The following is a 111100-nucleotide window of genomic DNA, read 5'->3' on the forward strand; positions in this document are numbered from 1 at the left end:
TGAAACGATGCATCGCCGATGGTAGTGTGGGGTTTCCCCATGTGAGAGTAGGTCATCGTCAAGATTCATTTCGCAAAACCCCTATCTGCGCGAGCAGGTAGGGGTTTTGTCTTTTCTGGCGTTTAATTTCTTGAGATACGCGGCGCCTGGCCGATCGCCTCGCGAGCTTTGCTCGCTCCTACCAGGTTGGGCACCCATCCCGCAGGGGATCGCGAGGCGCTGGCAGCCCTTTTCCTATGCAAGCCAACGACCCCTAGCTATCATGCCAGCCTTATTCCAAGTCGAGACTGGCATGCTGAAGTTGTTGAATCTCCTCAAGGATGGCCGGTTCCATTCCGGAGAAGCCTTGGGGGCAGCCCTCGGGGTAAGTCGCAGCGCCGTTTGGAAGCAGCTGCAGCACCTGGAAAGTGAGTTGAACCTCTCCATTCATAAAGTGCGTGGTCGAGGCTATCAATTGGCCGCACCATTGGCCTTGCTCGATGCCCAGGCGATTGCTGCGGCGGCTGAGGGCGAGCAGTGGCCCGTATTCATCCATGACACCATCGATTCGACCAATGCCGAGGGCCTGCGCCTTGCCGGCGAAGGCCAGGTTGCGCCGTTCCTGGTCTTGGCAGAGCGCCAGAGTGCCGGCCGCGGTCGTCGCGGCCGCATGTGGGTAAGCCCTTTCGCTGAAAACCTTTACTACAGCCTGGTGCTGCGGGTTGAAGGTGGCATGCGCCAGCTCGAAGGCTTGAGCCTGGTGGTGGGTTTGGCGGTCATGCGCACCCTGCAGGCTTTCGGTGTAAAAGATGTCGGCCTCAAATGGCCCAACGATGTGCTCGTGGGCGGCCAGAAAATTACCGGGATACTCCTGGAGCTGGTCGGCGACCCGGCGGATGTGTGCCATGTGGTGCTGGGTATCGGCATCAATGTGAACATGCAGGCCAATGAGCAGGTCGATCAGCAGTGGACCTCCATGCGCCGTGAAGTGGGTGCGACAATTGATCGCAATCGCCTCGTGGCCATGCTCAGCCAGCAGCTGCAGCATGAGTTGGCGCGCCATCGCCGCTACGGTTTCGCGGCCTTCCAGGAAGAATGGGAGCAGGCGCATCTGTGGCAGGGCTGCAAGGTGTCGCTGATTGCCGGAACCACCCGAATCGATGGTGTGGTGCTGGGTGTGGACGGGCAGGGCGGTTTGCGCCTTGAGGTCGATGGCGTGGAGAAGAGCTTCAGTGGTGGTGAGCTCAGTTTGAGGTTGCGTGATGATTCTTGAGCTCGATTGCGGGAACAGCTTTATCAAGTGGCGTGTCATCCACGCGGCTGACGCCACGATCGTCGGCGGTGGCATTGTCGATGCCGACCAAGCGCTGGTCGATCAAGTCAGTGCGCTGGCAGTGCTGCGCCTCACCGGTTGCCGAATTGTCAGTGTGCGCAGCGAGGAAGAAACCGCTGCCCTCTGTGCCCTGATTGCCAAGGCATTCTCGGTCACGGCGCGGGTAGCCGAGCCTGCCCAGCAGATGGCCGGGGTGCGCAATGGCTATGAAGACTACCAGCGCCTGGGCATGGATCGTTGGCTGGCTGCGCTTGGGGCGTTCCACCTGGCCAAGGGGGCCTGCCTGGTGATCGACCTGGGCACTGCGGCGAAAGCTGATTTCGTCGCCGCGGACGGCGAGCACCTGGGGGGCTACATCTGCCCGGGCATGCCTTTGATGCGCAGCCAGCTGCGTACCCACACCCGGCGGATTCGCTACGACGATGCCTCGGCCGAACGCGCCCTGAGCAGCCTGGCACCTGGGCGTTCGACGGTCGAAGCCGTCGAGCGTGGTTGCGTGTTGATGTTGCAGGGTTTTGCCCGTACCCAGCTGGAGCAGGCAAAGGCGCTGTGGGGGGATGATTTCACCGTGTTCCTTACCGGCGGTGATGCGCCGCTGGTCCGCGAGGCTGCGCCGCAGGCGCGTATCGTTCCCGACTTGGTATTCGTTGGCCTGGCAATGGCCTGCCCATTGAGCTGAGGTGCTTATGCGTTGGTTGTTTCTGCTGTTGCTGGTGCTCAACGTCTTCTATTACGTCTGGCACCAACAGGAAGCCCCGCTCAAGGCCAAGGATGTAGCGCCGCTGTCGCTCTATAAAGGAAGCCAGCAGGAAATCCGCCTGTTACGCGAAACGGGCTCCGCTACGCCCCGGCGCCGGGATGAATGCCTGGTAGTCGGTGGCCTGGCGCGGCGCGAACAGCTCGATGAGCTGCGCCAACGCCTGCTGAGCCTGGATATTTCGGCTTTGCCAGTGTCTGGGCAGCTGCCAGGAGCAGATGGCTTGTGGCTCAAGATTGCCCCTGAAAGCGAGCGTTTGCTGGACCAAACCGTCCTCGCCACTCTTTCCAACGATTTCAAAGACTTAAAACATAAAATTATTTTCTGCCAGGGTATTGCAACTGGCGAATAGCTTGATAGAATGGCGCCCGCTTCACAGGGAACACCACTTAGGTGGCAGAACTGGAAGCGAGTGTCAAAGCAGCTAAGTTTCAGATTTGATTGAAAAAATTTGAAAAAAAGCTTGACACTAGGACGGCAGCAACATAGAATGCCGGCCACATCTGGAGGGATTCCCGAGCGGTCAAAGGGGACGGACTGTAAATCCGTTGCGAGAGCTTCGAAGGTTCGAATCCTTCTCCCTCCACCAGTTTTAGCGAGAGCCGCAAGCTCCGCGGGTATAGTTTAGTGGTAGAACCTCAGCCTTCCAAGCTGATGATGCGGGTTCGATTCCCGCTACCCGCTCCAAGTTTGCTGGATTTTGCACAAAGTGTTTCGCTCTTGTAGCTCAGTTGGTAGAGCACACCCTTGGTAAGGGTGAGGTCAGCGGTTCAAGTCCGCTCAAGAGCTCCATATAAACAAGGCAGATATGAAAATATCTGCCTTTGTTTTATCAGCGTAAGACTATTTCTTCTGCGGAGGATTGTATCGATGGCTAAGGAAAAGTTTGATCGTTCTCTTCCCCACGTCAACGTCGGCACTATCGGCCACGTCGACCACGGTAAGACCACTCTGACCGCAGCTCTGACTCGCGTCTGCTCCGAAGTTTTCGGTTCGGCAGTCGTTGAGTTCGACAAGATCGACTCGGCTCCGGAAGAAAAAGCGCGCGGTATCACCATCAACACCGCTCACGTCGAGTACAACTCGAACATTCGTCACTACGCTCACGTTGACTGCCCAGGTCACGCTGACTACGTGAAGAACATGATCACCGGTGCTGCCCAGATGGACGGCGCGATCCTGGTTTGCTCGGCCGCCGATGGTCCGATGCCACAAACCCGTGAGCACATCCTGCTGTCCCGTCAGGTTGGCGTTCCGTACATCGTGGTCTTCCTGAACAAGGCTGACCTGGTAGACGACGCTGAGCTGCTGGAACTGGTCGAGATGGAAGTTCGCGACCTGCTGTCCACCTACGACTTCCCAGGCGACGACACCCCGATCATCATCGGTTCGGCTCGTATGGCGCTGGAAGGCAAAGACGACAACGAAATGGGCACTACCGCTGTTAAGAAGCTGGTAGAAACTCTGGATGCCTACATCCCTGAGCCAGTTCGTGCCATCGACCAGCCATTCCTGATGCCGATCGAAGACGTATTCTCGATCTCGGGTCGTGGTACCGTTGTTACCGGCCGTATCGAGCGTGGTATCGTCAAGGTTCAAGACCCACTGGAAATCGTTGGTCTGCGTGACACCACCACCACCACCTGCACCGGCGTTGAGATGTTCCGCAAGCTGCTGGACGAAGGTCGTGCTGGCGAGAACTGCGGCGTTCTGCTGCGTGGTACCAAGCGTGACGACGTTGAGCGTGGCCAGGTTCTGGTCAAGCCAGGTTCGGTCAAGCCGCACACCAAGTTCACCGCAGAAGTCTACGTTCTGTCGAAGGAAGAAGGCGGTCGTCACACTCCGTTCTTCAAAGGCTACCGTCCTCAGTTCTACTTCCGTACCACTGACGTGACCGGTAACTGCGAACTGCCGGAAGGCGTTGAAATGGTAATGCCAGGCGACAACATCCAAATGGTTGTCACCCTGATCAAGACCATCGCAATGGAAGACGGTCTGCGCTTCGCCATCCGTGAAGGCGGTCGTACCGTCGGCGCCGGCGTCGTAGCAAAGATTATTGAATAAGTAGTTGATTTCTTTGATCGGGCCGGTATAATAGCCGGCCTGATACAGCGTTACAGGTCAGTAGCTCAATTGGCAGAGCGACGGTCTCCAAAACCGTAGGTTGGGGGTTCGATTCCCTCCTGACCTGCCATTTCACCTCGGTGTGATGGCTTTCTTCTTACAGGATCCTCCTCGATGACTCCCAAAACTGAAGCCCAAGATTCGCGTTTCGATCTGTTCAAGTGGCTGGCTGTAGTGGCTTTGGTGGTTGTCGGTGTCGTGGGTAATCAGTATTACTCCGCATCCCCGATCCTGTACCGCGTCCTTGCACTTCTCGCCCTGGCTGCTGTCGCTGGCTTCGTAGCCCTGCAGACCGCGAAGGGTAAGTCGTTCTTTACGCTGGCGAAGGAAGCGCGTGCCGAGATTCGTAAAGTCGTGTGGCCGACCCGCCAGGAAACCACCCAGACCACGCTGATTGTCGTGGCTGTCGTGCTGGTTATGGCACTGCTGCTGTGGGGTCTTGATTCCCTGCTCGGCTGGGCGGTCTCCCTGATCGTTGGCTAAAGGTGTCCCGTGGCTAAGCGTTGGTATGTTGTGCATGCTTACTCGGGTTACGAGAAGCATGTAATGCGCTCCCTGATCGAGCGCGTCAAGCTGGCTGGCATGGAAGACGGTTTCGGCGAGATCTTGGTTCCGACCGAAGAAGTCGTTGAGATGCGCAATGGCCAGAAGCGCAAGAGTGAGCGTAAATTCTTCCCTGGCTATGTACTGGTCCAGATGGAGATGAACGAAGGGACTTGGCACTTGGTCAAGGACACCCCTCGTGTGATGGGCTTTATCGGCGGCACGGCAGACAAGCCTGCGCCAATCACCGATAAAGAAGCCGAGGCTATCCTGCGTCGCGTTGCCGACGGCAGCGACAAGCCGAAGCCGAAGACGCTGTTCGAGCCAGGTGAAGTGGTTCGAGTCATTGACGGTCCGTTCGCTGACTTCAATGGTAGTGTCGAAGAGGTTAACTACGAAAAGAGCCGCCTGCAGGTTGCAGTGCTCATTTTCGGTCGCTCTACTCCGGTGGAGCTCGAGTTCAGCCAGGTCGAAAAGGTCTAGGCGGACACAGCATCCCATACCCCGCAGCCCTGTGTGCTGCGGGGTTTTGTCGTCACTGGGATAAAACGCAAGTCATCCGGGGAGCCATCTGGCGTTCGTACCCGATTTTGGAGTAGCTCATGGCTAAGAAGATTCAGGCTTACATCAAGCTGCAAGTTAAGGCCGGCCAGGCCAACCCAAGCCCACCCGTTGGTCCAGCTCTGGGCCAACACGGTGTGAACATCATGGAATTCTGCAAGGCCTTCAACGCCCGTACCCAGGGTCAAGAAGCCGGCCTGCCGACTCCAGTAATCATCACTGTTTACAGCGACCGTAGCTTCACCTTCGAGACCAAGAGCACCCCTGCCTCGGTTCTGCTGAAGAAAGCTGCTGGCCTGACCAGTGGTTCGGCTCGCCCGAACACCGTTAAAGTCGGTACCGTTACCCGTGCTCAGCTGGAAGATATCGCCAAGGCTAAACAGGCTGATCTGACCGCCGCTGACCTGGACGCAGCTGTACGCACCATCGCTGGCTCTGCCCGCAGCATGGGCCTGAACGTGGAGGGTGTGTAATGGCTAAGCTGACCAAGCGCCAAAAGGCAATCGCCGAGAAAATCGAAGCAGGCAAGGCCTACAACTTCGAAGAAGCCGCAACCCTGCTCGCTTCGCTGCCGGCTGCCAAATTCGTAGAGTCCTACGACATCGCCGTTAACCTCGGTGTTGACCCACGTAAATCCGACCAGGTCGTTCGTAGCGCTACCGTGCTGCCACACGGCACTGGCAAGACCGTACGTGTTGCTGTCTTCACCCAGGGTCCAGCTGCTGAAGCCGCTCTGGCTGCCGGCGCTGACCGCGTAGGTATGGACGATCTGGCTGCCGAAATGAAAGGCGGCGACCTGAACTATGACGTCGTCATCGCATCGCCTGATGCCATGCGCGTTGTAGGTCAGCTGGGTCAGGTTCTGGGTCCTCGCGGCCTGATGCCTAACCCGAAAGTAGGTACCGTGACTCCAGACGTAGCCGGCGCTGTCAAAAACGCCAAGGCTGGTCAGGTTCGCTACCGTACCGACAAGAACGGTATCATCCACACCTCCGTTGGCAAAATCGGCTTCGAAGCTGACAAGCTGAAGGAAAACGTTGAAGCCCTGATCGCTGACCTGAAGCGTATCAAGCCAGCTTCCTCGAAAGGTATCTACGTTAAGCGTGTTACCCTGAGCACCACCATGGGCCCAGGTCTGGTCATCGATCAGAGCTCGCTGAACGTGTAAGAACTTGGTGGCGCGACCTGTCGCGCCACCCGCAAAAATTGGGGTCCCTGCCTGGCGGGGGCTATCCAAGACCGTAGGCGGCGCAAGCCTTAAAACCCCAGCCCACGCAGATGGTGCTCCCGATTCGTTACCGAATCAGACACCAAAACGACATCCGGCTTCGGCCAGATGAAACGGTAAAAACCAGGAGTAAACCCGTGGCAATTAAACTCGAAGACAAGAAGGCCATCGTCGCTGAAGTCAACGAGGCTGCCAAAGTCGCTCTGTCCGCTGTCGTGGCCGATGCCCGTGGTGTGACTGTAGGCGCAATGACCGGACTCCGTAAAGAGGCCCGCGAAGCTGGCGTATACGTGCGTGTCGTACGTAACACCCTGCTCAAGCGCGCTGTTGAAGGCACCGAATTTTCGATCCTCAACGACGCGTTCAAAGGCCCGACCCTGATTGCTTTCTCCAACGAACACCCGGGCGCTGCTGCTCGTCTGTTCAAAGAGTTCGCCAAGGGTCAGGACAAGTTCGAGATCAAGGCAGCTGCGTTTGACGGCAATTTCATTGCAGCGAACCAGATCGACGTGTTGGCTACCCTGCCGACCCGCGACGAAGCTATTGCGAAACTGATGAGCGTGATCCAAGGCGCTACCAGCAAGCTGGCTCGTACTCTGGCAGCCATTCGCGACCAGAAAGAAGCTACCGCTGCCTAAGGCACGCGAAACTCTTTCAAAATCATACGTTTAATTTGATGGCTGCGTAGGCTGTCACCCCAATACAGGATTTAAGTCATGTCTCTGACTAACGAACAAATCATCGAAGCAATCGGCCAGAAAACCGTTCTGGAAGTTGTTGAGCTGATCAAAGCAATGGAAGAAACCTTCGGCGTTACCGCTGCTGTTGCCGCTGCTGGCCCAGCTGCTGCTGCTGCCGTTGTTGAAGAGCAGACCGAGTTCAACGTTGTTCTGGTTGAAGCCGGCGACAAGAAAGTGAACGTGATCAAAGCCGTTCGCGAACTGACCGGTCTGGGCCTGAAAGAAGCCAAAGAGAAAGTCGACGGCGCTCCTCAGGTTGTAGCTGAAGGCGTTTCGAAAGAAGCCGCTGAAGACGCTAAGAAGAAGCTGGAAGAAGCAGGCGCTAAAGTCGAGCTGAAGTAATCTCGACTTTGCGATGCCAGCCTGAGCGTTGAGCGAAAGGCTGATGGCTGGTGGCTTATGCCACCGGCCTTTTTCCGTTATTGGTGGCTGGTCAATCCGGCCCCGATAACACGCTGCAAGACACCCATGTGGGTGCGCAAACCAAGGGGTTTGCACGATTTTCTGGCTGCTCCCGCCGGGAGAAGCCAAACAAGCAGGTGACCAAGCTGGGGAACGCTGATGGCTTACTCATACACTGAGAAAAAACGTATCCGCAAGGACTTTAGCAAGTTGCCGGACGTCATGGATGTGCCATACCTTCTGGCCATCCAGCTGGATTCGTATCGCGAATTCCTGCAAGCGGGAGCATCCAAGGATCAGTTCCGTGACGTCGGCCTGCACGCGGCCTTCAAGTCGGTATTCCCGATCATCAGCTACTCCGGCAATGCTGCCCTGGAGTACGTAGGCTACCGCCTGGGCGATCCCGCCTTCGATGTGAAGGAATGTGTCCTGCGTGGCGTGACCTTCGCGGTCCCACTGCGGGTCAAGGTGCGCCTGATCATCTTCGACAAGGAATCGTCGAACAAAGCGATCAAGGACATCAAAGAGCAAGAAGTCTACATGGGTGAAATCCCCCTGATGACTGAGAACGGTACCTTCGTAATCAACGGTACCGAACGAGTAATCGTTTCCCAGCTGCACCGTTCGCCTGGTGTGTTCTTCGACCACGACCGTGGCAAGACGCACAGCTCCGGCAAGCTGCTGTACTCCGCTCGCATCATCCCTTACCGCGGTTCCTGGTTGGACTTCGAGTTCGACCCGAAAGACTGCGTGTTCGTGCGTATCGACCGTCGCCGCAAACTGCCGGCCTCGGTACTGCTGCGCGCGCTGGGCTATAGCACTGAAGAAGTGCTCAACACCTTCTACACCACCAACGTGTTCCACATTTCCGGCGAGAAACTCAGCCTGGAACTGGTGCCTCAGCGTCTGCGTGGTGAAGTTGCGGTCATGGACATCCTTGACGGCAGCGGCAAGGTCATCGTCGAGCAGGGCCGCCGTATTACCGCGCGCCACGTCAATCAGCTCGAGAAGGCCGGTGTCAGCCAGCTGGACGTGCCGATGGAGTACGTGCTCGGCCGCACCACCGCCAAGGCCATCGTTCACCCGGCCACCGGCGAGATCCTGGCCGAGTGCAACACCGAGCTGACCACCGAGCTGCTGATCAAGATCGCCAAGGCTCAGGTCGTTCGCATCGAGACCCTGTACACCAACGACATCGACTGCGGTCCGTTCATCTCGGATACCCTGAAGATCGACACCACCAGCAACCAGCTGGAAGCGTTGGTCGAGATCTACCGCATGATGCGTCCAGGCGAGCCGCCGACCAAGGATGCTGCCGAAACCCTGTTCAACAACCTGTTCTTCAGCGCCGAGCGTTACGACCTGTCCGCCGTTGGCCGCATGAAGTTCAACCGTCGTATCGGTCGTACCGAGATCGAAGGTTCGGGCGTGCTGAGCAAGGAAGACATCGTCGAGGTTCTCAAGACCCTGGTCGATATCCGTAACGGCAAAGGCATCGTCGACGACATCGACCACCTGGGTAACCGTCGCGTTCGTTGCGTTGGCGAGATGGCCGAGAACCAGTTCCGCGTTGGCCTGGTACGTGTAGAGCGTGCGGTCAAGGAACGTCTGTCGATGGCCGAAAGCGAAGGCCTGATGCCGCAAGACCTGATCAACGCCAAGCCGGTAGCGGCGGCGGTGAAAGAGTTCTTCGGTTCCAGCCAGCTCTCGCAGTTCATGGACCAGAACAACCCGCTCTCCGAGATCACCCACAAGCGCCGCGTCTCCGCACTCGGCCCAGGTGGTCTGACCCGTGAGCGCGCCGGCTTCGAAGTCCGTGACGTACACCCGACCCACTACGGCCGCGTGTGCCCGATCGAGACTCCTGAAGGTCCGAACATCGGTCTGATCAACTCCCTGGCAGCCTATGCCCGCACCAACCAGTACGGCTTCCTGGAAAGCCCGTACCGCGTGGTGAAGGAAGGCGTTGTCAGCGACGACATCGTGTTCCTGTCGGCTATCGAAGAAGCCGATCACGTCATCGCCCAGGCTTCGGCCGCGATGAACGAGAAGAAGCAGCTGATCGATGAGCTGGTAGCCGTTCGTCACCTGAACGAATTCACCGTCAAGGCGCCGGAAGACGTCACCCTGATGGACGTTTCGCCGAAGCAGGTTGTTTCCGTTGCTGCCTCGCTGATTCCGTTCCTCGAGCACGACGACGCCAACCGTGCATTGATGGGTTCGAACATGCAGCGTCAGGCTGTACCAACCCTGCGTGCCGACAAGCCGCTGGTAGGTACCGGCATGGAGCGCAACGTTGCCCGTGACTCCGGTGTCTGCGTGGTTGCTCGCCGCGGTGGTGTGATCGACTCGGTCGACGCCAGCCGTATCGTTGTGCGCGTCAATGACGACGAAGTCGAGACCGGTGAAGCCGGTGTAGACATCTACAACCTGACCAAGTACACCCGTTCGAACCAGAACACCTGCATCAACCAGCGTCCGCTGGTCAGCAAGGGTGACAAGGTCCAGCGCAGCGACATCATGGCCGACGGCCCGTCCACCGACATGGGTGAACTGGCTCTGGGTCAGAACATGCGCATCGCGTTCATGGCGTGGAACGGCTTCAACTTCGAAGACTCCATCTGCCTGTCCGAGCGTGTGGTTCAGGAAGACCGCTTCACCACGATCCACATCCAGGAACTGACCTGTGTGGCCCGTGACACCAAGCTTGGCCCAGAGGAAATCACTGCGGACATCCCGAACGTGGGTGAAGCTGCGCTGAACAAGCTGGACGAAGCCGGTATCGTCTACGTGGGTGCCGAAGTCGGCGCTGGCGACATCCTGGTCGGCAAGGTCACGCCAAAAGGCGAAACCCAGCTGACGCCGGAAGAAAAACTGCTGCGCGCAATCTTCGGTGAGAAGGCCAGCGACGTTAAGGACACCTCCCTGCGCGTGCCTACCGGCACCAAGGGTACCGTCATCGACGTACAGGTCTTCACCCGTGATGGCGTCGAGCGCGACAGCCGCGCCCTGGCCATCGAGAAGATGCAGCTGGACGAGATCCGCAAGGACCTCAACGAAGAGTTCCGCATCGTCGAAGGTGCAACCTTCGAACGTCTGCGTGCAGCCCTGAACGGCCAGGTGGTCGACGGTGGCGCGGGCCTGAAGAAAGGCACCGTGGTCAGCGACGAAGTCCTGGACGGCCTGGAGCACGGCCAGTGGTTCAAACTGCGCATGGCTGAAGATGCACTGAACGAGCAGCTGGAAAAGGCTCAGCAGTACATCGTCGACCGTCGCCGTCTGCTGGACGACAAGTTCGAAGACAAGAAGCGCAAGCTGCAGCAGGGCGATGACCTGGCACCGGGCGTACTGAAGATCGTCAAGGTTTACCTGGCAATCCGCCGTCGCATCCAGCCGGGTGACAAGATGGCCGGTCGTCACGGTAACAAGGGTGTCGTCTCGGTCATCATGCCGGTCGAAGACATGCCGCACGACGCCAACGGTACTCCGGTCGACGTCGTACTGAACCCGCTGGGCGTACCTTCGCGTATGAACGTCGGTCAGATCCTTGAAACCCACCTGGGCCTCGCGGCCAAAGGCCTGGGCGAGAAGATCGACCGCATGATCGAAGAGCAGCGTAAAGCCGCTGAACTGCGTACCTTCCTCACCGAGATCTACAACGAGATCGGTGGTCGTCAGGAGAACCTGGAAGAGTTCACCGACGAAGAGATCATCGCCCTGGCGAACAACCTGAAGAAAGGCGTGCCAATGGCCACCCCAGTCTTCGACGGTGCCAAGGAGCGTGAGATCAAGGCCATGCTGAAACTGGCAGACCTGCCAGAAAGCGGCCAGATGGTGCTGTTCGATGGCCGTACCGGCAACAAGTTCGAGCGTCCTGTGACCGTTGGTTACATGTACATGCTCAAGCTGAACCACTTGGTGGACGACAAGATGCACGCGCGTTCCACTGGTTCCTACAGCCTGGTTACCCAGCAGCCGCTGGGTGGTAAGGCGCAGTTCGGTGGTCAGCGTTTCGGGGAGATGGAAGTGTGGGCGCTGGAAGCATACGGCGCGGCATACACCCTGCAAGAAATGCTCACAGTGAAGTCGGACGACGTGAACGGCCGTACCAAGATGTACAAGAACATCGTGGATGGCGATCACCGTATGGAGCCGGGCATGCCCGAGTCCTTCAACGTGTTGATCAAAGAGATCCGTTCGCTCGGTATCGATATCGATCTGGAAACCGAATAACACGTGACGCGAAGGGGAGTGGGGCAGGTAATGCCCGCTCCCTGCTCCGCCAGGAGGAAAGGCCTTGAAAGACCTACTGAATTTGCTGAAAAACCAGGGTCAAGTCGAAGAGTTCGACGCCATCCGCATCGGTCTGGCGTCGCCTGAAATGATCCGTTCGTGGTCGTTCGGTGAAGTTAAGAAGCCGGAAACCATCAACTACCGTACGTTCAAGCCTGAGCGTGACGGCCTGTTCTGCGCCAAGATCTTTGGCCCAGTCAAGGACTACGAGTGCCTGTGCGGCAAGTACAAGCGCCTCAAGCACCGCGGCGTGATCTGCGAGAAGTGCGGCGTTGAAGTTGCCCTGGCCAAGGTTCGTCGTGAGCGCATGGCGCACATCGAACTGGCCTCGCCGGTTGCCCACATCTGGTTCCTGAAGTCGCTGCCGTCCCGTATCGGCCTGCTGATGGACATGACCCTGCGTGATATCGAGCGCGTGCTCTACTTCGAGAGCTACGTCGTGATCGACCCGGGCATGACCACCCTTGAAAAGGGCCAGCTGCTGAACGACGAGCAGTATTTCGAAGCGCTGGAAGAGTTCGGTGACGACTTCGACGCCCGCATGGGTGCCGAGGCTGTCCGCGAACTGCTGCACGCTATCGACCTGGAGCACGAGATCGGCCGCCTGCGCGAAGAGATTCCGCAGACCAACTCGGAAACCAAGATCAAGAAGCTGTCCAAGCGCCTGAAGCTGATGGAAGCTTTCCAGGGCTCGGGCAACCTGCCTGAGTGGATGGTCCTGACCGTCCTGCCAGTGCTGCCGCCGGACCTGCGTCCGCTGGTGCCGCTGGATGGTGGCCGCTTCGCGACCTCCGACCTGAACGACCTGTATCGTCGGGTGATCAACCGTAACAACCGTCTGAAGCGCCTGCTCGACCTGTCGGCGCCGGACATCATCGTGCGCAACGAAAAGCGCATGCTGCAGGAAGCGGTCGACGCCCTGCTGGACAACGGCCGTCGCGGTCGCGCCATCACTGGCTCGAACAAGCGTCCGCTGAAGTCCTTGGCCGACATGATTAAAGGTAAGCAAGGTCGCTTCCGTCAGAACTTGCTCGGTAAGCGTGTGGACTACTCCGGCCGTTCGGTAATTACCGTAGGCCCGACCCTGCGTCTGCACCAGTGCGGTCTGCCGAAGAAGATGGCCCTGGAGCTGTTCAAGCCGTTCATTTTCGGCAAGCTGGAAATGCGTGGTCTGGCGACCACCATCAAGGCTGCCAAGAAGATGGTCGAGCGCGAGCTGCCAGAGGTGTGGGACGTACTCGCCGAGGTGATCCGCGAACACCCCGTCCTGCTCAACCGTGCACCGACCCTGCACCGTCTGGGTATCCAGGCCTTTGAACCGGTACTGATCGAAGGTAAGGCTATCCAGCTGCACCCGCTGGTCTGCGCCGCGTACAACGCCGACTTCGACGGTGACCAGATGGCCGTTCACGTGCCGCTGACGCTGGAAGCCCAGCTCGAAGCGCGCGCGCTGATGATGTCGACCAACAACATCCTGTCGCCAGCCAACGGTGAGCCAATCATCGTTCCGTCGCAGGACGTGGTACTGGGTCTGTACTACATGACCCGTGAAGCCATCAACGCCAAGGGCGAAGGTCGCGTGTTCGCCGACCTGCAGGAAGTCGACCGCGTATTCCGCGCCGGCGAAGCTGCCCTGCACGCGAAAATCAAGGTTCGTATCAACGAAACCGTGAAAGAGCGTGATGGTTCGGTGGTCAAGAACACCCGCATCGTCGACACCACCGTCGGCCGTGCGCTGCTGTTCCAGGTTGTACCGGCAGGCCTGCCGTACGACGTGGTCAACCAGCCGATGAAAAAGAAAGCGATCTCCAAGCTGATCAACCAGTGCTACCGCGTGGTGGGTCTGAAAGAGACCGTGATCTTCGCTGACCAGCTGATGTACACCGGTTTCGCTTACTCGACCATTTCCGGCGTTTCCATCGGTGTTAACGACTTCGTTATCCCGGACGAGAAAGCCCGCATCATCGGTAACGCTACCGACGAAGTGAAGGAAATCGAGAGCCAGTACGCCTCCGGCCTGGTAACCCAGGGCGAGAAGTACAACAAGGTCATCGACTTGTGGTCCAAGGCGAACGACGAAGTGTCCAAGGCGATGATGGCCAACCTCTCGAAAGAGAAGGTCATCGACCGCGAAGGCAACGAAGTCGACCAAGAGTCCTTCAACTCGATGTACATGATGGCTGACTCCGGTGCGCGTGGTTCCGCGGCCCAGATCCGTCAGCTGGCCGGTATGCGTGGCCTGATGGCCAAGCCGGACGGTTCCATCATCGAGACGCCGATCACGGCGAACTTCCGTGAAGGTCTGAGCGTACTCCAGTACTTCATCTCGACCCACGGTGCTCGTAAAGGTCTGGCGGATACCGCACTGAAGACTGCGAACTCCGGTTACCTGACTCGCCGTCTGGTAGACGTTGCACAAGACTTGGTCGTGACCGAGATCGACTGCGGCACCGACCAGGGCCTGCTGATGACCCCGCACATCGAAGGCGGCGACGTTGTAGAGCCGCTGGGTGAGCGTGTACTGGGCCGTGTCATTGCCCGCGACGTGTTCAAGCCAGGCACCGAGGACGTCATCGTTCCGGCCGGTACCCTGGTCGACGAGCAGTGGGTCGAGTTCATCGAGCTGAACAGCATCGACGAAGTGATCGTGCGTTCGCCGATCAACTGCGAAACCCGCTTCGGTATCTGCGCCAAGTGCTACGGTCGTGACCTGGCTCGCGGTCACCAGGTGAACATCGGTGAAGCTGTCGGCGTTATCGCTGCGCAGTCGATCGGTGAGCCGGGTACCCAGCTGACCATGCGTACGTTCCACATCGGTGGTGCTGCAAGCCGTACTTCGGCTGCCGACAGCGTCCAGGTGAAGAACGGCGGTATGGTGCGCCTGCACAACCTGAAACAGGTTGAGCGTGCCGACGGTAACCTGGTTGCCGTATCGCGTTCCGGCGAACTGGCCATTGCCGACGAGTTCGGCCGTGAGCGTGAGCGCTACAAGCTGCCTTACGGTGCGGTAATTTCCGTGAAGGAAGGTGACAAGGTCGAAGCTGGCGCCATCGTCGCCAAGTGGGACCCGCACACCCACCCGATCGTGACCGAGCTGAAAGGTACCGTGACCTTCGTGGGCATGGAAGAAAACATCACCATCAAGCGTCAGACCGACGAGCTGACCGGCTTGACCAACATTGAAGTCCTGGACGTCAAGGATCGCCCTGCCGCTGGCAAGGAAATCCGTCCGGCAATCAAGATGGTCGACGCCGCTGGCAAGGACCTGTACCTGCCAGGTACCGACGTACCTGCCCAGTACTTCCTGCCGGCTAACGCCTTGGTAGGTGTGGCTGACGGTGCTCAGATCGGCGTTGGTGACGTTATCGCGCGTATCCCGCAAGAAACGTCGAAGACCCGTGACATCACCGGTGGTCTGCCGCGCGTTGCCGACCTGTTCGAAGCGCGTCGTCCGAAAGAAGCCTCGATTCTGGCTGAAGTCAGCGGCACCATCGCGTTCGGTAAGGAAACCAAGGGCAAGCGTCGCCTGGTCATTACCCCGACCGACGGCAGCGATCCGTACGAAGAGCTGATTCCGAAGTGGCGCCACCTGAACGTCTTCGAAGGCGAACAGGTAAACCGCGGCGAAGTTATCTCCGACGGCCCGAGCGATCCGCACGACATCCTGCGTCTGCTGGGTGTGAGCGCGCTGGCGAAGTACATCGTCAACGAGATCCAGGACGTTTACCGTCTGCAAGGCGTTAAGATCAACGACAAGCACATCGAGACCATCCTGCGTCAGATGCTGCGCAAGGTCGAGATCGCCGAGTCGGGTGACTCCAGCTTCATCAAGGGCGACCAGATGGAACTGACCCAGGTGCTGATGGAAAACGAGCGCCTGGCAGGGGAAGACAAGTTCATCTCCAAGTTCACCCGCGTGCTGCTGGGTATCACCAAGGCGTCGCTGTCGACCGAATCGTTCATCTCGGCGGCTTCCTTCCAGGAAACCACCCGCGTACTGACCGAAGCAGCGGTAACCGGCAAGCGCGACTACCTGCGCGGCCTGAAAGAGAACGTGGTCGTGGGTCGTCTGATCCCGGCCGGTACTGGTCTGGCCTACCACAGCGAGCGCAAGCGTCGCCGTGATGCCGACAAACCGCTGCGTGTAAGCGCCAGTGAGGTGGAAGCCGCACTGACCGAAGCGCTGAACTCCAGCGGCAACTAAGTACAGGGCAGGGCCCCGGCAAGCCTCGAACGACCCTCGGCGACATGAAATGTTGCCGATGATCGGGCGAGGAGGGCCGGGGCCTCGTCTTGACTGGGTGCAAGATCCTCCGTAGACTTTTGTACCCTTAAATTTGGTGAGGCTCCGTCTCGCCAATTTTTGGCTTTCTTGCAAGACAATAGAGTCGCAAGACAATCAGTGGAGCTAGTAGATGGCAACTATCAACCAGCTGGTACGTCAGCCGCGTAAGCGTTCGGTCGAAAAGTCCGACGTTCCTGCGCTGCAGAACTGCCCGCAGCGTCGTGGCGTGTGCACCCGTGTGTACACCACCACGCCGAAAAAACCTAACTCGGCACTGCGTAAAGTATGCCGTGTGCGTCTGACCAACGGTTTCGAGGTTTCCTCGTACATCGGTGGTGAAGGCCACAACCTGCAAGAGCACAGCGTCGTCCTGATCCGTGGCGGCCGTGTAAAAGACTTGCCAGGTGTTCGTTACCACACCGTTCGCGGCTCTCTGGATACTTCGGGCGTTAAAGGCCGTAACCAGGGTCGTTCGAAATACGGTACCAAGCGTCCGAAGTAATCGGCCGTTTGCAGACTTCCATTTTTTTGAGTCGATAAGAGTAAGGTCGGGCAGGGGTCGAAGACCCGCGTCCCGGGCTAACCTGAAGACCGTTTGAGGGCTTATCATGCCAAGACGTCGTGTAGCAGCAAAACGTGAGATTCTGGACGATCCTAAATACGGATCCCAAATCCTCGCCAAGTTCATGAACCACGTGATGGAAAGCGGCAAGAAGGCCGTGGCCGAGCGCATCGTTTACGGTGCCCTGGACAAGGTCAAAGAGCGCAAGAACAGCGACCCCCTGGAAATCTTCGAGAAAGCTCTCGACGCCATCGCTCCGCTGGTCGAAGTAAAGTCCCGTCGTGTCGGCGGTGCCACTTACCAGGTTCCGGTTGAAGTTCGTCCATCCCGTCGTAATGCTCTGGCAATGCGCTGGCTCGTAGACTACGCCCGCAAGCGCGGCGAGAAGTCGATGGCTCTGCGCCTGGCCGGCGAACTGCTGGATGCTGCCGAAGGCAAAGGTGCTGCAGTCAAGAAGCGTGAAGACGTGCACCGTATGGCTGAAGCCAACAAAGCGTTCTCGCACTACCGCTTCTAATTCAAGCATCAATCATTTTGCGAGGGCTTTATGGCTCGTACTACAGCAATTAACCGCTACCGTAACATTGGTATCTGTGCCCACGTTGACGCGGGCAAGACCACCACTACCGAGCGGATCCTGTTCTACACAGGTCTGAGCCACAAGATGGGCGAGGTGCACGACGGCGCCGCGACCACCGACTGGATGGTGCAGGAGCAGGAGCGCGGTATCACCATTACCTCCGCTGCCGTTACCACCTTCTGGAAAGGTTCGGTTGGTCAGTACGACAACTACCGTGTAAACGTCATCGACACCCCCGGCCACGTTGACTTCACCATTGAAGTAGAGCGTTCGCTGCGTGTACTCGACGGCGCGGTCGTTGTGTTCTGCGGTACCTCTGGCGTTGAGCCTCAGTCCGAAACCGTATGGCGCCAAGCCAACAAGTACGGCGTTCCACGTGTTGTCTACGTGAACAAGATGGACCGTGCCGGTGCAAACTTCCTGCGCGTCGTAGGTCAGATCAAGAACCGTCTGGGTCACACCCCGGTCCCGGTTCAGCTGGCCATCGGTTCGGAAGATAACTTCCAGGGTCAGGTCGACCTGATCAAGATGAAGGCTATCTACTGGAACGACGACGACAAAGGCACCACCTACCGCGAGGAAGAAATTCCTGCGGACATGCTCGAGCTGGCCGAAGAATGGCGCGCGAACATGGTGGAAGCTGCTGCCGAAGCCAACGAAGAGCTGATGAACAAGTACCTTGAAGAAGGTGCGCTGACCGTCGAAGAGATCAAGGCAGGCCTGCGCGCGCGCACCCTGGCCAGCGAGATCGTTCCGGCTGTCTGCGGTTCGTCGTTCAAGAACAAGGGCGTTCCCCTGGTTCTCGATGCCGTCATCGACTACCTGCCTGCTCCGACCGAGATCCCTGCAATTCAGGGTATCAACCCGGACGACAAAGAGCTGGACAAAGAAGACCCGGCTGTTCGTAAAGACGAGCGTCACGCCGACGACGACGAGCCGTTCTCGGCTCTGGCGTTCAAGATCGCGACCGACCCGTTCGTGGGTACTCTGACCTTCGTTCGCGTCTACTCGGGTGTTCTGGCCTCTGGTGACTCGGTCATCAACTCGGTCAAGGGCAAGAAAGAGCGCGTTGGTCGTATGGTGCAGATGCACGCCAACCAGCGTGAAGAGATCAAGGAAGTGCGCGCTGGCGACATCGCTGCACTGATCGGCATGAAAGATGTGACCACCGGCGAAACCCTGTGCAACATCGAGAAGCCAATCATTCTTGAGCGTATGGACTTCCCTGAGCCGGTTATTTCGCTCTCCGTTGAGCCGAAAACCAAGGCTGACCAGGAGAAGATGGGTATTGCACTGGGCAAGCTGGCCCAGGAAGACCCGTCGTTCCGCGTCAAGACCGACGAAGAGACTGGCCAGACCATCATCTCGGGTATGGGCGAGCTGCACCTGGACATCCTCGTTGACCGCATGAAGCGCGAGTTCAACGTCGAGGCCAACATCGGCAAGCCGCAGGTTTCGTACCGCGAGAAGATCACCAAGTCCGGCGTTGAGATCGAAGGCAAATTCGTTCGTCAGTCGGGTGGTCGTGGTCAGTTCGGTCACTGCTGGATCCGTTTCTCGGAGCCAGAAGTCGACGAGAAGGGCAACATCACCGAAGGTCTGGTGTTCACCAACGAAGTCGTTGGTGGTGTGATTCCTAAGGAATTCATCGCCCCGATCCAGAAGGGTATCGAAGAGCAGATGAAAAACGGCGTTGTTGCCGGTTATCCTCTGATCGGCCTGAAGGCCACGGTATTCGACGGTTCGTACCACGACGTCGACTCCAACGAAATGGCGTTCAAAATCGCTGCTTCGATGGCAACCAAGCAACTGGCCCAGAAGGGCGGTGGCGTGGTTCTCGAGCCGATCATGAAGGTCGAAGTTGTAACCCCGGAAGACTACCTGGGTGACGTGATGGGTGACCTGAACCGTCGTCGTGGTCTGGTCCAAGGTATGGATGAGTCGGTCTCTGGCCGCGTCGTCCGCGCCGAAGTACCGCTCGGAGAGATGTTCGGTTACGCAACCGACGTTCGTTCCATGTCCCAGGGTCGCGCAAGCTACTCCATGGAATTCTCCAAATACGCCGAGGCTCCGTCGAACATCGTCGAAGCGCTCATTAAAAAACAAGGCTAATCCCCTTTAGGCAAGAGGTTCACTGTCGTGGCTAAAGAAAAATTTGATCGTTCCCTTCCCCACGTTAACGTCGGCACCATCGGCCACGTTGACCACGGTAAGACCACTCTGACCGCAGCTCTGACTCGCGTCTGCTCCGAAGTTTTCGGTTCGGCAGTCGTTGAGTTCGACAAGATCGACTCGGCTCCGGAAGAAAAAGCGCGCGGTATCACCATCAACACCGCTCACGTCGAGTACAACTCGAACATTCGTCACTACGCTCACGTTGACTGCCCAGGTCACGCTGACTACGTGAAGAACATGATCACCGGTGCTGCCCAGATGGACGGCGCGATCCTGGTTTGCTCGGCCGCCGATGGTCCGATGCCACAAACCCGTGAGCACATCCTGCTGTCCCGTCAGGTTGGCGTTCCGTACATCGTGGTCTTCCTGAACAAGGCTGACCTGGTAGACGACGCTGAGCTGCTGGAACTGGTCGAGATGGAAGTTCGCGACCTGCTGTCCACCTACGACTTCCCAGGCGACGACACCCCGATCATCATCGGTTCGGCTCGTATGGCGCTGGAAGGCAAAGACGACAACGAAATGGGCACTACCGCTGTTAAGAAGCTGGTAGAAACTCTGGATGCCTACATCCCTGAGCCAGTTCGTGCCATCGACCAGCCATTCCTGATGCCGATCGAAGACGTATTCTCGATCTCGGGTCGTGGTACCGTTGTTACCGGCCGTATCGAGCGTGGTATCGTCAAGGTTCAAGACCCACTGGAAATCGTTGGTCTGCGTGACACCACCACCACCACCTGCACCGGCGTTGAGATGTTCCGCAAGCTGCTGGACGAAGGTCGTGCTGGCGAGAACTGCGGCGTTCTGCTGCGTGGTACCAAGCGTGACGACGTTGAGCGTGGCCAGGTTCTGGTCAAGCCAGGTTCGGTCAAGCCGCACACCAAGTTCACCGCAGAAGTCTACGTTCTGTCGAAGGAAGAAGGCGGTCGTCACACTCCGTTCTTCAAAGGCTACCGTCCTCAGTTCTACTTCCGTACCACTGACGTGACCGGTAACTGCGAACTGCCGGAAGGCGTTGAAATGGTAATGCCAGGCGACAACATCCAAATGGTTGTCACCCTGATCAAGACCATCGCAATGGAAGACGGTCTGCGCTTCGCCATCCGTGAAGGCGGTCGTACCGTCGGCGCCGGCGTCGTAGCCAAAATCATCGAGTAATCACTCGACCGATTGAAAAAGGCCCCCGCTCAGCGGGGGCTTTTTTTATTGGGTTGACACTAAATTGGGGCGTCTATAGAATCACGCCTCCTTTTAGCGGGCGTAGTGCGTCCGTTGGGAACAGCCTGGAGTCTGAAATCCAATGCAAAATCAGCAAATCCGTATCAGGTTGAAGGCTTTCGACCATCGCCTGATCGACCAATCCACCCAGGAAATCGTGGAAACCGCGAAACGTACTGGTGCACAAGTGCGTGGTCCAATTCCACTGCCTACCCGCAAAGAGCGTTTCACCGTTCTGGTTTCCCCGCACGTCAACAAAGACGCGCGTGACCAGTACGAGATTCGCACTCATAAGCGTGTTCTGGACATCGTCCAGCCAACGGATAAAACCGTTGACGCGCTGATGAAGCTTGATCTGGCGGCAGGTGTGGAAGTACAGATCAGCCTCGGCTAAGACTTCGGTCTGGTCGTGTAACGCTCTGAAATGGGCGGCCATAGCGGGTGAAAGCCCCGTACACTCATGAGGTTTACAACATGACTATTGGTGTAATCGGTCGCAAGTGCGGTATGACCCGCATTTTCACCGAAGAAGGTGTCTCCATTCCGGTCACGGTCATCGAGATCGAGCCGAATCGCGTCACCCAGTTCAAAACTGAAGAAACCGATGGCTACCGTGCAGTGCAAGTCACTGTCGGCGAGCGTCGTGCTTCGCGTGTGACTGCCGCTCAGGCAGGCCACTTCGCCAAGGCTAACGTTGCCGCTGGTCGCGGTGTTTGGGAGTTCCGTCTTGAAGAAGGCGATTTCCAGGCTGGCGATCTGATCAAAGCTGAACTCTTCACTGCAGGCCAGCTGGTAGACGTTACTGGTCAGTCCAAAGGTAAAGGCTTCGCCGGTACCATCAAGCGCTGGAACTTCCGTGGCCAGGACAACACCCACGGTAACTCCGTGTCGCACCGTGTCCCAGGTTCCATCGGCCAGTGCCAGACTCCTGGTCGTGTGTTCAAGGGCAAGAAAATGTCCGGTCACATGGGCGCCGAGCGCGTGACTGTTCAGTCCCTGGAAGTTGTTCGCGTAGACGCTGAGCGCAACCTGCTGCTGGTCAAGGGTGCCGTTCCTGGCGCTACTGGCGGCGACGTGGTTGTACGTCCAGCTGTCAAGGCTCGCGGTTAAGGGGAAACTGACATGCAACTCAATGTAAATGACGCTCAGGCGATCGAAGTTTCCGAACTGACTTTCGGTGGCGAATTCAACGAGACGCTGGTACACCAAGCAGTCGTGGCCTACATGGCCGGCGGCCGTCAGGGCACCAAGCAGCAAAAGACCCGTTCCGACGTGGCTGGTGGCGGTAAGCGCCCATGGCGTCAGAAGGGTACTGGCCGTGCTCGTGCTGGTACCACTCGTGGTCCGATCTGGCGTGGCGGTGGTGTAACCTTCGCAGCTCGTCCTCAAGATCACTCGCAGAAGCTCAACAAGAAGATGTACCGCGCAGCCCTGCGCTCCATCCTCGCTGAGCTGGTGCGTAGCGACCGTCTGGTCGTGGTTCAGGACTTCGCTGTTGAAGCACCGAAAACCAAAGATCTGCTGAACAAGCTGAACGGCATGGGTCTGAACGACGTACTGATCGTTTCGGACGCTGTTGATCAGAACCTGTACCTGGCTGCTCGCAACCTGCCGCACGTCGACGTACGTGACGTTCAAGGTTCCGACCCGGTCAGTCTGATCGCATACGAAAAGGTGTTGATCACCGTTTCGGCCGTGAAGAAATTCGAGGAGCTGCTGGGATGAACCAGGAACGCGTATTCAAAGTCCTCCTTGGCCCGCACGTTTCCGAGAAGGCTACCGTTCTGGCTGAGAAAAAAGGCCAGTTCGTATTCAAGGTTGCTACCGATGCAACCAAGCTGGAAATCAAGAAAGCTGTCGAAGGCCTGTTCAACGTAAAAGTTGAAAACGTGTCGACTGTTAACGTTCTGGGTAAAACCAAGCGTACCGCACGTGGTCTGGGCAAGCGTAATGACTGGAAGAAGGCGATCGTCTCCCTTCAGCCAGGCCAAGATCTCGATTTCAGCAGCAGTGCTGAGTAAGGAAGGGGTGCATCATGGCAATCGTTAAATGCAAACCGACTTCCCCTGGCCGCCGTTTCGTGGTCAAGGTGGTCAACAAGGAGCTGCACAAAGGCGCTCCTCACGCACCGCTGATCGAGAAAAAATCGAAGTCTGGTGGTCGTAACAACAATGGCCGCATTACCACTCGTCACGTTGGTGGTGGTCACAAGCAGCATTACCGTCTGGTCGACTTCCGTCGCAACGACAAAGATGGCATTCCAGCCACTGTCGAGCGTATCGAATACGATCCAAACCGTACTGCTCACATCGCCCTGCTGTGCTACGCAGACGGTGAGCGTCGCTACATCATCGCCCCTAAAGGCGTGAGCGCTGGCGACCAGCTGATCGCAGGTGCCCTGGCCCCAATCAAGGCCGGTAACTCCCTGCAACTGCGCAACATTCCAGTAGGTAGCACCATTCACGGCATCGAACTGAAGCCGGGTAAAGGTGCTCAGATCGCACGTTCCGCTGGTGCTTCGGCTCAGCTGATCGCTCGCGAAGGTGTCTACGTGACCCTGCGTCTGCGCTCTGGTGAAATGCGTAAAGTCCTGGCTGAGTGCCGTGCGACCCTGGGCGAAGTCTCGAACTCCGAGCACAGCCTGCGTTCGCTGGGTAAAGCTGGTGCCAAACGCTGGCGCGGCGTTCGCCCAACCGTTCGTGGCGTTGCCATGAACCCGGTTGACCACCCACATGGTGGTGGTGAAGGTCGTACCTCCGGTGGTCGTCATCCGGTATCGCCATGGGGCTTCCCAACCAAGGGTGCGAAGACCCGCGGTAATAAGCGTACCGACAACATGATCGTCCGTCGTCGCAAGTAACTAGAGGGATACGACAGTGCCACGTTCTCTGAAAAAAGGTCCTTTTATCGATCTTCACCTGCTGAAGAAGGTCGAAGTGGCGGTGGAGAAGAACGATCGCAAGCCAGTTAAAACCTGGTCGCGCCGTTCGATGATCCTGCCACAAATGGTCGGTCTGACCATCGCGGTACACAACGGTCGCCAACACGTCCCAGTTCTCGTGAACGAAGACATGGTCGGCCACAAACTGGGCGAGTTCGCCGGTACCCGCACCTACCGCGGGCACGTGGCTGACAAGAAAGCCAAGCGTTAAGGGGTAAGGAAATGGAAGTAGCCGCTAAGTTGTCGGGCGCTCGCATCTCCGCCCAGAAAGCCCGCTTGGTCGCCGACCAGATCCGCGGGAAGAAGGTGGGCGAAGCGCTCAACCTGTTGGCCTTCAGCAGCAAAAAAGCCGCTGAAATCATGAAGAAAGTCCTCGAGTCGGCCGTAGCCAACGCCGAACACAACGAAGGCGCAGACGTTGATGACCTGAAGGTCTCCACCGTCTTCGTCAACGAAGGGCGTTCGCTGAAGCGCATCATGCCACGTGCCAAAGGCCGTGCTGATCGCATCGTCAAGCGGTCTTGCCATATCACTGTCAAGGTTGCGGACAAGTAACGGAGTCGATCAGATGGGTCAGAAAGTACATCCCACTGGCATTCGCCTGGGAATCGTCAAGGAGCACACCTCCGTCTGGTACGCAGACGGTGCTACTTACGCAGATTACCTGTTGAAGGATCTGAAAACGCGTGAGTACCTCCAAGACAAACTAAAAAGCGCGTCCGTAAGCCGTATCGATATTCATCGTCCGGCTCAAACTGCACGCATCACCATCCACACCGCTCGTCCCGGTATCGTTATCGGTAAGAAAGGTGAAGATGTCGAGAAGCTGCGTCAGGACCTGACCAAGCAGATGGGTGTGCCTGTGCACATCAACATCGAAGAGATCCGCAAGCCGGAACTCGACGCTATGCTGGTTGCGCAGAGCGTAGCTCAGCAGCTGGAACGCCGCGTAATGTTCCGTCGCGCCATGAAGCGCGCCGTACAGAACGCCATGCGTATTGGTGCCAAGGGCATCAAGATCCAGGTGAGCGGTCGTCTCGGCGGTGCTGAGATTGCTCGTACCGAGTGGTATCGCGAAGGTCGTGTGCCTCTGCACACCCTGCGTGCCGATATCGACTACAACACCTACGAAGCTCACACCACTTACGGTGTGATCGGTGTGAAGGTTTGGATCTTCAAAGGCGAAGTTATTGGTGGTCGCCAAGAAGAACTGAAACCACAAGCACCAGCGCCTCGTAAAAAAGCTGCTAAGTAAGGGGTACGCCAAATGTTGCAACCAAAGCGTACAAAATTCCGCAAGCAGATGACTGGCCACAACCGTGGTCTGGCACTGCGCGGTAGCAAAGTCAGCTTCGGCGAATTCGCCCTGAAAGCTGTTGCTCGCGGTCGCCTCACCGCCCGCCAGATCGAGTCCGCACGTCGTGCGCTGACCCGTCACGTTAAGCGTGGCGGTAAGATCTGGATCCGTGTGTTCCCGGACAAGCCGATCTCCAAGAAGCCTCTCGAGGTTCGTATGGGTAAAGGTAAGGGCTCCGTGGAATACTGGGTTGCCCAGATCCAGCCAGGTAAAGTCCTGTACGAGATCGAGGGTGTTTCTGAAGAGCTGGCGCGCGAAGCTTTCGCCCTGGCTGCTGCAAAGCTGCCTCTCGCCACCTCCTTTGTTAAGCGGACGGTGATGTGATGAAAGCGAATGAACTTCGTGAAAAATCTGCACAGCAACTGAATGAGCAACTGCTCGGCTTGCTGCGCGACCAGTTCAATCTGCGTATGCAGAAAGCAACTGGCCAGTTGGGGCAGTCGCACCTGCTCTCGCAAGTTAAGCGTGACATCGCTCGCGTGAAAACTGTGCTTAACCAGCAGGCAGGTAAGTGATCATGGCTGAAGCTGAAAAAACCGTCCGTACGCTGACTGGCCGTGTCGTCAGCGACAAAATGGACAAGACCATCACCGTTCTGATCGAGCGTCGCGTAAAGCACCCGATCTACGGTAAATACGTTAAGCGTTCGACTAAGCTGCACGCGCACGACGAATCCAACCAGTGCAAAATCGGCGACAAGGTTTCCATCCGTGAAACCCGTCCGCTGGCCAAGACCAAGTCCTGGGCACTGGTTGAAGTCCTCGAACGCGCTGTTGAAGTCTAAGGGCTAGGGGTCGGAGAAATTTTATGATTCAGACTCAATCCATGCTCGATGTGGCCGATAACAGCGGCGCTCGTCGCGTCATGTGCATCAAGGTGCTCGGCGGTTCGCACCGCCGTTACGCCGGCATCGGTGACATCATCAAAGTAACCGTCAAGGAAGCAATTCCGCGCGGTAAGGTCAAAAAAGGCCAGGTGATGACTGCTGTTGTCGTCCGTACCCGTCACGGTGTACGTCGCGCTGACGGTTCCATCATTCGTTTCGACGGCAACGCTGCTGTTCTGCTGAACACCAAGCAAGAGCCGATCGGCACTCGCATCTTCGGGCCAGTGACCCGTGAACTTCGTACTGAGAAGTTCATGAAGATCGTCTCGCTCGCCCCTGAAGTGCTGTAAGGAGATCCGACATGCAAAAGATTCGTCGTGACGACGAGATCATCGTGATCGCCGGCAAAGACAAAGGTAAGCGCGGTAAGGTGCTGAAGGTTCTGGCTGACGACCGTCTGGTCATCGGTGGCGTGAACCTGGTCAAGCGTCATACCAAGCCTAACCCGATGGCGGGCGTACAGGGCGGTATCGTCGAAAAAGAAGCGCCACTGCACGCTTCCAACGTTGCCATCTTCAACGGCGAAACCAACAAGGCTGACCGCGTTGGTTTCAAAGTAGAAGACGGTAAGAAAATTCGTGTCTTCAAGTCGACCCAAAAAGCGGTTGATGCTTGAACACTGCTAGGTAGAAGACCATGGCACGACTGAAAGAGATTTACCGGAACGAAATCGCTCCTAAGCTTAAGGATGAACTTAAGCTGTCGAACGTGATGGAAGTTCCGCGCGTTACCAAGATCACCCTGAACATGGGTCTGGGCGAAGCGATCGGCGACAAGAAAGTCATCGAGCACGCTGTTGCCGACCTGGAAAAGATCACCGGTCAAAAGCCGGTCGTGACTTTCGCTCGTAAATCCATCGCGGGCTTCAAAGTCCGTGAGGGATGGCCGATCGGCGTCAAGGTGACCCTGCGTAGCGACAAGATGTACGAATTCCTGGACCGCCTGCTGGCGATCTCCCTGCCTCGGGTCCGCGACTTCCGCGGCCTGAATGCCAAGTCCTTCGATGGCCGTGGCAACTACAGCATGGGCGTGAAAGAGCAGATCATCTTCCCGGAAATCGATTACGACAAGATCGATGCTCTGCGCGGTTTGGACATCACCCTGACCACCACTGCTCGTTCGGATGACGAAGGCCGCGCTCTGCTGCGTGCATTCAAATTCCCGTTCCGCAACTGATTGGAGTAGGAAAATGGCCAAGAAGAGCATGAAAAACCGCGAGCTGAAGCGTCAGCTCACGGTAGCCAAGTTCGCCAAAAAGCGTGCTGAGCTGAAAGCGACCATCGTCAACCTGAACGCCTCTCCAGAAGAGCGTTTCGCTGCCGTTGTCGCTCTGCAGAAGCAGCCACGTGATGCCAGCGCTGCGCGTCTGCGCAACCGTTGCCGCCTGACCGGTCGTCCTCACGGTGTATACCGTAAGTTCGGCCTGGGCCGTAACATGCTGCGTCAAGCTGCAATGCGCGGCGACGTACCAGGCCTGGTCAAAGCCTCCTGGTAATCGCTGCAGGTGTGATCCCGGCGCAAGGGGAGCAATCTTCCGACCGCCGGTGACCTCGCCCATAAACAAGCCCCCTCGTGGGGCTTGTTTCGTTTCTGCCTTGTGTCTAGAATGACCGGCTCACCCGAGCCTGGGTTTTTTACCCTGCCCGTTCGAGTGGTTGTGATAGCCGCAAGGCTAATATTTCTTGTATCAGGAGCATCTAGCCCATGAGTATGCAGGACCCGTTAGCGGACATGCTAACTCGCATCCGTAATGCCCAGATGGCTGAAAAGTCCGTCGTAAGCATGCCTTCCTCCACCCTGAAGGTCGCGGTTGCCAAAGTTCTGAAAGACGAAGGTTACATCGCTGGCTACCAGGTAACTGGTGAGGCCAAGCCTTCCCTGTCGATCGAACTGAAGTACTTCGAAGGCCGTCCGGTCATCGAGGAACTGAAGCGTTCCAGCCGTCCTGGCCTGCGCCAGTACAAGGCCGTCACCGACCTGCCGAAAGTACGTGGCGGTCTGGGCGTGTCTATTGTCTCCACCAACAAAGGTGTGATGACTGACCGCGCTGCGCGCGCTGCCGGTGTCGGCGGCGAAGTTCTGTGCACAGTGTTCTAAGGGGAGATAGGCATGTCTCGCGTCGCTAAGAACCCCGTTAAGCTGCCATCCGGTGTCGAAGTCAAATTCGCCGGCCAGCAGCTTTCGGTGAAGGGTGCCAAAGGCACTCTCGAACTGAACGTTCACTCGTCTGTTGAAGTTACCGAAGAGTCTGGCGAGCTGCGTTTCGTCGCTCGCAACGGTGATCAGCAAGCTCGCGCCATGGCCGGTACCACCCGCGCCCTGGTGAACAACATGGTCCAGGGCGTAAGCCAAGGCTTCGAGCGCAAGCTCCAGCTGGTCGGTGTTGGTTACAAGGCACAGGCCAAAGGCGAAATCCTGAACCTGGCCCTGGGCTTCTCGCACCCAGTGGACTACGAACTGCCAGCCGGTATCACCGCTGAAACCCCTAGCCAGACCGACATCCTGATCAAGGGTATCGACAAGCAGCTGGTAGGTCAGGTGGCCGCTGAAATCCGCGGGTTCCGTCCGCCAGAGCCTTACAAAGGCAAGGGTGTGCGTTACGCGGACGAAGTAGTCCGTCGTAAAGAAGCCAAGAAGAAGTAGGGCCTAGCAAATGACCGACAAAAAAGTTATTCGACTGCGTCGCGCTCGCAAAGCACGTCTCAAGATGCACGAACTCGAAGTCGTGCGCCTGTGCGTGTTCCGCTCCTCGCAGCACATCTACGCCCAGGTCATTTCGGCCGACGGCAGCAAGGTTCTGGCAAGCGCCTCGACCTTGGACAAAGACCTGCGTGATGGCGCCACTGGCAACATCGACGCGGCCACTAAGGTTGGCAAGCTGGTAGCTGAGCGTGCGAAAGCCGCCGGTGTATCTCAAGTTGCCTTTGACCGTTCCGGCTTCAAGTACCATGGCCGCGTCAAAGCGCTGGCTGATGCTGCTCGTGAAGGCGGGCTGGAGTTCTAAGTTATGGCAAATAACGATCAAAAGCGCGACGAAGGCTACATCGAGAAGCTGGTTCAAGTTAACCGCGTTGCCAAAACCGTAAAAGGCGGCCGTATCTTCACCTTCACCGCGCTGACCGTGGTAGGTGATGGTAAAGGTCGTGTCGGCTTCGGCCGTGGCAAATCGCGCGAAGTTCCTGCCGCGATCCAGAAAGCCATGGAAGCTGCTCGTCGCAACATGATCCAGGTTGACCTGAAGGGCACCACCCTGCAGTACGCCACCAAGGCTGCCCACGGCGCCTCGAAGGTTTACATGCAGCCTGCCTCGGAAGGTACCGGTATCATCGCCGGCGGCGCCATGCGTGCTGTCCTGGAAGTTGCTGGTGTTCAGAACGTCCTGGCCAAGTGCTACGGTTCGACCAACCCAGTGAACGTGGTTTACGCCACCTTCAAGGGTCTGAAAGCCATGCAATCTCCTGAGTCCATTGCTGCCAAGCGCGGCAAGAGCGTTGAGGAGATCTTCTGATCATGGCAACCGTAAAAGTAACGCTGATCAAGAGCGTCTCGGGCCGCCTGCCTAACCACAAACTGTGCGTTAAAGGCCTGGGTCTGCGTCGCATCGGTCACACTGTAGAAGTCCAGGATACTCCCGAAAACCGCGGGATGATCAACAAGGCTTACTACATGCTGAAGGTCGAGGGTTAATCGATGAAACTCAATGATCTGAGTCCAGCGCCGGGTTCCCGTCGCGAGAAGCATCGTCCAGGTCGTGGTATCGGTAGCGGTCTGGGTAAGACTGGCGGCCGTGGCCACAAAGGTCAAACCTCCCGTTCCGGTGGTTCGATCGCTCCTGGCTTCGAAGGCGGTCAACAGCCGCTGCACCGTCGTCTGCCGAAGTTCGGCTTCGTTTCCCTGAAAGCCATGGACCGCGCTGAAGTGCGTCTGTCCGAGCTGGCCAAAGTGGAAGGCGACGTGGTTACCGTGCAATCCCTGAAGGATGCCAACGTGATCGGCCAGAACGTACAGCGTGTGAAAATCATGCTGTCTGGCGAAGTCACTCGCGCAGTCACCATCAAGGGTATCGCAGCCACCAAGGGTGCGCGTGCGGCTATCGAAGCAGCTGGCGGCAAATTCGAGGAATAAATGGCTAAGCAAGGTGCTCTCTCTTCGCTCGGTAAGGGCGGGATGTCGGAACTCTGGGCTCGTCTGCGCTTTCTGTTCATGGCGATCATCGTCTATCGGATAGGTGCGCATATCCCGGTTCCTGGCATCAATCCAGACCGTCTGGCGGATCTGTTTCGGCAGAATGAGGGGACCATTCTTAGCTTGTTCAACATGTTTTCCGGTGGCGCGCTTGAGCGCATGAGCATCTTTGCACTGGGGATCATGCCGTACATCTCGGCATCGATCATCATGCAGCTGATGACGGCGGTCAGCCCGCAACTGGAGCAGTTGAAGAAGGAAGGTGAAGCTGGCCGTCGCAAGATCAGCCAGTACACCCGCTACGGCACCGTTATCCTGGCACTGGTTCAAGCCATTGGCATGTCCATTGGCCTGGCCAACCAGGGCGTGGCGTTTTCTGTAGGCCTGGGCTTCCATGTCGTCGCCGTCTCCACCTTCGTGGCGGGCGCGATGTTCATGATGTGGCTGGGCGAGCAGATCACCGAGCGCGGTGTGGGCAACGGTATCTCGATGTTGATCTTCGCAGGTATCGTTGCCGGTCTTCCGAGAGCAATCGGGCAGTCTTTCGAGTCTGCACGCACAGGCGATATCAACATTTTCGCCCTGGTCGCTATCGGTTTGCTGGCAGTAGCGATTATCGGTTTTGTGGTGTTCATTGAGCGTGGTCAGCGTCGTATCGCCGTTCACTACGCCAAGCGTCAGCAGGGCCGCAAGGTCTTCGCTGCGCAGACCAGCCACTTGCCGCTGAAAGTGAACATGGCGGGGGTTATCCCGGCCATCTTCGCGAGCAGCATTTTGCTGTTCCCGGCTTCGCTGGGTGCCTGGTTCGGTCAGTCCGAAGGTATGGGCTGGCTGCAGGACATCTCGCAGTCGATCGCTCCTGGTCAGCCGTTGAACATTCTGCTGTTTAGTGCAGGGATCATTTTCTTCTGCTTCTTCTACACAGCTCTGATGTTCAACCCGAAAGACGTAGCGGAAAACCTGAAGAAGTCCGGTGCCTTTATTCCGGGTATCCGTCCTGGTGAGCAGTCGGCGCGCTACATTGATGGCGTTCTGACTCGTCTGACCATGTTCGGTGCTCTTTACATGATGGCCGTCTGCCTTCTGCCCCAGTTCCTGGTGGTGGCAGCAAATGTGCCGTTCTACCTTGGCGGGACCTCGTTGCTGATTGTGGTAGTGGTTGTGATGGACTTCATGTCCCAAGTACAATCGCACCTCGTTTCGCACCAGTACGAATCCCTGATGAAGAAAGCCAACCTGAAAGGCTACGGTGGCAGCGGTCTGCTGCGCTGATACGCCCCTAAGGTTCGAGGAGTCGGTAATGAAAGTTCGTGCATCGGTGAAAAAGCTGTGCCGTAACTGCAAGATCATCCGTCGCGAAGGCGTCGTACGAGTGATCTGCAGCGCGGAACCGCGTCACAAACAGCGCCAAGGCTGAGTGTGATCTGCGCTTCAAACCCAGCAGCTAGTGTGCTGCTGGGTTGATTATTCGTTTCTACAGCGATATTATCTCGCGCCCTATTTCTTGGCTTCCGGGGCGTAGGTAGCTGTCAATTGGAGTCCCACTGAATGGCCCGTATTGCAGGCGTCAACATTCCAGATAACAAGCATACTGTTATCTCGCTGACCTACATCTATGGTGTCGGTCGCACAACTGCACAGAAGATCTGTGCAGACGCTGGTGTCAACCCAGCCGCTAAGATCAAGGATCTGAGCGACGAGCAAATCGAAACCCTGCGTGGCGAAGTCGCGAAGTTCACCACCGAAGGTGACCTGCGTCGTGACATCAACATGAAGATCAAACGCTTGATGGACCTGGGTTGCTACCGCGGCCTGCGTCATCGTAAAGGTCTGCCGGTTCGCGGTCAGCGCACCAAGACCAACGCACGCACCCGTAAGGGCCCGCGTAAGCCGATCCGCAAGTAATCGCCCAGGAATATAGACATGGCAAAACCTGCTGCTCGTCCTCGTAAGAAAGTCAAAAAGACAGTGGTTGATGGCATCGCCCACATCCATGCCTCTTTCAACAACACCATCGTGACCATCACCGACCGTCAGGGCAACGCATTGTCCTGGGCTACTTCCGGTGGTTCGGGTTTCCGTGGTTCGCGCAAATCCACCCCGTTCGCAGCTCAGATCGCTGCTGAGCGTGCTGGTCAAGCTGCGCTGGAATATGGTCTGAAGAACCTCGACGTCAACGTCAAGGGTCCAGGTCCAGGTCGTGAATCCGCCGTTCGTGCATTGAACAGCTGCGGCTACAAGATCGCCAGCATCACCGACGTGACGCCTATCCCGCACAACGGGTGCCGTCCGCCGAAGAAGCGTCGCGTGTAATCAGGAGACAGAAGAATGGCACGTTACATTGGTCCAAAATGCAAACTGTCTCGTCGTGAAGGCACCGACCTGTTCCTGAAGAGCGGCGTTCGCGCTCTGGAATCGAAGTGCAACATCGAAGCAGCCCCAGGTATCCACGGCCAGCGCCGTGGCCGTCAGTCCGACTACGGTACCCAGCTGCGCGAGAAACAAAAAGTCCGTCGTATCTACGGTGTTCTGGAGCGTCAGTTCCGCGGTTACTACCAAGCTGCTGCCTCGAAAAAAGGCGCAACCGGTGAGAACCTGCTGCAACTGCTCGAGTGCCGTCTGGATAACGTCGTTTACCGTATGGGCTTCGGCTCGACTCGTTCCGAGTCCCGTCAGCTGGTTTCGCACAAAGCGATCAGCGTCAACGGTAAGACTGTAAACATTCCATCCTACCAAGTTCGTCCGGGTGACGTGGTCGCAGTTCGCGAGAAATCGTCGAACCAGCTGCGCATTGTTCAAGCCCTTGAACTGTGCGCCCAGCGTGGCCGCGTTGAGTGGGTAGACGTAGATTCCGCTAAGAAGTCGGGCGTTTTCAAGAACGTTCCTGCTCGCGGCGACCTGTCTGCCGACATCAACGAAAACCTGATTGTCGAGCTCTACTCCAAGTAAGGGCTAGAAAATAGGTGCATCCATGCAGATTTCGGTAAATGAGTTCCTGACTCCCCGCCATATTGATGTGCAGGTAGTCAGTCCGACCCGCGCTAAAATCACGCTCGAGCCTCTCGAGCGTGGTTTCGGCCATACCCTGGGCAACGCGCTGCGCCGCATCCTGTTGTCCTCCATGCCTGGCTGTGCAGTAGTCGAGGCCGAGATCGATGGCGTACTCCATGAGTACTCCGCGATCGAAGGTGTTCAGGAAGACGTCATTGAAATCCTGTTGAACCTGAAAGGCCTGGCTATCAAACTGCACGGTCGTGACGAAGTTACGCTGACCTTGTCGAAAAAGGGTTCGGGGGTGGTTACCGCTGCCGATATTCAGCTGGATCACGATGTCGAGATCGTCAACCCCGATCACGTAATCGCGAACCTGGCGTCCAATGGCGCCCTGAACATGAAGCTCACTGTAGCTCGTGGTCGCGGTTACGAGCCGGCTGACTCCCGTCAAACCGACGAAGACGAAAGCCGTAGCATTGGCCGTCTGCAGCTGGACGCCTCATTCAGCCCGGTGCGTCGTATCGCCTATGTGGTCGAAAACGCCCGTGTTGAACAGCGTACCAACCTGGACAAGCTGGTCATTGATCTGGAAACCAACGGCACCCTGGATCCTGAAGAGGCTATCCGCCGCGCTGCGACCATCCTGCAACAGCAGCTGGCCGCGTTCGTCGACCTCAAAGGTGACAGTGAGCCTGTCGTAGTCGAGCAGGAAGACGAGATCGATCCGATCCTGCTGCGTCCGGTTGACGACCTGGAACTGACTGTACGTTCGGCCAACTGCCTCAAGGCGGAGAACATCTACTACATCGGCGACCTGATTCAGCGTACCGAAGTAGAGCTGTTGAAGACTCCTAACCTTGGCAAGAAGTCCCTGACTGAAATCAAGGACGTTCTGGCCTCTCGTGGTCTGTCTCTCGGCATGCGCCTCGACAACTGGCCGCCTGCAAGTCTTAAGAAGGACGACAAGGCGACCGCCTGATCGTCGTAATCACCGAACGTAGTGTTTGGTAAGGAATGAATCATGCGTCATCGTAAAAGTGGACGTCACCTGAGCCGTACCAGCTCTCACCGCAAGGCTATGTTCCAGAACATGGCAGTGTCGCTGATCGAGCACGAGCTGATCAAAACCACCCTGCCGAAAGCCAAGGAACTGCGCCGCGTTGCCGAGCCGCTGATCACCCTGGCCAAGGAAGACAGCGTTGCTAACCGCCGTCTGGCCTTCGACCGTACCCGTTCGAAGTCCGCTGTTGGCAAACTGTTCAACGACCTGGGCAAGCGTTACGCCACCCGTCAGGGCGGCTACCTGCGCATCCTGAAGTGCGGTTTCCGCGCTGGCGACAACGCGCCTATGGCGTACGTCGAGCTGGTTGATCGTCCGGTCGGCGGTGCTGTAGAAGCTGCTGAGTAAGACGTTCTGTCTGCTACAAAGAACCGGGCCTAGTGCCCGGTTTTTTGTGTCTGCAGGTATTGTTTATTTCTATTGATACAAGTCATGTAATGAATTTGTTCTGAAACGACCGCTCGTCGATACTCCTTATCAAGCCGATTAGCCGGCACTCGAAGACCGATAAGGAGAGCCCATGAGCAAGATCCTGACCACCGCCAGCGGTGCACCTGTAGCCGACAACCAGAATTCCCGTTCCGCAGGCCCACGCGGCCCGCTGCTGCTCGACGACTTCCACCTGATCGAGAAGCTTGCCCACTTCAACCGTGAGAACATCCCTGAGCGCCGTGTTCATGCAAAAGGCTCGGGCGCCTACGGCACCTTCACGGTGACCCGCGACATTACCCAGTACACCAGCGCCCGCCTGTTCGAGCAGGTCGGCAAGCAGACCGAAACCTTCCTGCGCTTCTCCACCGTTGGTGGCGAGCGTGGCTCGGCCGATACCGAGCGTGACCCCCGTGGCTTTGCGCTGAAGTTCTACACCGAAGAAGGCAACTGGGACATCGTTGGCAACAACACCCCGGTGTTCTTCATCCGCGACCCGCTCAAGTTCCCGGACTTTATCCACACCCAGAAACGCCACCCGCAAAGCAACCTGAAAAACGCCCAGATGATGTGGGACTTCTGGTCGCACTCGCCCGAGGCGCTGCACCAGGTCACCATCCTGTTCTCCGACCGAGGCATCCCGGACGGCTATCGCCACATGCACGGTTTCGGCAGCCACACCTACAGCTTGATCAGCGCCCAGGGTGAGCGCACCTGGGTCAAATGGCACTTCAAGACCCAGCAAGGCATCAAGAACCTGGCTCCGGCCGATGCCGCACGCCTGGCGGGCACTGACCCGGATTACGCCCAGCGTGACCTGTTCCAAGCTATTGAGCGTGGTGACTTCCCACGTTGGACCGTGTGCATTCAGGTGATGAGCGAAGCAGAGGCTGCCGGCCGTGCCGAGAACCCGTTCGACGTGACCAAGACCTGGTCGCAGAAAGACCATCCGCTGATCGAAGTGGGCGTGCTGGAGCTGAACCGCAACCCGCTCAACTACTTTGCCGAAGTCGAGCAGGCGGCGTTCGGGCCGAGCAACATGGTCCCCGGTGTTGGCCTGTCCCCAGACCGCATGCTGCAGGGCCGCGTGTTCGCCTACGCCGATGCGCACCGCTACCGTGTGGGCACCAACCACCAGCAGTTGCCGGTCAATGCGCCGCGCAGTGTGGTGAACAGCTACCAGCGTGATGGCGCCATGGCCACGGGCAGCTACGGCAGTGCGCCGAACTACGAGCCCAACAGCTACAGCGATGCGCCGAAGCAGTCGCCGCGCCACGCCGAGCCAGCCCTGGCCCTTGGCGGCGCTGCCGACCGCCACGATCACCGTGAGGACAACGACTACTACAGCCACGCCGGCGCGCTGTTCCGGCTGATGAATGCCGAGCAGCAGGCGCTGCTGATCAACAACATCGCCGGCGCCATGGCGGGAGTGAGCGAAGACGTTATCCAGCGCCAGTTGCAGTACTTCTTCAAGGCTGACCCTGCCTACGGCGAGGGCATCGCCAAGGCCCTGGGGCTGAATCTCGCCTGAGTCGAAATGAGAAGTAGAACCGCCCTCATTTGGGCGGTTTTTCAATGAATATCACTACTGTTTAACCGATTTTTTGCTTCTGATTGCGCGTTTTTCAGTGACCGCGAGCAAAAGCTGGTTCACACTATGTGCATCTAGCGTATTCACAGGGAGAAGCAGGGCGATGCAAGGTCACCCGGACGTAATCAACTACCTCGTCACGTTGCTGAAGGGCGAACTGGCCGCACGCGACCAGTACTTCATCCACTCGCGCATGTACGAAGACTGGGGCCTGTCCAAGCTCTACGAGCGTATCAACCACGAGATGGAAGAAGAGACGCAGCACGCCGATGCCCTGATGCGCCGCATCCTGATGCTCGAAGGTACCCCGGACATGCGCGCCGACGACCTGGAAGTGGGCAGCACCGTGCCGGAAATGATCGAGGCCGACCTCAAGCTTGAGTACAAGGTGCGTGGCGCACTGTGCAAGGGCATCGAGCTGTGCGAGCTGCACAAGGACTACATCAGCCGCGACATCCTGCGCGCGCAGCTGGCCGACACTGAAGAAGACCACACCTATTGGCTTGAGAAGCAGCAGGGCTTGATCAAGGCCATTGGCCTGGAGAACTACCTGCAGTCGCAGATGTAAGCGCGGGGCTGCGTTGCAGCCCATTCGCGGCACAAGGCCGCTCCTACAGGCAATCGCACGGCCCCGGCTTGATGCGTTCCCCTGTAGGAGCGGCCTTTTTTGTTGTGAATGGGGCGCAACGCGCCCCCAGGCAATCGCATAGCTCCAGGGTGATGCATCCCCCTGTAGGAGCGGCCTTGTGCCGCGAATGGGGCGCAAAGCGCCCCCACGGCCGTCAAGCCCGATCCCGCTCCAGCAGCGGCTTCAGGTAATGCCCGGTATAGGACTGCTTCATCTTGCTCAGTTCCTCCGGCGTACCGCAGGCAATGATCTGCCCACCCTTGGAACCACCCTCCGGCCCCAGGTCCACCAGCCAGTCGGCGGTCTTGATCACATCCAGGTTATGCTCGATCACCACCACGGTGTTGCCGTGGTCGCGCAGGCGATGCAGCACGTCCAGCAACTGCTGGATGTCGGCGAAATGCAAGCCGGTGGTGGGTTCGTCGAGGATGTACAGGGTCTTGCCGGTATCGCGCTTGGACAACTCGCGCGACAGCTTCACCCGCTGCGCCTCACCGCCAGACAGGGTCGTCGCCGACTGCCCCAGCTTGATGTACGAAAGGCCCACGTCCATCAGCGTTTGCAGCTTGCGCGCCAGCGCCGGCACCGCATCGAAGAACTCACGGGCATCCTCGATGGTCATTTCCAGCACCTCGTGGATGTTCTTGCCCTTGTACTTGATCTCCAGGGTTTCGCGGTTGTAGCGCTTGCTCTTGCACACGTCGCACGGCACGTAGATGTCCGGCAGGAAGTGCATCTCCACCTTGATCAGGCCATCGCCCTGGCAGGCTTCGCAGCGCCCGCCCTTGACGTTGAACGAGAAACGCCCCGGGCCGTAGCCACGCGAGCGCGATTCCGGCACGCCGGAAAACAGCTCGCGGATCGGCGTGAAGATGCCGGTGTAGGTTGCCGGGTTCGAGCGCGGCGTGCGACCAATCGGGCTCTGGTCAATGTCGACCACCTTGTCCAGGTGCTGCAGGCCATCCATGCTGCTGTGCGCCGCGGCTTCCAGGGTGCTTGCGCCGTTCAGGGCGGTGGCGGCCAGCGGGAACAAGGTGTTGTTGATCAGCGTCGACTTGCCAGAGCCGGATACGCCGGTCACGCAGGTCAGCAGGCCGATTGGAACTTCCAGGTCGACGTTCTGCAGGTTGTTGCCACGCGCGCCCTTGAGCTTGAGTTGCAGCTTCTTGTTGCGCGGGGTGCGCTTGGCCGGTACGACAATCTTCTTGCGCCCCGAGAGGTATTTGCCGGTCAGCGAGTCAGGGTGGTCCATGACCTCCTGAGGCGTGCCCTCGGCGACGATCTGCCCACCGTGCACACCGGCACCCGGGCCGATGTCGACCACGTAGTCGGCCAGGCGAATGGCGTCCTCGTCGTGCTCCACCACGATCACCGTATTGCCCAGGTCGCGCAGGTGGTTGAGGGTGGCCAGCAGGCGGTCGTTGTCCCGTTGATGAAGGCCGATGGACGGTTCATCGAGGATGTACATCACCCCGACCAAACCCGCACCGATCTGGCTCGCCAGGCGGATACGCTGGGCCTCGCCGCCGGACAGCGTATCGGCGCTGCGGTCCAGGGTCAGGTAGTCGAGGCCGACGTTCACCAGGAACTGCAGGCGCTCGCAAATTTCCTTGAGGATCTTCGCGGCGATCTCGCCACGGCGGCCGGTGAGGGTCAGCTCGCCGAAGTACTGGCTGGCTTCGCCAATCGGCAGGTTGGTCACCGCCGGCAGGGTTTTCTCGCCCACCCACACATGGCGGGCTTCACGGCGCAAGCGGGTGCCGCGGCAGTCCGGGCAGGGCTGGGTGCCGAGGAACTTGGCCAGTTCCTCGCGCACGGTGGCCGACTCGGTTTCCCGGTAGCGCCGCTCCAGGTTCGGCACGATGCCTTCGAACGGGTGCGAGCGCTTGACGATATCGCCACGGTCGTTGAGGTACTTGAAGTCAACGCTCTGCTTGCCGCTGCCGCCCAGGATCACCTTCTGGTGCTCGGCCGACAGCTCGCCGAACGGCTCCTCAAGGCTGAAACCGTAATGCGCCGCCAGCGAGCCGAGCATCTGGAAGTAGTAGACGTTACGCCGGTCCCAACCGCGAATCGCGCCTTCGGCCAAGGTCAGCTCGCTGTTGACCAGGCGCTTGGTGTCGAAGAACTGCTTCACCCCCAGGCCGTCACAGGTCGGGCAGGCACCGGCCGGGTTGTTGAACGAAAACAGCTTGGGTTCCAGCTCGCTGATCGCGTGGCCGCACACCGGGCAGGCAAAGCGCGCGGAGAAGATCATTTCATCGCCTGGCTCGTCGTCCATCGGTGCTACCAGGGCGATGCCGTCGGCCAGCTTCAGTGCCGTCTCGAACGATTCGGCCAGGCGCTGCTGCAGGTCGGCGCGAACCTTGAAACGGTCCACCACCACATCGATGCTGTGCTTTTTCTGCTTGTCCAGCTTGGGCAGTTCGTCCAGCTCGTAGAGCTTGCCGTTGACCCGTGCGCGCACGAAGCCCTGGGCGCGCAGCTCGTCGAACACCGCCAGGTGCTCGCCCTTGCGCTCACGCACCACTGGCGCCAGCAGCATCAGCTTGCTGCCTTCGGGGCGCTCCAGCACCAGGTCGACCATCTGGCTGATGGTTTGCGCTTCCAGCGGGATATCGTGGTCCGGGCAGCGTGGCGTACCGACGCGGGCATACAGCAGGCGCAGGTAGTCGTAGATTTCGGTGATGGTGCCGACCGTCGAGCGCGGGTTGTGCGAAGTCGACTTCTGCTCGATGGAAATGGCCGGCGACAGGCCTTCGATGGTGTCGACGTCGGGCTTTTCCATCATCGACAGGAACTGCCGGGCATAGGCCGACAACGACTCGACGTAGCGGCGCTGGCCTTCGGCGTAGAGGGTGTCGAACGCCAGGGACGACTTGCCGGATCCGGACAGGCCGGTGATCACGATCAGTTTGTCCCGCGGCAGGGTCAGGTCGATGTTCTTCAGGTTGTGGGTACGTGCCCCACGAATCAGGATCTTGTCCACTGCGGCCTCGCTCGGCGGGCATAAACAAGGAAGTATACGGCGCCCTGCCAGTACGCGGCAAAGCGTCGCGTAGATGCCGTCAAGCTGTCGGACTGATAGAATCGCCGCCGGTTCACACGAGGTTAATCCATGCACGACACCCACAACGAGCGCATGAGCAGCGGCGAAACCCGCGCTGCTGGCGGCCTGGCCCTGGTCTTTGCCTTTCGTATGCTGGGCATGTTCATGGTCTTGCCGGTGCTGGCCACCTACGGCATGGACCTGGCCGGGGCCAGCCCTGCATTGATCGGCCTGGCGATTGGCGCCTATGGCCTGACCCAGGCAGTATTGCAGATTCCATTCGGGATGATTTCCGACCGCATCGGTCGCCGCCCGGTGATTTACCTGGGGCTGGTGATCTTTGCCCTGGGCAGCGTCCTGGCCGCCCAGGCCGACTCCATCTGGGGCGTGATTGCCGGGCGCATCCTGCAAGGTGCCGGGGCGATTTCCGCCGCGGTCATGGCCTTGCTCTCGGACCTGACCCGCGAACAGCATCGCACCAAGGCCATGGCCATGATCGGCATGAGCATTGGCCTGTCGTTCGCCGTGGCCATGGTGATCGGGCCAGTGCTCACAAGCCACTTCGGCTTGTCGGGATTGTTCCTGGCCACTGCAGGACTTGCCCTCGTCGGTATCCTGCTGATCGCCTTCGTGGTGCCCAACACCCACAGCACGCTGCAGCACCGCGAGTCGGGCGTGGCGCGCCAGGCACTCGGCCCGACCCTGCGCCATCCGGACCTTCTGCGCCTGGACGCAAGCATCTTCATCCTTCACGCCATCCTCATGGCGAGCTTCGTCGCACTGCCCCTGGCGTTCGTCGAGCGCGGCGGCCTGCCCAAGGAGCAGCACTGGTGGGTATACCTGACCGCGCTGTTCATCTCATTTTTTGCAATGGTCCCGTTCATCATCTACGGCGAAAAAAAGCGCAAGATGAAACGTGTGTTGGCCGGCGCGGTCGGTGTCTTGCTGCTGACGGAGATATACTTCTGGGAGTGGGCTGACGGTTTGCGCGGACTGGTGATTGGCACCGTGGTATTCTTTACCGCATTCAACCTGCTGGAGGCGTCGTTGCCTTCACTGGTGAGCAAAGTGTCGCCTGCCGGTGGCAAGGGGACGGCGATGGGGGTTTACTCCACCAGCCAGTTCCTCGGTGCGGCGCTGGGCGGCATCCTCGGTGGCTGGTTGTTCCAGCACGGTGGGCTGAACACGGTGTTCCTCGGTTGCGCGGTGCTGTGTGCCATCTGGCTGGTCGTCGCCTTGAGCATGAACGAGCCGCCCTATGTGACCAGCCTGCGCATGCCGCTGACGCCGGAAGCAGTCCGCGAAGCCGGCCTGACCGAGCGCCTGATGGCCGTGCCGGGTGTGACCGACGCTGTGGTGGTGGCAGAAGAGGCCGCCATCTATATCAAACTGGATACGAAAATTTTGGACCGTGCGACCCTCGAGCGACTGGTGAACCCAGCCTCTTCGGCGTGCGAAGCCTAGGAGAACGTTATGGCCCGTGGGGTTAACAAAGTCATTCTGGTCGGCACCTGTGGCCAGGATCCCGAAGTCCGCTACCTGCCCAACGGTAACGCCGTGACCAACCTGAGCCTGGCCACCAGCGAGCAGTGGACCGACAAGCAGTCGGGCCAGAAGGTCGAGCGTACCGAGTGGCACCGTGTGTCGCTGTTCGGCAAGGTTGCCGAAATTGCCGGCGAATACCTGCGCAAAGGTTCGCAGTGCTACATCGAAGGCAAGCTGCAGACCCGCGAGTGGGAAAAAGACGGCATCAAGCGCTATACCACTGAGATCATCGTCGACATCAACGGCACCATGCAGCTGCTCGGCGGTCGTCCGCAGAACCAGCAGCAGGGCGGCGACCCTTACAACCAGGGTGGCGGCAACTACGGTGGCGGCCAACAGCAACAGTACAACCAGGCCCCGCGCCAGCAAGCGCCACGCCCGCAGCAACAACAGCGCCCAGCGCCACAGCAGCCAGCACCACAGCCGGCGGCTGACTTTGACAGCTTTGATGACGATATTCCGTTCTAGGATATAGCTGAGACCTATTTGTAAAGTTTTTTCTCCAAAAGCCCCAGGTGCTAGGCCCCTGGGGCTTTTTCTATGCCCAAAAATAAGTAAAAATTAGACGGTCATATGTGGCCGGGAGGATAGTTAGTCATGGTTGTAAAGAATTTAACAGTCACACCGGCCAGGGTGGCTAAAATCAAAAACTTCAGCTTCAAGGAGGGGGAGAGATCTTGCGTGGTGGTAGGTGCTGGGGGGATGCCTCTCTACTATCCCAATCTGTATCTCACGACCCAGGTGAGGAACAGCAGCCGCTCTTCCTCAACGCTTACAAACTCCGCAGGGCACCTGTGCGCATTCCTCCAAGCCATGGACGAAGCAGGTGTGGACCTGGTGTCTCGCATGTCGGCAGGGTACGTCCTGGAACCATTCGAGGTAGAAGCCCTCAGAGGGGCATTCCAGCGCCGCTTGCTTGATCAGCCTGAAAAGAAGCATGGGATCTCTTTCTTCTCCCTTCGAGCAACGGTGTCGAAGGAGGTCATGCACGCCAGGGTTGGCGTGGCTACCAAATACATTGACTGGCTCGCGAAACAATACCTACGGGCACCGCGCGATCCAGACGAGCTAGCCCGGATCACCCAGGCCTTGAAAGAACTTCGGCCCATCAATAAAAAAAGAAACACCATAAAAAGAAAAAGAGGTCTTAGTGAAGTGGCAGTGGCAGCAGTAATCGAACTGCTTCGCCCTGGCTCCAATCTCAATATCTGGGACGATCCTGCAACGCAGATCCGAAACCGCTTACTATTCACTGTGATGTATGAGCTAGGAATACGGCGCGGCGAACTGCTGAATCTGAAAATTGAAGATCTGGACTTCGGTGCGAACCAAATCTCTGTGATGCGCCGTGCGGACGAAAAAGACGATCCTAGGCCCGATCAGCCACTGGTTAAAACCAATGATCGATTACTGCCTGTAAAGGCCGTGCTCATGAACGAATTGCGTCGCTACATTACTGATCATCGACGCCATGTCCCAGGTGCCAAAAGACATGGTTTCGTTTTTGTGACGCATAAATCGGGGCCTACCCAAGGGCATCCTCTTTCAATCGTCAATTATAAAAACATCGTCAATAGCTTGCGCGATGCCGTCCCCCCGCTTGCCGAGTTCTCAGGTCATGATTTGAGGCATTACTGGAATGAGCGATTCTCTAGGCTTATGGAAACAGCCGAAGTCAGTGGACCAGAAGAAGAGCTAATGCGTTCGCAGCTCATGGGCTGGAAATTTGGCAGTGGTACTGCGAAACACTATGTTCAAAGGTACGTTGAGAAAAAAGCTAGGGAGCATAGCTTGAAGATGCAGGAAGAAAATATCAAGATTCCGGAGTTCAAATCATGACGCCAATGATCGCTACGTCTGGCGCCAGATCGCCTCAAACGGAACAGGAGACTTTTCGTGAGCTGATTGCCACCGATGCCTCTACCCTCATATCGGTCATGGGCTGGGAGTTCTCGCCGGGTGATTCCACTTGGAAGCTGAGTAAAGACCATACGCTAAATTTGGACTTGGTCATGAGCAGGACGCCCCTAGAATACAGGGCAGCTGTCCGTAAAATGCTGGCTCACTATTGCACAACTTTCTCCGCTGCATCGGTTTTCACAGTTGCGAACGCTTTATGGAAATACTTTGAAGCTACAAATGGGAAAATTGATACCGTTCAGCTTATAAATTTCAAGTCAGCAATTGGCGATAATCAAGAGTACTTACAGATTCTCCGGCCCTTCTTCAGGCGATGGCTTGTTTTTGGCTTCCCAGGGGTAGCGAAAGATGTTGTAAGCATGTTGGATAGCTGGAGGTTGCGCGGGCGCGAGAAGGGCTTGGCGATCAAGTCCATGGACCCTGAGAAGGGCGCGTTGTCGGATTTCGAGTTCGCAGAATTCAATGATCGCCTAGTTTTCGGGTATGAATCAGGCGCAATTGACCTCTATGATCTCTGTGTTTGCCTGATCCTCGCTACCACAGGTCGACGCCCCACACAGCTTACCCATTTGAAATGCGGTGACCTCATTTCCGTTCCTCTCGGAGATGGAGGGGAAGACTACTTCCTTCATATTCCTAGGGCGAAGCAGGAAGGCGGGTCGTTCCGTGATGAATTTAAAACATACCAGCTGACAAAGAGCATGTGGGAGCTTCTGGAAAGCCACAAGCAAAAAGTCTGGAAAAGATTTGAAGATGCTGGGTTCATGCTGAGCTTTGATCAGCAGAAAATGCTTCCTCTCTTTCCGAGTAAACGCAAGCTGCCGGTTGCCACTACTGCCGAGCTGATCGCGGCCCTTCCTACAGATATCTTGCATGTCCGAACTAAGGTTTTTACCGACACGCTGACTACGACCGTAGAGAATCTCGGGGTTATTTCGGAGAGAACAAATGATGCGCTGCATGTTTTCGCGAAGCGATTCAGGTACACGCTCGGTACACGAGCAGCTCGCGAGGGTGTGAGTAAATATGTCATTGCTGAGCTTCTTGATCATTCAGATACCCAGCATGTGGACGTGTATACTGAGAATGCACCTGAGCATCTAAAAAAGATTGATGAGGCTTTGGGATTTCAGCTGGCGGTATATGCTCAGGCGTTCGCTGGAAATCTAGTAGATTCTGAGCTGGATGCGTTACGCGGGTCAGATCCTTCGAGCCGAGTCAAACACAAAAAATGTGGTGTGGGTACCTGCGGTAATTTTTCGTATTGCGGCATGAATGCACCGCGCCCATGCTACACCTGCGTTAATTTCCAACCGTGGGCAGATGGCCCGCACGAAGAACTTTATATCGAGCTGATAGAAGAGCGTGAGCAAATCCTTGCTGATACAGGTGACTTAGCTGTTGCTGCCGTACTGGATCGCACCATTGTCGCAGTTGCAGAAGTAATTCGTAAATGTGATGAGCGTAAAAGGTCCAAGGCAAATGAGTAATCTATTTCATTTCACAAGCAGGGCGGAGCTGAGCGCCCAAGAAAACTTAAAAGAATTCATTGATAGGTGTCGGAACGAATTAACTGTCTTTGGCAAAGAGTTGGATTTTGATGCTTGGCTATGGCCGAAGGCTGCTAATTTCACTAAGCTTGGTTCCGGTTCTCGGTCTACAAGCATTGATGATAAGATGGCAGAGCCATTCATTTCATTTGCGAAAGCCTATTTCAGATATCAGCAGGGCCATAATCCAACTGGTACTAAAAATGAAACTAAGGCACTTAAAGTGTTAGAGAAGGTACTGACCGAATTGCACGGTCAACCCGATATCCTAAAGTTAAATAGCTCTGTGCTTGATCAAGCTGCTCTCGTAGCGCGAGAATATTACACCGCTGTTGCATACCAATGCGGCCGTGAGCTTCAGCGGTTGGCCAAGTTTGTCAGTGAGAACGGCTTGATCCCGGTGTCGTGCGCAACGTGGGTGAATCCAATCGCTCGACCTGACAGCGCAGCACGGACCGGAAAGAAGGCTAGTGAAGCAAGGGAGAAAAAGCTCCCTCATCCCGATGCGGTGCTGGCCCTCGCGGACATCTTTGCCAATGTAACTGACGATCCGAGGGATATATTCACCACCTCCGTTTTTGCATTGCTGATGAGCGGAAGCGTTCGCATTTCAGAAGTCTTGAGCCTGCCGAATAATTGCGAGGTTCACGATGTTGATAAGTATGGTGATCCGGTTTATCGAATAGGCTATTTTTCCGGTAAGGGATTCGGTGCCAATCTGAAGCCTGTGCCCACGGTCATGGTGCCGATTGTCCAAGAAGCGCTGAAACGCATCAGAACAATTACCGAAGAAGGCAGGGCGTTAGGTAAATGGCTAGAGGCTAATCCTGACCAAATGTTTATTCATCCTGATTCCAGACATAAAGATCGAACCAAGATTCTGACTGAAGTGGAAGCATGCGAAGCTCTGGGCTTCGGATTGCCAGCACATGAAGCTAAGCAGCGTATGTATCATCTCTATGGTTTTAAGAAAGGTGATGTTATTACGCTGGACGCGCTGTGGGATAAGCTTAAGGATCGAGTTGATAAAAAATTCCCGGTCGTCAGTGAAAAGGCAGGCGTTAATTACGGTGATGCTCTTTTTGCCATGCAGCAGAACCGGCTCCATGCACAGCGCGGAACCTTGCGGGTGCTCCCTTGGTTGCCAAGCGTGAACATCGTCAATAATGATCTTTCTCCGCGTGAAAGCTTAGAGGAAGGGGCGCATACAAGTATCTTCGCTCGGTATGGCTTCCGCCATTCGGATGGTTCGGAGATGAAGATCACTACTCATCAAATGCGTCATATGATCGACACGATGGGGCATCGTGGTGGTCTTTCGGAAGACGATATTGCGCGATTCGCAGGGCGCGCTGATCCTAAGCAAAACCGCGTCTACAATCACCTCACGCCGAAAGAGTTGGCTGCGAAATACGAGGCGGTACAGCTTGCCGCTGGTTATGATCAGTCGGTCCTAATCCATTGTGAACCCGTAAGCCGAGAAGCTTACGAACTAGCTCCGAAAGGGCCTGTGCATAGGTCGCGCTATGGATTCTGCCTCCACGACTTTGCCGCTGCTCCTTGCGGTCAGTTCCGAGAATGCTTGAACTGCAATGAGCACCTTTGCGAAAAACGGCCAGATACGAAAGAAGAGATCGAGTCGCAATTGGCTGACATTGAGGAGCAGTTGGCTGCGTCCGAGGCCGCGATGAATGAGGGGCATTACGGGGCTGATCGATGGTACGAGCACCATAGTTTATCTGCTGCGAGGATGCGCGAGCTGGTTGGGATTTTGAAGGATGATAGTGTGCCAGAAGGGTCTTTCATCAGGCTGCGTCGAGAGAATCAGCCAAGCCATTCTGCACGTGCGCTTCGTGCGCGAGGTGAGATGCTTACCAAGGCTATTTCTGAAGAGCTGAGTAACCGCTTGGCCAATTTGATGGAGATGATGTAGATGGCCAAGCACCTGACCAAGGATGATATCCGCGCAATCGCTGACCAGTTGTTAAGCTGGGAAGGTGCTTTAAGTTGGGAGTTGCTCTGCGACAAAGTGGCTGGCCTCGTTGGGAAGCGTCCAACACGCCAGTCGCTATACACGCATTTAGAGATCAAACGCGCTTTTACTCAAGCTAAGAAGAAGGCCAGTGAAGAAGTGGTTCGGATTCCTGCGCCTTCCAGCTTGAAGATCGCGGGAGATCGAATTGCGCGTCTAGAGTCGGAGATCCAGGCATTGAAGACTGAGAATTCTCAGTTGCTAGAGAAATTTCTGACTTGGCAATATAACGCTTCGATTGCTGGCTTGCACGAGTCGCAGTTGAACCGTCCGTTGCCGGTCATAGACCGTGAGCGCTCTGATGCCCCGGTACGCACTAGGCTGAAGGGAGTGAAGCCGAAGGCGGTTAAGCCTCAGAAATCATGACCGTCACCCAAGGGTGGCTTCCTGTAGTTTCTCCCTTGATAGACCTGCTCCTAGAGCAGGAGGTATCCAGGGGCGGGCAGGTGCATCCTGCTTTGATAACTGCCTCTGGGATGCCTGGAGGGAGGCTCCTAGCTACACTCTCATTGTCTCGACCTAGAGGGTCTGTATGTGAAGTATGAGCCTACCCAGCCTGGCAACCCCCATCAATTTACGATCAATCAGCATGTCTTCCCGAAGGCCAGTATCCAGCGATTTGCAGGCTTGGATGGCTTTGTGGAGGTTTTCTCAATCCCGCACCAGAAAGTCATGCGACTCAAACCCAACAATCCGATTTTCTGTGCCCAGCGCGTGTGGGATCAGCGGACTGAGGTTGGGATAGGAAAGCAAATTGAAGACAGGTTCCAAGCCCTGGCTGATGCCATTGAGCGTGGCAGGGTGAATACAATCGGGATCTGGGAAAAACGAGTCGTTGAGGAATTTTTCTCCCTCTGGCGGACGCGTCAACGATTCCGGAATGAAGGTCTTGGGGATGTGACGATCAACGGAGTAGCCAGTGAGACGCTGACCAAAGCTCAGCAAGAGGTGCTGGAGAGTAAGCACATGCTGTACGCATCTGATGGCGTGATGAAGGGGAGGTTGCTGGCCAGCGTCCAAGTCATCGGCTATCAAGACTGCTTCATACACGCGAACCAAGCGATGCAGTGGGGAATCGTGCGCTCACCGATCCACGATTTCTTAGTGCCGGACTGCTTCGAGGACATGATGATCGTCCCTGTGTCCCCTCGGGTGGCCATCGTCGCCGATATGCCCGACTGCTTCCTAACGGATGACCAGGTAGCGGTGATCAATCAAACCGCGATTGCCCGCTCTACCAATTTCTACTTTGCTCGACATCTCGCAACTGCCCCCATCATTACCGGCCTACAGCGTCTGCCCTTCGGTAACCTAATGCGCAGGCCATGAAGCTGGGGAATGGCGGCGTGGCGATACCCGCTCCTGGAGCGGGATTATCCAGGGGTAGGGATTTGGACACCGAGTTCACCACCCATTTGCATCCGACTGGACCAGTTGTTTGCACCGGATACGACCAGCGCACTGTGAACCGGCAGATACCCAAAGCAAACGTTGGTGGAGGGCAGCTTTCGGCCCATACCTGCCCTCCACGAAGGGCAGGAATCGGCCAAAACGGATAATCACAGACGAGTGCTTCCGACCCGTTACAGCCTTTGGTGTAGCTTTTTTTGTGAAGGACACCAACTTACTCCAATGCGAACACACGCTGCGCCCTCGGCTATCACATTCCCGCTCCTACCGGATCACCCCAGCCTTCAAGGCCTGTCGAATGCCTAGGTGAGCGCGAAAGATCAGTAGCTGAGCGGGCGTAGACCTGGTGCAGTGCTCGCTCTTTGCTACCGCATCAGTAGCTGAAATCGTCGGAAGGGCCTGCGTCCAGATCATTCTGGGCGGCGGCCCTTGCTGGCGTAGTCTCTGCCGCTTACGCTGGAGCCAACTGACCGATCATCCAGCATAGAGCTGCGAAGGTATGGACAGGATCGCCTACAGGAGTCTCCATGGAACACTTCGTACCATTCGTGATTGAAACCTGTGAGATGGAGGGTTCGTCGAACAACAAGGGCTATCCTCTGATCCCGGATTTAGAACGACCTTTTCACCCTTTCAGAATCCAGGACCCATTCGGGCTGAGAAATGCCGTCGTACCCGTGTTTCGGCAAGACGTTACGGGAGCCATCTATGGGCTGGGCACCGCGTTCAACATCAATGAATTTGGCACCTTCCTCACCGCCCATCATGTCATCGACTTTATCGAATACGACAAAAACAGCCGCCCCATCCTTTTCCTAGGCATGCACGCTTTGGTGTATGGCAAGGCCATCATTCCTCCCGCCTGCTTTGTGCCTATCACAGGCGCTCATTTTCCCACGATGGACTCCGAAAACCCCCTCGGTTTTTTGTTAGGGAAGCCGGAGCGCAAAGTCGCCATGGACCTCGCGGTAATGCAGGCTTCCCCACTTGACCCGGGCGTTCGCACACCCCAAACGTTGAAGGTGCGCGTTAACAACTGGAAGCCCAAGGTAGGTGATTTGGTTCTCGCTATTGGGTACCCCGAGCTGAACCTTTCCGAGTTGAACGAGGACTCACAGCGGATGCTCCTTTCAGAAGGGATGTACGGGGCGTATGGCAAAATTCTTGAGGTGTATCCTGATGGCGTAGGCACCTCCAACCCTAGCCCTGTTTTTATTGTTGACTCCGATTGGCCCCCAGGCATGAGCGGAGGTCCCGTTTTCAACCAGGCGGGAGAAGTCGTTGGTATCGTCAGCCGCTCGGTCCGAGCCGAGGAAGACCTCCCAGGCCGTGGGTTCGCGGTAGATCTGGGTAGAAGCCACGAAATTCAGGTGTTTGCACCTAGCCTTGATGAGCCTGGCTGGCAGGTGTGTTGGGGCGTGTTTCTGGAAATTGGGAGCGATCCGGTTAGCGTACACGCCAACGAACAGGACGCGGCCTTGGCGGGTGATACTCTGGGCCAACCCTTCAGCATCATAAAAATTGCCAACAAAATCGGCTCTAAAAATTATATCGGCGTATAAGCAGCAGCTGTTATTCGGGGGTTAAGCAAAGGGCCTCAGTGTAGGTCCTTTGGCCCTTTAGAGCGCCTCTCATGCGCAGCAAAGCTAGCAGGTATGCGAAAACTTAAGACTCCGAGAGCTTATTGTCAATCCTGATTTGTTTAATGAAATTTTCCTCCTGTTGCGGGCTATTTATTTTCAATGTCGATAGCAAGGAAGGTGATATCTTTGACTTGTAATTATGATAAATGACATTGCTATCAGAGCTATTTGGTTGTATTTTCTTGGAAATGCCGGTGAGATTATTTTCATTACAACTGAGTAGCCACACGCCATCTACGTGTTCAAATTCTGAGTTGTCGAAATAGCTAGTCTTAAATATCGTATTATTTTTCTTAGATACATGAAAGTCTTGATCGATTATCTGGGCGGTAACCGCATTCTCATCGCTAATCTCCAAGTGTATTATCGCTTGCTTTTTGAAAAGGTTTTTTAGATAGGAGTAGTCGATGTACTCGCTACCCTCAATGAAACCCACGTTTATGCAAACGATATTTGTATCCCCCTTATTTACCGTTCCATTTTCAAGGTAGGTTTGATACTTCTCTGCCTTTGCTTTCAGTGCCCCAGTTATCCTCTCATGCAGGCTGCTCATTTCAGGGATTTTCACCTCAATGCTCCCTCGATTGGCGCTATGCCCCTTAGGTGGTGGATAAATATACTGTTGAATATTTGACTTCCTTAGAACAACCTGAACAGGTGTTATTATTTCGATGTTTACTTTTTTTGATTCAAAATTAAAAGTTAAGTCCGGCCCTTTGTTTTTGCTTTCGATGTCACTAATGCAGTGCGTGCAGTGTTCCAAAACAACAAGCTCCGACAGCCTGTGCATCGTCTTCTCTGGATCACTCATCTGCGACACAAAGTTAGAGTCCAGCAATCTTTTTTTATGCATCTTCGAATATAGGCTCTCATAAAAGCTTATTGTGCCTTCGGTAGAGGTGTAGTGCTTTATTACAGCGCGAGCAAATTCGGTTACGTTAGTCATGGTGTCGCCTTAGGTTTAAAGTCGAGCGCATTGTAATTAGGTATTAATAATTTCAGCTTATAGCCCTGAGCGGCACACGCAAAGCCAAACCTCACATTGGCTGCTTTAAACAGTCGAAACGATATGCTATGGGTGAAAATTTCTGACGGCTGCGTACTTCTGTTTTCGACCCAAAGCTGCCCTTCGTGGAGGGCAGCAATCGGCCATTTTCTGCTGGCCATCACCGAACGCTTAGGGTCGATAGCGGTCATTCGCGATCGGCTACTTTCGACCCATGCTGCCCTTCATGGGGGGGCAGCTTGCGGTCAGAAGCAGACACTCAATACATCTACAAAATTGGCGTCGATTCGTAACCGTCCGGCGAAGTCAGCTACCTTCCCCGCACCGCGCGTTCTCCACGGTAAGCTATGAGGAGTGCTATGAAGGTGAGCCTCCTAGGCCTAACGAGTTAGTTTTTCGGCCCGTACCCACCGGGTTTAGTATCGGAGGAAGGCTCAGATGGCGGATCAGATGCCGCTGAAGGATTGACCGCTGCCATGTATTTCGCAATGAATGGTTCAGCCCACGCGTCTAGCTGTTGAAAATTCGCAAACTCACGACTTTTTATCCCACCAGCGAACGACGTGCCGAATAGCGTGATGGGCATTGCTCTGGTTTTCTCGTAGCTGCCGGTCTCTTCTCTCGCCCACAACAGCCAGTTCAGATACCTGAGAAAATCGTGACGCTCTAGCCCTGACTGTCCAGTCGCTACGGCAATTGCGAGTTGCTCACCGCTAACCTCTGCCGGGCCATCATACTCAAGGTGCCTGTGCGGTGGGTTCTGGCGTACTGCACCGCATGATGGGAGAGTTTCCGGGCGGCACACCAAATCCTCATAAACGCCGAAAAAGGTGTCCAAGCCTCCGTTGTATCTCTTCTTTCCCCATGCTGCGAAGTGACACTGTTGATGAAGATCAAGGGCTTCCCAATATGTGAATAGCCCCTCGCACAGAACACAGGCAGATTTCTTATGATCTTCACTGCGGAGATCCCCCCTACTCGATTTGAACTCAACTAGGAAAAACCGACCGTCGCTTGAGAACATATTGTCAGCGTTGAATACCCGGTCTGCTCCACTCAGTGGGATATTCAAATCTATAGCGCCATGAGACACACACGCCTGCCATAACTCAAAATGGAAGGTAAGACTTACGCTTGGCTCTCTTCCCGACACTGATACATCTCCGCAGACCAACCTAACGTAAAGGAAAGCCTGAGACCTCCTCCGCTGTGAAGCTCGAATGCTATCACCGTGCCAGCTCAAGAATAAAGCCAGCGTCCGATGAGGGCCCGAGCCTACCTGGGGAGACAAGGACACCGCCGCTCATTACGGCAGTGATGCAAAGGAAATGGCCATTGCCAGCTTGATCGGCCAGCCAGTTCACCTGCTGAGCCCCTTGGTCGCTTCAACGGTTCTGCTCTGCGGCTTACTCAACGTGGACTACGGAGAAAATCAGAAGGCATCCATTGGCTGGAGTGTCGGGACCTGCTCGGTCATGTTCGTTGCTGCCGCTGGGTTCATTCGGCCGGAGGCCGGTGGGCAGTTACAGGGCGTGTGGGTCCGCCCCGATGGCGGATACAGGATAGCAAGGAGCAGAGTTTGCACATTGCTGATGTGGAACCCGGTGAACCCATCTGGCGTGGCGCATCATGCTCAGGGCTTCGTGCTCAGTATGGGAAGGATGCCGACACACACGCTCTGACCCGCAGGTACAGGGGCTGGATAAGGAGTATTCAGGTCTAGTCTAGGGCAATCAGCGGAGAGGTTGAGGGTCGGCTGAGACCCGTATTTCATGCGGCTTATAAAGCTTTATAGACGACTATAGATCGATTATAGAACCGCTCTGCACGGCCATTGTGCAGCCACATCGGGAAGGGATAGACGACCTAGTCGTCCAGCTCCGACAGCTCCTTCGCTGCTTCATTGAGCAGGAGCCTGGCTTTTCCATTGATGAATTCGGCTTCGACCAAGCAGGCCAGCGTCACCGGAGAGACCTCCAAAACATCGCATAGCGCACGAAAGGTGCTGAGAGACGGCGAGTATTCGCCCTTTTCGAGGTTCCTGACATAGCGTGCAGTCGCCGCAGGTTCGAATTGCTCTTGGGTCAGCCCCCTCTCAAGGCGAAGTCGCCGGAAGACAGCCCCAAATGCCAATTTATAGTTCATAGCGCTTGGATGGCTAAAAGGAAGCATTGAACCTATTGCGTGCGCGTAGGAACAGGCAGTATCCTGCCGGTTGCTGACTTTTCGGCTTTTTCGACTTTTTTCCGAATCTTGGGAGTGCTCAATTTACTGAGCTACCGGGACGGCAACCTGCATCCAAATTTTAGTAACTGGAGAGTGTAAATATGATAAACGCCAGTGAGGAATTTATTAAAAATTATCCCCTGCTTTTTGCGCAGTCCCGAGAAAATCCACTGGGGGTACATTATTGGGGGTTGGAGTGCGGGAGCGGATGGTTTGGGCTCTTGGAAGTGCTTTGTCAGCGGGCGCAGGCCCATATTGATCATAAGAAAATCGAACAAGTTGTATTTCGACAGATTAAAGAAAAGTTCGGTGAGCTTCGTGTCTCTTATTCAGGGGGTGATGAATATATCGATGCGCTGATTGATATGACGGAGGCCTTCTCTGCAATTGTATGTGAGAGTTGCGGTGCGCCTGGAGTGAAGCAACACTTGAAGGGCGGGTGGATTAAAACTGTCTGTCGGGCATGCAGCAGCGAGTTTGAGTCGCGAGTTTGATTATGGAGGCAATATGTTTCATACGATGATGGGTGCTCGCGTTATGACCTTATTCGAGGAGCATGAAGCGCCTGAGTGGAGGTTTGTATTTCACTCGCTTAATGTCGAGTGGTTCTATATTACGAAAATTGAATGGCAAGATGGTGAGCCAGTTGGCGAGTATATGATGATGATCGGCGATGTCGCCGAGCTTCAACTATTGCTTTCCGCAAATCTTCAGTCCACCTCGATCTCAAGCATCTATCTGAATACGCCAGGGCATATGAATCTGAGCGAGCGTCGTGAGCAGCATTTGCTGCTAAAGATAGAGGAGGTAGGCGATGTTTACCCTGGCTGTGCAAATATCAATCACATCTATACGATCTGGAAAAATGGGCCTGTAGAAGTTTACTCCGATGAACCTGGAGATTGGATCAACAATGAAAGGGTTGTCCTTTATGACGTAGGGGGGGATTACCTTAAGTCTGTCGAAATTGAACAGCTGGAGTCCGCAAAGCGTCAAGCGTCTATCATGCACGTCGCAGCTCGCATCCATAGGAATGATGCAAGTGCATCGAATTTGTGGCTGCTCACTAGCGTCGCGGAATTGGGTGCGCGGCGGCCAATCGATATGACAACGCCGATGGAATATGACTGGCTTCGCAGCTATATCAATCAAAAATATGCTCTGTCAGTATAGGGGAGGCTGAATGATGTGTCGTGTCATGACTGTTACTGATGAGCATTTGCTTGAAAAGGTGAAGGTGTTTCTGGCGGAAAGGTCCAGGATTAAGTTTGGATACCCAATCTTTCTGCTCCGCTCTTTGGTGTCCTCTCCACGACTCAAAGATGTGTATGTGAGGGACTTCTCGGCTGATGGGTTGATCGAAGTCGGGGACAGCTATCTTGATAAGTGCACAATGCTTTCTGATCAGCCTCAGAAAACCTATGGGATTAGCATCGATCAATGGGAGGCTGTAGAAAGCAGGGCAACATTCGTTGATGAGTTTCACTTTCGTGATACGTCAGTGATTAAGCTTCAAGTCTGGCCGTTTGATCCAAGCAGTTTGACTGCGGAGCAGTTGCGAGTTGCGGTTGCGGTGAGCTTTACCGAACTTGAGATTTTTGATGAGCCGCGCCTCGCATTGGCTTTGGATGAGCTTCTTGAGGATATATCAGTTACGACTGGTTATGAGTACAGGTTCGAACGATAGGTGGTTTTTTCATATCCTCTTATTTTGCTCGTCTTCAGGTTTTCAAAAAGTGTCGCATAAGTCTTAAGTTGTGCGACATCCGTGCCGAGGCCGAAATCTCTAGGTTTCTAGTGTCGCGTAAGTTAGTCGCAAGTTGTGCTATTCTGAAATTGATAATTGCGACATGTGAGGAGTGACAAATTGAATATTGGCTACGCGAGGGTGTCGACAACAGGCCAGGAACTTGATATTCAAAGGGAGATGCTGATTTCGGTCGGTTGCTCCCGAATTTTCGAGGAGAAGATAAGTGGAGCTAAGATTGAAAGGCCGCAGCTAGTCAGGCTGCTCGATCATCTCCGGGAGGGAGATGTACTCGTGATCACCCGGCTAGATCGCCTTGCGAGATCGACGCTTGATCTTCTTTCAATAGCAGAGCGTTTAAATGCGGTTGGCGCAGGGCTGCGATCACTTGCTGAGCCCTGGCTAGATACCACGACCTCGGCGGGTCAGATGATACTGACGATCTTCGCCGGGATCGCTTCATTTGAGCGTTCCCTCATTATTGATCGCACCCGCACGGGCCGAGAGGCAGCGATGCGCAGAGGTGTGAAATTCGGACCCAAGCCCTCCCTCAATGCACAACAGATCGAGCATGCGATGCAACTGGTGGCGGGGGGGAGGCCGGTATCGCAGATTGCATCCCTACTTGGTGTGCACCGTGCGACTCTGTACAGAGCCCTCAATCGCTCAATGCCTGAGGTGCCCAGTCGGGTTGACTGCCTAGGGGAGGTTGACGATTAGCCGTTCCGGCTAGATCTACCCAGGGACACTGGAACCGACCTGAGCTGCTCTTGCCTCTTCGCTCATTCGGAGCGCACGCCATTTCTCAATGCCAAAATGCTAGTATCACGACCTAATAAGGTTGCTACTGGTTAGGTACGGAAAGGAGAAAGGCATGTCATGGAAAATTAAGCTTGAGGACGCTCCCGAAGGCTTTGGTGAGTGGCTCCACATAAGCAGTTCGAAGCCAAATTGGAATGACTTCGGGTACAATTACCATGCTGCAATGTACTTTTCCTTTAAGGGTGCCTTTGTTTACATCAGTGCATTTATATTGCCTCAGAACTTAAAGGAAGAGAAACCCTACGGTTATCTCGCGTATGCTCCAGCAGGGGAGTTGACAGAGTTTTTCACTATTTTATCAAACCCTGATCAATACAAGGACTTAGCAAAAAAGCTTCCCGTGGATGGGTATATTTATTTGCTGAAGAAATTACATGATGTTTCCTATGATCGTTTTATGGGTGTGGGAGTCTACGAGCATGTAATTCAAACTGAGCCGTTCAGGCTCGGTGTGCTTCGTTATAACAAAGCCTACTTATCGTTGGTGAATGGATTTGCCGGATCTTATGTCCGGGCACCTATGGACGACGCCAAAACTCCTTTCAAATTTTCCACTTTGCTTCCAGGGGTGGTGAATTTAGTGGAGCTTGATATAAGTTTTCGTCATCATCAGCATTTTGATGATAGAGTACATTGCCTGATTGGGGTTAACGGCACAGGTAAGACGAATCTACTGGCTCGTCTTGCAGTTGCAGCAGCTTCTAAGGCTAATGAAAATCAAGATGTGCCACCGACAATATTGTTTTCTGATAATAGAACGAAAATTGAGCATGAAAATTCGAGATTAGACTTTTCAGATGCTTTTAGATTCAACCGCGTCGTATCGTACTTTTCCGACCCGGCATCCGCTCTTCCTCGTTTCAGTAGTGTAGGGCCTTTTGAATATCATGCATTTAACACTACTGCCAAAAAAGAAAGCAAAGAGTTTCATCAGAATCTCTCCTATCTTCTCGTCACCTTACTCAGGGCCAGTGATGATCGATTCGATAAAGCGATAAAGGACATTTTTGTCGAGGCCTTATCTGGTATTATGCCAATGGACCTTTTGGCAATCCCTGTCACTACTGATTGCCCCGAATACTGTCGCGTACAAGATTCAATTGGAAGGAATTGGAGTTTTATCAATCAAATGCATGGTGAGCAACGCTCGCTAGACATTTTGGGTACTATTGATACAACTAGAGAGCCAAGCTTGCTTGCTGCTGGTACAAGGCATGTCATAGATTTGAGTAGTGGTCAGCGAAGTATGTTTCATTTTGCTTTGCATTTCTTGACAATGGCGGGTTTTGGGACGCTGCTAATAATCGATGAGCCGGAGACGTACCTTCATCCAAACCTTGTAAGTGATTACATGATGTTCCTCTATAAGATATTGGAACTCACGGCATCGATGGCGATTATTGCCACTCATTCGGCCTATGTCGTACGCGAAGTACCTACTCATTGTGTGCATATACTTGAGCGTAAGGGTCTGAATGCTTCTATCAGCAGGCCGTATCTTCAAACTTTAGGAGCGAATGTGGCTGAGATTTCATTGGCCGTATTTGGAGATAGCACCGTTGAAGCCTATCATCGAAAAGTGACTGAGATAATTTCCAAGACTAATATGACGTTTGATGAGGTTGTGAGGGCATACCAAGATATCTTTAATATTGATATGCTCATGGAGATTAAAGATCGCATGGTCAATCCAGGGGAGTATGATTGATTATGCGGTCGTTCAGTCACTCCGGCGCTATTGACGATTTAAGCACCCTCGATGCATTGACAACCAATATTCCGTTCTTGCACGGTTGCTATCAAGTTATTGAGAAAGCCTATCAAGCTTACATTAATAATTGCGGGTCGCCGCAGTTGAAGGCAATTGGATTATCTCCAGGGCAGACTGTTTGCTTGCATAAGGCTTATGAAGGCGGGGCTCAGAAATATGGGCTTGATTGGATTCCTCAATTAAGAGACGTATTGGTGGGGTCTTGTCCCATGTGTGGAAGTTTGACGCTCGGCACAGTTGAACACTATTTGCCTAAAACGCCATTTCCAGAGTTCTCAGTCTTAAGCTGGAACCTCATTCCTTCTTGCAACTCGTGTAACCAAAAGCGAGGCAGTAAGCATGTGAATGGTATCGGCTACCAGCTACTGCACCCTATATTTGATAAGGTGTTATTGGGGAAATTGGAGCTAGTAACCAAATTCGATACTACGGGGCTGGTGACACAATTAGCGCTCGGGTTTAATGAGCAGTTGTTCAGCGCTCATGAACAGAAAAGGATCGCAGCGCATATAAATATGTGCGTTGATCTACGCGCGTTTAAACTTGCTACTCAGGTTCAAATAAGCATGGTGGCCGCACGCGTTGCAGGCAAAGCTCTGACGAAATGGAAGTCGGTCATCAAAAGCGAGCTAACCATAATGGAGTCGGCTAATGTGGGGTACGGTTGGGGAGCGTCATGCCTGAGGGGGTTGCTCGGAGTTAGCGAGATCCAGTTGAGCAGCATTCTCACGCCGAAGATCTTGAAGTGATCGCTAGCGGCACCTGAGGAGGTAGCGGACGCAGGGTTAGGGAGTGTGCAATCTGTAAGCACCGTGTCGTACGTGCTAAAGAGCAGCAGCAGAAGCTGCTGGATTTGCCCAGCGGGTGCCGGGTTCTTGGCCGCTCTATCATGCTTGTCTCGGCAAGGTGAGAATAGAGTGAGCGTGTCCCATGAGGGTTGTGTATTTTGTACAGCCCTGCAATTCCCACTCGTTGAGCAAATAATGACCTGCTTCTCTTTTCGCGCGGATGCGATCCAAGACGTCTTTGAACTCGTGCTGGCTCCAGGTATGCGGCCTCTCCAACGGCTGACCATTCTGCCAGACCAGCACTTCCCAGACGTCGAAGTGGAAATCGAGACGGATATGCCGGAGGGAGAATTGAGGCGCATCATCGCCGGTCTAGAGGATTGCCACGTCATCGCAGATACTTTCCTGGCATGTGATCTGAAATCGAACGCACTCCAGAGGGGTGAAGATTCAGATCCGCTCCCTGTCCAGCCAGAGTTTTAAGCGAATGGTGAAGAGCTACGTTCTGGAAGCTGCGCGATTCCTCGATTATTACTTGGACGACGCGGTCGAGGCTGAATATGCCGTAATGCTGAGCGCCCCGTGGGGGGCAGGAAAGACCCACTTCGTTAAGAAGTATCTTGAGGAGCGTTCCCGGAGGACATCCAGCGACGGAGGTGTGTGTTACTTGTACGCAAGCCTGTACGGCATCACCTCCACTTCCGCGATCAATGATCAGTTCTTTGCGCAGCTCCACCCCCACCTGACCTCAAAGGCCTCGCGGCTCATAGGCACCATCGCAGGCAGCCTGGCGGAGAAATTCGCCGGGGCCAAGAATAGTGGCCAGATTTTTCAGGATCTGGTTTTGAAGCTGGAAGGCAAGGTTCTGGTCATAGATGATCTGGAGCGGTGCTCCATGAAGATTCCCGATGTGATGGGATTCATCAACACACTTGTCGAGCACGAGCGCCTCAAAGTCATCATTTTGGTCAACGAGGAAGAAATACCCGATGGCCAGCGTGACGAGTACGCGAGACAGAAAGAAAAGCTGATTGGCAAGACGATCACGGTCAAGGCTGATCCGGGGGAGGTTCTGGAAAAACTCCGCTCAGGTCTGAATTCGAGCACTGCTCGGGAGGTTGTTGAGCGTGAGCAGTCAGCGCTGCTGAGCACATTCACTGCTTCGGGTAAGCCGAATTTCCGAAATCTGCGTGCCGTACTTGGTGACTATGAGCGCCTGATCGAGGCCGTTGACCCGCGCTTAAAGGAGAAGCCTGAGGCTCTGAAGCAGCTTTTGCTATACATGATCGCCACGGGTAGTGAATCGCGAACCGGCACATTAACCAAGGAAACCCTCCAAGGTCTTCCGACTACCCGATTTGCCGTTGCACGCATTGGCGCTCAAGGTGCAAAAGGGGCGGGGGAGCAGCCGTTTGAGCTGCTGGCGAGCCGATATCCTGATGTGCAATGGACGGACCCTATCGTCGGTCCGAAGCACCTTAGCGAACTGTTCTTCACTGGCAATATAGAGGTGTCGGAGATAAATGACATACTTGCCCGCCATCCGGATGTAGTTGGTCATGCTGAGGTTCCTGTGTGGAGGCTGCTATGGAATTGGACTCAGCTGTCAAAAACGGAGTACGACATTGCCGCTCCTGAGCTGGTAAGAGCGTTGGCCGAGGGAAGGTATACCCATCCTGGTGAGATCCTGCACAGCGCGGGCATTATTCTGACGCTGCGAGAATATGGTGATCCGCTGCTTGGCCAGGGAGTAGAGGTTGTGGCCTATTTCGCTGGCTACGTGTCTGAGCAGCTTGAGCAAAATACCCTGGAGCCCAACAAAGGCGCATTTGGGTTTGATGGCACGGGCGCAGCTGGGCTGGGCTATTCATCGTTCAGCAGCCCAGAGTTCCAAGCGATTTACTCGGTGGTCAAGCTTGCTTGCGAGGAAATGGGGCGTAGGCGCATGGCACAGGTTGCAGGTTGTTATGTGGCTCGCCTGAGAGATGATCCCAGTAGCTACCCCTCGCTGTACGAATACGGCTTGGAGGATGGTAATTACGGCGGTATCGCCTTCCTTCACCACATTGAAGCCGCCGACTTCGCTAACCTGCTCATCATAGATTCATGTTCGAACGACCATCTGTTTGCGAGTCTGATTAAACGTTTCGAGCACGACCACCCTGCTCGAAACGCGCTTTTGGACGAATATGGCTGGACTGACGAATTAAGAAAGCAGCTTCTATTGATAGTTGATGCAGAGGTCGCACCCTTTGAGGGGATGTTGCGTCAGCGGGTCAATTATTACTTCGGGAAAATAGCTGAGGGGATTGGTCGGTCCTTGCCAAGCGATTGAGTCCCGCTGGGCAATTCAGGCGAGCTTGAAGTTCGCCTCTCGCGCAAGCGGCTGCGCGTCATGAGGGCGACTAAGTTGGAGTAAGAATACGCCGTTTTCATGTTCGAATCTGTGCCTATTCTATAAGTCGAACGTCTCGCCTTTAGTGGTGAGGACACCATGGCGCTGAGGCGCGACAGTTTTACTAAAAGTTATCCTGATCCCGCAGCTCGTTTTATCACCTTCCAGATATTATGATAGTGCGTTTGTAAGTGGTTACGCTTTCTATTTATTGGTTCCTATTGCTGCTTGAGAGTGTGGAATTTAACAGTTGACTATGGTATGATATAGCTATACATGAGAGGTTTTATATGAGCCCAGAACTTGATAGTATTCAGCGCTTTCTAATAGTCCAGCATCGCGAGCTTTTTGAGGAGAGTCCGTCTCCTATGAAGCTCCAAAAGCTTTGCTACTACGCGCAAGGGTATTTGCTTGCGCAGGGGCATGAGCTTTTTTCTGAAGACTTCCAAGCTTGGCAGCATGGGCCCGTTATTCCTGCGCTGTATGCAGAATACAAAGAGTATGGGTGGAGAAGCATTTCGCGCGAAATCGCTGAGGCTAGCGGCTCGATCTCCGACAGTATTGCTAACGAGTTGAAAGATATTGTATCTGCCTATGGTCGCTACGATGGAGCTGCATTGAGCACCATGACTCATCGGGAGAGTCCATGGATTGATGCACGTGGCGGAATCCCTGAGGATGAGGGAAGCCGAGAGGTAATTTCTAAAAAATCCTTGAGGGCATACTTCACAAAAGTTCTCAGCGCCGATGATGTCGAATAAATATGCTGGGCATGCTGCCGCAGCACATGCCAGTGCCTCCGCAGAAAAATTATCGATCTCATTTGAGTATTTAGATCTCACGATGCCTGAATATTTTGTGCATGGCCTAGAGGCTGCGCACTATCAGAAGCTTTTTGAGTGTCTCCACACTATTAGCTCTGCGACCGAGGATCAAATTACTCAACAGACTCATCCCTCGCTAACTCCGAAATCTATTTTCAATCAGACTGGCACTCATGAGCGTTTTCCCGAAGAGGTAGAGCGACGGATTGCTACGAAAATTAAGGGTGAAAAGCGTGCGGGTGTTGGTCAAGAGCAGGGCAATGGAGCGAAGTCACTAACTGATGAGGAGCTGACAGCTGTATCGGCCGCTGAAGCTAAGCGGGTGGTGTCCAAGGCTTTTGAGGTCCGGATCTCAAAGGCTTATGGTAGATTGCATGGAATTGTTTGGAATAAAGCCTTTCATGTGATTTGGATTGATCCGGCTCACAATCTATACCCGCTTTCTACCTACGGAGTGCGATTACATCATCGATATGCGACTGTTCAGGGATATGGTCCTGACAATGTTGCAGCGTTACAGGCGGAAAATCGGTCACTTACCGACCGCTTAAACAAACTTCAGGTCGAACATGATGAACTTTTTGACGCGTACGCAGAAGGACGTGCGGTGACTGATGGGGCTAACTAGCGCTGTGTCAGCCACAACGCCAGTGCTCCGGGTGGGCGTCATTTCATAGGGTACTAATTACCATTAATATCCAGCTCCTTCCTTGATTCTTCGAGGGGGGTTGATAGTTCCACACCATATGGCATGTCGATATCGAAGCTCACTGTGTCAAGTAATTTGTCTTGGTAGAAAATCATCGCTTCTATAGGGATGATTTTTTCGAAAGTTCGTTCAACTAAGGTTTCTAGAACGAAGGGGTAGCTATCATCTTCGTGATCGAATGGGCTGCGATCATAGTCTTTTATGGTTTCGACTGTATCAATTACTACGTTGTACTCGATTTCATATAAGCATTGATCGTTCTCGACATATACAAGATTAGCTCTTACAAAATTGATGCTTCTGATGGTGGTTTCTTCTAGCTCGGCATTCCAATCGCTCGACATGATTTCGTAGTCGACCTCTGGCAGGCGACTCTCTACCACGCTCATGACGTCATCTTTGATTTTGGCGAGGGCTTCTGCTGCGAAGGCTGAAGGTTCGATTGAGACACTTACGTTTACCGCATCTATGAATGTGTCCACGGACTCGCTCAAGATCAGTCCGTTGTCTTCGGCACAGAATTTTTGTAGGTCTTTGTCAGTACTAATAACATGGATCGGAAGGTGCCGTTCCGTGGCGAAGTCTGCTAGCCGCTCCAGTACAAATGCGTCAGCGAACTCTTTCTCTTTCCCGCCTGCGGCAAAAGGGGAAACAACAGAGAAGTATCTTGTAAAAACTCGGCTTGCAGCGACTGTATCTACGCTTATTCGCTCGATTCCAGGGCCGTCCAAAAAATGTGCCCAATTGTCGATCAGGTGCTGCTCAATCTCTTCCGCTGTGATATTCGTGAATATTCCATGGGCAGGCGCGCCCGGTAAGTTTCGGATTACCATCGCCTCTTTCTTAACATGTTTTAAAGCCAAAGCTGCTTTGGCTGACTCCGCACGAATGTGAGATCTGACCTCTGAATCTGTGACATCAGGGACGATCAACAGGATTTCTTCTGCTTCCCTTAGCTTCTTGATGGAGCCTAAGCTATGTGTGAGAAATTGATAGTTCTTGGAGATATAAACATTTGTATCAAGAAAGACTATTCGAGACTCAAGCTTCACTGCCGTCGCTCCCAAGCATAGACGCGTAAAGCAGACTATAACTAGTGGATGGCCATTGGCCAATATGGCTTTTCTTGCCCGTCTCCCAAGCTCGCCTGACACAATCTCCGAAGGGCACCCTCGCCAACTAAAGATCGGGAGTGACTACGGCGGCGGCCTACGACCTACGGCTTCTTCACGGAATGCGGTTCCTAGCAGTCAATGGATGAAGTGCCTTCCGGATAGGCCGCTTTCAGAGCTTGCGAGCACTCTGTCGAGCTATCTGGATCGCGGAATCTCTTGCTGCGAGCTGAATTTGAGGGATTGGTCAGTGGCTTTAGCCGCATGTGTCGTAACCGTAACCCTTCCAGCTTCAGAAACCTGGGCTACGGGCTTCAGCAGCTCAGTCGTTAAACACGCTCTCCGTGCTGGTAGCAGATGCTTCGTCGAAAGGCAGAGCCCCTCCAAGCGAGAGTCTCGCGAATGAGGCGGACGTCAGGCTCTGTTTCAACGCTTTTAGGTATGGCCCTGTGGGGTGGGGGTGCCTTGGTGGCATTACGCTAGCTGAGGGCTCTTCTTGAGCCTTCAAGGGCCATGACTCTGCCGCATCTCATCTTCCCATCCTCGGAGATGGAGGCAAGAACAGGATAGTGAAAAAATCCTTATTTTTCATTGATTTAACTTGACAGGATCTTTATACTGCATTTGATCTTAAGTGCGCTGAGGCGGCGAGTCGAACACCTCCACATGGTTTCCTTCCCAGCGTTAGCTGGGGTATAGCTTTTTTTGATTTCAAATAAAGCATACGCGCGAAAAAATTTTGGTTTCGTCGTGGTGGGATTGCCCCGCCAAGATGTCAGCGCTCACAATCTGGAAGGAACGCAGCTCCAGGCCCAACCCCCACCCCGCTGGGCTCATACGCGAGCCACCGCGAGCGATCTTTCTCGCCCAACCACTCTATGACAGCCACGCCGCCATCCCCAGGCGCTAAAATGACCAAATGTCATACGGAAGAGGTCTCAATGACCACTGATTCTCTTGAAGATGAGATGCGTCGTGCGCTCTTCGGCGGCGCCAGTGAGAAAGTCGAATCACCTACATCGACTACCCAAGCACTTCGGCAGAAGCGGCCTGCGGGGCATTCCTCTAAGATCCGAGTAGAGCTACATGTCACCAATGTTTTTGAGGGCGATTATGAAGTGGTGCACTACGAGTCGCCGGTTCTGAGCGCTCTGGTGGCCGAGATGGAAGCGCGGAAGAAATACGCAAAGAAATACCGTTACGTGGAAGTGGTCTCCACGACTCGGACGTAGTTGGAGGAAGCATTTCTCCTCTTTTGGTTTCCTAGCTATTCCTGCGCCCCAACCTTAGGGAGCCGCGCTTGCCGGCGATGGGCCGCAAGCTGTCCCGGCTATAGATGCCCGTAATGGGTTGATTGCTGTCAGTAGGGGCATGTGGGGCGTAGGATGGAGGTTCTCCCACCACCCCGAGAATAGCTGCCGCTTATGAATGAATCCGTGCGGACAACCGTGAAATGCCAAGACCCAAAGGATGATTCAGGCGATGTCATCATTGATCTCCCTGACAATATCCTCCACGGCATGGGTCTCAAAATTGGTGATTCCCTGACCATGGAATTGTTAGATGGGAGCATAGTGCTAAAGTCCATTCGTGATGAAGACGCCCAGCCCTAAGGCACCTATCGACCCGAAGCGGTCGTTTGCCGAGGTCGGCTTACGACCAATGGCTGCCCTTGGCGGAAACAGCTGACGATCAGAAGCAGCCGCTCAGAAGGGACCGTTTTTCTTCTGCCTGAGATGTCTTACGAAAAAAAGTCAATTTTCCGCTTGCTCTGGGTCAACTGCGGCCATCATTACGTGCCTAGGGCCATCCAACATTATCGCCAAAATTCTCTGCACAGTTTGTCACCTAACGGCAGAAGATTCTTATGAGCGCCCAGACCAGCACAAGGCATCATCTATTAAACGGCACAGCAGCCCTCTCATTGCGATTTTTCACAGCTAAGCGCACCATTGCCTTGTAGTAACGGCCATACTCAGCGAACCCGCCTAATCAGCCGACTGTCAATGGGCTTGAGATGCTCAAGGCATCAGGGATTGCAGTCGGCATGCTCTGCCTAAAGGGGAATCATGTCGGAAGCATCGAGGGCTGTAGAGCATTTCTATGCAATCTAATTGGAGGGGTAAAGTGGAGCCGAGAAACCTAAAAACCTGCTACATTTCTGCGCCAGCAGACATAAATCTTTCACCGCTGCGGGACACTCTCCACCAACGGGATATCTCTGTCTTCAATCCTGATAGCTTTTCTGTAGGCGATTCGCTGAGCCACCTGGCAGGCTCTCATCTCCAGAATGTCGATTTGGTGATTGGGATTTTGTCAAAAGAGCGTCGCTCTGATTGGACACTGTTCGAATTGGGAATCGCGTGGGCCAATAACCGGCAGATTCTTCTCGTTGTTCCACCAGACGCCAATCTTCAGCCCCCTTGGAACATGCCAGGGGTACTAGTGGTTCGTGCGAGTCCGAACGGTGTCGAAGCAATCGGATTCGCGTTGGATCAGTTGATGTCGGCTCCACCAAGACAGTCATTGTCCCTGCCACCGTTGAAATCAGTCTCACTCGGAACATCGGCAAATGCATTGATACAAGCCGCCGGCTTAGCGATTTCAAATAGTGATGGAAAAGGTTTGGAAGATGTTATAGGAAAAGCGCTTGAAGATTCGCATTTGGATGGAATCGTTAGGGAAGCCTTCAACAAAAGCGCCCGCGCCGACTTTGCAGTGTGGGTAGATGCCTTAGCCAGCACTGTGGGAAATCCACTTCTGATAGAGGTTAAGCTTCGCCTTACTGATCGATCATCATTGAGAAAAGCAGCCATGAAGCTTTCAGAGGCTGTTCTGGCCTCAGGGACTCGATTTGGTCTCCTTCTGTATGGGGATGGACCGGGCACTGATGAAACTAGTCATGCTCTACCATTCAACGTACTGGTGCTATCCGCTACAGAATTACTTGAAGATATGCGAACGCGTTCCTTCGCGACAGTTGTCAGCCAATTGCGGAATCGCAGAGTCCACGGGGTAGGTCAGTAATGGCGGCAATTGACAAGTTAATTGTTCAAGCTTTTATTGATGCAGGTAACGCTGCTACAACCACCACCGCTAAAGGAAAGGCGTTGGAGGACCTAATTTGCTACGTATTTGAGTTGGTCCCAGGCATCCATGCCACTTTACGTAATCAAATGAATGTTTTCCTAACGGAAGAGATCGATGTAGCATTTTATAATAATGCTGTGCCCGAAGGGTTCTCTGCCTTGCCAGACGTTATACTTGTCGAGTGCAAGAACTGGTCGGCGAAGTTGGCGAGCGATGATGTTGTATGGTTTGACTACAAGGTACAAAGCCGAGGAATGCCGCTTGGGATTTTCATAACCACTCTTGGCATAACTGGCAATCAAGCAGAGCTGACCCGCGCACATAAGATTATTTCAGATGCCTTGCAAAAAGGACGCCGACTGATAGTGATTACGGTCGCCGAGTTGCAAGCTCTTAACGACACGGACGAGCTAGTCAAACTGGTCAAACAAAAAATTCTTGAGGTTGTAGTAAAGGGAGGGCTCATGTAGGGAGTCAGCCTCATTTACGCGATTGACCACTTAGGGGCGACATTGCCCAATCGCGGACGGCTGATCTCGACCCAAAGCAGTCATTCACGGACCGCTTCCGGCTAGGTCCGGTCATTTTGTCAATATTTCAGGGGCTTCACGATTGAGCGCGCCAAGCAGTAGGGCGTTGAGATGTTTCGCATCGAGTCCAGCATTTGGGGTCGATTCCCGGCGAGGCGCTGGCTGATGAAAAACATCGAAAAGCAGTAAATCTTTACCCTTGCTCTGTCGAATAGTGGTTGAGGCAGATGAAAATCGGCCGTCCTTTTATAGAACGTCTGCCGGGCCTGCGAGATGGATAGATGCCTCGCAGGTCTAATTCGCCGGCTGAATTTAGAGCGCTTGCGAAGCCGATTATACCTGTGCGTATTTAATCGGTTTTCGCAGTAGCGCAATCTTTTTCGCTTGAATTGACCAGTGTTGGCTCTTGATTGTGAAGTTTTCGAGGTCTGCAATGTTCTTGAGATAGTCTCGCCCAAATCCGTTATTTGGTGATTGGGTCAGATCTCTAATTAGCTTCCCTAGAAATTGGTGCATATCTAGTTGTCGCCGAATTTGAACTGAGTCAAGTTGGTCAAGTTTATTTGTTAGGTCGCTGTTGACTCCGGTAGACGAGCTATTTAATGCTTTAACCCATTGGCCGTGCGCAATTTTATTTCTAAGTTTGCTTGGGCCGTCAATGTGTGTTTTAACCAGTAGTAATAATTTATCTAGACGGGTCTTAATGTTTGGGTCTGTGTTCGGGTCGCCAATTTTTTGAAATGCCAGGTTTATCATCTTTTTCCAAGCTTGTGTAATTCCGTTGTTCTTGGCTTGGATAATGGATTGGATTTCAGTACTGGAAAAGCCGTTGGGGGTGTAAGCGATTTGGAGGAGTTGGGCTTCAGACCAAGCAGAATAGAGTAGTGCCATAATTTTAGTTTTGGCATTGATCTGGAAGTCATTACTTTTGCGCAAATCTAGATTGATATCTCTGCGATAAGAATCTATCACCTTTTTTAGGTGTCTGACATTTTCGCTCTGAGCCATGTAGATGGCTAGAATTTCAGAATCATTCATTGAGTGGCTCGGGTGGGGGAGGAGGGAATCGAACCCCCATCTTTCCACAAGTTAATGTGGAACGCATTAGCCATATTATGCTACCCCCATTGAGCCTTTCCGCGATGCCGATGGAGCCTAGCGTGCTGGAGCGTAAAGGCGGGATGGATCTTATCAGACGTCGGTGCCTGCCTCTACGGGCACCAATACTTAATCTGAGCAAAAATCCGAAATTTTTTCGCTTGCGCCATGGGGCAGTTCCGGCCGTGCGCTGTTGGATTGTGCGGTCACGCGTTTGCTGGGTGGATTGCACATCTCCTGGTCCGCGGATGTGGTGCTTTTTAGCAAGCCGAATGGCTCTATGTACGCAGGAGCACATTTGTACTCCTATATTCGCTTGCTTGGATGTCGAGCTATATTCATGGGTGATCCAGCTTTTGAGCGTACCGACGCTCATGCGTAGTCGGCTGAGGATCGCGGTGCCGCTGGGATGGCAGCTCACCAGGCGCCGGCGACGGACGCCTCTTTAAGCTTCACCTTGGCAGTTTTTCCTTACATATCCCCATCATGATCCATGCTGAGACTGGCTTCGGTGGCGTACATACCATGCCACGCAGAGGCTGATCACGTCCTTGTGTAAGAGACTCTGCGTGACCCTCTGCTCCAGGTAGTTCGTCAGCTCTAAGTTTGGGTCGAAGAAGAAATCCCAGTTTTTGCTTAGCCCCGCAGGGCTCGAACTCATAGAGTCAATGCGGCGTTAAAAGGATCTCGGAGGGGTGATGAAGTCGTGCTTGGAGGATTCTGAGATCTCGTGCAGATCGGGCTCATGAAATCCAGGGCCCAGTTCGTCATTCATCCGAAACCATTTGCTTTTCAGAAGTCCCTCGGATCGAAAGGCCAAATCGGGAATCAAAGTAGATCGGAATGATGAGAAATACGTGCCGATTCGCTGATGGCTACGGCTGAGGCTGGGCTGCCATATCGATGGTGAAGCGTTCGGAGCACCTCGGGAAGGTGTCAGAGCGGTCGAACGCGAGGGAGCCGTGGAAGCCCCTGGCAGCGTTCCGCGTAGCGGGTTGGAACAGGGCCTTATTTGGGGTCGATAAAACGCTCGAATGTATTGGGAGGCTGGCCTTTGGAGGACAACACCCACACTCAGATAACCCTGTTGGAGTTTGAGGGGCAGGGTCGCCTAAGCGTCATTCGCCTTACGATCCTGTTCAACAGCTTTCATGAACCAAGACGGGGGCTCGATCTCTTCTTGGCTATAAATATTTTCAGGAACGCTTGCCCAAAACTCAATAATGGCCTGTGAAAACTCTTCGACCTGGGCTTCTGTGACCTGGAGATGGCTATGGTTCAGCCATTCAATCTCTGTAGCAGGTAGGCCGAGTTTCGAATTAATGGGGTCGATCAGATATTTTGGAAAATTCTGCTTAAGAGCTTCAAGTGATCTCCCATCCCCGTGTTTGAAAACGTTCACGACGCAGCGACATTGATTTAGAAGACTTAGATTTTTAGGTAGGTGTGTCGACCAGCCCAAGCTCGCAAGCAGCGCCATAATTTTTGGAAAGTCTGCTCCCCATATAGCTGCTATCGTCCGAGGACCGATTTGCCAGCGACGTATTTCGTCCGTCATCCATTTTTTTAGGTTTTTCTCCCAAGCTTGGTACATTCCTGCTACTACGCTAAGTCTTGTTTGTTTCTGCATTTCATCCAGTTGCCGGTAAAACTCGATAACAACGTCTTGTGCGTCTTCGTAGATGGAGCCCTCATCGTCTCGGTCTGGATCAAAAAACTCACTCCGACGGTCGAGCCATGCCTCCGCTGCCTTATCGGCGTCAGCATCGATATTGTTGAACTGGCTCATCAGGCGAATACGGGCTTGATTTATGTAGAAACAATGTTGTTGTATCAGAAATTCTCGGTATGGATTCCACATTTGCATCAGCACCTCTGGTTTCGGCATTTTTTCACCTCGTGTATGCGTCTGATGGTGTATTTAACTTTGGGTGGCTAGCGATGCATGAACCCAGTATGGGGCTCAATTGGCGGAAAGGTTTGAGGCGGAAGGGGTGGTGCCTCTACAGCGGGAGCTTTCGACCTGTTCTTCGCTTTCTGGGCTTTGCGCTTCTGGCGATCTTGAGCTTCCTCAAACTCCTGCATTGGGTGCGTCACAAAATGCTGGCGGTAGGTCTTCAGAAGGCCAGCTTCATTGCTGGATACCGCTTGAGCCAGGACATAGTCAGCATCTCGCAGCTGGATTTCGATTCTTGGGTTCTTCTTTTGTGCATCCTTGACCATCGCAATTGCGTTTTCGGACAGCTTGCCACTCGTCCATAGCTCGTATCTTTGGGAGATGTTCGTCCACTCCGAATGCGCCTTCACAAAGCCCCTGATGACAGGTACGCGTTTGTTGATCCACTTCTCCACCTCATCGTCACTAAGGGTACTGATCGGATGTATCCCTTTGCATTCGATGAAGATGACCTCATGGTTCGATCGGTGAGCTAGAACGTCGATTTCTGCCTCAGCACCGATAGAATCTCGGACGATCCTGTTCATCTCCTGGGGATATCCCAAGAACGTAGACCGCGCAATTTGGGCAACCGCAAACTCGAACAGGCTTCCGCGTAGTGTTGATGCGGCGCCCTCAATTCGGGAAAGGTCGTTGAAGATCTTGTCCAGAGCTTCAGGGTTCTGGGTGAGCTTCGCTGTGTCGCTCAGTACCGTGCAGAGATTTTTCAGCGCCAATGCCACATCACGGCCAAAAAGGCTTTCAGTTGTCGCTGGAATAATTCCCTTTTCTTTGAGAAGAGCGAATGCCTCGCTTTCATAGCTTTCGGCGACAAACACCTGTAGGCATTTATTTACTTTTTTGAGATTTCGCAGCGTGACGCATTTGTTGACGAAACCGGCCAGTTGATCCGCTGTCACCCTGCCGTTCAAGGCGAGGTCGCATACAAAGAAGCCAGGCTTGATGGTGGTGCTGGTGTATTCTCGCATCGGAAATAGATATGAGGGGCCCGCTAAGTCCCAATTAAAGGTCCCAACCTTGGGCAGCCCTTTCGAGCCATCGTCTTCACGGGTTTCCACCGAGTCGTAGCTGACCATTCCTAAATTGCGCGACCAATCCTTCACCGCTAGAAGCGTAACCTTCTCGGCGATCAGTCTGCCTTTCATCTTTGCCCATAAGGACGTCACTTCGAGCATTTGGTGGTGATCGCATCGGACCACGCAACATTCCCCACCAGGAAGGTTTACCTCCTTAACGAGGGTCGCCTTAACCAATCGCTCCAGCAGGCTTTCGGCTGCGATGTGCTTTTTCTGGGCGACAGGGGCACCACAGGCGATTAGAAAATGCGTTCGGGGCATCACGTTTCCTCGAAGCGCGAGAGCCTGTAATGCGGAGAAGTAGGTGCTCCGCGTTTTCTTCATAGCCCCCATCAAACTGTCGAAGAAAAATGGAGAACCGTAGTCCTCGCACAGATAGCTGAAGCGTGCTCGATGAGGGAAGACAATGTGGTTGAGTCGTGTCATGCCAACACAGCCGCGTTCGACTCGTTTCCTGGCCGCTTCAGGGGTGAGCCCACAGCTGGTTTCAAGCAGCTTGGATAGATCGCTGCTTAGCATGGGACCATTTTTCTTCAAAAGGTCGATGAGCGCATTGTCAGCCATGATCGTTCTCGGTGAATGTCACACAGCGCTATTTATACTCCTTGTAAACAAGGTGCGGTACGTTCTTCGAGCGCGTACGCCTCAGGCTAGGAAATTCGGGGGTTTCAGAGGCGCAGGGGCCACTTTTTTGTTGAAAATGTCACAATAGCCGCTCAACACTCATCGTAGATCAGAGAAGCGAAGGTGGTTGTTTACGCGCTCTGTGCCGCTCAGGGGACTTTTCCGTATCGAGCCTGTGCCAGGCATCCGCTGGGCTCATCCCGGCACAGCCGGGTAAGCGATAGCTAGATCGTAGGTCTCCAGCACTCAAGTCCTCTTTGCGTCATTACCGGCTGTCTCAAACATTTCGGTCTCGTCCTGTGGCTCATGACAGCTAGCTAAACTTAAGCAGGCTAAATTTGGAGATACCGGCCATGGACACGGATCATTCGGGGCTAAAGGCGTTACGGCGTATCATCCTTGCGGCAAATCCTGTTCTTGCGGACCACATAGATACCGTAAGCAACGCTGAACTTATTGTCCTAGTGAAGCTAGCAATCGACTTGAGCATTGAGATTGATGCAGAGTCCTTTGAGGTAGAAGCAATGCGAGGAATGCTGAGAGAGCTTATCGCTGATGAGACGATCAAAGATTAATCATAGGTACTCTGTTGGACTACGTGGGCGTTAGTTGGTCGCGTGCTATCGGGCTATGAAATCGTATTCGACTCGTCTTCCCCATCAGATGCTCGAACTACTCGCCATCCCTTTCGACGCTCCAGGTGCTCGCCAAGCTTTTAGGAATTCGTGCCATTTCGATGGTGGCCCCGGTTGAGCCTACTGACCGTTTACAGACGTTGTAGGAGGTCAATTTGAAAGCTCCTCAGGTTGTAAAATTTTCCGATGGATGGAGTGATTTTCTTTACATTTTAGACTGTCATGTTACAATGATCTCACAGCCAGCCCCTGTGGGATAAGGCGAAAAAATTTACAGAGCTTCTCTCAGGAATCCTTTCCCATTCTGAGTTGAACGGTTAGGCATCGCGCCACATACACAACCCGGGGCAATTGCTCCGGGTTTTTTTATGCCTGGCGTACAAGCACTGACCTACTGGCGGATGCGCGCAAATTTCACAGAAATCATTGGCCTGAAACAAATGTAGGCGATCACCTAGTCCAGTGGGCTGCTCTGTCGCGCAGGGAACATCTCCAGTAGGGGCACCGCCATTCCTCTGTAGGAGCGGGCTTGCCCCGCGAACACCGGCAAAGCCGGTGCCATACGCCGCGCCGCCTGCTTCGCGGGGCAAGCCCGCTCCTACAGAAATACCCTTTAAATCAGATAGATACGATTTTTCCACACGAGATAACCCAGCCCTGCGGGCTGCGCTGTCGCGCAGGGAACAGTGCAGTTGTGGGAGCGGCCTTGTGTCGCGAAAGGGCCGCAACGCGGCCCCAGGATCCTGAGTTTGTCTCGCAATTGCCGGGGCTGCTGCGCAGCCCTTTCGCGACACAAGGCCGCTCCCACAATATCCGCATTATCAAGGTGATAGGGTTTGTTCCATGAGGAGCGGTGCGGCGATCTGACTTGCTTGCGATGTACCGCGCGGACACCGCCCGGTTGAAGCTCCGGCCCACCGGTATAGGGGTTAAGACAAATTGTTTCCTTTGAGCTCCCGTTCGGATGAATACGATGGGGCTTGTGGAAACAAGGAGGCCAAGCGTAGGGCTACATCCCTGACGACGTAGGAAACTTCCTGGAATTTCTCTGCATAAGCTTGCAGCTTTCAGCTGCATGAATATAGCCGCTAGAAAGGTATTGGCTCGGTGCTCGTACGCGAGTAATTCGGGCCATACAGTGCCCGGCCAGTCAAGCGGTTGCCTTTTTCAGGGAGCAATTGCTGCTCGGTGCAGTGCAGGGGTAAATCATAATAAGGAACATGACTGTGGACGTAATAATGGGGTTGTTGGCAGCGGTATTTTGGGGGGTGACAGACTTTTTGGTTGGTGTGAACGCCCGAACAGTTGGTGTCAAACGGGCGGTATTTTTCGGGCAAGTGTTAGGCTTTCTGCTAATGATCATGATTGCAGTCACCTCCGCCAGTCATTGGGACAAATTCGCGTCTGCGCCTTGGCGCGCGATCGGGATGGGAATAGTTGCTTCCCTGTGTACCGTGGTTGGGGCGCTGGCGCTTTCGAAAGCATTTGCTGTCGGTAAAACTGCAGTGGTGGCGCCCTTGGTCACCTCGTATGGCGTATTCACCACGGTGTTGGCATGGCTGGGCGGTGATGTCCTGTCAGGCTGGCAGGTGGGTGGCATTCTCGTTTGTTTCTTCGGAGTCGTATTGGCCAGTCGTAGTGATGATGGAGATGAGCTCCAGCGCAAGAGTACCAATGGAGTTTCTTTAGGGTTTGCCTTACTCGCGGCCTTGCTTTACGGCATTAGCTTCTGGATTCAAGGCAAGTTTACCTTGCCGGCGCTCGGGCCGGTAAACATGTTGGCATTGGGTTACGCAGTGGGGGTTATAGTCCTCATTCCCGAAACGCTCAGCTTACAGCGGGACTGGGCGACGATCAGGTTGAAAAGTTTCGGCACACTGTGTGGTGCCAGCCTTTTCAACTTGGGCGGATTCTCTGCGTTTTCATGGGGTGCGCTCAATGGCTCGGTTTCAGTCGTTACAGTGATCAGCACCTTATCGGGAGGTATCGCTGCGATTTTGGGTTATATTTTTTTCGCGAACGGCTGACAATGATGCAGAGGGTTGGGGTCTGTCTCGTGTTGTTCGGCGCTGTGCTTTTGCATCTATATGGGTGATGTTTTTACGGCTATAGCAATCACATATGTTGCTCAGTTGGTTTATGTGGTACGCCCTATGCGCCCTTTAGAGTGATGAGAGCCGCCCTGATTCCCCACTTTTCAAAGCAAAGCCAAAAAAGCGAAGCCATCGATTTGGCTTCGCTTTTTTTTTGCCCAATCAGGCCGGATGAATCATCACGTTAATACGACGACGCTCAATAACACTCTGGGCGCCGGGGGCGCCGGTGAGCTTGTCGAAAGTGACGGTGGTATCGGCATTGACCGCCGGGTTAGGCACCACCCGTATCACTTGATAGTCCTGGCCTGCTGGCGCTTGCGGCTGGAGTTCGACGGTAGCGGCGTCTGGGGTGCTGGCGACCCAGGTTTCCCCAGGGGCCACTGCCAGCCTCGCTGAGTAGGTATCCCCGGCCACGCTATGGAAGGTGCAACCATCGACTACCTGCGCTTGCGCGGGGCAGTGGGCGGCCTTGGCACCGGGGCGCAGCGGGTTTTCGATGGCGTAGGTGATGCCTTGCGTATCGGCGAACGCCAGCGATCCAAAGGTGCTGGCCAGGAGGGCGATGGAGAGTATTCCACGCATTGCAGTGCTTCCTTGTGTGCAAAATCAATATGTATACAAACTGTATAATCTGCCGAAGTCCGACGTCAATGTATGCTTTCGGCTCCGGTGGCGGCCATGCTGCCGATTCGGCCGATGGACACGTGAGGCCGCTCGGTGCAACGCTGTGGTCAGCTCGGGCGCCGGGGGGAAGCCCACGCTTCCAAGCTGCAATCGAAAAATTTTCAATAGATGCTTGACCAGGGAGAACGACCGTTCTACTCTGGCTACATGGATAAGCCAATGACCGATACACGCGAAAAAATCCTGGCGACGGCCGAGCAGCTCATTTACGAAAACGGGATTCATGCCACGGGCATGGACCTGCTGGTAAAGACCTCGGGCGTAGCACGTAAAAGTATTTACCGTTATTTCGCCAACAAGGACGATGTCGCGGCGGCGGCACTCAACGCCCGCGATGTACGCTGGATGCAGTGGTTCAGAAGCGAATGTGACAAAGCGGAATCTGCGCCAGCACGCATCATCGGTATGTTTGACGTGCTCAATAGTTGGTTCGTATCGGATGGTTTTCGCGGATGTGCCTTTATCAATACCGCTGGAGAAGTTGGCGATGCAGAAGACCCTATTCGCCAGATCGCCAAGCTGCATAAGCAAAAGCTGCTGGACTACACATTTGAGCTGACCAGCCAATTGGCTGTCGACGACCCGATGGGCTTGGCGAGGCAACTCTTTGTACTGATAGAAGGCACGATTACCGTGGCCCGTGTCATGGGGGACCCTTCCTCTCTTGAGAGTGCAAAAGAAGTAGCGAAGTTATTACTCAAGGAAGCAAAGCGCACAAGCGTTTGATAAGTCGGTTACACACACTCAGTTGAAACATCCAAAAGATTGGAGGCACTACCATGTCCAATGAACACGTTCGGTCGCCATCTTTTGATTGTGAGTTGTTGATGGGGAAGGTCAAGCTTGCCATATGAATATGAATGGTTTGCCGCCCGGATAAAGACCCACGTTTAAACGTTATCCTTGTTTTGGTTTTTGATGACCCATCAGTATCAGCGGTTTGCTGCTGCTACTGATGGTGGCTATCGGCTGCACGCTTTCAGTCAACGCTACACGCTCTTCAATGTTGCTCCCAAGGCCAAGCCGCATTGGCCTTATTTAATGAATGCTAACGTCTTTAATGTATCCACTGCCCTGGAGGCACTCCCATGTCCAATGAACAAGCTCGTCCGCCACTTCCTCCTTTCACTCGTGAATCAGCGATTGAGAAGGTCCGCCTTGCCGAAGATGGCTGGAATACCCGCGAGCCCGCAAAAATTGCGCTGGCCTATACGCTGAACACCCAGTGGCGTAACCGCGCCGAGTTTGCAAGCAATCGCGAAGAAGCCCAGGCCTTCCTCACTCGCAAGTGGAAGAAAGAGCTGGACTACCGCCTGATCAAGGAACTCTGGGCCTTCACCGACAACCGCATTGCCGTGCGTTACGCCTACGAGTGGCACGACGACTCGGGCAACTGGTTCCGCTCCTACGGTAATGAAAACTGGGAGTTTGAGGCCGATGGTTTGATGCACCGCCGCTTCGCCTGCATCAACGACATGCCTATCAAGGAAAGCGAGCGCAAGTTCCACTGGCCACTGGGGCGCCGCCCGGATGACCACCCAGGGCTGACTGAACTGGGCCTGTAAGCCTTGGCAAACCTGATCCTTCTCAGCTGAAGGATCAGGTTTTTTGCTTTTCCCACGGTGTCGGCATGGCAATCACGCCGACATCAACTGCAAGTGCCGTCTCCCTTCCCCCGGGCGCCAAGCCGCGCCATCAGCCCTTGTGGCCACCTCACCCATCAAGGCCGCTGGACACCTCTTTAGCCAGCTCGATGAAAACCCCCACCGCCGCACTCAGATAAGCTTCTTTTCGCCGTAAAAGAACGGCCGTTCGCTGCAAGCGTTCTGGCTCCAGGGTGATGGCCACCAGGTCTTCATGGGCCAACGCAATTCTGGCAGGCAACAACGTCGAAAGATTCGTCCGCCGAACAATTTCAATCACGGCCCCAAGGGCATTGGCCTCCATCTGCACACGGGGGCGAATTTCGTGTTTGCGGCAGTAACGGTCGATTTGCTCGCGCGTTGCAAACTCTGTACTGAGTAATACCAACGACTCTGCACTCAGGCCTTGCGACGTGATGGCCCGTTCCTCGGCCAAGGGGTGCTTGCGGTTTACCACCAGCGCGAGGGTTTCGTTCAGCAAGGGGACGGCCTCGATGTCCGCTGTGTGTATTTCATCGAACGCGATCCCCAAGTCCAGCTCGCCTGCCAGCAGCAGCTCCTCGATGCGCTCTTGGGAAATCTCTTTGAGGTTGAGGGTGATTTTAGGGTAGCGGGAGTGAAAGGCCTCGATCAGCGGCCCCACCAGATAAGTCGTGAATGTTGGCGTTACCGCCACCCGCAATGAACCGCGGCTGAGGTCGCTCACGTCATGAATGGCGTTTTTGGCTTCGCGCAGTTCCTGGTAAGCACGGCGTGCATAAAGCAAATAAACATCGCCTGCGTCCGTCAATCGCGTTGTGCGCCCTGAGCGGTCGAACAACTGGGCTCCAAGACTTTCTTCCAGCTGCCTCACCTGCTGCGACAAGGCCGGTTGAGAGACATGCAGCGCCGCTGCAGCCTTCGTGAAACTGAGATGTTCTGCAACCGCAAGGAAATACTGGATGTGCCGAGCGAGCATGCCTTAACCCATAAGATTATCTGATCCACTGCATAATAAATGAGACTTTTACCTTATGCCATGCGTTGCTTAATCTCTGTTTCACACCCAGCGACATTGAGACAGCAACCATGAAAGCGATCATCGACGGTTTTCTGAAGTTCCAGCAAAACGCCTTTCCAGAGCGGGTCAAACTGTTCAAGGACCTGGCTAACCAGCAAAGTCCAAAGGCGCTGTTCATCTCGTGTTCCGACAGCCGGCTGGTGCCTGAACTGGTTACCCAGCGCGAGCCAGGCGACCTGTTCGTCATCCGCAACGCCGGCAACATCGTCCCTTCGTACGGCCCGGAGCCCGGCGGCGTTTCGGCCTCGGTCGAGTATGCAGTGGCCGGGCTCAACGTCGCAGACATCGTGATCTGCGGCCACTCCGACTGCGGCGCGATGACCGCCATTGCAACCTGCAAGTGCCTGGACCACATGCCTGCCGTGGCCGGCTGGCTGCGCTACGCCGACTCGGCCAAGGTGGTTAACGAGGCCCGTCAGCACCCAGACAAACCGAGCAAAGTCGCTTCCATGGTGCGCGAGAACGTCATCGCGCAGTTGGCCAACATCCAGACCCACCCATCCGTTCGCCTGGCGCTCGAAGAGGGCCGCGTCACCCTGCATGGCTGGATCTACGACATCGAAACCGGGCGTATCGATGCCTTCGATGGCAGCACCGGGGCGTTCGTGTCGCTCGCAGAAAACCCAGAAGTCCACGCCGTTTCCCAACAAGCCAGGCACGTTGCCTGAAACCTGTCCCTACGCCTTTACCTACCCAGGAGATTCACCATGATCCAGACTCAAGCAACCCGCACCGCTCGCCAGGAACTGACCGAAATCATCATTCTGGCCAAGGCCCGCAAGGACCTTTCCTTCGCCGAGATCGTCGATGGCACCGGCCTGTCCGAAGCCTTCGTCACGGCAGCCCTGCTTGGCCAACATCCGCTGCCTGAAAGCGCCGCCAAGGTTGTAGGCGAAAAACTCGACCTCGATGCTGATCAAGTTGCGCTGCTGCAATCGATGCCCATTCGCGGCAGCTTTTTCGAAGGCATCCCAAGCGACCCGACCATCTACCGGTTCTACGAAATGATGTCGGTCTACGGCACCACCCTCAAGGCCCTGGTTCACGAGAAGTTCGGCGACGGCATCATCAGCGCCATCAACTTCAAGTTGGACATCAAGAAAGTCGAAGATCCCGACGGTGGCCACCGCGCAGTAATCACCCTGGACGGCAAGTACCTGCCGACCAAACCTTTCTGATGTAACCCCGCCCGGCGTCAGACGGCGCCGGGCTACTCCCCAAGCCTTTATTTCGAATGAGCGCCATTTACGTGCGCTGGCCTTCTCACGCCTTCAATACAGGTGATTGCGATGAAGCTGTTACTCGTTTTGTTCCTCGGCTGCCTGGGTTCTGTCGCCATGGCCGATGACCAGGTTACCCAAACTGCACAGGTTTCCGTGGAGCCCTATCGCTACGCTCAGCGCCTCGATATCGCCCATGTTGTGGCGGTAACTCCGGTACCAAATGTTTGCGATGTGGTGCCAATGCAACTGACCTACGACGATTCCAAAGGCGACCGCCACATCATGGAATACCGCGTCATAGGCAACGGCTGTTCCAACAACTAACTGCGCACCCATTGATTACCGGCCTATCGCCAAGGAACTTGAATCATGAAATTGTCACGCACACTCACCGCCGGCCTTCTGGCCATTGCCGTCAACAGTGCATTCGCAGCGGGTGGCCCTGGTGTCGAAACCACCACACAAGCGTTCCTTCAAGCCCTGGAGGCAGGCGGCGGCAAGCCGCTGGAAACCCTCTCGCCGAAAGATGCCCGCGCCGTGCTGAGCGGTGCCCAGGCCGGTGTGAAGGTAGATGTCGCGGGTATTGAGGTACAACGCCGCAGCATCGAGGTAGAGGGCAAGCCCCTGGATATTCGGGTGATCCGCCCAGAGGGCGCCAAAGGCGACTTGCCTGTGTTCATGTTCTTCCATGGCGGTGGTTGGGTGCTGGGTGACTACCCCACCCATGAACGCCTGATCCACGACTTGGTAGTAGGCTCCGGCGCCGCAGCGGTGTACGTCGACTACACGCCGTCGCCGGAAGCGAAGTTCCCCACGGCGATCAATCAGGCGTATGGCGCCACTCGTTGGGTTGCCGAACACGGGAAGCAGATTGGTGTTGATGGCAGCCGCCTTGCGGTAGTGGGCAACAGTGTGGGTGGGAACATGGCCGCCGTGGTTGCGATCAAGGCCAAAGAGGCCGGCACCCCTAAGCTGCGCTTCCAGGCACTGTTGTGGCCGGTGACCGATGCCGACTTCAGCAACGGCTCCTACAACCGCTTCGCCGATGGCCACTTCCTGACCCGCAACATGATGAAATGGTTCTGGGACAACTACACCACCGACCCGAAGCTGCGCAGCGACATCCACGCCTCACCACTGCGCGCCAGCCTGGAGCAGTTGAAAGGCCTGCCGCCAGCCTTGGTGCAAACCGCCGAAATGGACGTACTGCGCGATGAGGGGGAAGCCTACGCCCGCAAGCTCAATGCGGCAGGCGTGCCGGTTACGGCCGTGCGCTACAACGGCATGATCCACGACTACGGGCTGCTCAATGTGCTCGCCCAGGTGCCGAGCGTGCGCGACGCCATGGACCAGGCTGCCCAGGCGATCAAGCAGCACCTGAAGTAACAACCTACCTCGCGTAAAGGTGATTGGGGCCGCATTGCGGCCCTTCACGGGCCAGCCCGTTCTCAGGCATCACTGTCCAGCGCCGCCTGGGCAAACTGCGCATCCAGCTCCGGCGTCGCACCACTGATACCGATACCGCCGATATGCACGCCGTTCTTGTCCTTTATCGGCAACCCTCCCTCCAGCAAGGTGAACCCTGGCAACGACCCATACGGATTGGCCGGGTGCGCCGCACTGCGCTCGCCAAGTGCGCGTGACGACAATGGGAAGCGGGCCGAGGTTTCGGCCTTGAGCTGCGCCACCTGAATGCTGCCGCTGCTGGTGCCGTCCATGCGGTGGAAATGTTTCAGGTTGCCGTGGTTGTCCATGATGCTGATGACGATCGCATAACCTTGGGCGATGGCGGCCCGTTCGGCGGCGGCGGTCATTTTTTGCGCTTGCTCGGACGTGAGGGCGGTGGGTTCGGCCTGGGCACCCGTAGCCGTTGCGGCGCCGGGTAGCAGTGCACCAGGGCCTGCGATCAGAAGGCCAAGGAGGAGGGCGTTGATCTTCATTGTGACTGATCCCTGTGTCAGAAAACGCAGCAGGCTAACTGGCTTTTGCCGGTATTTATGTAGTCCTTTTCCGAAAATGATGAAGGGGAGGGTGGATAGCGTTAGCCCCAATCCCGCCCCCCATGACCCACGTCATCGCACCTCTGCGATTCTTGGCTAGTCTTATTGATTGGCAGCCCCGAAAAGCCGCCACCGTGATGACCAAGAGGCGCCGGCCATGATCCGTGCGCCCGAACCTGATCAGGAGTGCACGATGGACCTCAACCGTCGGCAGTTCTTCAAGGTCGCTGCTATCGGCCTTGGAGGCTCGAGCCTGGCGGCGTTGGGCATGGCCCCGACACCTGCCTTCGCCGAGCAGGTGCGCCACTTCAAGCTGGCGCACACCAAAGAGACGCGCAACACCTGCCCCTACTGCTCGGTCGGCTGCGGCCTGATCTTGTACAGCCAGGGTGACGCGGGCAAGAACGTCAAACAGAACATCATCCACATCGAAGGCGACGCCGATCACCCGGTCAACCGTGGCACCCTGTGCCCCAAAGGCGCCGGCCTGCTCGACTTTATCCACAGCCCCAGCCGCCTCAAGTACCCCCAGCTGCGCAAGCCGGGCAGCAACGAGTGGGTGCAGGTCAGCTGGGACCAGGCCCTCGACCGCGTCGCCGACCTGATGAAGAAGGACCGCGATGCCAACTTCATCGAGAAGAACGCCCAGGGGCAAACCGTCAACCGCTGGCTCACCACCGGTTTTCTCGCAGCTTCCGCCGCCTCCAGCGAGGCCGGCTACCTGACCCACAAGGTCGTTCGCGCAACGGGCATGCTGGGGTTCGATAACCAGGCACGTGTCTGACATGGCCCGACGGTGGCAAGTCTTGCCCCGACGTACGGCCGTGGCGCCATGACCAACCACTGGTCCGATATCGCCAACGCGAATCTGGTCCTGGTGATGGGCGGCAACGCAGCAGAAGCACACCCGTGCGGCTTCAAGTGGGTGACCGAGGCCAAAGCGCACAACAAGGCGCGGCTGATCGTGGTTGACCCGCGGTTTACCCGTACCGCGTCGGTGGCCGACTACTACGCACCGATCCGTACCGGCACCGACATCGCCTTCATGGGCGGGCTCATCAACTACCTGCTGAGCAACGACAAGATCCAGCACGAATACGTGCGCAACTACACCGACGTGTCGTTCATCGTCAAAGAAAGCTATGGCTTCGAGGACGGGCTGTTCAGCGGCTACGACGAGGCCAAGCGGGTGTATGCGGACAAATCAGGCTGGGGCTACGAGCTGGGCGAAGACGGCTTTGCCAAGGTCGACCCGACCCTGCAGCACCCGCGCTGCGTGTACCAGCTGATGAAGCAGCACTACAGCCGCTACACCCCCGAGCTGGCCAGCATGACCTGCGGCATGCCCCAGGACGCCATGATGAAAGTCTGGGAAGAGATCGCCACCTGCTCGGTCCCGGGCAAGACCATGACGATTCTCTACGCCCTCGGCTGGACCCAGCATTCCATTGGCGCGCAGATCATCCGCAGCGCGGCCATGGTCCAGTTGCTGCTGGGCAACGTTGGCATGCCCGGTGGCGGGGTCAACGCCCTGCGCGGGCACTCCAACATCCAGGGCCTGACCGACCTCGGCTTGCTGTCCAACTCCCTGCCGGGCTACCTGACCCTGGCCGGCGACGCCGAGCAGGACTACGCCACCTACATCGACAAGCGTGCCTCCAAGCCCTTGCGCCCGGGGCAGCTGTCGTATTGGCAGAACTACGGCAAGTTCCACGTCAGCCTGATGAAAGCCTGGTACGGCGCCAATGCCACTGCCGAGAACAACTGGGGCTACGACTGGCTGCCCAAGCTCGACGTGCCGGCCTACGACGTGCTGCGCATGTTCGAGATGATGGGCCAGGGTAAGGTCAATGGTTACATGTGCCAAGGCTTCAACCCAATCGCCGCGCTGCCGGACAAGAACCGCGTCACCGCCGCCCTGGGCAAGCTCAAGTGGCTGGTGATCATGGACCCGCTGGCCACTGAAACCTCGGAATTCTGGCGCAACGCCGGGCCGTTCAATGATGTCGACACGGCCAATATCCAGACCGAGGTGATCCGCCTGCCCACCACCTGCTTTGCCGAGGAAGACGGCTCGCTGGTCAACAGCAGCCGCTGGCTGCAGTGGCACTGGAAGGGCGCCGACGGCCCGGGTGAAACCCGCACCGACGTGCAGATCATGAGCGAGCTGTTCATCCGCCTGCGCGAGCGCTACAGCAAGGAGGGCGGCGCCTACCCCGACGCGATGATGAACATCAGCTGGCCCTACAAGATCCCCGAAGAGCCATCCCCCGAGGAGTTGGCCAAGGAAATGAACGGCTGGGCAGTCACCGACCTTACCGACGCCAGCGGCACCACGCTCAAGGCCGGCCAGCAGTTGGCAGGCTTTGCCCAGATGAAGGACGACGGCAGCACCGCGTCGGGTTGCTGGATTTTTGCCGGCTGCTGGACCGAGCAGGGCAACCAGATGGCCCGCCGCGACAACAGCGACCCGTATGGCATGCACCAGGTGCAGAACTGGGCCTGGGCCTGGCCGGCCAACCGCCGCATCCTCTACAACCGCGCCTCCAGCGACCCGCAAGGCAAGCCGTGGGACCCGGAGAAAAAACGCCTGGTATGGTGGAACGGCAAGGCCTGGACCGGCACCGACGTGCCCGACTTCAAGGTCGACTCGCCACCGGAAGCGGGGATGAACCCGTTCATCATGAACCCCGAGGGCGTGGCGCGTTTCTTCGCCATCGACAAGATGGCCGAAGGCCCGTTCCCCGAGCACTACGAGCCGTTTGAAACGCCCATCGGCATCAACCCGCTGCACCCGCAGAACAAGAAGGTGGTGAGCAACCCGGCGGGGCGGATCTTCGACTCGGTGTGGAACACCCTTGGCACCCACGACGAGTTCCCCTACGCCGCGACCACCTACCGGCTGACCGAGCACTTCCACTTCTGGAGCAAGCACTGCCGCCTCAACGCCATCGCCCAACCCGAGCAGTTCGTTGAAATCGGTGAGGTGCTGGCCAATGAGAAAGGCATCAAGGCGGGCGACCGGGTGCGGGTGTCGAGCAAGCGGGGGCACATCGATGCGGTGGCGGTGGTGACCAAGCGCATCCGCCCGCTGCAGGTCAACAACCAGACCGTGCACCAGATCGGCATTCCGCTGCACTGGGGCTTCACCGGCGCCACACGCCATGGCTACCTGACCAACACCCTGGTGCCGTTCCTCGGTGACGGCAATACCCAGACGCCAGAGTCCAAGTCGTTCCTCGTCAATGTGGAGAAACTCTGATGGCCAGCCAAGACATCATCGCCCGCTCGGCCACCACCACCGTGCCGCCCTCGGTACGCCAGCTGGAAGAGGTGGCCAAGCTGATCGACACCACCAAGTGCATCGGCTGCAAGGCCTGCCAGGTGGCGTGCTCGGAGTGGAACGAACTGCGTGACGAGGTGGGCCACAACCACGGCACCTACGACAACCCCCACGACCTCAGCGCCGAAACCTGGACCCTGATGCGCTTCACCGAGCACGAGCGTGACGACGGCAACCTGGAGTGGCTGATCCGCAAGGACGGCTGCATGCACTGCGCCGACCCGGGCTGCCTGAAGGCCTGCCCGAGCCCGGGGGCAATCATCAAGCACGCCAACGGTATCGTCGACTTCAACCAGGACCACTGCATCGGCTGTGGCTACTGCATCACCGGTTGCCCGTTCAACATCCCGCGCATTTCGCAGAAGGACCACAAGGCCTACAAGTGCACCCTGTGTTCCGACCGCGTGACCGTGGGCCTGGAGCCGGCCTGTGTGAAAACCTGCCCGACCGGGGCGATCGTCTTCGGCAGCAAGGAGGAAATGAAGGTGCATGCCGCCGAGCGCATCGTCGACCTCAAGTCGCGCGGTTTCGACAACGCCGGGCTGTACGACCCGGACGGCGTCGGCGGCACCCACGTGATGTATGTGCTGCACCACGCCGACACGCCGAGGCTGTACGCCGGCTTGCCGGACGCCCCCGTGATCAGCCCCTTGGTGGGCCTGTGGAAGGGCTTCACGAAGCCGCTGGCGCTGCTGGCCATGGGCGCGGCGGTGCTGGCCGGGTTCTTCCATTACGTGCGGGTAGGGCCACAGCGGGTGGAGGAGGACGAGCACCCCGCGCCGCCGGACCACAGCGTGCAGCCGGTCGACCCTTCGGTGCATGTCTATGACCCGACCAAACCCGGTGGGCAAGGGGAGCAGCGGCCATGAACGACAACAAACCCATCCTGCGCTATAACGCCAACGAGCGGACCAACCACTGGATCGTCGCGATCCTGTTCATGACGGCGGGCCTGTCTGGGCTGGCGCTGTTCCACCCGGCGCTGTTCTGGCTCAGTAACCTGTTTGGCGGCGGCCCCTGGACGCGCATCCTGCACCCGTTCCTGGGCGTGGCGATGTTCGTGTTCTTCCTCGGCCTGGTGGTGCGCTTCTGGCGCGCCAACTTCATCACCGCCAACGACCGCCTGTGGTTGCGCCGGGTCGACCGGGTGATGCTGAACAAGGAAGACGGCGTGCCGCCCATCGGCAAGTACAACGCCGGGCAGAAGTTGCTGTTCTGGACCCTGCTGGCCTGTATGCTGGTGCTGCTGCTCAGCGGCGTGGTGATCTGGCGCGCGTACTTCAGCCACCTGTTCGGCATCGAGGCCATACGCCTGTCGGCCCTGGCCCATGCCCTGGCGGCGTTCGTGCTGATCCTCAGCATCATCGTGCACATCTACGCCGGTATCTGGATCAAGGGTTCGATCGGCGCGATGCTGCATGGCTGGGTCAGCCGCGCCTGGGCGCGCAAGCACCATGAACTGTGGTACCGCGAAGTGACCGGCGACAAAGCCCCGGTCAATCACGGCAAAAAAGAAGGATGAACGCTTGAGCACGATACTCGAACCCGGGCAGATCGAAGCCTCGGCGGTGATGCCGCCGTTTCTTCATCTGCCGCCCGCCAACCTGTTCACCGTGCGCGCCGCGCGCCTGGAGCAATTGGCCGAAGGGCATCCCTTTGGCGATTACCTGCGGTTGATCGCCCGGCTGTGCCGTGTGCAGCAGCAGCTTGTGGATAACCCACCCGCTGGCTTGCCGGTGGCAGAGCAGCGCCAGCGCCTGTGCATAAGTCACGGCTTGCCACCGCTGGCAGCCGACAGCCTGGTGCGGGAAGGGCCGTGGCTGGTGTGGTTGCAGGCCCTGCTCGGGCACTTCGCTGACGAACCCGACGGGCCGCTGAGGGAGACCGTGAAGCTGCTGTGTGACAGTGACGACAGCCAGCGCAAGGGCTGGGCCATCGCCTTGCTTGGCGGCCAGTACGATGCAGTGCCAGCGGCATTGGTGCCGTTGCTGGGCGCAGCGTTGCAGGCGGCCTGGGCAAGCTGGCTGCTGGCGCTGCCGGCGCCGGAGCTCAAGCCCGCCAGCAGCCTGGCCCAGTGCCCGGCCTGCGGTTCACCGGCCATGGCCGGGGTGGTGCGCAACCGGGGCAAGCACAATGGCCTGCGCTACCTGGCCTGTTCGTTGTGTGCCTGCGAGTGGCATGTGGTACGGGTCAAGTGCGTGTATTGCGAGTCGAGCAAGGATTTGCGCTACAGCAGCCTGGAGGATGACCGCCATGGGCCGGGCAAGGCGCCGCTGCGCGCCGAGTGCTGCCCAGGGTGCCAGAGCTACCTGAAGCAGCACTACCTGGAAAACGATGCGGCGGCAGAGCCGTTGGCCGATGACCTGGCCAGCCTGGCGTTGGACATTCGCTTGGACGAGGAGGGGTTTCACCGCCTGGCCCCGAACCTGATGGTCGCGCCGGGGGCGTGAGGGTGTGTCTACACTGTAGTACCGAGTCGCCTGCTTCGCGGGGCAAGCCCGCTCCTACAGAGGCGGCGTTGCCTTCAAGGCTGACACTGCACCTGTAGGAGCGGGCTTGCCCCGCGAAGAGGCCAGTACAGACAACGGACCCGTCCAAGGTAGCACCGCATGCCCACCAGCCTCACCCACCACACCCCGCGCCTGCCTTCTATCGACACCCTCTTGCGCCACCCAGCCTGCCAGCCGCTGATCGACCGCCACGGCCGCGATGCCGTTCTAGCCAGCCTCAGGCAACTGCTCGACGACCTGCGCACCCCGGCCCGCGACGGCGACCTCAGCGCCAGCGAACTGTCGGCGCAAATCCTGCTGGGTCGCGCTGGCGAACGCCTTTCCATCCAGCAACGCAGCCAGGTCCGGCGCGTGTTCAACCTCACCGGCACTGTGCTGCACACCAACCTTGGCCGCGCGCTGTTGCCCGAGGAAGCCGTCGGGGCCATGCAGAGCGCCGCGCGCTACCCGCTGAACCTGGAGTTCGACCTGGCCACCGGCAAGCGCGGCGACCGCGATGACCTGGTCGAAGGCCTGGTCCGCGAACTGACCGGCGCCGAAGCCGTCACCGTGGTGAACAACAATGCCGCCGCCGTGTTGCTGGCGCTCAACAGCCTGGGCGCGCGCAAGGAAGGCATCATCAGCCGTGGCGAGCTGATCGAGATCGGCGGTGCCTTCCGCATCCCCGACATCATGGCCAGAGCCGGCGTGAAGCTGCGCGAGGTCGGTACCACCAACCGCACCCACGCCCACGACTACGAAGCCGCCATCAGCCCGCGCACCGGCCTGCTGATGCGCGTGCACTGCAGTAACTACAGCATCCAGGGCTTCACCCACCAGGTGCCCACCGCAGAACTTGCGCGCATCGCCCGCCAGCATGAACTGCCGCTGCTCGAAGACCTCGGCAGCGGCAGCCTGCTGGACCTCACCCGCTGGGGCCTGCCCGCCGAGCCTACGGTGCGCCAGGCACTGACCGAGGGCGCCGATATCGTCACCTTCAGCGGCGACAAGCTGCTGGGTGGGCCGCAGGCCGGGATCATCGTTGGGCGCAAGGCGCTGATCGGCAGAATCAAGAAGAACCCGCTCAAGCGCGCCCTGCGTGTCGACAAGCTCACCCTCGCCGCGCTCGAAGCGGTGCTGGCGCTGTACCGCAACCCCGACCGCCTGGCCGAACGCCTGCCCAGCCTGCGCCTGCTCACCCGCAGCCAGGCCGATATCCAGGCCCAGGCCGAGCGCCTGGCCCCGCAGCTCCAGGCCCGCCTTGGTGAACAATGGCGGGTCAGCGTCGAGCCTGCGCTGGGCATGATCGGCAGCGGCAGCCAGCCGGTGGCGCGCCTGCCAAGTGCAGCCCTGTGCCTGCGCCCGCAGGTGTCGAAGAAGCTGCGTGGGCGCGGCCTGCATGTACTGGAGCGCGCCCTGCGCACTTTGCCGGTGCCTGTGCTTGGCCGTATCGACGACGATGCCCTGTGGCTCGACCTGCGCCAGCTCGACGATGAGGCGCAATGGCTCGCGCAACTGCCGGCCCTGCAACTGGGGCCGGTGCAATGATCGTCGGCACCGCTGGCCACATCGACCACGGCAAGACCGCGCTGCTGCAGGCCCTCACCGGACAGGCCGGCGACCAGCGCCAGGAGGAACGCGCCCGCGGCATGACCATCGACCTTGGCTACCGCTACGCAGCCCTTGCCGAAGGCGCCGCGCTGACTGGTTTCATCGATGTGCCTGGCCACGAGCGGTTTATCCACAACATGCTGGCTGGCGCCCACGGTATCGACCTGGTGTTGCTGGTGGTTGCCGCCGATGACGGGGTGATGCCGCAAACCCGCGAGCACCTGGCGATCATCGAACTGCTGGGCATTCCCCACGCGCTGGTGGCCATCAGCAAATGCGACCGCGTGGAGCCGGCGCGCCTGGCCCAGGTGCAGGCGCAGGTTGGCGAGTTGCTGGCGCCTGGGCCCTTCGCGGGGGCGCGGCAGTTCCCCTTGTCGAGCATCACCGGGCAGGGCGTGGAGGCACTGCGCCGGGCTTTGCTCGAAGCCGAGGTGCGCGTGCGCCAGCGCAGCGTGCGGAGTGGTTTTCGCCTGGCGGTGGACCGCGCCTTCGCCGTGACCGGTGCCGGGGTAGTGGTGACCGGCACGGCGTTGGCCGGGCAGGTCAGCGCCGGCGACACGCTGCTGCTGGGAAAAACCGGCAAGCCGGTGCGGGTGCGCGGCCTGCATGCGCAGAACCAGGCCGCGCTGGTGGCCGAGGCGGGCCAACGGGTGGCGCTGAATATCGCCGCCGAGCGCCTGGCGCTGGAGCAGGTGCACCGGGGCGACTGGCTGGTGCCCGAATGGCTGTACGCCCCCAGTGTGCGGGTGGATATCGACCTCCGCCTGCTGGCCGGTGAGGCCCGTGCGTTCGAACACTTCAGCGCCGTGCACGTGCACCTTGGCACCCAGGATGTGACTGCCCGGGTGGCCTTGCTCGAAGGCGAAACCTTGGCCGCTGGCCAACGCATGTTCGCCCAACTGCTGCTCAATGCACCCCTGCAGGCCGTGCACGGTGACCGGCTGGTGCTGCGCGACCAGCGGGCCCAGCACACCCTGGGCGGTGGCCGGGTGCTCGACCCCTTCGCGCCGAGCCGGCAACGCCGCAGCGCAGAACGCCTGCGCCAGCTGCAGGTGCTGCGCGACGCCGATGGCCTGGAGCAGGCCCTGCCGGGCCTGCTCGCCAGTGCGCCCGGTGGCCTCGACCCACAGCGCCTTGAGCGCCAGTTCAACCACCTGCGCGAAACCTGGAAGCTGCCGCGGGATGTGCAGGTGGTGGCCACGCGCCAGGGGCCGTTGCTGTTTGCCTCCAGCCAATGGCAGGCGCTGAGGCAGCGGGTGTTGGCGCAGCTCGCACGCTTGCATGAACAAGAGCCCGATCAGCTCGGCCCGGACCGTGACCGCCTGCGCCGCTTCGCCGCCTTGCCGCTGGAGCGCCCGGCCTTTGTCAGCCTGCTCGATGAGCTGCTTGAAGGCGGCCTGATCGCCAGCAGCGGGCCCTGGCTGCATTTGCCGGATCACAAGGTGCAATTGAGCCCCGCCGACAGCGTGCTGTGGGAACGCCTGCAGCCAAAAATGCTGGAAGGGCAATACGACCCGCCCTGGGTGAGGACGCTAGCCGCCGATGAACAGTGCGCAGAGGCCGAGGTACGCTTGCTGCTGCGCAAGCTGGCCCGCTTGGGCCTGGTGCACCAGGTGGTGCGCGACCTGTTCTACCCCGAGGCGACATTGCGGCGCATGGCCGCGTTGTTGCTGGGGCAGGGTGGGGAGGGGGGGATAGTGCAGGTTGCTGCGTTTCGCGATATGTTGGGTATCGGTCGCAAGCGCAGCGTGCAGATTCTTGAGTACTTCGACCGCATCGGCCTGACCCGCAGGGTGGCCGACCAGCGCTACATCCGCGCCGACAGCGCCCTGGCCCAGCCACAGGCCGGGCACTGAGTTCAAGGAAGGCAATCGCGCCCGGTGGCGCGGCCGGGCTTCAAACCCGGTTGGGGACGGCAGCCGTTCCCGGGCAGGTTCGACTCCCGCTGCCTTCCGCCATTTTCAACAGTCCCATCCGCAGTCAAGCTGCAACCCTGTAGGAGCGGGCTCGCCCCGCGAAGAGGCCCGAAAGCCGAACCCCTATACCCGCTCCCCACACAGATCCAGCGCAAACCACTGCTCTGCCGCCTCTACATCCAACCCCGCCCCGAGCAGCGCAAACATCTTGCCCAACGCCGCCTCACGGGTCATGCCACCGCCACTCACCAGCCCGGCCCCACGCAGGCGATTACCCGCCGCATAGGTATCGAACACCACCGACCCTTCCGGGCACTGGCTGATGGCAACCAACAGCACGCCGCGCTGGCGCGCCGCACGCAGCACTTCCAGCAAGGCCAGGTCATCCGAAGGCCCGGTCCCGCTGCCATAGCACTCCAGCAGCAGCCCTTGCACGCCGCTGTCCAGCAGCCCCGCCAGGTGCGCGGCCTGCAGGCCTGGGTAAACCGGCATCAGCGCCAGGTTCACCGGCTGGCGGGGTTGGCGATAACTCAGCGCGGCAGGCACCTCGCCGGCACGCTCACCGTCCCGGTGGCGCGGCAGCGCGGCAAAGGCGTCGAACGCCTCGCTGCGCAGCTTCGAGGCGCGGCAGCCATGCAGCAGTTGGCCGTGGAAGTACAGCTGCACGCCATCTTCCAGGCCTTGCTCCACCTGGCGCAGGGCACCACACAGGTTGTCCCAGGCATCGCTGCCTGGCGCGCCGGCCGGCAGCATCGAGCCGGTCAGCAGCACGGGCACCGGCAGGCCCAGCAGCAGGAACGACAGCGCCGCGGCGCTGTAGGCCAGGCTGTCGGTGCCATGCAGCACCAGCACGCCGTCATGGCCAGCGTCCACGGCGGCAACGATGGCATCGCGCATCGCCAGCCAGTTGTGCTGCTGCATGTTGGCGCTGTCGAGCAGCGGGTTCATTTCCTGCAGCGTCCATTGCACCTGGGGCGCATCGGTCAGCTGGGCGAGGTGTTCGCGCATCCGCGCATCGAAACCACCGGCAGGGGCAAGGCCTTCGGCGGTTTCAAGCATGCCGATGGTGCCACCGGTATAGAGGACGAGAAGATTCTTGACTGCACGCATGGAAAGCATCCGAAGCGGTGAGCGGAGATAAGTCAGCCGCCCACGAACGGGGCGGCTGGGCAGGGGAGGATATCAGCGCTGCGGCTGAGCTTGGCCCGCAGTTTTGTCAGTGGCTGTTTCCACCTGTGGATTGACCGGCCAGGCGTTGCGGTCCAGGTCCAGGTCGGCGAATTTCGACGAATCGAACACGGGTTGCTTGACGCCTGCCTTGCGCTGCTCGTCGTAGTCGCGCATCACGCGCAGGCCGACTTTGAACAGCAGGGCCAGGGCCACCAGGTTGACGAAGGCCAGGCACGTCATGGTGATGTCGGCGAAGGCGAACACGGTCGACAGGTCTTGCATCGAGCCCCACACCACCAGTGCCAGTACCAGGCCACGGAAGGCCAGCAGCACACCGCGGTTGCGGCTCAGGAACTGCAGGCTGTTCTCGCCCAGGTAGTAGTTGTAGAGGATGCAGGTGAACACGAACAGCGACAGTGCCACGCTGACGAACAGGCGGCCCCAGTCACCCACCACGGCGGCCAGCGAGTTCTGGGTCAGGACGATGCCGTCACCTTCGAAGCCTGGGGTGTAGAAGCCCGACAGCAGAATCAGCAGCGCGGTGCAGGTGCAGATCACGAAGGTGTCGAGGAACACGCTGAACGCCTGGACCACGCCTTGCGCGCCCGGGTGTTTCACGGCGGCCACGGCAGCCACGTTGGGCGCACTGCCCAGGCCCGCTTCGTTGGCGAACACGCCACGCTTCACGCCCATGACGATGGCGCTGCCGAGCAGGCCGCCGAAGGCTGGGTCGAGGCCGAAGGCGCTCTTGAAGATGGTTTCCAGCATGGCCGGTACGTGGTCGATCTGGGTGCCGATCACGTAGAGGGTAACGCCGATGTAGGCCAGGGTCTTGACCGGTACCAGCAGGTCCGACACCGCGGCGATGCGCTTGATGCCGCCGATGAAGGTGATTGCCAGCAGCACGGCCAGAACGATACCGGTGTGGCGCGGGTCGAAGTCGAAGGCGTTCTGCAGCGAATGGGTCACGGTGTACGACTGCAGGCCGATGAAGGCGAAGCCGTAGGTGACCAGCAGCAGGATCGAGAACACGATGGCCATGCTTTTCAGCTTCAGGCCGTGCAGGATGTAGTACGCCGGGCCGCCACGGTACAAACCGTCGCCATCGGCGCGCTTGTACACCTGGGCCAGGGTACATTCGAAGAAGCTGCTGGCCATGCCGACCAGGGCGGTCACCCACATCCAGAACACAGCGCCCGGGCCACCCAGGGTCACGGCGATGCCGACACCGGCGATGTTACCGGCGCCAACGCGGCCGGCGAGGCTCAGCATCAGGGCCTGGAAGGAGCTCAACTGGCCTGCCTGGCCACGCAGCGATTCCTTGAATACGGCGAACATGTGGCCGAAGTGGCGGAACTGAACGAACCGCGAGCGGATGGTGAAGTAACCGCCGAGACCGACGATCAGCACGATGAGAAGTTTCCCGGACAGGAAATCGTTGAGTGCTTCGAGCATTGGAAAATGACCTCGATTCTTATTCTTCGCATGGAAAGATCAGCGGACGGCAGGCGCACCGCTATTCGTTGGGGCGCATGGTTGGCCATGACAAGGGTGGTTACAATTTCGCGGGTTGCTCTGACTTGATGCGACTTGATGCTATAATTGCGTCATTCGCGTCACCTGAGCCCCTGCCATGAGCGATCATTTCGCTACCAACCTGAAACTGGCCTGCAGCCATTACCGCTCTATCTCGGAAGTTTGCCGCCAGTTGTCCATCAACCGCGCGCAATTCAACAAGTACCTGAGCGGCCAGAGCCGTCCGACGGCTTTCAACCTCAAGCGCATCGGCGATTTCTTCGGCGTTGAGGATTACGAGCTGAACCTGCCCGCGGAACAGTTCGCCCGGCTGATCGGCGCGCGGGTGTCGGCGCTGGCCGATCAGCCCAGCGATCCGATCAGTGAACTGTTCCGGCCGTTGCACGAGCATGCCGGCAATCTTTCGCGTTATTGCGGCTATTACTTCGAATATTCCAACTGCATGTCGGTGCCTGGCACCATCCTGGTGTCGCTGGTGCATTTGTGGGAGGAGCGTGGGCGCTTCTTGTTCGAACGCCAGGAACGGCAGGAGCGCTCCAGCGCCACCGACCAGCATGCCGAGGTGCGCTGCCGCTACCTGGGTGCGGCGTTTCAGTTGCAGGACCGGGTGTTTCTCATCGACTACGAGTCATTGACCTTCAACGAGATGAGCCAGACCATCCTCATTCCCAGCTTCAAAAGCCGCATCACCCGCCTGAACGGCCTCAAGGCTGGCGTCTCCAGCGGCGACCGGCGCAACCCGGCGTGTACCCGGGTGGTGTGGGAGTACCTGGGCGAGGAGATCAACCGCATCAATGCCTACCGCCAGGTAAAGCTGTACCGCCCGGACGACCCCCGCATCGACGACGACGTGCGCGAGCGCCTGAGCGTAGGCCCCTTGCGCAACAGCCTGTTCGAAATCGAATGACCAACACGTCCCAAGGCCCGCACATGTTCTGGCACACCCTCCGGTAGGAGCGACCAGAGGTCGCGAATGGGCTGCGCAGCAGCCCCGGCGATTCCTGCCAGTGCCCATCGCGACCTGCGGTCGCTCCTACCGGGGCCGCGTGTGCAGCCTATTGCCAAAGCTGGCTCAGCCACACCCCTATCGGATGCCCATCGCTGAGCAGCAGCTTCAGCGCCATCAGGCTGCACACCGTGATCAACAGCGGCTTGATCAGCCGCGGCCCAAATAAGAGCGCGCAGCGCGCACCCAACTGAGCCCCAACGATGGCGCAAACCGCCATGGCCAGCGCCAGCGGCCAAATGATGGCGCCGGCGAAGACGAAAACCGTCAACGCCCCAAGGTTGCAGGCCGCATTGAGCAATTTGCTGCTACAGATGGCCTGCATCAACTGCCGCCCCAGTAGCAGGGTAAAAGCCACCATGAAAAACGAGCCAGTACCGGGGCCGAACAGGCCGTCGTAGAAGCCAATGAGTGGCGCCACCATCAGGGTGAAACACAAGGTGGAGACTCGCTGCCGGCGCTCGGCTTCACCCAGTTTGGGGCTCAAGGCGAAATACGCTGCAACAGCAATCAGCAGAACAGGTGCCGCAACCTCCAGGATGGCGCGGTCGAGCAGGCTGATCGACAAGGCCCCGGCGACGCCGCCAGCATATGACAATGTCGCCATCGGCCAATCCGTGCGCCATCGGATCATTCCCTTGCGAGCGAAGGCCCACACCGCGGAAACAGTGGCGGACGATGCCTGAAGCTTGTTGGTGGCCATGCTCGCCAAAGGGTCGATTCCGGCAACCAGCAATGCAGGAAGTGTCAGCAGGCCTCCGCCACCAGCTATTGCATCGAAGAATCCGGCCAGCAAGGCGATTGTGGCAAGGATGAGAAGGGTTGATAGCTCGATTTCCATTATTGGCAACCTTTCCTTTATCCGCGAACGACAAGAGGGTCTGAGTGCAATACAAGCGGTTCAGTTTGAGGCGAATAGGCAAAGAGCCGAATCAGAAGTCTTCGGTTATCTTGGATGATGTCGCGCCCGTGAAGTGCCTGGCTGTTATTGATGAGAAGTGCTGAGCTAGAATCCAGTGTGTACGTGCAGGCTTCAACTTGGGTGATTAACCGCCGCAGAGTATGAAGTGCTTTTTTTGCATGAGGTACCGCATGGTTATCCAGAGAATAGCGATAAGTGCTGTAGCGCAAGGTGTATCCGAAATGCCCATCGAACTGCAGGATAGAGCTCGCTGCGGGAGGCGGGCTATCATCCTTGATGAAGCACTCACTCCGACTGAAACGGTAAGAGCGTGATGAAAGCGCCAGTGCTTCTAGGCCATTGAGCTTTGCAATGACAGGTCGCATGGGTGTCAATCGAGTTGGTTCTCCTTGTGGATTCCACCGTGCCGTCAGAATCAGTGCGCTTGGAGCAGGCGAATGGCCTCCCTCGGCCACTACCGAGCAGTTATAAGGTGGCTCCGTATGAGGCCCGAGGCAAACGCCGGCATGGGAACTCAATTCGGCGGGTTGATGCGGGGCCTCATGAACCAGTGGGCGCTCACCGCCACCCTTGAAGTTAGCGACAAGCCGCAACTGTTTGGCATCGTTGTCGATATCGAAGGCGAAAGAACGGTATCCCACAAGACCAAGTAGAACCTGATGTCTCGATGCCAAATAGATTGTTTCTGGGGCATGAGCCAGCTCATCTATCGGTGGAAGAGAGTCTGGGACCGGGTCGGTGCGAAGCGGCAGCATGGAGCTAAAATCGATGGCGCAAACCTTACCGTCAATGAATGCTGATAATTGTGATAGCTGAGCAGTAGTCAGATAATTTTTCAAATCGAAGGCATAGTGAATGGACAAATCTGCAGAGCCTGGGGCGTCAGGTCCGCCGAGGCGTGAGAGATGTCTAGATGCTTTATCGAGTTTATAAGCTTGTACTGTACTGAAGCGAAAGTGAACGACATCTTGTAATGCGGTGCAGTAACTCCCTGTCATCGTATTATCCTTTATGTAGGGATGTGGCGAGATTTGGTTTGGACGAAGGCGCTATTGACGCAGCTTTTTCTCGCGCTGAATGCAGGACCTGGTAGCTCTGACCTGTAGGGAATTTCCCGCGAAATGGAGGCCATTTCAGGGCTCACTGTCCCCCAACCCCCCAGGGTTGGACTTCCCCGCCCGGAAACAGCAGAATGACTCCTTTACTCCAATCAACCTGTTCGGATCTGCTGACTCTATGCGTATGCGCCTGATGCTGTTGGGTGGTGGCAATGCCCTCGGGCAAGCGCTGATTCGTCTCGGGGCCGAGGAGGACATCGCATTCCTGGCACCGCGCCCGCCCGAAGATGGCTGGGCACCGGCCAGCCTCACTCAGCTGCTCGACGATCACCGCCCCGATGCCCTGGTCAACCTGGCTTACTACTTCGACTGGTTCCAGGCAGAGTCGGTCAGCGAACCGCGCCTGGCCCAGCAGGAGCGGGCGGTCGAGCGCCTGGCGGAGTTGTGCCAGCACCATCAGATCACCCTGGTTCAGCCTTCCAGCTACCGGGTATTCGACGGGTCACGGGCCACGGCCTACAGCGAAAAGGACGAGCCCGTACCGTTGGGCCTGCGTGGCCAGGCGCTCTGGCGCATCGAGCAAAGCGTGCGCGCGGCCTGCCCGCAGCACGTGCTGCTGCGCTTCGGCTGGCTGCTGGACGAGAGTATCGACGGTGCCCTGGGCCGTTTCCTCACCCGCGCCGAACAGCCCCAGGAGCTGCTGCTGGCCGATGACCGGCGTGGCAACCCGACGCCGGTCGACGACGCTGCGCGGGTGATTCTGTCGGTGCTCAAGCAGCTCGATTGCAGCGCGCCACTGTGGGGCACCTACCACTACGCCGGCAACGAGGCCACCACGCCGCTGGCGCTGGGCCAGGCGATCCTCACCGAGGCTGGCCAGTATCGCCAGCTGGCGGTGCAGGCGCCCACCGCGCAGGCCCATGCCGCGCGCCCGGATGCCAGCGAAGAGCCACAGCACGCTGTGCTGGCCTGCAAGAAAATCCTTCACACCTTCGGCATCAAGCCGCGTGCCTGGCGCGCCGGCTTGCCGCCCCTACTGGACCGATTCTACCGCCATGGCTGACGCCCCCATTCTCATCACCGGCGGCGCCGGCTTCATTGGCTCCCACCTGTGTGATGCTTTGCTGGCCAAAGGTTATGCGGTGCGCGTGCTGGACGACCTGTCCATGGGCAAGCGCAGCAACCTGCAACTGGATCACCCGCACCTGGAGCTGATCGAAGGTGACGTGGCCGATGCGGGCCTGGTATTGCGTGCCATGCAGGGCTGCGGCGGGGTGGTCCACCTGGCGGCCGTGGCCTCGGTGCAGGCATCGGTGGATGACCCGGTGAAAACCCACCAGAGCAACTTCATCGGCACCCTCAACGTCTGCGAAGCCATGAGCGTGCACGGCGTGCGCCGGGTCTTGTTCGCTTCCAGCGCGGCGGTCTATGGCAACAATGGCGAAGGCCAGGCAATCAGCGAAGACACCGCCAAGGCCCCGCTGACCCCCTATGCGGTGGACAAGCTCGCCAGCGAGCAGTACCTGGACTTCTACCGCCGCCAGCATGGCCTGGAGCCTGTGGTGTTCCGCTTCTTCAACATCTTCGGGCCGCGCCAGGACCCATCCTCGCCGTACTCGGGGGTGATCAGCATCTTCTGCGAGCGCGCCACCCAAGGCTTGCCGATCACGGTGTTTGGTGACGGCGAGCAGACCCGCGACTTCCTCTACGTGGGGGACCTGGTGCAGGTATTGATGCAGGCGCTGGAGCAGCCACAGGTGGAAGAGGGCGCAGTCAATGTCGGGCTGAACCGGGCCACCTCGCTGAACCAGATGCTCAAGGCGTTGGAGCAGGTGCTGGGCAGCTTGCCTGCGGTCAGCTACGGTGAGGCGCGGTCGGGTGACATTCGCCATTCGCGGGCGGACAACCAGCGGTTGTTGGCGCGCTTTGAGCTGGCGCAGCCGACTTCGATTGTCCAAGGTCTGGCTCGGTTGCTGGGCAAGGTTTGAGATAGCCGGGGCTGCGTTGCAGCCCATTCGCGGCGCAAGGCCGCTCCTACAGGGATAGTGTGGGGCCGGATTACGCGGCCCCAGCTCACGTATGCCGTACCAGGGTACGCTGGCAATCCTCGGCCCTCAGCACCCGACCATCGTCGGCCCGCACTTCCAACATCTGCACAGCCTGCCCGCTGGCCCTGTCCACCAGCGCCGAGCGCGCTTCCCCCGCCTCGAACAGAAACCGCTCCCCCCACTGACGCAAGCCGACCACGATCGGAAACACCGAACGCCCTTTCTCGGTCAGCACATATTCCTTGTAGGCACTGCCATCCGACGCCGGCTGCATCGCCAGCAAGCCGCATTCCACCAGCAGCTTGAGCCGCGAGGCGAGGATGTTCTTCGCCAACCCCAGGTTCTTCTGGAACTCGCTGAACCGGCGCAGGCCATCAAAGGCATCGCGCAGGATCATCAGCGCCCAACGCTCACCCAGCACCTCAAGCGCCCGTGCCACGGGGCATTGGCTGTTCACTTCATCGAGCATCGGTAAATCCTCGCCTGATCATCTGGTTGCAGATTAAAACCAGGTTTGCTAAATATCCAGCATGTAGTTTCAATTTGAAACCAGAAATCAAAGGAGTGAAAGCCATGAGGCGCTGGATAACGCTGCTACTTGCCACCACCTGCGCGCTGGCCGTCGCGACGGTGTACATCGCTCAGCCGCTGCTCGAGTCCATGGCCCGTGACCTGGGCGTGGCGCAGGGCAAGGTTGGCTGGGTAGTCGGTGTCACACAGGCGGGTTACGCCCTGGGGCTTGTCCTGATCGTTCCCCTGGGCGACTTGGTCGAGCGCAAGCGATTGTTGCTGGGCCAGTTGCTGCTCTCGGCGCTGGCGCTGGTCGGGGTCGGCATGGCGCAGCAGTGGGCGCTGTTGTTGGTCGCCCTGACCCTGACCGGGCTGATGGCGGTGATGGTGCAGGTGATGGTGGCCTACGCCGCGACCCTGGCCGCGCCAGCACAACAAGGGCAGGCCGTGGGCACAGTGACCGGTGGTGTGGTACTGGGCATTCTGCTGGCGCGCCTGGCCTCGGGAGTGCTGGCCGACCTGGCCGGTTGGCGCAGCGTCTATTTTGCCGCCGCCGGGGCACTGCTGCTGATGGCCGCCTTGCTCCTGCGCTACTTGCCAGGCACCCAGCCTGCGGCTCATCGCCCAGGCTACCTGCGGCTGATCGGTTCGTTGTTCAGCCTGTACCGCCACGACCGGCTGCTGCGCCAGCGCGGCTTGTTCGGCCTGCTGATCTTCGCGGCGTTCAGTGTGCTGTGGAGCAGCATGGTGTTGCCCTTGAGCACCGCTCCCCTGGCCCTCAGCCATACGCAGATCGGCCTGTTCGGCCTGGCCGGTGTCGCTGGCGCGCTGGCCGCTTCCCGTGCCGGGCGCCTGGCCGACCGCGGCCTGGGGGAGCGCACTACCGGGCTGGCGCTGGCGTTGCTGACCCTGTCATGGCTACCCACGGCCTTCGTTGGGCAATCGCTACTGGCCTTCGCGCTGGGCGTCGTGCTGCTGGATTTCGCCGTGCAGGCGGTGCATGTCACCAACCAGAGCCTGCTGCTGGCAGGGCGCGCAGCGCTGGCCAGCCGACTGATCGGTGCCTACATGTGCTGTTATTCGCTGGGCAGTGGCGTGGGGGCGGTGTTGGCGAGCGGCGTGTATGGCCGCTGGGGATGGCCGGCGGTGTGCCTGTTGGGCGCGGCGTTCAGCGCGGCGGCCCTGGGGTGCTGGCTATGGCAGGGCAGGACGCGGGCGGCCGCAGCCGCCCTGCGTTGTTCAGGTCAGAACTTGTAGCCCAGGCCGACCATGTACACCCATGGGTCAACATCCACGTCGACCTTGGTCTTGCTGTAGCCCAAGGCGCTTGGGCCATTGACGCTGGCCTTGGTGTCGATGTCGACGTACCAGACCGAGGCGTTGACCAGCAGGTTGTCGGTGATCATGTAGTCCATGCCCAGTTGGCCGGCGATACCGACCGAATCCTGCAACTTGAGGTTGCTGAAGCCCTGTTGTTTACGGTTGCTGCTGAGGTCTTCATCGAAGAACAGGGTGTAGTTGATGCCCACGCCGGCATACGGCTGGAACTTGGAGTTCGGCTCCATCGGGTAGTACTGCACGGACAGGGTCGGTGGCAGTTGCTTGATGTCGGCCAGCTTGCCGTCCAGGCCGCCGCCCAGGCCCTTGACGCCCACGGTGTGCTTGAACGGGGTCGCTGCCAGCAGCTCAAGGCCCACATGGTCGGTGAGCATGTAGGCGAAGGTCAGGCCCAGCTGGGTGTCGCTGTCCAGGGTCGCCTTGGTGCCCGACACCTTGTTGCCATCGAATTTCAGGTCGCCGCTGTTCTCGTTCGGCGCGGTGGTGATGGCACCGGCCCGCAGAATCATGTCACCGGCCTGGTAGGCGTGGGCAACAGGGGTGATGAGCGCCAGGGCCACGAGTGAGGCGCCGAGCAAAGACTTGTTCATGGAAGCTCCCAAAGGACGTTATTAATCGAGTAGTCCAATGGTAAGGAGCAGCCCGGGCCAGTTACTTGACCCAGCTCAAAGAAGTGTCGTCACGAATTCGAAACAGTTCTCACTTCAGCTCATAAACGAATATTTTCTCGGCTTCCATCTGGTAACCGGCGTCGGCCAATTCGCTGCTGGAGGCTCTAACCTGCATCTTTCCTTCGATCCAGTAGGGCTGGTAGAGGTCTTCCACGCGCACCCCCATTTCGGTAATCACGTGCACGATCTGGTTCGAGGGTGGCGGAGGCACATGAATGCAGGCGCCGTAGTAAGGCACCAGCAGGAAGTCGGTGGTGCGGCCTTCCTCGTTCACTTCCAGCGGCACGATGTAACCGGGGATCTTTACCTGTTGGCCGTCCAGGCTTTTCACCACAGGTGCATCGGGTGCCTGCTGGCGGGCGGGTGGGGCAGATTCGGCAGAAAGCGCGTTGCCCAGCTGCGACATGTCGTGCAACGGCGTGAGCTGCGGCGGGATGACCGGCGCACCCTCGGGGATGAGGGCAGGCCAGTCCAGCTCGCGGGCCTCGTCTGCCCAGCTGGGCAGAGCGATGCACAGCAGTGCTGCCAACAGCAGGTGGGCTGCTTGTGCTGGCCGCTTCGCCAGGCGATGCGGTGCCTGGCACCGGCTTTGCCGGTGTTCGCGGGGCAAGCCCGCTCCTACAGGGTTCCTCAGCCCCTTCAAGCCTGTGGGGGCGGGTTTACCCGCGAAGAAGGCGGTGAGGTTCCAGGTCATTGCACACACTCTCAAAGGTGAATCGACAGGCCATCGGCCAGCGACTGCCGGTAGGCGCGCCAGGCCGGTACGCTGCCCATCAGCAGGGCCGCGCCGAGGATGATAGCCAGCAATGTCCATTCATGGGCACTGGGCCAGGCCAATGGCAGGTACAAACCATAGTTGGCCTGCACGTACCCCTGGGCCACCGCGATTCCCGCATACAACAGGCCAAGCCCCGCAGCGATCCCGGCCACTGCCAGTGCCAGCGCTTCGAGCACCAGCAACCCGGCGATGTGCCAGGGCCGCGCGCCCACCGAGCGCAGAATCGCCATCTCCCGGCGGCGCTCGTTGAGGCTGGTGAGAATCGCAGTGAGCATGCCGATCAACCCGGTCAGCACCACGAACAGCGACACCACGAACAGCGCCTGCTCGGCCGTGCCCATCAGGCTCCACAGCTCCTGCAGGGCCACCCCCGGCAGAATCGCCAGCAATGGCTCGCTGAGGTATTCGTTGATCTCACGCTGCAGGCTGAAGGTGGCGATCTTGCTGTTCAGGCCGAGCATGAAGGCGGTGATGGCCGTGGGTTGCAGGTCCATGGTGCGCGCCTGGTCGGCGCTGATGCGCCCGGCGCCACGGGCTGGCACGCCGTTGTGCCAGTCGATGTGGATGGCCTCCATGCCGCCCAGGCTGATGTGCAGTGTGCGGTCCACCGGGGTGCCGGTGCGCTTGAGCACGCCGACCACGGTGAACGGCTTGTCGTCATGCTTGACCAGGCTGATGGCGGCCACGCCATGGGCCAGTACCAGTTTGTCGCCGAGCTTGTAGTGCAGGGTGTCGGCCACTTCTGCCCCCAGCACCACCTCGAACGGGTCGCTGGCGAACGCACGGCCCTGGCTCAGTTCCAGGTGCTGCTTGCGGCCGTACTGGTAATGGTCGAAATAGTCGGTGGTGGTGCCCATCACCCGGTAGCCGCGGTGCGAGTCGCCCAGCGAGATCGGGATCGCCCATTTCACCCGTGGGTCCTGGGCGTAGTGCTGGAAGCTGTCCCAGCGGATGTTGTTGGTGGCGTTGCCGATGCGAAACACCGAATACAGCAACAGGTTCACCGACCCCGAGCGGGCGCCAACGATCAGGTCGGTGCCGCTGATGGTGCTGGCGAAGCTGGCGCGCGCTTCGGTGCGCACGCGCTCGACGGCCAGCAGCAGGCACACCGACAAGGCAATCGCAAAGGCAGTGAGAAATGCCGTGAAACGGCGGTTGGCCAGGCTGGCCAAGGCAAGGCGGAGCAGGTACATCAGGCCTCCCGGGGCTTGGCGGCGCGGTTGAGTTCGGCCAGGGACAGGTGACGGTCGAACAGCGGTGCCAGGCTCTGGTCATGGCTGACGAACAGCAGGCTGGAGCCGGCCGCCCGGCATTCGTCGAACAGCAGGCCGATGAACGCTTCGCGGGTGTCGGCATCCAGTGCCGAGGTTGGCTCGTCGGCGATCACCAGTTCGGGCTGGCCGATCAGGGCGCGGGCTGCAGCAACGCGCTGCTGCTGGCCGATCGACAAGCTGTCGGCGCGCCGCGCGAGCAGTGCCGGGTCACCCAGGCCCAGGTGCGCCAGCAGTTCGCTGGCGGCCTGGTCTACGCTGCCATGGCGTTGCTGCGCACGGCTTGCGCGGCTGCGCGAGAAGCGGCACGGCAGCTCGACGTTCTCGCGCACCGACAGGAACGGCAGCAGGTTGAACTGCTGGAAGATGTAGCCGGTGTGGTCGACCCGAAAGCGGTCACGGGCACCCTGGCCCAATGCGGCGAGGTCCTGGCCAAGCAGCTGGATACGCCCCTGGCCAGGCCGGTTCACACCGCCCAACAGGCCCAGCAGCGTGGTCTTGCCACTGCCGCTGGGGCCCTTGAGGAACAAGGCTTCGCCGGCTTCCAGGCGAAATGCCGGAATATCCAGCAACGGCGCCTGGCCAGGCCAGGCGAACACCAGGTCCTGCAGTTCAATCAACGCCTGGTTCATCTCAGAATGCGACCACGGCCTTGGCAGGCGAGGTTTCCACGCCTTTCTGGCCGTTCGGGCCAATCAGCTGAACGTTGATCTTCTGGGTGGCCGGGAACGCCTTGTACAGCGGGGCGAGGTCGAGCTGGGCGAGTTTTTCCGGGGTGGCGCAGGTCAGCTGGTAATGGGCGTTGATGTCGCTGTGCACGTGGCCTTTTTCGTGTTCATCGCCGTCGTCGTCAGCCTTGGCCGCGTCGCCGAACAGCGGGCTTTCCAATTCCTGCTGGTCTTCCTTGCAGCCTGCTGCAGCGGCCAGGCCGAACAGCTTCAGCGGTTGTTCCAGCTGCTGGCGCACAGCGGCGACCTTGGCCTTGTCGGCATCGCTGCTGGCCAGGTGTTCGAAGCCGACCAGGTTCATGGCCGGGCTGTCCAGTTCCAGCTCCAGGGTGTTGCCGTCGAGCACCACATTGAGCTTGGCCACGCCGTGCTCATGGGCACCGAGGGTGCCGTGGGCATGGTCGTGGTCATGTTCGTCGTGGGCATGGGCCACGGCCAGGGGCAGCAGGGCGAAGGGCAGGGCAAGCAGCAGACGGCGCATGAACGACTCCAGGAATGGGCTGGGGGAAATATTCAGTTATGTTATAACAACTTTTCTCATGGCCGCCAGCCCGGGTGGCGCAGGTTTCATGTTGCGGTAGCATGGCTGACATTGACCTGCTTGCAAGGAAATCATCGTGAGAATTCGTGGACAGATTGGTGACTGGCCGGTGGACCTGACGGTCGAGCTGGAACCGCACGAGTGGGCGCAACTGGGGCGCCAGGTGGATGTGCCGGCCGTGGTGCCGGCGGCCGTTGGCGCTGTAGCGGCGGCGCCGCGCCAGGATGACGGGCAGTGGACGGCGGCGCGCGATGTGCTGCGCCAGGCGGGGCAGATGAGCGGGCCAGAGCTGCTCGATCGGTTGGAGGGGCTGGCCGGGAGTACGGCGGCGGGCAAGCGGTTGCTGGTGCGGTTGCGCCACTGCAGTGAGGTGAAGGTGGAAAGTGGCGCGGATGCGCCGGTGTATCACTGGGTGGGGTGAGGTTGCCTGGGCGGGCAACGTGCATGGTAGGAGCGAGCACAGCTCGCGATGGGGCGCGCAGCGGCCCCAGGCTCTCAGCTTTGCCGCCAATATTGCCGGGGCTGCCTTGCAGCCCATCGCGAGCTGCGCTAGCTCCTACCGGGACTGCGCAAACCCGAAGGCGGCGCAGCCCCTGTCGCAACGGCCTTCAGCTCAGAACATGGCCGAAGACAACCGGCGGCGATAAACGCCCACCAGCGGGTGATCACTGCCCAGCAGTTCGAAAACCTGCAGCATCGCCTTCTGCGGCAAGCCGTTCTCATACCCACGGTTACGCTGGAACAGCTTCAGCAACCCTTCCAGCGCCGCCTCGTACTGCTGGCGCGCCAGTTGCTGGATGCTCAGCTGGTAAGCCGCCTCGTCATCCTGTGGGTTCTGCGCCAGGCGGCTTTTCAGGTCGGCGACTTCCGGCAGGCTGGCAGCCTGGCGCAGGAAGGTCAGCTGGGCCTTGGCGCCGGCCAGGGCGGCCTTGTGCTCGTCGGTCTTGACCGCATCCAGCACCACTTGGGCTTCACCCAACTCGCCCCGCTCGGCCAGGCAACGGGCATACAGGATCAGCGCCTCGGCATTGCTGTTGTCTTCGCCCAGCAGCGCCTGCAGCAGCGCCTCGGCCTCGGCGAAACGGCTTTCGGCGAACAGCGCCTTGGCCTGCTCCAGCGGCGATGCAGCGGGTGCGGCAGGCATCTGCACGTGCGGCTCAAGCATGGCGCGGATGGCCGACTCCGGCTGTGCGCCGGCAAAGCCGTCAACCGGTTGGCCGTCCTTGAACAGCACCACGGTCGGCAGGCTGCGAATGCCGAACTGCGCCACCACTTGTTGCTCGACATCGCAGTTGATCTTGGCCAGCAGCAACTCGCCTTGGTAGCCCTCGGTGATCTTCGCCAGCAGCGGCATCAGGGCCTTGCATGGCGCGCACCACTCGGCCCAGAAATCCACCAGCACCGGCTTGTGGAAGGAGTTCTCGATCACCAGTTGCTGGAAGTTGGCATCGGTGGCGTCGAAAATGTACGGCAGGTCTTGGCTCATCGCGACTCTCGCAAATCCGTGAATGGCACCACTATAAAGGCTCGCGACTGGCGTGGTACAGGCTGACCCGGCGGAATTCGTGCGGCTCGGCCAGGTCTGGCAGGGTCAGCGCTTCCAGCACGCCCAGTTGGCGATACAGCGGGTGGCTGAATTCACGCACCCGCGAGTCGGCTACCAGCGCCTGGCGGCCGCGGCTGAGGAAGGCGTCGAGCAGCGGCAGGTTGGCCCGGTCGTACAGCACGTCGGCCACCAGGATCAGATCGAAGCGGTCGGCTTCGGCGAAGAAATCGTCGCTATAGCCCAGTTCCACGCCATTGAGTGCGGCGTTGGCACGGCACGCCTGCAGGGCCAGCGGGTCGAGGTCGCAGGCCACCACTTCCAGCGCCCCGGCGTGGGCTGCAGCAATGCCGGCAATGCCGGAACCGGCGCCGAAATCCAGCACGCGCTTGCCCGCCACCCAGTGCGGGTTGGCCGCGAGGTAGCGGGCCATGGCCAGGCCGCTGGCCCAGCAGAAGCTCCAGTACGGCGGCTCTTCGAGGATGCGCCGGGTTTCCTCGCTGCTGAACGCGCGGTCCATGTTCTGGTCATCGATCAGCCACAGTTTCAGCGCACATTCCGGCAGTTCGCTGGCCACCAGGCGCGCCTCGCCGATCAGGCTGCTGAGCGCCTGTTGCAGGGCAAGCGGCGCCACTTCAGGGCACCGCTTCGAAACGCAGCGGGCCGGTGGCCTGGGTTTGTGGCTGGGCAATGCGCACGGGCGGCAGGTGCATGATCAGCTCGCCGGAGCGGCTGACGCGGCCACGCAGCTCCACCCGCGCACCGGCCGGGAAGGCTTCGGGGTTGAAACGCAGCTGGTAGGGCAGGGCTTGGCCGGTGCCGGAGAGGGTGCTGCTGGCCAGCAGTTGCTGCGGGCGGTTGCGCTCATCGATCACCAGCAGCGCCAGTTCCACGTCGGTGCCGGGCGGGATGTCCAGCAGCGTGCCGCTCAGTTCGCGCTGGTAGGCCGGCAGCGGGCCCAGTGGCTCGGCTTTGCGGGCGGTGGTGGCCGGGGCGGGCGCAGGGGCGGCTTCGGTCTTGGGCCGATCGCTGCCGCAGGCGGCGAGCAGGGCGGCGCAGCACAGCACGAGGAGCGCACGAAGATGCATGGGTGGGTCCTTCACGGGCAGAATTCTATGGATGTTAACCCCTTTGGCTTGTCTTGCCAGTGCAATGCGCTACCATGGCCCTCCCTTTTTTTGTTGCCTGCCACCATGCACTGTCCGTTTTGCGGTGCCAACGACACCAAGGTCATCGACTCGCGTCTGGTCGCCGAGGGCGAACAGGTGCGCCGCCGCCGTGAATGCGTCGCCTGTGGCGAGCGTTTCACCACCTTCGAAACCGCCGAGCTGGTGTTGCCGCGGCTGATCAAGCAGGACGGCACCCGCCAGCCCTTCGACGAAGAGAAGCTGCGTGCCGGCATGCAGCGTGCGCTGGAAAAGCGCCCGGTCAGCATCGAGCGCCTGGAAGCGGCGCTGGCGCACATCAAGAGCCGCCTGCGCGCCACTGGCGAGCGCGAAGTGAAGTCGCTGGTGGTGGGTGAAATGGTCATGGCCGAGCTGCGCAAGCTCGATGAAGTCGCCTACATCCGCTTCGCCTCGGTGTACCGGCGCTTCCAGGACCTCGACGAATTCCGCGAAGAAATCGACCGCCTGGCCCGCGAGCCGGCTAAAGAGTGAGCATGCCCAGCCAGACCGCGATCCTCGACGCCCACTACATGGCCCGCGCGCTGGAGCTGGCGCGCAAGGGTGTGTACACCACCCATCCCAACCCGCGCGTGGGCTGCGTGATCGTTCGCGATGGCGAGGTAGTGGGCGAGGGCTGGCACGTGCGCGCCGGCGAGCCGCATGCCGAGGTACATGCTCTGCGCCAGGCCGGCGAGCGGGCCCGCGGGGCTTGTGCCTACGTGACACTGGAGCCGTGCAGCCACCATGGCCGCACCCCGCCGTGCGCCGAGGCATTGGTCAAGGCAGGGGTGGCCCGCGTGGTCGCCGCCATGCAGGACCCCAACCCGCAAGTGGCAGGCCAAGGCCTGCAACGCCTGGCCGAGGCCGGCATCCGTGTTGCCAGCGGCGTGCTCGAAGCCGAAGCCCGCGCCCTCAACCCCGGCTTTCTCAAGCGCATGGAGCACGGCCTGCCGTTCGTGCGCGCCAAGCTGGCGATGAGCCTGGACGGGCGCACGGCCATGGCCAGCGGCGAAAGCCAGTGGATCACCGGCCCCGCTGCCCGTTCGGCGGTGCAGCGCCTGCGCGCCCGCTCCAGCGTGGTGCTGACCAGCGCCGCCAGCGTGCTGGCCGACAATGCGCGGATGACCGTGCGCGGCGCCGAGCTGGGCCTGGATGCCGAAACCACTGCCCTGGCCCTGAGCCGCACCCCGCTGCGCGTGCTTGTCGACGGCCGCCTGCGCCTGCCCCTGGACGCACCGTTCTTCCAGGCCGGCCCGGCGCTGGTGGTGACGGCCCAGGGCGATGACCCACGCTATGCCGCCGCCGGCCATGAGCTGCTGAGCCTGCCCGGCAGCGATGGCCGGGTCGACTTGCCCGCCTTGCTGCAGGCCCTGGCCGCCCGTGGCAGCAACGAAATCCTGCTCGAAGCCGGTGCTGGCCTGGTCGGCGCCTTTGCCCGGTTGGGCCTGGTCGACGAGTACCAGCTGTTCGTTGCCGGCACCTTCCTCGGTTCCCAGGCCCGTCCATTGCTGGACTGGCCGCTGGAGCAGATGAGCCAGGCGCCGCGGCTGAAAATCACCGAAATGCGCGCAGTGGGCGATGACTGGCGGGTCACGGCCATCCCTCTGCCGGCGCCCGGCGTATAATGCCCGGCTTGCCCCGCGCAACCCGTTTCTGAGGAAGTCCCCATGTTCACCGGCATCATCGAATCCATCGGCACCATCCGCAGCCTCACCCCCAAGGGCGGTGATGTGCGCGTCTACGTCGAAACCGGCAAGCTCGACCTGGGTGACGTCAAGCTCGGCGACAGCATCGCCGTCAACGGCGTGTGCCTGACCGCCGTCGAACTGCCGGGCAACGGGTTCTGGGCCGACGTCAGCGTCGAAACACTCAAGCGCACCGCCTTCATCGACCTCAAGAGCGGCAGCAAGGTCAACCTGGAAAAGGCCCTGACCCCCACCACCCGCCTGGGCGGCCACCTGGTCAGCGGCCATGTCGACGGCGTGGGTGAAATCATCTCGCGCAGCGATAACGCCCGCGCCATCCAGTTCCGCGTGCGTGCGCCCAAGGAGCTGGCCAAGTACATCGCCCACAAGGGCTCGATCACCGTCGACGGCACCAGCCTGACGGTCAATGAGGTCAATGGCGCCGAGTTCGAGCTGACCATTGTCCCGCACACCCTGTCCGAAACCATCATGGCCGACTACCGCGCAGGGCGTCGGGTGAACCTTGAGGTCGACCTGCTGGCCCGTTACCTGGAGCGTTTGCTGCTGGGCGACAAGGCGGCCGAGCCGAGCAAGGGCAGTGGCATCACCGAAAGCTTCCTGGCCGCCAACGGCTTCTTGAAATCCTGATTGAGAAGGGGGTGCCGAGTGGCGCTCAACAGCATCGAAGAACTGGTTGAAGACATCCGCCAGGGCAAAATGGTCATCCTCATGGATGACGAAGACCGCGAGAACGAAGGCGACATCATCATGGCGGCCGAGTGCTGCCTGCCTGAGCACATCAACTTCATGGCCAAGCACGCCCGTGGCCTGATCTGCATGCCGATGACCCGCGAGCGCTGCGAAACCCTGAAGCTGCCGCTGATGGCGCCGCGCAATGGCTCGGGCTTCGGCACCAAGTTCACCGTGTCGATCGAAGCTGCCGAAGGCGTCACCACCGGCATTTCCGCTGCCGACCGCGCCCGCACCGTGCAGGCTGCAGCGGCCAAGGACGCCAAGGCCGACGACATCGTCAGCCCCGGCCACATCTTCCCGCTGATGGCCCAGCCCGGCGGCACCCTGGCCCGCGCCGGCCACACCGAAGCGGCCTGCGACCTGGCGCGCATGGCCGGGTTCGAGCCCAGCGGCGTGATCTGCGAGGTGATGAACGACGACGGCACCATGTCGCGCCGCGCCGAGCTGGAAGTGTTCGCGGCCGAGCACGGCCTGAAGATCGGCACCATCGCCGACCTGATCCACTACCGCATGATCCACGAGCGCACCGTGCAGCGCGTTTCCGAGCAGCCAATCGAGAGCGAGCTGGGTGAATTCAACCTGGTCACCTACCGTGACGCGGTGGAAGGCGACGTGCACATGGCCCTGACCCTGGGCAACATCTGCGCCGAAGAGCCCACCCTGGTGCGTGTGCACAACATGGACCCCCTGCGCGACCTGCTGCTGGTCAAGCAGCCGGGCCGCTGGAGCCTGCGTGCGGCCATGGCCGCCGTGGCCGAGGCCGGCAGCGGCGTGGTGCTGCTGCTGGGCCACCCGCTGGACGGCGACGTGCTGCTGGCGCACATCCGCGAAAGCGCAGGCGATGCGCCAACCAAGGCGCCGACCACCTACAGCACCGTCGGTGCCGGTTCGCAGATCCTGCGTGACCTCGGCGTGCGCAAGATGCGCCTGATGAGTTCGCCGATGAAGTTCAATGCGATATCCGGATTCGATCTGGAAGTTGTAGAATACGTGCCCTCCGAGTGACGTGAGGTGGCATTGACGCCCCTCTACTCGAGTCCAGACCCCTGTCGAGGCCGCTTGCATGCGGCCTCGCTCTTGAAGATGAGAATATCGGAATGACCCTGAAGACCATCGAAGGTACCTTCATCGCCCCCAAAGGTCGCTATGCTTTGGTGGTTGGCCGCTTCAACAGCTTCGTCGTCGAAAGCCTGGTAAGCGGTGCCGTTGATACCCTGGTACGCCACGGTGTCAGCGAAAGCGACATCACCATCATCCGTGCCCCGGGCGCGTTCGAAATCCCGCTGGTGGCACAGAAAGTCGCCCAACAAGGCGAATATGACGCGATCATCGCCCTGGGCGCCGTGATCCGTGGCGGCACCCCGCACTTCGAATACGTGGCGGGCGAATGCACCAAGGGCCTGGCCCAGGTGTCCATGGAGTTCGGCGTACCGGTGGCCTTCGGCGTTCTGACCGTCGACTCCATCGAACAAGCCATCGAGCGCTCCGGCACCAAGGCTGGCAACAAAGGCGGTGAAGCTGCCCTGTCCGCTCTGGAAATGGTCAGCCTGCTGGCGCAGTTGGAGGCCAAGTGATTAGCGACGAAAGCGATCGTTTCAACCCGCGCGATCCAAAACCTGCGGATGCCGGCAAGCCATCGAAGAGCGCCAAGCGCCGCGAAGCCCGCAAGCTCGCGACCCAGGCCCTCTACCAATGGCACATGGCCCAGCATTCGCTGAACGAGATCGAAGCGCAGTTCCGGGTCGATAACGATTTCACCGATGTCGACGGTGCCTATTTCCGCGAGATCCTGCACGGGGTTCCGGCAATCAAGGCGGAGATCGACAAGGCGCTGGTGCCTTGCATGACCATCGCCCTGGAAGAGCTCGACCCGGTCGAGCTGGCCGTGCTGCGCCTGTCCA

At 57.8% G+C, this 111100-nt stretch carries 118 protein-coding genes and 5 tRNA genes (1 of these 123 cut by a window edge); 97 read left to right on the forward strand and 26 right to left on the reverse strand.

Features of this window, described 5'->3' with window-relative positions:
• Positions 1 to 106 precede the first annotated feature (106 nt).
• The 50 genes from birA (at position 107) to bfr (ending at position 36791) form a co-directional block, all read left to right on the forward strand.
• Positions 107 to 1252, forward strand: a complete 1146-nt coding sequence (gene birA, locus F3J45_RS13370; protein ID WP_205300512.1) for a bifunctional biotin--[acetyl-CoA-carboxylase] ligase/biotin operon repressor BirA — start codon at positions 107 to 109, stop codon at positions 1250 to 1252.
• Positions 1242 to 1991 (forward strand): pantothenate kinase, encoded by a 750-nt coding sequence (locus F3J45_RS13375; protein ID WP_167063051.1) that lies wholly within the window; start codon positions 1242 to 1244, stop codon positions 1989 to 1991. The genes birA and F3J45_RS13375 overlap by 11 nt, the downstream gene beginning before the upstream one ends.
• Position 1992: 1 nt before the next feature.
• Positions 1993 to 2421, forward strand: coding sequence for a hypothetical protein (locus F3J45_RS13380; RefSeq protein WP_205299919.1), 429 nt, complete (start codon positions 1993 to 1995; stop codon positions 2419 to 2421).
• Positions 2422 to 2574: 153 nt separating this feature from the next.
• A tRNA-Tyr gene (locus F3J45_RS13385) sits at positions 2575 to 2658 on the forward strand.
• 24 nt (positions 2659 to 2682) lie between these two features.
• A tRNA-Gly gene (locus tag F3J45_RS13390) sits at positions 2683 to 2756 on the forward strand.
• Positions 2757 to 2785: 29 nt separating this feature from the next.
• Positions 2786 to 2861 (forward strand) — tRNA-Thr (locus F3J45_RS13395).
• 78 nt (positions 2862 to 2939) lie between these two features.
• The gene (gene tuf, locus F3J45_RS13400; RefSeq protein WP_167063054.1) at positions 2940 to 4133 is read left to right on the forward strand and encodes an elongation factor Tu; all 1194 of its coding nucleotides are present in this window, start codon (positions 2940 to 2942) and stop codon (positions 4131 to 4133) included.
• Positions 4134 to 4187: 54 nt separating this feature from the next.
• A tRNA-Trp gene (locus tag F3J45_RS13405) sits at positions 4188 to 4263 on the forward strand.
• Between the two features lie 44 nt (positions 4264 to 4307).
• Positions 4308 to 4676: a preprotein translocase subunit SecE gene (gene secE, locus F3J45_RS13410; RefSeq protein WP_167063057.1), complete on the forward strand. Its 369-nt coding sequence runs from the start codon at positions 4308 to 4310 to the stop codon at positions 4674 to 4676.
• Positions 4677 to 4685: 9 nt separating this feature from the next.
• Complete coding sequence (gene nusG, locus F3J45_RS13415) at positions 4686 to 5219, forward strand: transcription termination/antitermination protein NusG (protein ID WP_003255501.1); 534 nt, start codon at positions 4686 to 4688, stop codon at positions 5217 to 5219.
• A 119-nt stretch (positions 5220 to 5338) separates the two neighbouring features.
• A complete protein-coding gene (gene rplK, locus F3J45_RS13420) occupies positions 5339 to 5770 on the forward strand; it encodes a 50S ribosomal protein L11 (RefSeq protein ID WP_003255500.1) in 432 nt (143 codons plus the stop codon).
• The gene (gene rplA / locus F3J45_RS13425; RefSeq protein WP_103448758.1) at positions 5770 to 6465 is read left to right on the forward strand and encodes a 50S ribosomal protein L1; all 696 of its coding nucleotides are present in this window, start codon (positions 5770 to 5772) and stop codon (positions 6463 to 6465) included. Before rplK ends, rplA begins: the two co-directional genes overlap by 1 nt.
• Positions 6466 to 6662: 197 nt before the next feature.
• Positions 6663 to 7163, forward strand: a complete 501-nt coding sequence (gene rplJ, locus F3J45_RS13430; protein WP_009681245.1) for a 50S ribosomal protein L10 — start codon at positions 6663 to 6665, stop codon at positions 7161 to 7163.
• Between the two features lie 78 nt (positions 7164 to 7241).
• Positions 7242 to 7607, forward strand: a complete 366-nt coding sequence (rplL, locus tag F3J45_RS13435; RefSeq protein WP_003255496.1) for a 50S ribosomal protein L7/L12 — start codon at positions 7242 to 7244, stop codon at positions 7605 to 7607.
• A 219-nt stretch (positions 7608 to 7826) separates the two neighbouring features.
• The gene (gene rpoB, locus F3J45_RS13440; RefSeq protein WP_167063060.1) at positions 7827 to 11900 is read left to right on the forward strand and encodes a DNA-directed RNA polymerase subunit beta; all 4074 of its coding nucleotides are present in this window, start codon (positions 7827 to 7829) and stop codon (positions 11898 to 11900) included.
• Between the two features lie 64 nt (positions 11901 to 11964).
• Positions 11965 to 16164 (forward strand): DNA-directed RNA polymerase subunit beta', encoded by a 4200-nt coding sequence (rpoC, locus tag F3J45_RS13445; RefSeq protein WP_167063063.1) that lies wholly within the window; start codon positions 11965 to 11967, stop codon positions 16162 to 16164.
• A gap of 211 nt (positions 16165 to 16375) precedes the next feature.
• Positions 16376 to 16747, forward strand: coding sequence for a 30S ribosomal protein S12 (gene rpsL, locus F3J45_RS13450; RefSeq protein ID WP_003255492.1), 372 nt, complete (start codon positions 16376 to 16378; stop codon positions 16745 to 16747).
• A 106-nt stretch (positions 16748 to 16853) separates the two neighbouring features.
• Positions 16854 to 17324 carry a 30S ribosomal protein S7 gene (gene rpsG, locus F3J45_RS13455; protein ID WP_008089143.1) on the forward strand — a complete coding sequence of 157 codons (471 nt, stop codon included), beginning with the start codon at positions 16854 to 16856 and terminating at the stop codon, positions 17322 to 17324.
• Positions 17325 to 17354: 30 nt separating this feature from the next.
• A complete protein-coding gene (fusA, locus tag F3J45_RS13460) occupies positions 17355 to 19499 on the forward strand; it encodes an elongation factor G (protein WP_167063066.1) in 2145 nt (714 codons plus the stop codon).
• Positions 19500 to 19526: 27 nt separating this feature from the next.
• Positions 19527 to 20720 (forward strand): elongation factor Tu, encoded by a 1194-nt coding sequence (tuf, locus tag F3J45_RS13465; RefSeq protein WP_167063054.1) that lies wholly within the window; start codon positions 19527 to 19529, stop codon positions 20718 to 20720.
• A 142-nt stretch (positions 20721 to 20862) separates the two neighbouring features.
• A complete protein-coding gene (gene rpsJ, locus F3J45_RS13470; RefSeq protein ID WP_003186070.1) occupies positions 20863 to 21174 on the forward strand; it encodes a 30S ribosomal protein S10 in 312 nt (103 codons plus the stop codon).
• Between the two features lie 80 nt (positions 21175 to 21254).
• Positions 21255 to 21890: a 50S ribosomal protein L3 gene (gene rplC, locus F3J45_RS13475; RefSeq protein ID WP_003257089.1), complete on the forward strand. Its 636-nt coding sequence runs from the start codon at positions 21255 to 21257 to the stop codon at positions 21888 to 21890.
• A gap of 12 nt (positions 21891 to 21902) precedes the next feature.
• The gene (gene rplD / locus F3J45_RS13480; RefSeq protein WP_008089819.1) at positions 21903 to 22505 is read left to right on the forward strand and encodes a 50S ribosomal protein L4; all 603 of its coding nucleotides are present in this window, start codon (positions 21903 to 21905) and stop codon (positions 22503 to 22505) included.
• A complete protein-coding gene (rplW, locus tag F3J45_RS13485; protein WP_003255484.1) occupies positions 22502 to 22801 on the forward strand; it encodes a 50S ribosomal protein L23 in 300 nt (99 codons plus the stop codon). Before rplD ends, rplW begins: the two co-directional genes overlap by 4 nt.
• Before the next feature lie 14 nt (positions 22802 to 22815).
• Positions 22816 to 23640, forward strand: a complete 825-nt coding sequence (rplB, locus tag F3J45_RS13490) for a 50S ribosomal protein L2 (protein WP_003255483.1) — start codon at positions 22816 to 22818, stop codon at positions 23638 to 23640.
• Positions 23641 to 23656: 16 nt separating this feature from the next.
• Complete coding sequence (rpsS, locus tag F3J45_RS13495; protein ID WP_003255482.1) at positions 23657 to 23932, forward strand: 30S ribosomal protein S19; 276 nt, start codon at positions 23657 to 23659, stop codon at positions 23930 to 23932.
• An 11-nt stretch (positions 23933 to 23943) separates the two neighbouring features.
• The gene (gene rplV / locus F3J45_RS13500) at positions 23944 to 24276 is read left to right on the forward strand and encodes a 50S ribosomal protein L22 (RefSeq protein WP_003103908.1); all 333 of its coding nucleotides are present in this window, start codon (positions 23944 to 23946) and stop codon (positions 24274 to 24276) included.
• Positions 24277 to 24289: 13 nt separating this feature from the next.
• A complete protein-coding gene (gene rpsC / locus F3J45_RS13505) occupies positions 24290 to 24976 on the forward strand; it encodes a 30S ribosomal protein S3 (protein ID WP_003255481.1) in 687 nt (228 codons plus the stop codon).
• 12 nt (positions 24977 to 24988) lie between these two features.
• On the forward strand, positions 24989 to 25402 hold the full coding sequence (gene rplP / locus F3J45_RS13510) for a 50S ribosomal protein L16 (RefSeq protein ID WP_003255479.1): 414 nt from the start codon (positions 24989 to 24991) through the stop codon (positions 25400 to 25402).
• Positions 25402 to 25593 carry a 50S ribosomal protein L29 gene (gene rpmC / locus F3J45_RS13515; RefSeq protein ID WP_002555481.1) on the forward strand — a complete coding sequence of 64 codons (192 nt, stop codon included), beginning with the start codon at positions 25402 to 25404 and terminating at the stop codon, positions 25591 to 25593. The genes rplP and rpmC overlap by 1 nt, the downstream gene beginning before the upstream one ends.
• 2 nt (positions 25594 to 25595) lie before the next feature.
• The gene (rpsQ, locus tag F3J45_RS13520; RefSeq protein ID WP_008089812.1) at positions 25596 to 25862 is read left to right on the forward strand and encodes a 30S ribosomal protein S17; all 267 of its coding nucleotides are present in this window, start codon (positions 25596 to 25598) and stop codon (positions 25860 to 25862) included.
• A gap of 23 nt (positions 25863 to 25885) precedes the next feature.
• A complete protein-coding gene (gene rplN / locus F3J45_RS13525; RefSeq protein WP_008089810.1) occupies positions 25886 to 26254 on the forward strand; it encodes a 50S ribosomal protein L14 in 369 nt (122 codons plus the stop codon).
• 11 nt (positions 26255 to 26265) lie between these two features.
• Entirely contained in the window at positions 26266 to 26580 is a 315-nt protein-coding gene (gene rplX, locus F3J45_RS13530) for a 50S ribosomal protein L24 (RefSeq protein WP_003255476.1), read from the forward strand.
• Between the two features lie 20 nt (positions 26581 to 26600).
• A complete protein-coding gene (gene rplE / locus F3J45_RS13535) occupies positions 26601 to 27140 on the forward strand; it encodes a 50S ribosomal protein L5 (RefSeq protein WP_023535025.1) in 540 nt (179 codons plus the stop codon).
• 13 nt (positions 27141 to 27153) lie between these two features.
• Complete coding sequence (gene rpsN, locus F3J45_RS13540) at positions 27154 to 27459, forward strand: 30S ribosomal protein S14 (protein ID WP_012316516.1); 306 nt, start codon at positions 27154 to 27156, stop codon at positions 27457 to 27459.
• Between the two features lie 209 nt (positions 27460 to 27668).
• Entirely contained in the window at positions 27669 to 28061 is a 393-nt protein-coding gene (rpsH, locus tag F3J45_RS13545) for a 30S ribosomal protein S8 (RefSeq protein ID WP_003255471.1), read from the forward strand.
• Between the two features lie 12 nt (positions 28062 to 28073).
• Complete coding sequence (gene rplF / locus F3J45_RS13550) at positions 28074 to 28607, forward strand: 50S ribosomal protein L6 (RefSeq protein WP_167063069.1); 534 nt, start codon at positions 28074 to 28076, stop codon at positions 28605 to 28607.
• A 10-nt stretch (positions 28608 to 28617) separates the two neighbouring features.
• Positions 28618 to 28968 (forward strand): 50S ribosomal protein L18, encoded by a 351-nt coding sequence (rplR, locus tag F3J45_RS13555; protein ID WP_003255467.1) that lies wholly within the window; start codon positions 28618 to 28620, stop codon positions 28966 to 28968.
• Between the two features lie 3 nt (positions 28969 to 28971).
• Complete coding sequence (gene rpsE / locus F3J45_RS13560) at positions 28972 to 29472, forward strand: 30S ribosomal protein S5 (RefSeq protein ID WP_003255465.1); 501 nt, start codon at positions 28972 to 28974, stop codon at positions 29470 to 29472.
• Positions 29472 to 29651, forward strand: coding sequence for a 50S ribosomal protein L30 (gene rpmD, locus F3J45_RS13565; RefSeq protein ID WP_370526376.1), 180 nt, complete (start codon positions 29472 to 29474; stop codon positions 29649 to 29651). The genes rpsE and rpmD overlap by 1 nt, the downstream gene beginning before the upstream one ends.
• Before the next feature lie 3 nt (positions 29652 to 29654).
• Positions 29655 to 30089, forward strand: a complete 435-nt coding sequence (gene rplO / locus F3J45_RS13570; RefSeq protein WP_167063072.1) for a 50S ribosomal protein L15 — start codon at positions 29655 to 29657, stop codon at positions 30087 to 30089.
• Positions 30090 to 31421, forward strand: a complete 1332-nt coding sequence (secY, locus tag F3J45_RS13575) for a preprotein translocase subunit SecY (protein WP_003257108.1) — start codon at positions 30090 to 30092, stop codon at positions 31419 to 31421. It abuts the gene before it with no gap.
• Positions 31422 to 31449: 28 nt separating this feature from the next.
• Positions 31450 to 31566: a 50S ribosomal protein L36 gene (gene rpmJ / locus F3J45_RS13580; protein WP_002555468.1), complete on the forward strand. Its 117-nt coding sequence runs from the start codon at positions 31450 to 31452 to the stop codon at positions 31564 to 31566.
• A gap of 131 nt (positions 31567 to 31697) precedes the next feature.
• Positions 31698 to 32054, forward strand: coding sequence for a 30S ribosomal protein S13 (gene rpsM, locus F3J45_RS13585; RefSeq protein ID WP_003255457.1), 357 nt, complete (start codon positions 31698 to 31700; stop codon positions 32052 to 32054).
• An 18-nt stretch (positions 32055 to 32072) separates the two neighbouring features.
• On the forward strand, positions 32073 to 32462 hold the full coding sequence (gene rpsK, locus F3J45_RS13590; RefSeq protein WP_003255454.1) for a 30S ribosomal protein S11: 390 nt from the start codon (positions 32073 to 32075) through the stop codon (positions 32460 to 32462).
• A gap of 15 nt (positions 32463 to 32477) precedes the next feature.
• A complete protein-coding gene (rpsD, locus tag F3J45_RS13595) occupies positions 32478 to 33098 on the forward strand; it encodes a 30S ribosomal protein S4 (RefSeq protein WP_012316514.1) in 621 nt (206 codons plus the stop codon).
• 22 nt (positions 33099 to 33120) lie between these two features.
• Positions 33121 to 34122: a DNA-directed RNA polymerase subunit alpha gene (gene rpoA, locus F3J45_RS13600; RefSeq protein WP_003255452.1), complete on the forward strand. Its 1002-nt coding sequence runs from the start codon at positions 33121 to 33123 to the stop codon at positions 34120 to 34122.
• Between the two features lie 42 nt (positions 34123 to 34164).
• Positions 34165 to 34551, forward strand: coding sequence for a 50S ribosomal protein L17 (gene rplQ / locus F3J45_RS13605; protein WP_003255451.1), 387 nt, complete (start codon positions 34165 to 34167; stop codon positions 34549 to 34551).
• A 172-nt stretch (positions 34552 to 34723) separates the two neighbouring features.
• Positions 34724 to 36163 (forward strand): catalase, encoded by a 1440-nt coding sequence (locus F3J45_RS13610; RefSeq protein WP_167063076.1) that lies wholly within the window; start codon positions 34724 to 34726, stop codon positions 36161 to 36163.
• A 163-nt stretch (positions 36164 to 36326) separates the two neighbouring features.
• Complete coding sequence (bfr, locus tag F3J45_RS13615; protein WP_003257116.1) at positions 36327 to 36791, forward strand: bacterioferritin; 465 nt, start codon at positions 36327 to 36329, stop codon at positions 36789 to 36791.
• Between the two features lie 214 nt (positions 36792 to 37005).
• On the opposite strand, the gene uvrA is transcribed toward bfr, so the two are convergent.
• Complete coding sequence (uvrA, locus tag F3J45_RS13620; protein ID WP_167063079.1) at positions 37006 to 39840, reverse strand: excinuclease ABC subunit UvrA; 2835 nt, start codon at positions 39838 to 39840, stop codon at positions 37006 to 37008.
• Positions 39841 to 39969: 129 nt separating this feature from the next.
• Between uvrA and F3J45_RS13625 the strand changes: the two genes are divergently transcribed.
• The 8 genes from F3J45_RS13625 (at position 39970) to F3J45_RS13660 (ending at position 49919) form a co-directional block, all read left to right on the forward strand.
• The gene (locus tag F3J45_RS13625) at positions 39970 to 41364 is read left to right on the forward strand and encodes an MFS transporter (RefSeq protein ID WP_167063082.1); all 1395 of its coding nucleotides are present in this window, start codon (positions 39970 to 39972) and stop codon (positions 41362 to 41364) included.
• A 9-nt stretch (positions 41365 to 41373) separates the two neighbouring features.
• Positions 41374 to 41913 (forward strand): single-stranded DNA-binding protein, encoded by a 540-nt coding sequence (locus F3J45_RS13630; RefSeq protein ID WP_167063085.1) that lies wholly within the window; start codon positions 41374 to 41376, stop codon positions 41911 to 41913.
• Between the two features lie 129 nt (positions 41914 to 42042).
• The gene (locus F3J45_RS13635; protein WP_167063088.1) at positions 42043 to 43284 is read left to right on the forward strand and encodes a site-specific integrase; all 1242 of its coding nucleotides are present in this window, start codon (positions 42043 to 42045) and stop codon (positions 43282 to 43284) included.
• The gene (locus tag F3J45_RS13640) at positions 43281 to 44855 is read left to right on the forward strand and encodes a site-specific integrase (RefSeq protein ID WP_167063091.1); all 1575 of its coding nucleotides are present in this window, start codon (positions 43281 to 43283) and stop codon (positions 44853 to 44855) included. The genes F3J45_RS13635 and F3J45_RS13640 overlap by 4 nt, the downstream gene beginning before the upstream one ends.
• Positions 44848 to 46848 (forward strand): integrase, encoded by a 2001-nt coding sequence (locus tag F3J45_RS13645; protein ID WP_205300513.1) that lies wholly within the window; start codon positions 44848 to 44850, stop codon positions 46846 to 46848. The genes F3J45_RS13640 and F3J45_RS13645 overlap by 8 nt, the downstream gene beginning before the upstream one ends.
• Entirely contained in the window at positions 46849 to 47313 is a 465-nt protein-coding gene (locus tag F3J45_RS13650) for a hypothetical protein (protein WP_196110229.1), read from the forward strand. It begins immediately after the preceding gene.
• 168 nt (positions 47314 to 47481) lie between these two features.
• Entirely contained in the window at positions 47482 to 48276 is a 795-nt protein-coding gene (locus tag F3J45_RS13655; RefSeq protein WP_167063094.1) for a DUF4238 domain-containing protein, read from the forward strand.
• A 608-nt stretch (positions 48277 to 48884) separates the two neighbouring features.
• Entirely contained in the window at positions 48885 to 49919 is a 1035-nt protein-coding gene (locus tag F3J45_RS13660; RefSeq protein WP_167063097.1) for a serine protease, read from the forward strand.
• A 103-nt stretch (positions 49920 to 50022) separates the two neighbouring features.
• Here the strand turns inward: F3J45_RS13660 and F3J45_RS13665 are convergent, their stop codons facing one another.
• From F3J45_RS13665 to F3J45_RS13685, 4 genes are all read right to left on the reverse strand, one after another.
• A complete protein-coding gene (locus tag F3J45_RS13665) occupies positions 50023 to 50946 on the reverse strand; it encodes a hypothetical protein (protein WP_167063100.1) in 924 nt (307 codons plus the stop codon).
• Positions 50943 to 51197 carry a hypothetical protein gene (locus F3J45_RS13670; protein ID WP_167063103.1) on the reverse strand — a complete coding sequence of 85 codons (255 nt, stop codon included), beginning with the start codon at positions 51195 to 51197 and terminating at the stop codon, positions 50943 to 50945. Before F3J45_RS13670 ends, F3J45_RS13665 begins: the two co-directional genes overlap by 4 nt.
• Before the next feature lie 197 nt (positions 51198 to 51394).
• Entirely contained in the window at positions 51395 to 52078 is a 684-nt protein-coding gene (locus tag F3J45_RS13675) for a hypothetical protein (RefSeq protein WP_167063105.1), read from the reverse strand.
• Positions 52079 to 52872: 794 nt separating this feature from the next.
• Positions 52873 to 53151: a helix-turn-helix domain-containing protein gene (locus F3J45_RS13685; protein ID WP_167063108.1), complete on the reverse strand. Its 279-nt coding sequence runs from the start codon at positions 53149 to 53151 to the stop codon at positions 52873 to 52875.
• Positions 53152 to 53333: 182 nt separating this feature from the next.
• On the opposite strand from F3J45_RS13685, the gene F3J45_RS13690 reads away from it, so the two are divergent.
• The 10 genes from F3J45_RS13690 to F3J45_RS13735 all read left to right on the forward strand — a co-directional run bounded on the left by F3J45_RS13690 (position 53334) and on the right by F3J45_RS13735 (position 62207).
• Complete coding sequence (locus tag F3J45_RS13690; RefSeq protein ID WP_167063111.1) at positions 53334 to 53726, forward strand: hypothetical protein; 393 nt, start codon at positions 53334 to 53336, stop codon at positions 53724 to 53726.
• A gap of 13 nt (positions 53727 to 53739) precedes the next feature.
• A complete protein-coding gene (locus F3J45_RS13695) occupies positions 53740 to 54405 on the forward strand; it encodes a hypothetical protein (protein ID WP_167063113.1) in 666 nt (221 codons plus the stop codon).
• Positions 54406 to 54430: 25 nt separating this feature from the next.
• Positions 54431 to 54919: a hypothetical protein gene (locus F3J45_RS13700; protein ID WP_167063116.1), complete on the forward strand. Its 489-nt coding sequence runs from the start codon at positions 54431 to 54433 to the stop codon at positions 54917 to 54919.
• Positions 54920 to 55099: 180 nt separating this feature from the next.
• Positions 55100 to 55699 (forward strand): recombinase family protein, encoded by a 600-nt coding sequence (locus F3J45_RS13705; protein WP_167063119.1) that lies wholly within the window; start codon positions 55100 to 55102, stop codon positions 55697 to 55699.
• Between the two features lie 154 nt (positions 55700 to 55853).
• Positions 55854 to 57509, forward strand: a complete 1656-nt coding sequence (locus F3J45_RS13710) for an AAA family ATPase (RefSeq protein ID WP_167063122.1) — start codon at positions 55854 to 55856, stop codon at positions 57507 to 57509.
• A 2-nt stretch (positions 57510 to 57511) separates the two neighbouring features.
• On the forward strand, positions 57512 to 58321 hold the full coding sequence (locus F3J45_RS13715; RefSeq protein ID WP_167063123.1) for a hypothetical protein: 810 nt from the start codon (positions 57512 to 57514) through the stop codon (positions 58319 to 58321).
• A 168-nt stretch (positions 58322 to 58489) separates the two neighbouring features.
• Entirely contained in the window at positions 58490 to 58843 is a 354-nt protein-coding gene (locus tag F3J45_RS13720; protein ID WP_205300514.1) for a hypothetical protein, read from the forward strand.
• Positions 58803 to 60695: a P-loop NTPase fold protein gene (locus F3J45_RS13725; RefSeq protein ID WP_167063125.1), complete on the forward strand. Its 1893-nt coding sequence runs from the start codon at positions 58803 to 58805 to the stop codon at positions 60693 to 60695. Before F3J45_RS13720 ends, F3J45_RS13725 begins: the two co-directional genes overlap by 41 nt.
• A 350-nt stretch (positions 60696 to 61045) precedes the next feature.
• Complete coding sequence (locus F3J45_RS13730) at positions 61046 to 61516, forward strand: Panacea domain-containing protein (protein ID WP_167063128.1); 471 nt, start codon at positions 61046 to 61048, stop codon at positions 61514 to 61516.
• Positions 61503 to 62207 (forward strand): hypothetical protein, encoded by a 705-nt coding sequence (locus tag F3J45_RS13735; protein WP_167063048.1) that lies wholly within the window; start codon positions 61503 to 61505, stop codon positions 62205 to 62207. The genes F3J45_RS13730 and F3J45_RS13735 overlap by 14 nt, the downstream gene beginning before the upstream one ends.
• A 53-nt stretch (positions 62208 to 62260) precedes the next feature.
• Here F3J45_RS13735 and F3J45_RS13740 read toward each other — a convergent pair whose 3' ends face one another.
• Positions 62261 to 63340 (reverse strand): PIN domain-containing protein, encoded by a 1080-nt coding sequence (locus F3J45_RS13740; RefSeq protein WP_167063131.1) that lies wholly within the window; start codon positions 63338 to 63340, stop codon positions 62261 to 62263.
• Positions 63341 to 64341: 1001 nt separating this feature from the next.
• On the opposite strand from F3J45_RS13740, the gene F3J45_RS13745 reads away from it, so the two are divergent.
• From F3J45_RS13745 to F3J45_RS13755, 3 genes are all read left to right on the forward strand, one after another.
• Positions 64342 to 64632, forward strand: coding sequence for a hypothetical protein (locus tag F3J45_RS13745; RefSeq protein ID WP_167063134.1), 291 nt, complete (start codon positions 64342 to 64344; stop codon positions 64630 to 64632).
• 895 nt (positions 64633 to 65527) lie between these two features.
• The gene (locus F3J45_RS13750) at positions 65528 to 66427 is read left to right on the forward strand and encodes a hypothetical protein (RefSeq protein ID WP_167063137.1); all 900 of its coding nucleotides are present in this window, start codon (positions 65528 to 65530) and stop codon (positions 66425 to 66427) included.
• A complete protein-coding gene (locus tag F3J45_RS13755) occupies positions 66427 to 66960 on the forward strand; it encodes a hypothetical protein (RefSeq protein WP_167063140.1) in 534 nt (177 codons plus the stop codon). The genes F3J45_RS13750 and F3J45_RS13755 overlap by 1 nt, the downstream gene beginning before the upstream one ends.
• 393 nt (positions 66961 to 67353) lie before the next feature.
• On the opposite strand, the gene F3J45_RS13760 is transcribed toward F3J45_RS13755, so the two are convergent.
• From F3J45_RS13760 to F3J45_RS13775, 4 genes are all read right to left on the reverse strand, one after another.
• On the reverse strand, positions 67354 to 68058 hold the full coding sequence (locus F3J45_RS13760; RefSeq protein WP_167063143.1) for a hypothetical protein: 705 nt from the start codon (positions 68056 to 68058) through the stop codon (positions 67354 to 67356).
• Between the two features lie 544 nt (positions 68059 to 68602).
• Positions 68603 to 68788 (reverse strand): DUF2026 family protein, encoded by a 186-nt coding sequence (locus F3J45_RS30515; protein WP_370526377.1) that lies wholly within the window; start codon positions 68786 to 68788, stop codon positions 68603 to 68605.
• A 441-nt stretch (positions 68789 to 69229) separates the two neighbouring features.
• A complete protein-coding gene (locus F3J45_RS13770; RefSeq protein WP_167063149.1) occupies positions 69230 to 70006 on the reverse strand; it encodes a hypothetical protein in 777 nt (258 codons plus the stop codon).
• A 47-nt stretch (positions 70007 to 70053) separates the two neighbouring features.
• Entirely contained in the window at positions 70054 to 71715 is a 1662-nt protein-coding gene (locus tag F3J45_RS13775) for a hypothetical protein (protein ID WP_167063152.1), read from the reverse strand.
• Positions 71716 to 72128: 413 nt separating this feature from the next.
• Here F3J45_RS13775 and F3J45_RS13780 point away from each other — a divergent pair, with 413 nt between their 5' ends.
• Both F3J45_RS13780 and F3J45_RS13785 read left to right on the forward strand, forming a co-directional pair.
• Positions 72129 to 72350 carry a hypothetical protein gene (locus F3J45_RS13780; protein WP_167063155.1) on the forward strand — a complete coding sequence of 74 codons (222 nt, stop codon included), beginning with the start codon at positions 72129 to 72131 and terminating at the stop codon, positions 72348 to 72350.
• Positions 72351 to 73630: 1280 nt separating this feature from the next.
• Positions 73631 to 74437, forward strand: a complete 807-nt coding sequence (locus tag F3J45_RS13785; protein ID WP_240164604.1) for an EamA family transporter — start codon at positions 73631 to 73633, stop codon at positions 74435 to 74437.
• 228 nt (positions 74438 to 74665) lie between these two features.
• Here the strand turns inward: F3J45_RS13785 and F3J45_RS13790 are convergent, their stop codons facing one another.
• Entirely contained in the window at positions 74666 to 75088 is a 423-nt protein-coding gene (locus F3J45_RS13790) for a hypothetical protein (protein ID WP_167063158.1), read from the reverse strand.
• Positions 75089 to 75337: 249 nt separating this feature from the next.
• On the opposite strand from F3J45_RS13790, the gene F3J45_RS13795 reads away from it, so the two are divergent.
• Both F3J45_RS13795 and F3J45_RS13800 read left to right on the forward strand, forming a co-directional pair.
• Entirely contained in the window at positions 75338 to 75916 is a 579-nt protein-coding gene (locus F3J45_RS13795; protein ID WP_167063531.1) for a TetR/AcrR family transcriptional regulator, read from the forward strand.
• Between the two features lie 362 nt (positions 75917 to 76278).
• Positions 76279 to 76755: a nuclear transport factor 2 family protein gene (locus F3J45_RS13800; protein WP_167063161.1), complete on the forward strand. Its 477-nt coding sequence runs from the start codon at positions 76279 to 76281 to the stop codon at positions 76753 to 76755.
• 148 nt (positions 76756 to 76903) lie between these two features.
• On the opposite strand, the gene cynR is transcribed toward F3J45_RS13800, so the two are convergent.
• A complete protein-coding gene (gene cynR / locus F3J45_RS13805) occupies positions 76904 to 77791 on the reverse strand; it encodes a transcriptional regulator CynR (protein ID WP_167063164.1) in 888 nt (295 codons plus the stop codon).
• A 110-nt stretch (positions 77792 to 77901) separates the two neighbouring features.
• Between cynR and F3J45_RS13810 the strand changes: the two genes are divergently transcribed.
• The 4 genes from F3J45_RS13810 (at position 77902) to F3J45_RS13825 (ending at position 80502) form a co-directional block, all read left to right on the forward strand.
• The gene (locus tag F3J45_RS13810; RefSeq protein WP_167063166.1) at positions 77902 to 78561 is read left to right on the forward strand and encodes a carbonic anhydrase; all 660 of its coding nucleotides are present in this window, start codon (positions 77902 to 77904) and stop codon (positions 78559 to 78561) included.
• Between the two features lie 39 nt (positions 78562 to 78600).
• Positions 78601 to 79071: a cyanase gene (gene cynS, locus F3J45_RS13815; RefSeq protein WP_167063175.1), complete on the forward strand. Its 471-nt coding sequence runs from the start codon at positions 78601 to 78603 to the stop codon at positions 79069 to 79071.
• A 111-nt stretch (positions 79072 to 79182) separates the two neighbouring features.
• Positions 79183 to 79440, forward strand: a complete 258-nt coding sequence (locus tag F3J45_RS13820; RefSeq protein ID WP_167063178.1) for a DUF2790 domain-containing protein — start codon at positions 79183 to 79185, stop codon at positions 79438 to 79440.
• 45 nt (positions 79441 to 79485) lie between these two features.
• Complete coding sequence (locus F3J45_RS13825) at positions 79486 to 80502, forward strand: alpha/beta hydrolase (protein ID WP_167063181.1); 1017 nt, start codon at positions 79486 to 79488, stop codon at positions 80500 to 80502.
• A gap of 62 nt (positions 80503 to 80564) precedes the next feature.
• Here F3J45_RS13825 and F3J45_RS13830 read toward each other — a convergent pair whose 3' ends face one another.
• Positions 80565 to 81056, reverse strand: a complete 492-nt coding sequence (locus F3J45_RS13830; protein ID WP_167063184.1) for a heme-binding protein — start codon at positions 81054 to 81056, stop codon at positions 80565 to 80567.
• Between the two features lie 253 nt (positions 81057 to 81309).
• Between F3J45_RS13830 and fdnG the strand changes: the two genes are divergently transcribed.
• The 7 genes from fdnG (at position 81310) to F3J45_RS13865 (ending at position 90517) form a co-directional block, all read left to right on the forward strand.
• Positions 81310 to 84378, forward strand: a complete 3069-nt coding sequence (gene fdnG / locus F3J45_RS13835; RefSeq protein ID WP_167063187.1) for a formate dehydrogenase-N subunit alpha — start codon at positions 81310 to 81312, stop codon at positions 84376 to 84378.
• Positions 84378 to 85328 carry a formate dehydrogenase subunit beta gene (gene fdxH, locus F3J45_RS13840; protein ID WP_167063190.1) on the forward strand — a complete coding sequence of 317 codons (951 nt, stop codon included), beginning with the start codon at positions 84378 to 84380 and terminating at the stop codon, positions 85326 to 85328. Before fdnG ends, fdxH begins: the two co-directional genes overlap by 1 nt.
• Positions 85325 to 85981 carry a formate dehydrogenase subunit gamma gene (locus F3J45_RS13845; RefSeq protein WP_167063193.1) on the forward strand — a complete coding sequence of 219 codons (657 nt, stop codon included), beginning with the start codon at positions 85325 to 85327 and terminating at the stop codon, positions 85979 to 85981. The genes fdxH and F3J45_RS13845 overlap by 4 nt, the downstream gene beginning before the upstream one ends.
• Before the next feature lie 4 nt (positions 85982 to 85985).
• Positions 85986 to 86909, forward strand: a complete 924-nt coding sequence (fdhE, locus tag F3J45_RS13850) for a formate dehydrogenase accessory protein FdhE (RefSeq protein ID WP_167063196.1) — start codon at positions 85986 to 85988, stop codon at positions 86907 to 86909.
• Between the two features lie 159 nt (positions 86910 to 87068).
• Positions 87069 to 88496 (forward strand): L-seryl-tRNA(Sec) selenium transferase, encoded by a 1428-nt coding sequence (selA, locus tag F3J45_RS13855; protein ID WP_167063199.1) that lies wholly within the window; start codon positions 87069 to 87071, stop codon positions 88494 to 88496.
• Positions 88451 to 90415, forward strand: coding sequence for a selenocysteine-specific translation elongation factor (gene selB, locus F3J45_RS13860; protein ID WP_205300515.1), 1965 nt, complete (start codon positions 88451 to 88453; stop codon positions 90413 to 90415). The genes selA and selB overlap by 46 nt, the downstream gene beginning before the upstream one ends.
• A gap of 6 nt (positions 90416 to 90421) precedes the next feature.
• Positions 90422 to 90517 (forward strand) — tRNA-Sec (locus tag F3J45_RS13865).
• Positions 90518 to 90598: 81 nt separating this feature from the next.
• Here the strand turns inward: F3J45_RS13865 and F3J45_RS13870 are convergent.
• Complete coding sequence (locus F3J45_RS13870) at positions 90599 to 91585, reverse strand: asparaginase (protein ID WP_167063202.1); 987 nt, start codon at positions 91583 to 91585, stop codon at positions 90599 to 90601.
• A 72-nt stretch (positions 91586 to 91657) separates the two neighbouring features.
• Positions 91658 to 93100, reverse strand: coding sequence for a sodium:alanine symporter family protein (locus F3J45_RS13875; RefSeq protein ID WP_167063205.1), 1443 nt, complete (start codon positions 93098 to 93100; stop codon positions 91658 to 91660).
• A gap of 178 nt (positions 93101 to 93278) precedes the next feature.
• Between F3J45_RS13875 and F3J45_RS13880 the strand changes: the two genes are divergently transcribed.
• Positions 93279 to 94088 (forward strand): helix-turn-helix transcriptional regulator, encoded by an 810-nt coding sequence (locus F3J45_RS13880; RefSeq protein ID WP_167063208.1) that lies wholly within the window; start codon positions 93279 to 93281, stop codon positions 94086 to 94088.
• Between the two features lie 148 nt (positions 94089 to 94236).
• Here F3J45_RS13880 and F3J45_RS13885 read toward each other — a convergent pair whose 3' ends face one another.
• Positions 94237 to 95028, reverse strand: coding sequence for a TSUP family transporter (locus F3J45_RS13885; protein WP_205300516.1), 792 nt, complete (start codon positions 95026 to 95028; stop codon positions 94237 to 94239).
• A 17-nt stretch (positions 95029 to 95045) separates the two neighbouring features.
• Positions 95046 to 96107, reverse strand: a complete 1062-nt coding sequence (locus F3J45_RS13890) for a hypothetical protein (RefSeq protein ID WP_167063211.1) — start codon at positions 96105 to 96107, stop codon at positions 95046 to 95048.
• A 238-nt stretch (positions 96108 to 96345) separates the two neighbouring features.
• Between F3J45_RS13890 and F3J45_RS13895 the strand changes: the two genes are divergently transcribed.
• Both F3J45_RS13895 and F3J45_RS13900 read left to right on the forward strand, forming a co-directional pair.
• Positions 96346 to 97230 carry a sugar nucleotide-binding protein gene (locus tag F3J45_RS13895; protein WP_167063214.1) on the forward strand — a complete coding sequence of 295 codons (885 nt, stop codon included), beginning with the start codon at positions 96346 to 96348 and terminating at the stop codon, positions 97228 to 97230.
• Positions 97223 to 98155 carry an NAD-dependent epimerase/dehydratase family protein gene (locus F3J45_RS13900; protein WP_167063217.1) on the forward strand — a complete coding sequence of 311 codons (933 nt, stop codon included), beginning with the start codon at positions 97223 to 97225 and terminating at the stop codon, positions 98153 to 98155. The genes F3J45_RS13895 and F3J45_RS13900 overlap by 8 nt, the downstream gene beginning before the upstream one ends.
• Before the next feature lie 85 nt (positions 98156 to 98240).
• On the opposite strand, the gene F3J45_RS13905 is transcribed toward F3J45_RS13900, so the two are convergent.
• A complete protein-coding gene (locus tag F3J45_RS13905) occupies positions 98241 to 98684 on the reverse strand; it encodes a helix-turn-helix domain-containing protein (protein WP_167063220.1) in 444 nt (147 codons plus the stop codon).
• A 104-nt stretch (positions 98685 to 98788) separates the two neighbouring features.
• Here F3J45_RS13905 and F3J45_RS13910 point away from each other — a divergent pair, with 104 nt between their 5' ends.
• Positions 98789 to 99982 (forward strand): MFS transporter, encoded by a 1194-nt coding sequence (locus tag F3J45_RS13910; RefSeq protein WP_167063223.1) that lies wholly within the window; start codon positions 98789 to 98791, stop codon positions 99980 to 99982.
• Here F3J45_RS13910 and F3J45_RS13915 read toward each other — a convergent pair.
• From F3J45_RS13915 to F3J45_RS13935, 5 genes are all read right to left on the reverse strand, one after another.
• Positions 99970 to 100653 carry an OmpW family protein gene (locus F3J45_RS13915; protein ID WP_167063227.1) on the reverse strand — a complete coding sequence of 228 codons (684 nt, stop codon included), beginning with the start codon at positions 100651 to 100653 and terminating at the stop codon, positions 99970 to 99972. The two genes, F3J45_RS13910 and F3J45_RS13915, sit on opposite strands and share 13 nt — an antisense overlap.
• Positions 100654 to 100762: 109 nt before the next feature.
• Positions 100763 to 101428 (reverse strand): DUF3299 domain-containing protein, encoded by a 666-nt coding sequence (locus F3J45_RS13920; RefSeq protein WP_167063230.1) that lies wholly within the window; start codon positions 101426 to 101428, stop codon positions 100763 to 100765.
• Positions 101429 to 101439: 11 nt separating this feature from the next.
• Positions 101440 to 102705 carry an ABC transporter permease gene (locus tag F3J45_RS13925; RefSeq protein ID WP_167063233.1) on the reverse strand — a complete coding sequence of 422 codons (1266 nt, stop codon included), beginning with the start codon at positions 102703 to 102705 and terminating at the stop codon, positions 101440 to 101442.
• Positions 102705 to 103415 carry an ABC transporter ATP-binding protein gene (locus F3J45_RS13930; protein WP_167063236.1) on the reverse strand — a complete coding sequence of 237 codons (711 nt, stop codon included), beginning with the start codon at positions 103413 to 103415 and terminating at the stop codon, positions 102705 to 102707. Before F3J45_RS13930 ends, F3J45_RS13925 begins: the two co-directional genes overlap by 1 nt.
• Before the next feature lies 1 nt (position 103416).
• Entirely contained in the window at positions 103417 to 103992 is a 576-nt protein-coding gene (locus F3J45_RS13935; protein ID WP_167063240.1) for a DUF2796 domain-containing protein, read from the reverse strand.
• 136 nt (positions 103993 to 104128) lie between these two features.
• Between F3J45_RS13935 and F3J45_RS13940 the strand changes: the two genes are divergently transcribed.
• Complete coding sequence (locus F3J45_RS13940; RefSeq protein WP_167063243.1) at positions 104129 to 104473, forward strand: hypothetical protein; 345 nt, start codon at positions 104129 to 104131, stop codon at positions 104471 to 104473.
• 192 nt (positions 104474 to 104665) lie between these two features.
• Here F3J45_RS13940 and trxA read toward each other — a convergent pair whose 3' ends face one another.
• The 3 genes from trxA to F3J45_RS13955 are packed head-to-tail and all read right to left on the reverse strand — an operon-like array spanning position 104666 to position 106683.
• Positions 104666 to 105538, reverse strand: a complete 873-nt coding sequence (gene trxA, locus F3J45_RS13945; RefSeq protein ID WP_167063246.1) for a thioredoxin — start codon at positions 105536 to 105538, stop codon at positions 104666 to 104668.
• 31 nt (positions 105539 to 105569) lie between these two features.
• A complete protein-coding gene (locus tag F3J45_RS13950) occupies positions 105570 to 106229 on the reverse strand; it encodes a 50S ribosomal protein L11 methyltransferase (RefSeq protein ID WP_167063249.1) in 660 nt (219 codons plus the stop codon).
• A gap of 1 nt (position 106230) precedes the next feature.
• The gene (locus F3J45_RS13955) at positions 106231 to 106683 is read right to left on the reverse strand and encodes a YbaY family lipoprotein (RefSeq protein ID WP_167063252.1); all 453 of its coding nucleotides are present in this window, start codon (positions 106681 to 106683) and stop codon (positions 106231 to 106233) included.
• 105 nt (positions 106684 to 106788) lie between these two features.
• Here F3J45_RS13955 and nrdR point away from each other — a divergent pair, with 105 nt between their 5' ends.
• From nrdR to nusB, 6 genes are all read left to right on the forward strand, one after another.
• Positions 106789 to 107253, forward strand: coding sequence for a transcriptional regulator NrdR (nrdR, locus tag F3J45_RS13960; RefSeq protein ID WP_054886565.1), 465 nt, complete (start codon positions 106789 to 106791; stop codon positions 107251 to 107253).
• Between the two features lie 2 nt (positions 107254 to 107255).
• A complete protein-coding gene (gene ribD, locus F3J45_RS13965; RefSeq protein WP_167063254.1) occupies positions 107256 to 108386 on the forward strand; it encodes a bifunctional diaminohydroxyphosphoribosylaminopyrimidine deaminase/5-amino-6-(5-phosphoribosylamino)uracil reductase RibD in 1131 nt (376 codons plus the stop codon).
• A 42-nt stretch (positions 108387 to 108428) separates the two neighbouring features.
• Positions 108429 to 109094 (forward strand): riboflavin synthase, encoded by a 666-nt coding sequence (locus F3J45_RS13970; protein WP_016497780.1) that lies wholly within the window; start codon positions 108429 to 108431, stop codon positions 109092 to 109094.
• An 18-nt stretch (positions 109095 to 109112) separates the two neighbouring features.
• Positions 109113 to 110204, forward strand: coding sequence for a bifunctional 3,4-dihydroxy-2-butanone-4-phosphate synthase/GTP cyclohydrolase II (gene ribBA, locus F3J45_RS13975; protein ID WP_167063257.1), 1092 nt, complete (start codon positions 109113 to 109115; stop codon positions 110202 to 110204).
• 92 nt (positions 110205 to 110296) lie between these two features.
• Positions 110297 to 110773 (forward strand): 6,7-dimethyl-8-ribityllumazine synthase, encoded by a 477-nt coding sequence (gene ribE, locus F3J45_RS13980; RefSeq protein WP_027917814.1) that lies wholly within the window; start codon positions 110297 to 110299, stop codon positions 110771 to 110773.
• Positions 110770 to 111100, forward strand: partial view of a transcription antitermination factor NusB gene (gene nusB, locus F3J45_RS13985; protein WP_167063260.1) — the 5' portion only. It continues 170 nt past the right edge of the window; the window shows 331 of its 501 coding nt (coding positions 1-331); the start codon lies at positions 110770 to 110772; the stop codon falls past the right edge of the window. Before ribE ends, nusB begins: the two co-directional genes overlap by 4 nt.

The sequence above is a fragment of the Pantoea sp. Ap-967 genome, from assembly GCF_011752565.1.
Lineage (GTDB): Bacteria > Pseudomonadota > Gammaproteobacteria > Pseudomonadales > Pseudomonadaceae > Aquipseudomonas.

Excerpts from the sequence above, each read along its gene's own strand:
- F3J45_RS13375 (WP_167063051.1), top strand. The coding sequence starts at position 1,242 with ATGATTCTTGAGCTCGATTGCGGGAACAGCTTTATCAAGTGGCGTGTC.
- tuf (WP_167063054.1), top strand. The coding sequence starts at position 2,940 with ATGGCTAAGGAAAAGTTTGATCGTTCTCTTCCCCACGTCAACGTCGGC.
- secE (WP_167063057.1), top strand. The coding sequence starts at position 4,308 with ATGACTCCCAAAACTGAAGCCCAAGATTCGCGTTTCGATCTGTTCAAG.
- rplK (WP_003255500.1), top strand. The coding sequence starts at position 5,339 with ATGGCTAAGAAGATTCAGGCTTACATCAAGCTGCAAGTTAAGGCCGGC.
- rplA (WP_103448758.1), top strand. The coding sequence starts at position 5,770 with ATGGCTAAGCTGACCAAGCGCCAAAAGGCAATCGCCGAGAAAATCGAA.
- rplL (WP_003255496.1), top strand. The coding sequence starts at position 7,242 with ATGTCTCTGACTAACGAACAAATCATCGAAGCAATCGGCCAGAAAACC.
- rpoB (WP_167063060.1), top strand. The coding sequence starts at position 7,827 with ATGGCTTACTCATACACTGAGAAAAAACGTATCCGCAAGGACTTTAGC.
- rpsL (WP_003255492.1), top strand. The coding sequence starts at position 16,376 with ATGGCAACTATCAACCAGCTGGTACGTCAGCCGCGTAAGCGTTCGGTC.
- rpsG (WP_008089143.1), top strand. The coding sequence starts at position 16,854 with ATGCCAAGACGTCGTGTAGCAGCAAAACGTGAGATTCTGGACGATCCT.
- fusA (WP_167063066.1), top strand. The coding sequence starts at position 17,355 with ATGGCTCGTACTACAGCAATTAACCGCTACCGTAACATTGGTATCTGT.
- rpsJ (WP_003186070.1), top strand. The coding sequence starts at position 20,863 with ATGCAAAATCAGCAAATCCGTATCAGGTTGAAGGCTTTCGACCATCGC.
- rplC (WP_003257089.1), top strand. The coding sequence starts at position 21,255 with ATGACTATTGGTGTAATCGGTCGCAAGTGCGGTATGACCCGCATTTTC.
- rplD (WP_008089819.1), top strand. The coding sequence starts at position 21,903 with ATGCAACTCAATGTAAATGACGCTCAGGCGATCGAAGTTTCCGAACTG.
- rplW (WP_003255484.1), top strand. The coding sequence starts at position 22,502 with ATGAACCAGGAACGCGTATTCAAAGTCCTCCTTGGCCCGCACGTTTCC.
- rplB (WP_003255483.1), top strand. The coding sequence starts at position 22,816 with ATGGCAATCGTTAAATGCAAACCGACTTCCCCTGGCCGCCGTTTCGTG.
- rplV (WP_003103908.1), top strand. The coding sequence starts at position 23,944 with ATGGAAGTAGCCGCTAAGTTGTCGGGCGCTCGCATCTCCGCCCAGAAA.
- rpsC (WP_003255481.1), top strand. The coding sequence starts at position 24,290 with ATGGGTCAGAAAGTACATCCCACTGGCATTCGCCTGGGAATCGTCAAG.
- rplP (WP_003255479.1), top strand. The coding sequence starts at position 24,989 with ATGTTGCAACCAAAGCGTACAAAATTCCGCAAGCAGATGACTGGCCAC.
- rpmC (WP_002555481.1), top strand. The coding sequence starts at position 25,402 with ATGAAAGCGAATGAACTTCGTGAAAAATCTGCACAGCAACTGAATGAG.
- rpsQ (WP_008089812.1), top strand. The coding sequence starts at position 25,596 with ATGGCTGAAGCTGAAAAAACCGTCCGTACGCTGACTGGCCGTGTCGTC.
- rplN (WP_008089810.1), top strand. The coding sequence starts at position 25,886 with ATGATTCAGACTCAATCCATGCTCGATGTGGCCGATAACAGCGGCGCT.
- rplX (WP_003255476.1), top strand. The coding sequence starts at position 26,266 with ATGCAAAAGATTCGTCGTGACGACGAGATCATCGTGATCGCCGGCAAA.
- rplE (WP_023535025.1), top strand. The coding sequence starts at position 26,601 with ATGGCACGACTGAAAGAGATTTACCGGAACGAAATCGCTCCTAAGCTT.
- rpsN (WP_012316516.1), top strand. The coding sequence starts at position 27,154 with ATGGCCAAGAAGAGCATGAAAAACCGCGAGCTGAAGCGTCAGCTCACG.
- rpsH (WP_003255471.1), top strand. The coding sequence starts at position 27,669 with ATGAGTATGCAGGACCCGTTAGCGGACATGCTAACTCGCATCCGTAAT.
- rplF (WP_167063069.1), top strand. The coding sequence starts at position 28,074 with ATGTCTCGCGTCGCTAAGAACCCCGTTAAGCTGCCATCCGGTGTCGAA.
- rplR (WP_003255467.1), top strand. The coding sequence starts at position 28,618 with ATGACCGACAAAAAAGTTATTCGACTGCGTCGCGCTCGCAAAGCACGT.
- rpsE (WP_003255465.1), top strand. The coding sequence starts at position 28,972 with ATGGCAAATAACGATCAAAAGCGCGACGAAGGCTACATCGAGAAGCTG.
- rplO (WP_167063072.1), top strand. The coding sequence starts at position 29,655 with ATGAAACTCAATGATCTGAGTCCAGCGCCGGGTTCCCGTCGCGAGAAG.
- secY (WP_003257108.1), top strand. The coding sequence starts at position 30,090 with ATGGCTAAGCAAGGTGCTCTCTCTTCGCTCGGTAAGGGCGGGATGTCG.
- rpmJ (WP_002555468.1), top strand. The coding sequence starts at position 31,450 with ATGAAAGTTCGTGCATCGGTGAAAAAGCTGTGCCGTAACTGCAAGATC.
- rpsM (WP_003255457.1), top strand. The coding sequence starts at position 31,698 with ATGGCCCGTATTGCAGGCGTCAACATTCCAGATAACAAGCATACTGTT.
- rpsK (WP_003255454.1), top strand. The coding sequence starts at position 32,073 with ATGGCAAAACCTGCTGCTCGTCCTCGTAAGAAAGTCAAAAAGACAGTG.
- rpsD (WP_012316514.1), top strand. The coding sequence starts at position 32,478 with ATGGCACGTTACATTGGTCCAAAATGCAAACTGTCTCGTCGTGAAGGC.
- rpoA (WP_003255452.1), top strand. The coding sequence starts at position 33,121 with ATGCAGATTTCGGTAAATGAGTTCCTGACTCCCCGCCATATTGATGTG.
- rplQ (WP_003255451.1), top strand. The coding sequence starts at position 34,165 with ATGCGTCATCGTAAAAGTGGACGTCACCTGAGCCGTACCAGCTCTCAC.
- F3J45_RS13610 (WP_167063076.1), top strand. The coding sequence starts at position 34,724 with ATGAGCAAGATCCTGACCACCGCCAGCGGTGCACCTGTAGCCGACAAC.
- bfr (WP_003257116.1), top strand. The coding sequence starts at position 36,327 with ATGCAAGGTCACCCGGACGTAATCAACTACCTCGTCACGTTGCTGAAG.
- F3J45_RS13625 (WP_167063082.1), top strand. The coding sequence starts at position 39,970 with ATGCACGACACCCACAACGAGCGCATGAGCAGCGGCGAAACCCGCGCT.
- F3J45_RS13630 (WP_167063085.1), top strand. The coding sequence starts at position 41,374 with ATGGCCCGTGGGGTTAACAAAGTCATTCTGGTCGGCACCTGTGGCCAG.
- F3J45_RS13635 (WP_167063088.1), top strand. The coding sequence starts at position 42,043 with ATGGTTGTAAAGAATTTAACAGTCACACCGGCCAGGGTGGCTAAAATC.
- F3J45_RS13640 (WP_167063091.1), top strand. The coding sequence starts at position 43,281 with ATGACGCCAATGATCGCTACGTCTGGCGCCAGATCGCCTCAAACGGAA.
- F3J45_RS13645 (WP_205300513.1), top strand. The coding sequence starts at position 44,848 with ATGAGTAATCTATTTCATTTCACAAGCAGGGCGGAGCTGAGCGCCCAA.
- F3J45_RS13650 (WP_196110229.1), top strand. The coding sequence starts at position 46,849 with ATGGCCAAGCACCTGACCAAGGATGATATCCGCGCAATCGCTGACCAG.
- F3J45_RS13660 (WP_167063097.1), top strand. The coding sequence starts at position 48,885 with ATGGAACACTTCGTACCATTCGTGATTGAAACCTGTGAGATGGAGGGT.
- F3J45_RS13665 (WP_167063100.1), bottom strand. The coding sequence starts at position 50,946 with ATGACTAACGTAACCGAATTTGCTCGCGCTGTAATAAAGCACTACACC.
- F3J45_RS13670 (WP_167063103.1), bottom strand. The coding sequence starts at position 51,197 with ATGACCGCTATCGACCCTAAGCGTTCGGTGATGGCCAGCAGAAAATGG.
- F3J45_RS13685 (WP_167063108.1), bottom strand. The coding sequence starts at position 53,151 with ATGAACTATAAATTGGCATTTGGGGCTGTCTTCCGGCGACTTCGCCTT.
- F3J45_RS13690 (WP_167063111.1), top strand. The coding sequence starts at position 53,334 with ATGATAAACGCCAGTGAGGAATTTATTAAAAATTATCCCCTGCTTTTT.
- F3J45_RS13695 (WP_167063113.1), top strand. The coding sequence starts at position 53,740 with ATGTTTCATACGATGATGGGTGCTCGCGTTATGACCTTATTCGAGGAG.
- F3J45_RS13700 (WP_167063116.1), top strand. The coding sequence starts at position 54,431 with ATGACTGTTACTGATGAGCATTTGCTTGAAAAGGTGAAGGTGTTTCTG.
- F3J45_RS13710 (WP_167063122.1), top strand. The coding sequence starts at position 55,854 with ATGTCATGGAAAATTAAGCTTGAGGACGCTCCCGAAGGCTTTGGTGAG.
- F3J45_RS13715 (WP_167063123.1), top strand. The coding sequence starts at position 57,512 with ATGCGGTCGTTCAGTCACTCCGGCGCTATTGACGATTTAAGCACCCTC.
- F3J45_RS13730 (WP_167063128.1), top strand. The coding sequence starts at position 61,046 with ATGAGCCCAGAACTTGATAGTATTCAGCGCTTTCTAATAGTCCAGCAT.
- F3J45_RS13735 (WP_167063048.1), top strand. The coding sequence starts at position 61,503 with ATGATGTCGAATAAATATGCTGGGCATGCTGCCGCAGCACATGCCAGT.
- F3J45_RS13745 (WP_167063134.1), top strand. The coding sequence starts at position 64,342 with ATGACCACTGATTCTCTTGAAGATGAGATGCGTCGTGCGCTCTTCGGC.
- F3J45_RS13755 (WP_167063140.1), top strand. The coding sequence starts at position 66,427 with ATGGCGGCAATTGACAAGTTAATTGTTCAAGCTTTTATTGATGCAGGT.
- F3J45_RS13760 (WP_167063143.1), bottom strand. The coding sequence starts at position 68,058 with ATGAATGATTCTGAAATTCTAGCCATCTACATGGCTCAGAGCGAAAAT.
- F3J45_RS13770 (WP_167063149.1), bottom strand. The coding sequence starts at position 70,006 with ATGCCGAAACCAGAGGTGCTGATGCAAATGTGGAATCCATACCGAGAA.
- F3J45_RS13775 (WP_167063152.1), bottom strand. The coding sequence starts at position 71,715 with ATGGCTGACAATGCGCTCATCGACCTTTTGAAGAAAAATGGTCCCATG.
- F3J45_RS13780 (WP_167063155.1), top strand. The coding sequence starts at position 72,129 with ATGGACACGGATCATTCGGGGCTAAAGGCGTTACGGCGTATCATCCTT.
- F3J45_RS13785 (WP_240164604.1), top strand. The coding sequence starts at position 73,631 with ATGACTGTGGACGTAATAATGGGGTTGTTGGCAGCGGTATTTTGGGGG.
- F3J45_RS13790 (WP_167063158.1), bottom strand. The coding sequence starts at position 75,088 with ATGCGTGGAATACTCTCCATCGCCCTCCTGGCCAGCACCTTTGGATCG.
- F3J45_RS13795 (WP_167063531.1), top strand. The coding sequence starts at position 75,338 with ATGGATAAGCCAATGACCGATACACGCGAAAAAATCCTGGCGACGGCC.
- F3J45_RS13800 (WP_167063161.1), top strand. The coding sequence starts at position 76,279 with ATGTCCAATGAACAAGCTCGTCCGCCACTTCCTCCTTTCACTCGTGAA.
- cynR (WP_167063164.1), bottom strand. The coding sequence starts at position 77,791 with ATGCTCGCTCGGCACATCCAGTATTTCCTTGCGGTTGCAGAACATCTC.
- F3J45_RS13810 (WP_167063166.1), top strand. The coding sequence starts at position 77,902 with ATGAAAGCGATCATCGACGGTTTTCTGAAGTTCCAGCAAAACGCCTTT.
- cynS (WP_167063175.1), top strand. The coding sequence starts at position 78,601 with ATGATCCAGACTCAAGCAACCCGCACCGCTCGCCAGGAACTGACCGAA.
- F3J45_RS13820 (WP_167063178.1), top strand. The coding sequence starts at position 79,183 with ATGAAGCTGTTACTCGTTTTGTTCCTCGGCTGCCTGGGTTCTGTCGCC.
- F3J45_RS13825 (WP_167063181.1), top strand. The coding sequence starts at position 79,486 with ATGAAATTGTCACGCACACTCACCGCCGGCCTTCTGGCCATTGCCGTC.
- F3J45_RS13830 (WP_167063184.1), bottom strand. The coding sequence starts at position 81,056 with ATGAAGATCAACGCCCTCCTCCTTGGCCTTCTGATCGCAGGCCCTGGT.
- fdxH (WP_167063190.1), top strand. The coding sequence starts at position 84,378 with ATGGCCAGCCAAGACATCATCGCCCGCTCGGCCACCACCACCGTGCCG.
- F3J45_RS13845 (WP_167063193.1), top strand. The coding sequence starts at position 85,325 with ATGAACGACAACAAACCCATCCTGCGCTATAACGCCAACGAGCGGACC.
- selA (WP_167063199.1), top strand. The coding sequence starts at position 87,069 with ATGCCCACCAGCCTCACCCACCACACCCCGCGCCTGCCTTCTATCGAC.
- selB (WP_205300515.1), top strand. The coding sequence starts at position 88,451 with ATGGCTCGCGCAACTGCCGGCCCTGCAACTGGGGCCGGTGCAATGATC.
- F3J45_RS13870 (WP_167063202.1), bottom strand. The coding sequence starts at position 91,585 with ATGCGTGCAGTCAAGAATCTTCTCGTCCTCTATACCGGTGGCACCATC.
- F3J45_RS13875 (WP_167063205.1), bottom strand. The coding sequence starts at position 93,100 with ATGCTCGAAGCACTCAACGATTTCCTGTCCGGGAAACTTCTCATCGTG.
- F3J45_RS13880 (WP_167063208.1), top strand. The coding sequence starts at position 93,279 with ATGAGCGATCATTTCGCTACCAACCTGAAACTGGCCTGCAGCCATTAC.
- F3J45_RS13885 (WP_205300516.1), bottom strand. The coding sequence starts at position 95,028 with ATGGAAATCGAGCTATCAACCCTTCTCATCCTTGCCACAATCGCCTTG.
- F3J45_RS13890 (WP_167063211.1), bottom strand. The coding sequence starts at position 96,107 with ATGACAGGGAGTTACTGCACCGCATTACAAGATGTCGTTCACTTTCGC.
- F3J45_RS13895 (WP_167063214.1), top strand. The coding sequence starts at position 96,346 with ATGCGTATGCGCCTGATGCTGTTGGGTGGTGGCAATGCCCTCGGGCAA.
- F3J45_RS13900 (WP_167063217.1), top strand. The coding sequence starts at position 97,223 with ATGGCTGACGCCCCCATTCTCATCACCGGCGGCGCCGGCTTCATTGGC.
- F3J45_RS13905 (WP_167063220.1), bottom strand. The coding sequence starts at position 98,684 with ATGCTCGATGAAGTGAACAGCCAATGCCCCGTGGCACGGGCGCTTGAG.
- F3J45_RS13910 (WP_167063223.1), top strand. The coding sequence starts at position 98,789 with ATGAGGCGCTGGATAACGCTGCTACTTGCCACCACCTGCGCGCTGGCC.
- F3J45_RS13915 (WP_167063227.1), bottom strand. The coding sequence starts at position 100,653 with ATGAACAAGTCTTTGCTCGGCGCCTCACTCGTGGCCCTGGCGCTCATC.
- F3J45_RS13920 (WP_167063230.1), bottom strand. The coding sequence starts at position 101,428 with ATGACCTGGAACCTCACCGCCTTCTTCGCGGGTAAACCCGCCCCCACA.
- F3J45_RS13925 (WP_167063233.1), bottom strand. The coding sequence starts at position 102,705 with ATGTACCTGCTCCGCCTTGCCTTGGCCAGCCTGGCCAACCGCCGTTTC.
- F3J45_RS13930 (WP_167063236.1), bottom strand. The coding sequence starts at position 103,415 with ATGAACCAGGCGTTGATTGAACTGCAGGACCTGGTGTTCGCCTGGCCT.
- F3J45_RS13935 (WP_167063240.1), bottom strand. The coding sequence starts at position 103,992 with ATGCGCCGTCTGCTGCTTGCCCTGCCCTTCGCCCTGCTGCCCCTGGCC.
- trxA (WP_167063246.1), bottom strand. The coding sequence starts at position 105,538 with ATGAGCCAAGACCTGCCGTACATTTTCGACGCCACCGATGCCAACTTC.
- F3J45_RS13955 (WP_167063252.1), bottom strand. The coding sequence starts at position 106,683 with ATGCATCTTCGTGCGCTCCTCGTGCTGTGCTGCGCCGCCCTGCTCGCC.
- nrdR (WP_054886565.1), top strand. The coding sequence starts at position 106,789 with ATGCACTGTCCGTTTTGCGGTGCCAACGACACCAAGGTCATCGACTCG.
- ribD (WP_167063254.1), top strand. The coding sequence starts at position 107,256 with ATGCCCAGCCAGACCGCGATCCTCGACGCCCACTACATGGCCCGCGCG.
- F3J45_RS13970 (WP_016497780.1), top strand. The coding sequence starts at position 108,429 with ATGTTCACCGGCATCATCGAATCCATCGGCACCATCCGCAGCCTCACC.
- ribE (WP_027917814.1), top strand. The coding sequence starts at position 110,297 with ATGACCCTGAAGACCATCGAAGGTACCTTCATCGCCCCCAAAGGTCGC.